General features: G+C 64.5%; 111 protein-coding genes (1 of these 111 only partly in view). 66 read left to right on the top strand and 45 right to left on the bottom strand.

What is annotated here, in order from left to right; genetic code table 11:
• Positions 1-213 precede the first annotated feature (213 nt).
• From HMP06_RS17210 to HMP06_RS17190, 5 genes are all read left to right on the top strand, one after another.
• The gene (locus HMP06_RS17210; RefSeq protein ID WP_176498195.1) at positions 214-1260 is read left to right on the top strand and encodes a quinone-dependent dihydroorotate dehydrogenase; all 1047 of its coding nucleotides are present in this window, start codon (positions 214-216) and stop codon (positions 1258-1260) included.
• Between the two features lie 57 nt (positions 1261-1317).
• Positions 1318-3063 (top strand): gamma-glutamyltransferase, encoded by a 1746-nt coding sequence (ggt, locus tag HMP06_RS17205; protein WP_176498194.1) that lies wholly within the window; start codon positions 1318-1320, stop codon positions 3061-3063.
• A gap of 76 nt (positions 3064-3139) precedes the next feature.
• Positions 3140-4918, top strand: a complete 1779-nt coding sequence (locus HMP06_RS17200) for an AMP-dependent synthetase/ligase (RefSeq protein ID WP_176498616.1) — start codon at positions 3140-3142, stop codon at positions 4916-4918.
• A 170-nt stretch (positions 4919-5088) separates the two neighbouring features.
• Positions 5089-5523 carry a CBS domain-containing protein gene (locus tag HMP06_RS17195; protein WP_176498193.1) on the top strand — a complete coding sequence of 145 codons (435 nt, stop codon included), beginning with the start codon at positions 5089-5091 and terminating at the stop codon, positions 5521-5523.
• A gap of 102 nt (positions 5524-5625) precedes the next feature.
• The gene (locus HMP06_RS17190; RefSeq protein WP_176498192.1) at positions 5626-6939 is read left to right on the top strand and encodes an NAD(P)/FAD-dependent oxidoreductase; all 1314 of its coding nucleotides are present in this window, start codon (positions 5626-5628) and stop codon (positions 6937-6939) included.
• 139 nt (positions 6940-7078) lie between these two features.
• Here the strand turns inward: HMP06_RS17190 and HMP06_RS17185 are convergent, their stop codons facing one another.
• Positions 7079-9997, bottom strand: a complete 2919-nt coding sequence (locus tag HMP06_RS17185; protein ID WP_176498191.1) for a M16 family metallopeptidase — start codon at positions 9995-9997, stop codon at positions 7079-7081.
• Between the two features lie 87 nt (positions 9998-10084).
• Between HMP06_RS17185 and HMP06_RS17180 the strand changes: the two genes are divergently transcribed.
• From HMP06_RS17180 to HMP06_RS17110, 15 genes are all read left to right on the top strand, one after another.
• Positions 10085-10657 (top strand): NifU family protein, encoded by a 573-nt coding sequence (locus HMP06_RS17180; protein WP_176498190.1) that lies wholly within the window; start codon positions 10085-10087, stop codon positions 10655-10657.
• Positions 10657-11247, top strand: coding sequence for a malonic semialdehyde reductase (locus HMP06_RS17175; protein ID WP_176498189.1), 591 nt, complete (start codon positions 10657-10659; stop codon positions 11245-11247). The genes HMP06_RS17180 and HMP06_RS17175 overlap by 1 nt, the downstream gene beginning before the upstream one ends.
• A gap of 21 nt (positions 11248-11268) precedes the next feature.
• A complete protein-coding gene (tsaB, locus tag HMP06_RS17170; protein ID WP_176498188.1) occupies positions 11269-11892 on the top strand; it encodes a tRNA (adenosine(37)-N6)-threonylcarbamoyltransferase complex dimerization subunit type 1 TsaB in 624 nt (207 codons plus the stop codon).
• On the top strand, positions 11889-12362 hold the full coding sequence (locus tag HMP06_RS17165; protein ID WP_176498187.1) for a GNAT family N-acetyltransferase: 474 nt from the start codon (positions 11889-11891) through the stop codon (positions 12360-12362). The genes tsaB and HMP06_RS17165 overlap by 4 nt, the downstream gene beginning before the upstream one ends.
• Positions 12363-12470: 108 nt before the next feature.
• The gene (locus tag HMP06_RS17160; protein WP_176498186.1) at positions 12471-12890 is read left to right on the top strand and encodes a MucR family transcriptional regulator; all 420 of its coding nucleotides are present in this window, start codon (positions 12471-12473) and stop codon (positions 12888-12890) included.
• 102 nt (positions 12891-12992) lie between these two features.
• Positions 12993-13415, top strand: coding sequence for a Fur family transcriptional regulator (locus HMP06_RS17155; protein ID WP_176498185.1), 423 nt, complete (start codon positions 12993-12995; stop codon positions 13413-13415).
• Positions 13416-13420: 5 nt separating this feature from the next.
• A complete protein-coding gene (locus HMP06_RS17150) occupies positions 13421-14251 on the top strand; it encodes a lysophospholipid acyltransferase family protein (protein WP_176498184.1) in 831 nt (276 codons plus the stop codon).
• Positions 14252-14319: 68 nt separating this feature from the next.
• Entirely contained in the window at positions 14320-15633 is a 1314-nt protein-coding gene (miaB, locus tag HMP06_RS17145; protein ID WP_176498183.1) for a tRNA (N6-isopentenyl adenosine(37)-C2)-methylthiotransferase MiaB, read from the top strand.
• A gap of 71 nt (positions 15634-15704) precedes the next feature.
• The gene (locus HMP06_RS17140; RefSeq protein WP_176498182.1) at positions 15705-15851 is read left to right on the top strand and encodes a hypothetical protein; all 147 of its coding nucleotides are present in this window, start codon (positions 15705-15707) and stop codon (positions 15849-15851) included.
• 169 nt (positions 15852-16020) lie between these two features.
• Entirely contained in the window at positions 16021-17028 is a 1008-nt protein-coding gene (locus HMP06_RS17135; RefSeq protein WP_176498181.1) for a PhoH family protein, read from the top strand.
• 47 nt (positions 17029-17075) lie between these two features.
• Positions 17076-17330, top strand: coding sequence for a type II toxin-antitoxin system VapB family antitoxin (locus HMP06_RS17130; RefSeq protein ID WP_176498180.1), 255 nt, complete (start codon positions 17076-17078; stop codon positions 17328-17330).
• Positions 17327-17725, top strand: a complete 399-nt coding sequence (locus tag HMP06_RS17125; protein ID WP_176498179.1) for a type II toxin-antitoxin system VapC family toxin — start codon at positions 17327-17329, stop codon at positions 17723-17725. Before HMP06_RS17130 ends, HMP06_RS17125 begins: the two co-directional genes overlap by 4 nt.
• The gene (ybeY, locus tag HMP06_RS17120; RefSeq protein ID WP_176498178.1) at positions 17722-18231 is read left to right on the top strand and encodes an rRNA maturation RNase YbeY; all 510 of its coding nucleotides are present in this window, start codon (positions 17722-17724) and stop codon (positions 18229-18231) included. Before HMP06_RS17125 ends, ybeY begins: the two co-directional genes overlap by 4 nt.
• A gap of 9 nt (positions 18232-18240) precedes the next feature.
• Entirely contained in the window at positions 18241-19164 is a 924-nt protein-coding gene (locus HMP06_RS17115; protein WP_176498177.1) for a hemolysin family protein, read from the top strand.
• Between the two features lie 5 nt (positions 19165-19169).
• Positions 19170-20495: a PQQ-dependent sugar dehydrogenase gene (locus HMP06_RS17110; protein ID WP_176498176.1), complete on the top strand. Its 1326-nt coding sequence runs from the start codon at positions 19170-19172 to the stop codon at positions 20493-20495.
• A gap of 105 nt (positions 20496-20600) precedes the next feature.
• On the opposite strand, the gene HMP06_RS17105 is transcribed toward HMP06_RS17110, so the two are convergent.
• Complete coding sequence (locus HMP06_RS17105) at positions 20601-20903, bottom strand: polyhydroxyalkanoic acid system family protein (RefSeq protein WP_176498175.1); 303 nt, start codon at positions 20901-20903, stop codon at positions 20601-20603.
• A gap of 11 nt (positions 20904-20914) precedes the next feature.
• Entirely contained in the window at positions 20915-21331 is a 417-nt protein-coding gene (locus tag HMP06_RS17100) for a VOC family protein (RefSeq protein ID WP_176498174.1), read from the bottom strand.
• A gap of 202 nt (positions 21332-21533) precedes the next feature.
• On the opposite strand from HMP06_RS17100, the gene lnt reads away from it, so the two are divergent.
• From lnt to trmB, 4 genes are all read left to right on the top strand, one after another.
• Positions 21534-23084 carry an apolipoprotein N-acyltransferase gene (gene lnt, locus HMP06_RS17095; RefSeq protein ID WP_176498173.1) on the top strand — a complete coding sequence of 517 codons (1551 nt, stop codon included), beginning with the start codon at positions 21534-21536 and terminating at the stop codon, positions 23082-23084.
• 75 nt (positions 23085-23159) lie between these two features.
• Positions 23160-24380 carry a methionine adenosyltransferase gene (metK, locus tag HMP06_RS17090; RefSeq protein WP_176498172.1) on the top strand — a complete coding sequence of 407 codons (1221 nt, stop codon included), beginning with the start codon at positions 23160-23162 and terminating at the stop codon, positions 24378-24380.
• A gap of 63 nt (positions 24381-24443) precedes the next feature.
• A complete protein-coding gene (locus HMP06_RS17085; RefSeq protein ID WP_176498171.1) occupies positions 24444-25262 on the top strand; it encodes a hypothetical protein in 819 nt (272 codons plus the stop codon).
• A gap of 65 nt (positions 25263-25327) precedes the next feature.
• Complete coding sequence (trmB, locus tag HMP06_RS17080) at positions 25328-26008, top strand: tRNA (guanine(46)-N(7))-methyltransferase TrmB (protein WP_176498170.1); 681 nt, start codon at positions 25328-25330, stop codon at positions 26006-26008.
• On the opposite strand, the gene HMP06_RS17075 is transcribed toward trmB, so the two are convergent.
• Together HMP06_RS17075 and HMP06_RS17070 are read right to left on the bottom strand one after the other, a co-directional pair.
• A complete protein-coding gene (locus HMP06_RS17075; RefSeq protein WP_176498169.1) occupies positions 25993-26274 on the bottom strand; it encodes a UvrB/UvrC motif-containing protein in 282 nt (93 codons plus the stop codon). The genes trmB and HMP06_RS17075 overlap by 16 nt on opposite strands.
• Positions 26275-26306: 32 nt before the next feature.
• Entirely contained in the window at positions 26307-27386 is a 1080-nt protein-coding gene (locus HMP06_RS17070; RefSeq protein WP_176498168.1) for a GNAT family N-acetyltransferase, read from the bottom strand.
• Between the two features lie 84 nt (positions 27387-27470).
• On the opposite strand from HMP06_RS17070, the gene HMP06_RS17065 reads away from it, so the two are divergent.
• Positions 27471-27923, top strand: a complete 453-nt coding sequence (locus HMP06_RS17065) for a DUF2721 domain-containing protein (RefSeq protein ID WP_176498615.1) — start codon at positions 27471-27473, stop codon at positions 27921-27923.
• A gap of 116 nt (positions 27924-28039) precedes the next feature.
• Here HMP06_RS17065 and HMP06_RS17060 read toward each other — a convergent pair whose 3' ends face one another.
• The 3 genes from HMP06_RS17060 to HMP06_RS17050 form a co-directional block, all read right to left on the bottom strand.
• Positions 28040-29626 (bottom strand): amidase, encoded by a 1587-nt coding sequence (locus tag HMP06_RS17060; RefSeq protein ID WP_176498167.1) that lies wholly within the window; start codon positions 29624-29626, stop codon positions 28040-28042.
• A gap of 94 nt (positions 29627-29720) precedes the next feature.
• Positions 29721-30155 (bottom strand): hypothetical protein, encoded by a 435-nt coding sequence (locus tag HMP06_RS17055; protein WP_176498166.1) that lies wholly within the window; start codon positions 30153-30155, stop codon positions 29721-29723.
• A 581-nt stretch (positions 30156-30736) separates the two neighbouring features.
• Positions 30737-31264 (bottom strand): hypothetical protein, encoded by a 528-nt coding sequence (locus HMP06_RS17050; protein ID WP_176498165.1) that lies wholly within the window; start codon positions 31262-31264, stop codon positions 30737-30739.
• Between the two features lie 106 nt (positions 31265-31370).
• Between HMP06_RS17050 and HMP06_RS17045 the strand changes: the two genes are divergently transcribed.
• Positions 31371-32645, top strand: a complete 1275-nt coding sequence (locus HMP06_RS17045) for an MFS transporter (RefSeq protein ID WP_176498164.1) — start codon at positions 31371-31373, stop codon at positions 32643-32645.
• A 51-nt stretch (positions 32646-32696) separates the two neighbouring features.
• The gene (locus HMP06_RS17040) at positions 32697-33065 is read left to right on the top strand and encodes a PRC-barrel domain-containing protein (protein WP_176498163.1); all 369 of its coding nucleotides are present in this window, start codon (positions 32697-32699) and stop codon (positions 33063-33065) included.
• A gap of 704 nt (positions 33066-33769) precedes the next feature.
• Here HMP06_RS17040 and uvrB read toward each other — a convergent pair.
• The 3 genes from uvrB to HMP06_RS17825 form a co-directional block, all read right to left on the bottom strand.
• The gene (gene uvrB / locus HMP06_RS17035) at positions 33770-35977 is read right to left on the bottom strand and encodes an excinuclease ABC subunit UvrB (protein WP_176498162.1); all 2208 of its coding nucleotides are present in this window, start codon (positions 35975-35977) and stop codon (positions 33770-33772) included.
• A 70-nt stretch (positions 35978-36047) separates the two neighbouring features.
• On the bottom strand, positions 36048-36446 hold the full coding sequence (locus HMP06_RS17030) for a hypothetical protein (protein ID WP_176498161.1): 399 nt from the start codon (positions 36444-36446) through the stop codon (positions 36048-36050).
• Between the two features lies 1 nt (position 36447).
• A complete protein-coding gene (locus HMP06_RS17825) occupies positions 36448-37431 on the bottom strand; it encodes a DNA/RNA non-specific endonuclease (RefSeq protein ID WP_197940710.1) in 984 nt (327 codons plus the stop codon).
• Between the two features lie 193 nt (positions 37432-37624).
• On the opposite strand from HMP06_RS17825, the gene HMP06_RS17015 reads away from it, so the two are divergent.
• The gene (locus tag HMP06_RS17015) at positions 37625-38182 is read left to right on the top strand and encodes a DUF3617 domain-containing protein (protein ID WP_176498160.1); all 558 of its coding nucleotides are present in this window, start codon (positions 37625-37627) and stop codon (positions 38180-38182) included.
• Between the two features lie 3 nt (positions 38183-38185).
• Here HMP06_RS17015 and HMP06_RS17010 read toward each other — a convergent pair whose 3' ends face one another.
• The 3 genes from HMP06_RS17010 to HMP06_RS17000 all read right to left on the bottom strand — a co-directional run bounded on the left by HMP06_RS17010 (position 38186) and on the right by HMP06_RS17000 (position 40646).
• Positions 38186-38641 carry a hypothetical protein gene (locus tag HMP06_RS17010; RefSeq protein ID WP_176498159.1) on the bottom strand — a complete coding sequence of 152 codons (456 nt, stop codon included), beginning with the start codon at positions 38639-38641 and terminating at the stop codon, positions 38186-38188.
• Between the two features lie 80 nt (positions 38642-38721).
• The gene (locus HMP06_RS17005; protein WP_176498158.1) at positions 38722-39084 is read right to left on the bottom strand and encodes a hypothetical protein; all 363 of its coding nucleotides are present in this window, start codon (positions 39082-39084) and stop codon (positions 38722-38724) included.
• Between the two features lie 38 nt (positions 39085-39122).
• On the bottom strand, positions 39123-40646 hold the full coding sequence (locus tag HMP06_RS17000) for a fumarate hydratase (RefSeq protein WP_176498157.1): 1524 nt from the start codon (positions 40644-40646) through the stop codon (positions 39123-39125).
• Between the two features lie 156 nt (positions 40647-40802).
• On the opposite strand from HMP06_RS17000, the gene HMP06_RS16995 reads away from it, so the two are divergent.
• The gene (locus HMP06_RS16995; RefSeq protein ID WP_176498156.1) at positions 40803-43454 is read left to right on the top strand and encodes an EAL domain-containing protein; all 2652 of its coding nucleotides are present in this window, start codon (positions 40803-40805) and stop codon (positions 43452-43454) included.
• Positions 43455-43555: 101 nt separating this feature from the next.
• Here the strand turns inward: HMP06_RS16995 and HMP06_RS16990 are convergent, their stop codons facing one another.
• On the bottom strand, positions 43556-44182 hold the full coding sequence (locus tag HMP06_RS16990; protein WP_176498155.1) for a hypothetical protein: 627 nt from the start codon (positions 44180-44182) through the stop codon (positions 43556-43558).
• 123 nt (positions 44183-44305) lie between these two features.
• Between HMP06_RS16990 and HMP06_RS16985 the strand changes: the two genes are divergently transcribed.
• The 3 genes from HMP06_RS16985 to HMP06_RS16975 all read left to right on the top strand — a co-directional run bounded on the left by HMP06_RS16985 (position 44306) and on the right by HMP06_RS16975 (position 48846).
• Entirely contained in the window at positions 44306-44962 is a 657-nt protein-coding gene (locus HMP06_RS16985) for a response regulator (protein ID WP_176498154.1), read from the top strand.
• 142 nt (positions 44963-45104) lie between these two features.
• A complete protein-coding gene (locus HMP06_RS16980; protein WP_176498153.1) occupies positions 45105-46478 on the top strand; it encodes a sensor histidine kinase in 1374 nt (457 codons plus the stop codon).
• A gap of 427 nt (positions 46479-46905) precedes the next feature.
• Complete coding sequence (locus tag HMP06_RS16975; RefSeq protein ID WP_176498152.1) at positions 46906-48846, top strand: ribonucleoside-diphosphate reductase subunit alpha; 1941 nt, start codon at positions 46906-46908, stop codon at positions 48844-48846.
• A 79-nt stretch (positions 48847-48925) separates the two neighbouring features.
• Here HMP06_RS16975 and HMP06_RS16970 read toward each other — a convergent pair whose 3' ends face one another.
• Positions 48926-49186, bottom strand: coding sequence for a DUF2171 domain-containing protein (locus HMP06_RS16970; protein ID WP_176498151.1), 261 nt, complete (start codon positions 49184-49186; stop codon positions 48926-48928).
• A 71-nt stretch (positions 49187-49257) separates the two neighbouring features.
• On the opposite strand from HMP06_RS16970, the gene HMP06_RS16965 reads away from it, so the two are divergent.
• From HMP06_RS16965 to HMP06_RS16935, 7 genes are all read left to right on the top strand, one after another.
• Positions 49258-49557, top strand: coding sequence for a hypothetical protein (locus tag HMP06_RS16965; RefSeq protein ID WP_176498150.1), 300 nt, complete (start codon positions 49258-49260; stop codon positions 49555-49557).
• The gene (locus tag HMP06_RS16960) at positions 49554-49754 is read left to right on the top strand and encodes a hypothetical protein (protein ID WP_176498149.1); all 201 of its coding nucleotides are present in this window, start codon (positions 49554-49556) and stop codon (positions 49752-49754) included. Before HMP06_RS16965 ends, HMP06_RS16960 begins: the two co-directional genes overlap by 4 nt.
• A 40-nt stretch (positions 49755-49794) precedes the next feature.
• The gene (locus HMP06_RS16955; protein WP_176498148.1) at positions 49795-50007 is read left to right on the top strand and encodes a hypothetical protein; all 213 of its coding nucleotides are present in this window, start codon (positions 49795-49797) and stop codon (positions 50005-50007) included.
• A 39-nt stretch (positions 50008-50046) separates the two neighbouring features.
• The gene (locus tag HMP06_RS16950) at positions 50047-51105 is read left to right on the top strand and encodes a ribonucleotide-diphosphate reductase subunit beta (protein ID WP_176498147.1); all 1059 of its coding nucleotides are present in this window, start codon (positions 50047-50049) and stop codon (positions 51103-51105) included.
• 5 nt (positions 51106-51110) lie between these two features.
• On the top strand, positions 51111-52094 hold the full coding sequence (locus HMP06_RS16945; protein ID WP_176498146.1) for a ParA family protein: 984 nt from the start codon (positions 51111-51113) through the stop codon (positions 52092-52094).
• Between the two features lie 125 nt (positions 52095-52219).
• Positions 52220-52960 carry an SIR2 family NAD-dependent protein deacylase gene (locus tag HMP06_RS16940; RefSeq protein ID WP_176498145.1) on the top strand — a complete coding sequence of 247 codons (741 nt, stop codon included), beginning with the start codon at positions 52220-52222 and terminating at the stop codon, positions 52958-52960.
• Positions 52961-53032: 72 nt separating this feature from the next.
• Positions 53033-53665 carry a hypothetical protein gene (locus HMP06_RS16935; protein ID WP_176498144.1) on the top strand — a complete coding sequence of 211 codons (633 nt, stop codon included), beginning with the start codon at positions 53033-53035 and terminating at the stop codon, positions 53663-53665.
• A 264-nt stretch (positions 53666-53929) separates the two neighbouring features.
• Here the strand turns inward: HMP06_RS16935 and HMP06_RS16930 are convergent, their stop codons facing one another.
• The 3 genes from HMP06_RS16930 to dxs form a co-directional block, all read right to left on the bottom strand.
• Positions 53930-54418 carry a c-type cytochrome gene (locus tag HMP06_RS16930; RefSeq protein ID WP_176498143.1) on the bottom strand — a complete coding sequence of 163 codons (489 nt, stop codon included), beginning with the start codon at positions 54416-54418 and terminating at the stop codon, positions 53930-53932.
• A gap of 85 nt (positions 54419-54503) precedes the next feature.
• Complete coding sequence (locus HMP06_RS16925; RefSeq protein ID WP_176498142.1) at positions 54504-55202, bottom strand: DUF6629 family protein; 699 nt, start codon at positions 55200-55202, stop codon at positions 54504-54506.
• Between the two features lie 10 nt (positions 55203-55212).
• The gene (dxs, locus tag HMP06_RS16920; RefSeq protein ID WP_176498141.1) at positions 55213-57138 is read right to left on the bottom strand and encodes a 1-deoxy-D-xylulose-5-phosphate synthase; all 1926 of its coding nucleotides are present in this window, start codon (positions 57136-57138) and stop codon (positions 55213-55215) included.
• A 108-nt stretch (positions 57139-57246) separates the two neighbouring features.
• Here dxs and HMP06_RS16915 point away from each other — a divergent pair, with 108 nt between their 5' ends.
• A complete protein-coding gene (locus HMP06_RS16915) occupies positions 57247-57786 on the top strand; it encodes a GNAT family N-acetyltransferase (RefSeq protein ID WP_176498140.1) in 540 nt (179 codons plus the stop codon).
• A gap of 9 nt (positions 57787-57795) precedes the next feature.
• Here HMP06_RS16915 and HMP06_RS16910 read toward each other — a convergent pair whose 3' ends face one another.
• Both HMP06_RS16910 and HMP06_RS16905 read right to left on the bottom strand, forming a co-directional pair.
• Positions 57796-58254: a Fur family transcriptional regulator gene (locus HMP06_RS16910; RefSeq protein ID WP_176498139.1), complete on the bottom strand. Its 459-nt coding sequence runs from the start codon at positions 58252-58254 to the stop codon at positions 57796-57798.
• A 65-nt stretch (positions 58255-58319) separates the two neighbouring features.
• The gene (locus tag HMP06_RS16905) at positions 58320-58712 is read right to left on the bottom strand and encodes a MerC domain-containing protein (protein WP_176498138.1); all 393 of its coding nucleotides are present in this window, start codon (positions 58710-58712) and stop codon (positions 58320-58322) included.
• A 199-nt stretch (positions 58713-58911) separates the two neighbouring features.
• Here HMP06_RS16905 and HMP06_RS16900 point away from each other — a divergent pair, with 199 nt between their 5' ends.
• From HMP06_RS16900 to HMP06_RS16875, 6 genes are all read left to right on the top strand, one after another.
• Entirely contained in the window at positions 58912-60294 is a 1383-nt protein-coding gene (locus tag HMP06_RS16900) for a phospholipase D-like domain-containing protein (RefSeq protein ID WP_176498614.1), read from the top strand.
• An 85-nt stretch (positions 60295-60379) separates the two neighbouring features.
• Positions 60380-61417 carry a COX15/CtaA family protein gene (locus HMP06_RS16895; protein WP_176498137.1) on the top strand — a complete coding sequence of 346 codons (1038 nt, stop codon included), beginning with the start codon at positions 60380-60382 and terminating at the stop codon, positions 61415-61417.
• Positions 61418-61448: 31 nt separating this feature from the next.
• Entirely contained in the window at positions 61449-62282 is an 834-nt protein-coding gene (locus HMP06_RS16890; protein WP_176498136.1) for a hypothetical protein, read from the top strand.
• 149 nt (positions 62283-62431) lie between these two features.
• Positions 62432-62911 (top strand): 50S ribosomal protein L13, encoded by a 480-nt coding sequence (rplM, locus tag HMP06_RS16885; RefSeq protein WP_176498135.1) that lies wholly within the window; start codon positions 62432-62434, stop codon positions 62909-62911.
• Entirely contained in the window at positions 62911-63465 is a 555-nt protein-coding gene (rpsI, locus tag HMP06_RS16880; RefSeq protein ID WP_176498134.1) for a 30S ribosomal protein S9, read from the top strand. The genes rplM and rpsI overlap by 1 nt, the downstream gene beginning before the upstream one ends.
• Before the next feature lie 207 nt (positions 63466-63672).
• Positions 63673-64134, top strand: a complete 462-nt coding sequence (locus HMP06_RS16875; protein WP_176498133.1) for a hypothetical protein — start codon at positions 63673-63675, stop codon at positions 64132-64134.
• A gap of 18 nt (positions 64135-64152) precedes the next feature.
• On the opposite strand, the gene HMP06_RS16870 is transcribed toward HMP06_RS16875, so the two are convergent.
• From HMP06_RS16870 to HMP06_RS16840, 7 genes are all read right to left on the bottom strand, one after another.
• Entirely contained in the window at positions 64153-64959 is an 807-nt protein-coding gene (locus tag HMP06_RS16870; protein WP_443026489.1) for an EAL domain-containing protein, read from the bottom strand.
• Positions 64960-65019: 60 nt separating this feature from the next.
• Positions 65020-66285 carry a dipeptidase gene (locus HMP06_RS16865; protein ID WP_176498132.1) on the bottom strand — a complete coding sequence of 422 codons (1266 nt, stop codon included), beginning with the start codon at positions 66283-66285 and terminating at the stop codon, positions 65020-65022.
• 165 nt (positions 66286-66450) lie between these two features.
• The gene (locus tag HMP06_RS16860) at positions 66451-67218 is read right to left on the bottom strand and encodes a metallophosphoesterase family protein (protein WP_176498131.1); all 768 of its coding nucleotides are present in this window, start codon (positions 67216-67218) and stop codon (positions 66451-66453) included.
• Positions 67215-68045: a diacylglycerol/lipid kinase family protein gene (locus tag HMP06_RS16855; protein ID WP_176498130.1), complete on the bottom strand. Its 831-nt coding sequence runs from the start codon at positions 68043-68045 to the stop codon at positions 67215-67217. The genes HMP06_RS16860 and HMP06_RS16855 overlap by 4 nt, the downstream gene beginning before the upstream one ends.
• A gap of 54 nt (positions 68046-68099) precedes the next feature.
• Complete coding sequence (locus tag HMP06_RS16850; protein WP_176498129.1) at positions 68100-69716, bottom strand: DHA2 family efflux MFS transporter permease subunit; 1617 nt, start codon at positions 69714-69716, stop codon at positions 68100-68102.
• On the bottom strand, positions 69703-70806 hold the full coding sequence (locus HMP06_RS16845) for an HlyD family secretion protein (RefSeq protein WP_176498128.1): 1104 nt from the start codon (positions 70804-70806) through the stop codon (positions 69703-69705). The genes HMP06_RS16850 and HMP06_RS16845 overlap by 14 nt, the downstream gene beginning before the upstream one ends.
• A complete protein-coding gene (locus HMP06_RS16840; RefSeq protein WP_176498127.1) occupies positions 70799-71254 on the bottom strand; it encodes a MarR family winged helix-turn-helix transcriptional regulator in 456 nt (151 codons plus the stop codon). Before HMP06_RS16840 ends, HMP06_RS16845 begins: the two co-directional genes overlap by 8 nt.
• A 113-nt stretch (positions 71255-71367) precedes the next feature.
• Between HMP06_RS16840 and HMP06_RS16835 the strand changes: the two genes are divergently transcribed.
• Positions 71368-73326, top strand: coding sequence for an OPT family oligopeptide transporter (locus HMP06_RS16835; RefSeq protein ID WP_176498126.1), 1959 nt, complete (start codon positions 71368-71370; stop codon positions 73324-73326).
• 123 nt (positions 73327-73449) lie between these two features.
• Here the strand turns inward: HMP06_RS16835 and HMP06_RS16830 are convergent, their stop codons facing one another.
• The 3 genes from HMP06_RS16830 to queF all read right to left on the bottom strand — a co-directional run bounded on the left by HMP06_RS16830 (position 73450) and on the right by queF (position 77645).
• The gene (locus HMP06_RS16830; protein WP_176498125.1) at positions 73450-74727 is read right to left on the bottom strand and encodes a glycoside hydrolase family 130 protein; all 1278 of its coding nucleotides are present in this window, start codon (positions 74725-74727) and stop codon (positions 73450-73452) included.
• A 42-nt stretch (positions 74728-74769) separates the two neighbouring features.
• On the bottom strand, positions 74770-77043 hold the full coding sequence (locus HMP06_RS16825; RefSeq protein WP_176498124.1) for a glycosyltransferase family 4 protein: 2274 nt from the start codon (positions 77041-77043) through the stop codon (positions 74770-74772).
• A gap of 155 nt (positions 77044-77198) precedes the next feature.
• Positions 77199-77645: a preQ(1) synthase gene (gene queF, locus HMP06_RS16820; protein WP_176498123.1), complete on the bottom strand. Its 447-nt coding sequence runs from the start codon at positions 77643-77645 to the stop codon at positions 77199-77201.
• A gap of 82 nt (positions 77646-77727) precedes the next feature.
• Between queF and HMP06_RS16815 the strand changes: the two genes are divergently transcribed.
• From HMP06_RS16815 to HMP06_RS16800, 4 genes are all read left to right on the top strand, one after another.
• Positions 77728-79320 carry a cryptochrome/photolyase family protein gene (locus HMP06_RS16815; RefSeq protein ID WP_176498612.1) on the top strand — a complete coding sequence of 531 codons (1593 nt, stop codon included), beginning with the start codon at positions 77728-77730 and terminating at the stop codon, positions 79318-79320.
• Between the two features lie 27 nt (positions 79321-79347).
• Positions 79348-80184: a 3-mercaptopyruvate sulfurtransferase gene (sseA, locus tag HMP06_RS16810; protein ID WP_176498122.1), complete on the top strand. Its 837-nt coding sequence runs from the start codon at positions 79348-79350 to the stop codon at positions 80182-80184.
• Between the two features lie 122 nt (positions 80185-80306).
• A complete protein-coding gene (metC, locus tag HMP06_RS16805; RefSeq protein ID WP_176498121.1) occupies positions 80307-81503 on the top strand; it encodes a cystathionine beta-lyase in 1197 nt (398 codons plus the stop codon).
• Positions 81504-81727: 224 nt separating this feature from the next.
• Positions 81728-82537 (top strand): TorF family putative porin, encoded by an 810-nt coding sequence (locus HMP06_RS16800; protein ID WP_176498120.1) that lies wholly within the window; start codon positions 81728-81730, stop codon positions 82535-82537.
• Positions 82538-82660: 123 nt separating this feature from the next.
• Here the strand turns inward: HMP06_RS16800 and HMP06_RS16795 are convergent, their stop codons facing one another.
• From HMP06_RS16795 to sppA, 6 genes are all read right to left on the bottom strand, one after another.
• The gene (locus HMP06_RS16795; RefSeq protein ID WP_176498119.1) at positions 82661-83074 is read right to left on the bottom strand and encodes a DUF3035 domain-containing protein; all 414 of its coding nucleotides are present in this window, start codon (positions 83072-83074) and stop codon (positions 82661-82663) included.
• Positions 83067-83633, bottom strand: coding sequence for a signal peptidase II (lspA, locus tag HMP06_RS16790; protein WP_176498118.1), 567 nt, complete (start codon positions 83631-83633; stop codon positions 83067-83069). The genes HMP06_RS16795 and lspA overlap by 8 nt, the downstream gene beginning before the upstream one ends.
• Positions 83630-86521 (bottom strand): isoleucine--tRNA ligase, encoded by a 2892-nt coding sequence (ileS, locus tag HMP06_RS16785; RefSeq protein WP_176498117.1) that lies wholly within the window; start codon positions 86519-86521, stop codon positions 83630-83632. The genes lspA and ileS overlap by 4 nt, the downstream gene beginning before the upstream one ends.
• 74 nt (positions 86522-86595) lie before the next feature.
• Entirely contained in the window at positions 86596-86895 is a 300-nt protein-coding gene (locus tag HMP06_RS16780; RefSeq protein ID WP_176498116.1) for a GIY-YIG nuclease family protein, read from the bottom strand.
• Positions 86896-86953: 58 nt separating this feature from the next.
• Positions 86954-87538 (bottom strand): GNAT family N-acetyltransferase, encoded by a 585-nt coding sequence (locus tag HMP06_RS16775; RefSeq protein ID WP_176498115.1) that lies wholly within the window; start codon positions 87536-87538, stop codon positions 86954-86956.
• Positions 87539-87560: 22 nt separating this feature from the next.
• Positions 87561-89441 (bottom strand): signal peptide peptidase SppA, encoded by a 1881-nt coding sequence (sppA, locus tag HMP06_RS16770; protein WP_176498114.1) that lies wholly within the window; start codon positions 89439-89441, stop codon positions 87561-87563.
• A 213-nt stretch (positions 89442-89654) separates the two neighbouring features.
• Here sppA and groES point away from each other — a divergent pair, with 213 nt between their 5' ends.
• Positions 89655-89942, top strand: a complete 288-nt coding sequence (gene groES, locus HMP06_RS16765; RefSeq protein WP_176498113.1) for a co-chaperone GroES — start codon at positions 89655-89657, stop codon at positions 89940-89942.
• Between the two features lie 54 nt (positions 89943-89996).
• On the top strand, positions 89997-91640 hold the full coding sequence (gene groL / locus HMP06_RS16760) for a chaperonin GroEL (protein ID WP_176498112.1): 1644 nt from the start codon (positions 89997-89999) through the stop codon (positions 91638-91640).
• A gap of 207 nt (positions 91641-91847) precedes the next feature.
• Here the strand turns inward: groL and HMP06_RS16755 are convergent, their stop codons facing one another.
• The 3 genes from HMP06_RS16755 to HMP06_RS16745 all read right to left on the bottom strand — a co-directional run bounded on the left by HMP06_RS16755 (position 91848) and on the right by HMP06_RS16745 (position 94153).
• Positions 91848-92366 (bottom strand): hypothetical protein, encoded by a 519-nt coding sequence (locus HMP06_RS16755; protein ID WP_176498111.1) that lies wholly within the window; start codon positions 92364-92366, stop codon positions 91848-91850.
• Positions 92367-92428: 62 nt separating this feature from the next.
• Positions 92429-92932, bottom strand: a complete 504-nt coding sequence (locus tag HMP06_RS16750) for a GNAT family N-acetyltransferase (RefSeq protein ID WP_176498110.1) — start codon at positions 92930-92932, stop codon at positions 92429-92431.
• Positions 92933-93073: 141 nt separating this feature from the next.
• Positions 93074-94153 carry a mannose-1-phosphate guanylyltransferase/mannose-6-phosphate isomerase gene (locus HMP06_RS16745; RefSeq protein WP_176498109.1) on the bottom strand — a complete coding sequence of 360 codons (1080 nt, stop codon included), beginning with the start codon at positions 94151-94153 and terminating at the stop codon, positions 93074-93076.
• Positions 94154-94345: 192 nt separating this feature from the next.
• Between HMP06_RS16745 and HMP06_RS16740 the strand changes: the two genes are divergently transcribed.
• The 5 genes from HMP06_RS16740 (at position 94346) to HMP06_RS16720 (ending at position 102156) form a co-directional block, all read left to right on the top strand.
• Complete coding sequence (locus HMP06_RS16740) at positions 94346-95734, top strand: TIGR03013 family XrtA/PEP-CTERM system glycosyltransferase (RefSeq protein ID WP_176498108.1); 1389 nt, start codon at positions 94346-94348, stop codon at positions 95732-95734.
• Positions 95735-95738: 4 nt separating this feature from the next.
• On the top strand, positions 95739-97802 hold the full coding sequence (gene prsK / locus HMP06_RS16735) for an XrtA/PEP-CTERM system histidine kinase PrsK (RefSeq protein ID WP_176498107.1): 2064 nt from the start codon (positions 95739-95741) through the stop codon (positions 97800-97802).
• Between the two features lie 117 nt (positions 97803-97919).
• Entirely contained in the window at positions 97920-99269 is a 1350-nt protein-coding gene (gene prsR, locus HMP06_RS16730) for a PEP-CTERM-box response regulator transcription factor (protein WP_176498106.1), read from the top strand.
• Positions 99262-101307, top strand: coding sequence for a tetratricopeptide repeat protein (locus tag HMP06_RS16725; RefSeq protein WP_176498105.1), 2046 nt, complete (start codon positions 99262-99264; stop codon positions 101305-101307). Before prsR ends, HMP06_RS16725 begins: the two co-directional genes overlap by 8 nt.
• Positions 101308-101340: 33 nt before the next feature.
• A complete protein-coding gene (locus tag HMP06_RS16720) occupies positions 101341-102156 on the top strand; it encodes an ATP-binding protein (RefSeq protein WP_176498104.1) in 816 nt (271 codons plus the stop codon).
• A gap of 32 nt (positions 102157-102188) precedes the next feature.
• Here HMP06_RS16720 and HMP06_RS16715 read toward each other — a convergent pair whose 3' ends face one another.
• Entirely contained in the window at positions 102189-103982 is a 1794-nt protein-coding gene (locus HMP06_RS16715; protein WP_176498103.1) for an ABC-F family ATP-binding cassette domain-containing protein, read from the bottom strand.
• A gap of 268 nt (positions 103983-104250) precedes the next feature.
• Between HMP06_RS16715 and HMP06_RS16710 the strand changes: the two genes are divergently transcribed.
• The 3 genes from HMP06_RS16710 to HMP06_RS16700 all read left to right on the top strand — a co-directional run bounded on the left by HMP06_RS16710 (position 104251) and on the right by HMP06_RS16700 (position 106761).
• Positions 104251-104556: a hypothetical protein gene (locus HMP06_RS16710; protein ID WP_176498102.1), complete on the top strand. Its 306-nt coding sequence runs from the start codon at positions 104251-104253 to the stop codon at positions 104554-104556.
• Between the two features lie 34 nt (positions 104557-104590).
• Positions 104591-105256 (top strand): response regulator transcription factor, encoded by a 666-nt coding sequence (locus tag HMP06_RS16705; RefSeq protein ID WP_176498101.1) that lies wholly within the window; start codon positions 104591-104593, stop codon positions 105254-105256.
• A 113-nt stretch (positions 105257-105369) separates the two neighbouring features.
• Positions 105370-106761, top strand: a complete 1392-nt coding sequence (locus HMP06_RS16700; protein ID WP_232089988.1) for a sensor histidine kinase — start codon at positions 105370-105372, stop codon at positions 106759-106761.
• A gap of 13 nt (positions 106762-106774) precedes the next feature.
• Here HMP06_RS16700 and HMP06_RS16695 read toward each other — a convergent pair whose 3' ends face one another.
• The gene (locus tag HMP06_RS16695; protein WP_176498099.1) at positions 106775-107029 is read right to left on the bottom strand and encodes a hypothetical protein; all 255 of its coding nucleotides are present in this window, start codon (positions 107027-107029) and stop codon (positions 106775-106777) included.
• Positions 107030-107191: 162 nt separating this feature from the next.
• Positions 107192-108190, bottom strand: a complete 999-nt coding sequence (locus HMP06_RS16690) for an LLM class flavin-dependent oxidoreductase (protein WP_176498098.1) — start codon at positions 108188-108190, stop codon at positions 107192-107194.
• 177 nt (positions 108191-108367) lie between these two features.
• On the opposite strand from HMP06_RS16690, the gene HMP06_RS16685 reads away from it, so the two are divergent.
• The 5 genes from HMP06_RS16685 to HMP06_RS16665 all read left to right on the top strand — a co-directional run bounded on the left by HMP06_RS16685 (position 108368) and on the right by HMP06_RS16665 (position 113176).
• Complete coding sequence (locus HMP06_RS16685; RefSeq protein ID WP_176498097.1) at positions 108368-109027, top strand: pyrimidine 5'-nucleotidase; 660 nt, start codon at positions 108368-108370, stop codon at positions 109025-109027.
• Between the two features lie 2 nt (positions 109028-109029).
• Positions 109030-109851: a 2,3,4,5-tetrahydropyridine-2,6-dicarboxylate N-succinyltransferase gene (gene dapD / locus HMP06_RS16680; RefSeq protein ID WP_176498611.1), complete on the top strand. Its 822-nt coding sequence runs from the start codon at positions 109030-109032 to the stop codon at positions 109849-109851.
• A 76-nt stretch (positions 109852-109927) separates the two neighbouring features.
• On the top strand, positions 109928-110899 hold the full coding sequence (gene glpX / locus HMP06_RS16675) for a class II fructose-bisphosphatase (RefSeq protein ID WP_176498096.1): 972 nt from the start codon (positions 109928-109930) through the stop codon (positions 110897-110899).
• A 132-nt stretch (positions 110900-111031) separates the two neighbouring features.
• The gene (locus HMP06_RS16670; RefSeq protein WP_176498095.1) at positions 111032-112900 is read left to right on the top strand and encodes a CocE/NonD family hydrolase; all 1869 of its coding nucleotides are present in this window, start codon (positions 111032-111034) and stop codon (positions 112898-112900) included.
• 12 nt (positions 112901-112912) lie between these two features.
• Positions 112913-113176 carry a hypothetical protein gene (locus HMP06_RS16665; RefSeq protein WP_176498094.1) on the top strand — a complete coding sequence of 88 codons (264 nt, stop codon included), beginning with the start codon at positions 112913-112915 and terminating at the stop codon, positions 113174-113176.
• Positions 113177-113179: 3 nt separating this feature from the next.
• Here the strand turns inward: HMP06_RS16665 and HMP06_RS16660 are convergent, their stop codons facing one another.
• Positions 113180-113962 (bottom strand): ABC transporter permease, encoded by a 783-nt coding sequence (locus tag HMP06_RS16660; RefSeq protein ID WP_176498093.1) that lies wholly within the window; start codon positions 113960-113962, stop codon positions 113180-113182.
• Positions 113959-114320: the 3' end of an ABC transporter ATP-binding protein gene (locus HMP06_RS16655; RefSeq protein ID WP_176498092.1), read on the bottom strand. Its footprint extends 559 nt past the window's final position; only the last 362 of its 921 coding nucleotides appear in the window; its start codon lies beyond the right edge, outside the window; its stop codon occupies positions 113959-113961. Before HMP06_RS16655 ends, HMP06_RS16660 begins: the two co-directional genes overlap by 4 nt.

Here is a 114320-nt window from a genome sequence, read left to right as displayed (position 1 = left end):
AAAGGCCCGGTCAGACGTGCTGACCGGGCCGGAGGAAAGGGGCACCTTGCGGCGGCCCCTTGGGTCGCAACCCCGTTCAACCACCATCCCACGCCCGCGTATTGTACGAAGTCGCCACGGAACGGCGAAACATCGCCGGTGCGCCGGTGCGCCGGAGCGGTGAGAGCGAACGACCTTTGACCTTGCCGCGCACCGATGCCATCAGCGCGGGCGATGCTGTTCTCGCTCCTCCGCCCGGCCCTGTTCGCGATCGAAGCGGAGCGTGCGCATACGCTCACGATCCAGATGCTCGCGGCGGCACCGCGATTTTCGCGCGGCAACGCCCCCGCAAGTTTGCGCACGACGGTCGCGGGCCTCGACTTTCTCAATCCGGTCGGGCTGGCGGCGGGGGTCGACAAGGATGGCCGTGCGATCGACGGATTCTTCGGATTCGGGTTTGGCAGCGTCGAGATCGGCACGCTCACGCCCCTGCCCCAGCCGGGCAACCCGAAGCCGCGGTTGTTCCGGCTGGTCGAGGATGCGGCGGTCATCAACCGCATGGGCTTCAACAACGGCGGCCTTGCCGCTGCGTTGCCGCGCGCATCGGCAGCGAAGCGGCGCGGCGTCCTCGGCATCAATGTCGGCGCGAACAAGGATGCCGCCGACCGCATCGCCGATTATGTCCACGGTGTCTCGGCGGCGGCGGCGGTCGCGGACTACATCACCGTCAACATCAGTTCCCCCAACACGCCGGGCTTGCGCGATTTGCAGCATGGATCGGAGCTTACCGACCTGCTCGCCGCCTGCGACGCCGCACGACGCGCGCCGATCGAGCGTCCGCGCCTGTTCCTGAAGGTCGCGCCCGATCTCGACGCGGTGGCGATCGACGCGATCGCACGCGCCGCAACCGAGCATCATATCGACGCGCTGATCGTCAGCAACACGACCATTTCGCGCCCGTCGCTGCGCTCCTCCCACGCGAGCGAAACGGGCGGCCTGTCCGGCGCACCGCTCGCCATCCTCGCACGCCAGCGCCTGACCGATTTCCGCCAGGCGACCGGGGGAACGATGCCATTGATCTCGGTCGGCGGCATCGACAGCGCCGACGAAGCCTATGCCCGCATTCGCGCCGGTGCGAGCCTGGTGCAACTCTACACAGCGCTTGTGTACCACGGCCCCGGCCTCGCCCGCCGTATTGTGCGCGGCCTTGCGGAAAACCTGCACCGCGACGGCTTCGCGACTGTCGCTGAAGCCGTGGGCACCGCTTCGCAAAGCGCTTAACCGCCCTTCGCTTCGCGGAGGGTTTGCCTCTCCGGCTAAGAGCGTTACGGTCGCCCTATGAAAATCTCGTTCGCCGCTCTCGCCCTTCTGGTCCTCGCCCCTACCGTCGCCGAGGCGAAGCGCACCCCGCCCAAGGCCACCACCAGCCTCGGCATGATCAGTGCCGCCGATCCGCGCGCGGCGGCGGCCGGCGTCGACATCCTGCGCAAGGGCGGCAGCGCGACCGACGCCGCGATCGCGACGATGCTCGCGCTCAACGTGGTCGAGCCGCAAAGCAGCGGCATCGGCGGCGGCAGTTTCATGGTCTATCACGATGCGACCACGGGCAAACTCGCCAGCTTCGACGGGCGCGAGCAAGCCCCCGCCGCGGCTGACGAGAAATGGTTCTACGGCGCGGACGGGAAACCACTGCCGGTCTTCACCGCGATTCCGGGGGGGCGGAGCGTCGGGGTCCCCGGCAACATCCGGATGATGGCACTGGCGCATCAGCGTTATGGCAAGCTGCCCTGGGCGACGTTGTTCGGCCCGGCGATCAAGCTCGCGCGCGATGGCTTCGCGGTCAGCCCGCGGCTGCACGGCGGGATCGGCAATTACGGTCGGCATATCGACCCGTGGGCGAAGGCGCATTTTTTCGGGCCGGATGGCAAAGCGGTCGCGACCGGCACGATCCTGAAAAATCCCGAGCAGGCTGCCCTCTTCACCGCGATTGCCACCAAGGGCCCGAACGCCTTCTACACCGGCCCGGTCGCCGCGAAGATCGTCGCGACGGTCAATGATGCGAGCAAGAACCCGTCCAAGATGACGCTAGCCGACCTTGCCGGCTATCGCGCCAAGGAACGTGCGCCGGTGTGCGGCACGTACCGTGTCTACAGGATTTGTGGCATGGGCCCGCCGTCGTCGGGCGGGATCGCGGTGCTGATGATCCTGAAACAGCTCGAACGCTTCGACATGGCGGCGCTGGGCAAGGATTCGCCGGTAGCATGGCACCTCTTCGCCGAATCCTCGCGGCTCGCCTACGCCGACCGCGACCTGTACCTCGGCGACCCCGACCATGTGACGGTGCCGGTCAAGGGGTTGCTCGACCCGGCCTATATCGCCTCCCGCTCGGCGCTGATTTCGACTGAGCGCAGCATCACCGCGGTTGCCCCCGGTACGCCCCCCGGGGCGCCACCGCGCACTGCCGCCCCCAATGCAGATCTGCCCGGCACGACCGATCTTGTCGCGGTGGACCGACGCGGCAATGTCGCCGAAGTCACCACGACGATCGAAAGCTCGTTCGGGTCGGGGCTGTCGGTTGAGGGCACGATGCTCAATAATCAGCTCACCGATTTCGATTTCGTCCCCGCCAAGGACGGCTATCTCGTCGCCAACCGCGTGCAGGGCGGCAAGCGACCGCGCAGTTCGATGGCGCCGACGATCGTCTATGGCCCCGACGGCAAGGTCCGCATCGCGCTCGGCGCGGCCGGCGGATCGACGATCATCGCGCAGATCGCCAAGGCGCTGGTCGGCGTGCTCGACTGGAAGCTTTCGGCGCAGGACGCGATCGGGCTCGGCCTGCTTTACGCGCCGAAACGCAATGCCATCGCCGAAAAGGGCACGCAGCTCGATGCGATGGTCCCCACCTTGCAAGCGCTCGGCGAGCAGATCGTCAGCGCGCCGCTTGGACTGAAAGCCAATGCGATCGAGCGCGTGAAAGGCCAATGGGTCGGTGCCGCCGATCCGCGCAGCGAGGGCGTCGCGATCCGCGAGGACGGTCAGACCACCCACATCGTCCGCTCGATTGCGATCCGCCCGCCCGAATAATCCGCTCGAATAGCACGATCCACGTAGCCGAACACGGCACGCCCCCCGGGAGAGACCCTTGTCCAAGTCCGTCCGCATGCTCGAACACTTCCCCAATTTGGTCGCGATGTTCCTCGCGCGCGCAGCAGAGAAAGGCGACGCGCCGTTCCTGTGGCATAAGGCGGGCGGTATCTGGGTGTCGCGCAGCTGGGCTGAAACCGCGCGGCAAGTCGCCAGCATTGCGGCAGGGCTTAAGGCGATTGGGCTCGAACCCGGCGACCGCGTCATGCTGGTCAGCGAAAACCGCCCCGAATGGTGCATCGCCGATCTCGCGATCATGGCCGCAGGGTGCATCACGGTGCCGACCTACACCACCAATACCGAGCGCGACCACACGCACATCATCGAGAATTCGGGGGCGAAGGCGGTGATCGTCTCGACCGCGAAGCTCGCCAAGACGCTGTTGCCCGCCGCAATCCGCGCGAGCAGCGCGAAGGTCGTGATCGGCATCGAGGATTTACGCGCGACCCAGTCGGGCGCGCTCGAATTCCACCAATGGAACACGCTGCTTGCCGAACATGCCGCTGAGCCATCGAGCATCGTCGCGACCGCGCAGCGCGACGACACCGCCTGCATCATCTACACCAGCGGCACCGGCGGCGCGCCGCGCGGGGTGATGCAGCATCACGGCGCGATCCTGCACAACGTCAATGGCTGCTGCACCGTGATCTCGGAGGATTTCGGCTGGGACGACGAAATCTTCCTGTCGTTCCTGCCGCTCAGCCACGCCTACGAACATACTGGCGGGCAATATTTCCCGATCGGGCTGGGCGCGCAAATCTATTATAGCGAGGGCCTCGACAAGCTCGCCGCTAATATGGAGGAAGTCCGCCCGACGATGATGATCGTCGTACCGCGCCTGTTCGAAGTGTTGCGCACGCGCATTTCCAAAGCGGTCGAAAAACAGGGCAAGCTCTCGCGTTTCCTGCTCAGCCGCGCACAGATGCTGGGTGCGAAAAAAGCGGCTGGCAATGCCGGCCTCCTCGACAAGCCGATGGATCTGCTGCTGGGCGTGACGCTGCGGCCCAAGGTCGGCCAGCGCTTCGGCGGGCGGATCAAGGCGCTGGTCGCGGGCGGCGCGCCGCTGACACCCGAAATCGGCACCTTCTTCGAGGCGATCGGAGTCACGGTGCTGCAAGGTTACGGCCAGACCGAATCCGCGCCCGTCATCTCGTGCAACCGGCCCAAGGTCGGGCTCAAGATGGACACGGTCGGCCCGCCTTTGGTCGACACCGAAGTGCGGATCGCCGCGGATGGCGAGATCCTGGTGCGCGGCGAGCTGGTCATGCACGGCTACTGGCGCAACGACGCCGAAACCGCGCGCGTCCTTAAAGACGGCTGGCTCCACACCGGCGACATCGGGCTGATCGACGCCAAGGGCCGGATCAAGATCACCGATCGCAAGAAAGACATTCTCGTCAACGACAAGGGCGAGAATGTCGCGCCGCAAAAGGTCGAGGGGATGCTGACGCTCCAGCCCGAAATCGCGCAGGCGATGATCTTCGGCGACCGGCGGCCGTATATGGTCGCGGTGCTGGTGCCCGATCCCGACTGGACGCAGGAATATTGCGCCAAGGGCGGTGCGCGCTGCGACTTCAAACGCTTATCGGATGACAGCGAATATCGCGCCGCGCTGGGCCAAGCGGTCGAGCGCGTGAATGCCGATCTCTCGGTCACCGAACGCATCCGCCGCTTCGTGCTCGCCGACGAACCGTTCGGCATCGATAACGAGCAATTGACGCCATCGCTGAAGATTCGCCGGCATGTGTTGAAAGAGGTTTACGGCGCACGGCTGGAGGGGCTCTACAAGGGGTGAGCTGGGGCGAAAGCTCAAGCCAGCGCCAGGGTTGAATACCTGCGCCCATCGCCGTTCAAACCCGTTCCCCGGCCCGAAACAGGCATGTCAGATTATTTGGACACTTATCTCGAGAAGTGCGACGATGGCGCAAGGCGGCGGTACGGCTGTTGGTTCGAGGAGAGTCTGTCATGAATGTCGCGTCATTGCTGCGGGTCAAGGGCAACACGATCGTTTCGGTCCTGCCGGAAACGCCGCTGATGGATCTGGTCGCCACCATCTCGTCGCGTCGGATCGGCGCGGTGCTGGTGTGCGATGCGGCGGGCGACCTGGTCGGCATCGTCAGCGAGCGCGACGTGGTCAAGGCGCTGGCCGCCAAGGGCCCCGGACTTGCCACCGTCGCCGCGGGTGACGTGATGACGCAGAACGTCACCACGGTAACGCCCGCGACCACCATCAACGATGCGATGGAATTGATGGACCGTGGGTATTTCCGGCATTTGCCCGTGCTGGATGGCGGCGCGCTGGTCGGCATCATCAGCGTCCGCGACGTCGTGCGGGCGCGGATCGAAAAGCATGTCGAAGAGAATGAGTCGCTGATTTCCTACATCAACAATCGCGGCTGAGCCCCGCCCGCCGAATTTGGCCCGCATCGCTCGCTTGAGTTCGCCTGCGCTCTTCTGTCATGATGCGGCTGCGCCAACGATCGCGCGCTCGGGGGAAAATGCGTGCCGAATCAGAAAACGCAGATCGTGGTGGTGGGCGGCGGTGCCGGGGGGCTGGAACTCGTCCGCAAGCTCGGCGCGCGGTATGGGCGCAAGCGCCACGACATCATCCTGATCGACCGCAACCTTACGCATATCTGGAAACCGCTGCTGCACGAAGTCGCGGCGGGGTCGCTCGATGCCAATCTCGACGAGGTCGGCTATGGCGGCCACGCAGTGCGCTGGGGCTATCGCTTCTTCAACGGCAGCATCGAAAGCATCGATCGCGTGAGCCGCACGATCACCACCGTCCCGATGCTCGACGAGCGCGGCGACGAGATCATCGGGCGGCACAGTATCCGCTATGATTATCTCGTGATGGCGGTCGGCGGAATCTCGAACGATTTCGGCGTCCCCGGCGTGCGCGAACATGCGATGTTCCTGGAGGACCGCCCGCAGGCCGACCGCTTCCGCCAGAAATTGCTCAATGCCTGCCTGCGTACCAATCATGCGCACCAGACGGGTGATCCGTCGGCGCGGGTGCGTGTCAGCATCGTCGGCGGTGGCGCGACCGGGGTCGAGCTTGCTGCCGAGCTCTACAATGCCGCCAAGGCCCTGCGGCATTACGGGCTGGAGGTGTTCGACGAGAGCAAGCTCGAAGTCTCGCTGATCGAGGCCGGCCCGCGCATCCTGCCCGCGCTCGACGAGGTGCTGGCGGCGACCGCCAAGCATGAGCTCGAAAAGCTCGGCGTGCGCGTGCTCGACAACACGCAGGTCGTGCGGCTGGAGGATCGCGCGGTGCATACCGGCGACGGCGGCGTGATCGCCGCCGATCTGATCGTGTGGGCGGCGGGCGTGAAGGGCGCCGAGGAAATCAAGACGATGAGCGATCTGGAGCTCACCCGCGGCAACCAGATCGTCGTGCGCCCGACGCTGCAATCAGTGACCGATGACCGCATCTACGCGCTCGGCGATTGCGCCTCGTGCATGCTGCCCGGCCGCGACAAGCCGATCCCGCCACGCGCACAATCGGCGCACCAGATGGCGAGCCTGATCTTCACCAATCTGGTGCGCGCACAGGCCGGCGAGCCGCTCAAGGACTTCGTCTATCAGGACCATGGGTCGCTGGTGTCGCTCAGCCGTTTCTCGACGGTGGGGAGCCTGATGGGCAATCTCGTCGGCGGGCGGATGCGCGTCGAAGGCTGGGTCGCGCGGACGGTGTATATGTCGCTCTACCGCATGCACCTGATCGCGATCCACGGCTGGTGGCGCGGCGTGGCGCTTATCGTGATCGGGCATGTGAACCAGATCGTGCGGCCGAAGTTGAAGCTGCACTGAGGGGAGAAGGTTGGAGGCCCGTCGCGGCGAAGCCTGTCCTGAGCGCCTGCCTTGCAGGCAGTCGAAGGGCCGCGCCGTCGGTCGGGGCTGTAGCCCAGCCGGCCGGGCTCGCCGCTTCGCGCCCGCGAAATAGCTCTCGCTATTTCTTGGGTTGGCTCGCCGCCGGCACCACTTGCAGTGTCCAATCCCGATCGGGCCGCAAATATTTCGCCGCCGTTTCCTGCAATTCCGCCGCCGTCATGTTCGAGATGTCGCTGTAGAGCCGCTTCAGCGCCTCGATCCGCGCCGGATCGTACACCGCGCCGTCAAGCTGGTTCATCCAGAACTGGTTGCCGGTCGACTGCCGCATGATCGACTGCTGCATCGGGCCGATCGTGCGCTTCAGTTCATCATCGTCGATCGGCTTGGCGACCAGCTCGGCGGCGATTTCGCGCGAGAGTTTGAAGAACAGCGAAAGGTTCTCGGGCGCGACCTGACCGATCGCGACCATCCGCCCGCCGCTCGGCATGCCGGTCGGCCACGAGCTGCCGACGTTGGGGCTGTAGCTCGCGCCCGCCTGCGAGCGGAGGCGATCGAACAGACGGTCGCTGAAGATCGCGGCGAGAACGTCGAGCCGCCGCGATTCGGTTGCGCCCGCGACCCCGCCACCAGTCGGCCAGGCGATCACCGCCGCCGCCTGATTTTCCGGGCCATTGTGCGTCAGCACGACGGGGCTCGCGTTATGCGCGGGGAAGCGCACCGGCGGCGGCACAAAATCGGCTGGCGCGGCACGCGACGAAAGTGCGCCCAGCGTCTTTTGCACGGCGGCGATCGCGACATCGGCCTTGATATCGCCGAACACCATCACCTCGACCGGGCCGGTTTTCAGCAGCGGCTCCCACAAGGCGCGGAAGGACGCAGGCGTGGTCGCCTCGATCGCCTTCAGGCTCGGCGTGCCCCAGCGCGGATCGCCATCGTGGAGCAAGCGTTCGAGATCGCGGCTCAGCACGCCGGTCGGGGAGGAATCGAACGCGGCATAGCCAGCCTGCGCCGCCACCCGAGTGCGATTGACCGGGGCCGGATCCCAGCCCGGTGCCGTCATCGCCGCGCCGATCAGTCGCAACTGATCGGTCAGATCGGCGGGCGAGGTCAGCGCGTTATAGACGAACGCATCCTCGTCGATGCCGAAGTCGAGGCCAATCCGGCGGCCCTGCACCAGCGCCTCGATATCGCCTTGCTTGAGCGTACCTATGCCGCCGGCGGTGAGCGTGCCGTCGGCCGCCCAGGCCGGCGTCTCGCGGTCAGCGGGCAACGCATTGTAGCCGCCGCCGAAGCGCACGCGGACATAGACGCGGCTATCCTCCGACGTGGTTGGATAGATCAGCACGCGGATGCCGTTGGAGAGATTATACTCCTGCATGTCGAACTCGCGGATCGGCGTGTTCGACACGATCGTCGCGGGCGGCCCGACCTTGGGCAGCTTGGCGAAGGTGATGTTGGCTTGCGTCGTGCGCTTGCCCGCCAGACCCTTCACATCGGCCTTCAGCGCGGTGGCGAGGCTCGCTTCGATCCCGGCCTCGGGCGCGGGGGTCGAGATGAGCGCGCGCATCGTGCCCTGGAACACGCGGCGGGTGGAGGCGAGGATCTTGTCGGGGGTGAAGAAACCCTTCTTCTCGGCGTCGGCAAAGACCTTTTGGATGACATAGGGCGCGGTCGTCGTCTCGCGAATGTCGAGCGCCTGGACCATGTCGTCGGCCTCCTTCGACCCTGCCTCGGCACGATAGGTATCGACCAGCGTCTTGAACGACACGCGCTGTTCGGCGAGCTCGCGCTCGATTTCGACCTTGGTCGGGGCAGACGCCTGTGCATCGGCGATCACCGCGCGCACATCCTTGAGCGCCTGCGCCCAAGCGGTGCCGACCGGCAGGATCGAGATCGAGGTGATATTGGCCGAGCGTGACGGATCGTCGAGCCGCACGCCCGCTTGCAGATAGCTGCCGCCGGTGCGCGCGCGGGTTTCGAGGCGGCGGTTGATGACCGCGAGCGCGACGAAATCGGCGAGGCGCTTCTGGTTGAACAGGATGGTGTCGTCATTGTAATACCACGGCCGGACGATCGCGAGCTGGATCAGCGTGGGGATGCTGGGTTCGACCACCGCCTTGGTCGGCTGTTGCTTGGGGTCGGGCTGGCCGAAATCGGGATCGGCGGGGGCCGGGCCGACGCCCTTCCAGTCGGCAAAATGACGCGCGATCATCGTCTCGAGCTTCTCGGGGTCGAAGTCGCCCGCGATGATGACGACGGCGCGTTCCGGGCGATACCAGCGATCATGGAAGGCGCGCACGGTTTCGGCGGTGGCGGCCTGCAATTCCTTGATATGGCCGATCGGTGAACGATCGGCGAGCGGCTGCCCGGCAAAGAAGGTCGATTGCACGGCGTCGCTGAGCCGCACTTGCGGCCCCGGGGCCTCGCGCTGTTCGGCCAGCACGGCAGGGCGCTCAGCATTCAGCGCGACCGCCGTTATGTTGGGCTTCGCCGCCATGCCCGACAGAATCTTCAGGCTCTCGTCGATCCCGGCCTCGGTCGCGCTCGGCAAATCGAGCTTGTAGACGGTCTGGGTCGGGGTGGTCTGGGCATTGGTGTCGGAGCCGAAGGTCGTCCCCATCCGCTGCCACACGCGCTTGGCTTCGCCGTCCGCGACATATTCGGAGCCGCGGAAGGTGAGATGCTCGATCAAATGCGCATAGCCGCGTTCGGGATCGGTCTCCATCAGCGAGCCGACATCCATCCGCACGCGCACCGAGATCTGGCCCGGCGGCACGCCATTCTTGCGCACCGCATAGCGCACGCCGTTCTTCAGCGTGCCGAACCGCCATGCCGGGTCGGGCGTGATGTCGCTGCCCTTGTAGAGCCAGGCGGTGCGGCTGACGATCGCGGCATCGGCACCAGCGGCCGGCTTTGCGGCTGGCATCGGTGTCGGAGCCGCAGGGGGCGCGGCGGGGGGCGCTACCTGCTCGGGCGCGGCACCGATGACGAGAAAGGACAGGAGGGCGAGGCGCGTCGAACGCAGGAACACGGTCATGTCCGGGACGATAGCGGCGGAAAGCGCCGACCGCCAGCCGCGACATCCACCCTTGCGCTCGTGAACCTCGCGCGCCACATGCGAGGCATGCTGATAGAGACCGAAACAACGCCCAACCCGGCGACCCTGAAATTCCTCCCCAGCCGCAGTGTGATGGAGGCTGGCACGCGCGATTTCGTGACGCCCGAGGAGGCCGAGGCCTCCCCGCTCGCCGAAGCCTTGTTCGGTCTGGGCGACGTCACCGGGGTATTTTTCGGGCGCGACTTCGTCTCCGTCACCGCCGCATCCGGGACCGCATGGAGCGATCTGAAGCCGGAAATTCTGGGGCTTATGGTCGATCATTTCAGTGCGGGCATGCCGTTGTTCAAACCCGGCAACGCCGGTGGCATCGCGGTACCCGCAAACGACGCGTTCAACGATGACCCGGCCGATGCCGACATCGTCGCGCAGATCAAGGATCTGATCGAAACGCGCATCCGCCCGGCGGTTGCCAATGACGGCGGCGACATCGTCTATCGCGGCTTCGAAAAGGGCAAAGTGTTCCTGGCGATGCAGGGCGCCTGTGCAGGATGCCCGTCGTCCAGCGCGACGTTGAAGAACGGGATCGAGCAACTCCTGAAATATTACGTCCCCGAAGTCACCGAAGTGCGAGCCGTTTGATGACCGTTCTGCCCGATACCGCGCTGGATCAATTGTTCCGCACCGCACGCACTTATAACGGCTATACCGACGCGCCGGTCGCCGAGAGCGAATTGCACGCGATCTGGGACTTGATGAAATGGGGGCCGACCTCGGCCAACCAGCTTCCCGCCCGGCTCATCTGGTGCACCAGCGATGCCGCCAAGGCGAAGCTCGCCGACTGCTGTTCGGCACAGAATGCACCCAAGGTGCTGAAGGCGCCGGTCACCGTGATCATCGGCATGGATCGCGATTTCCACGAATATCTACCCGAGCTCTTCCCGCATGCGAACGCCAAGGCGTGGTTCGACGGCAATCCGGAACTCCGCGCGGAATCGGCGATGCGTAATGCGTCGCTGCAGGGCGCGTACTTCATCCTGGCAGCACGCGCGCTCGGGCTCGATACCGGGCCGATGTCGGGCTTGGATGCGGCCAAGGTCAACGCCGCTTTCTTCGCCGATACGCCCTCGGTGACGGTCAACTTCATCTCGACGCTTGGGCATGGCGACCCGGCGACGATCTACGGCCGATCGCCGCGGCCCGATTTCGGCAAGTTCAACAGCGTCGCCTGATCCGGTTTGCACACCCCCCGCTTGCGCACTTTGGTCATCGAAACCGCGACGGCGGCGTGTTCGGTCGCGCTGATCGAGGACGGCGCGGTTCTGGCACGCGCGCATGAAACGGTCGGGCGCGGCCATGCAGAACATCTGATCCCGATGATCGCTCGCCTGCCGGATGGCGGGCGCGCGGCGCACATTCTGGTCGACTGCGGCCCCGGCAGTTTCACAGGCATCCGCGTCGGCGTGGCGGCGGCGCGCGGCCTGGCGCTCGGCTGGGGCGCGACGCTGGGGGGCTATTCCTCTCTCGCCGTGCTTGCCGCCGGTGCGTTCGCGCGCGACGCGGTCAGCGGACCCCTTGCCGTCTTTTTGGAGGGCGGGCATGGCGAAGTCTTCATGCAGACTTTCGAAGCGCCGCCCCTGACCCAGGCTTCGGCCCTCGCGTCGCTGGCGCCAGCCGAGGCGCGGCGACGGCTGGGCGGCATGCATGCCGTCGGCGACGGCCTGCGCTGGCTCAATTTTGATGATCCCCGCACGGCCCCGCGAGGTGCCCTGCCCGATGCCGCCGACGCGGTTTTGCTTCCGCACGCCTTCACGACGCTGGAGCCTAAGCCGATCTACGGCCGCGCGCCCGATGCAAAGCCGATGGCGGCGGCATGAGCACGATAGTGCGGATCGATTTGCGCAGCGGCGCGGTGGCCGATCTGACGATCGTCGACCGGGTGATGCGCGATGCGTTCGACCCGCGCTTCGGCGAAGCCTGGACGCATAATCAAGTCCTTGGACTGTTGGCGATGCCGGGCGTGTGGCTGACAATAGCGGAGATCTACGGCGCGCCGGCGGGCTTTGCGTTGTCGCGTCGCGTGCTCGATGAAGCCGAGTTGTTGTTGCTCGCAACCGCCCAGCCGTTTCGTCGGCGGGGAGTCGGCGCGGCATTGCTGCGTTCCGTAATCAGCGATGCGGGATTGCAAAGCGCCCGAACGGTGCATCTGGAAGTGCGCGACGGCAATGACGCGATCAAACTATACCGCGCATCCGGGTTCGATAAAGTCGGCGAACGGCGTCATTACTATCGCGGTGCTAATGGCGAGGCATTCGATGCTTTGACGTATCGCCGCGCGCTTTTGTGAAGCTCTTGTCATCTGGGACAATACGTCTTGCGTAAATCACTCTAAAAGATGATAGGCACCGTGATGGCGGTGTGTAATTGCCGTCCGAATTGGAGTGAAAGGATTCTTATGGACACCATGACCGAGCTTCAGGAGACCCTGATCGCGCTCACCGCAGATATCGTCGCTGCCCATGTCAGCAACAACAGCGTGGCAGTTTCGGATCTTCCGGTTCTCATCGCGCATGTTCATGGCGCGCTCAGCGGCCTTGGTGGCCCGGCACCTGTCGAAGTTGCCAAGCAGGAACCCGCCGTTTCGATCCGGTCCTCGATCAAGCCCGACTTCATCGTCTGCCTCGAAGATGGCAAGAAGCTGAAGATGCTGAAGCGCCATCTGATGACGCATTATCAAATGACGCCCGAGCAATATCGCGCAAAGTGGAATCTTCCGGCGGATTATCCGATGGTTGCGCCCAACTATGCCGAACAGCGCCGGACGCTGGCCAAGAAGATCGGCCTCGGCACGAAGCGCCGCAAGGTCGTTCGCTAAGCGAGCGCCCCATCCCCTCCCCTTCCGGGGAGGGTGATGCGGCCGCTATTGCGAGTCACTCTCCTCTTTCGCAACAAGCGCGAAGCGCCTACACCCGCTGCCATGGCGCGAAAGATCGATCTCGAAGCTCTCTGTGCGGAAAAGGGGCTCCGCATCACCGATCAGCGCAAGGTGATCGCGCGGGTCCTTTCCGATGCCGAGGATCACCCCGATGTCGAAAAGGTCTATGAGCGCGCCTCCGCGATCGACCCCGGCATTTCGATCGCCACCGTCTATCGCACCGTCCGCCTGTTCGAAGAGGCCGGTATTCTCGACCGGCATGATTTTGGCGACGGGCGCTCGCGCTACGAACCAGCGCCGGAAGCGCATCACGATCATCTGATCGACGTCGAGACCGGCAAGGTCATCGAATTCGTCGATCCCGAACTCGAACAGCTGCAAAAGGCAATTGCCGAACGCCTGGGCTTCCGCTTGGTCGACCACCGGATGGAACTGTACGGCGTAGCGCTCGACCGCAAGGCGTAAGCGCGGTGCCGATCAGCCCGCACGCGCGCGCCGCCGCCGCAGCGGGCACGCCACCGCCACTCAGCTGGCTTGCTTTCCTGCGCCTATGGACGCGCATCCTGTTGCTTGCGCTGACGCTGATCGTCACGGTGCCGCCGCACTATCTGTGGCGAATCCTGCACATTTCCTCGCCCTGGCCGCGCTATTATCTCGGCACGGCGGCGCGGATTTGCGGTGCGCGGGTGAAAGTGCGGGGGACGGCGCTCCGGCGCGATGCCTTTTACATCTCCAATCATATCAGTTGGGTCGACATTCTGGCGATTGCCGGCGCGAGCGGCACCGCCTTCGTGGCCAAGGCCGAAATCCGCGACGCGCCGGTGGTCGGCTGGCTTGCGACGCTCAACCGCACCGTCTTCGTCGAGCGCGAGGACCGGCTCGGCGTGGCCGAGCAGATCAATCGTCTGCGCGACGCGCTGGCCGAAACCTGGTCGGTCACGGTCTTTCCCGAAGGCACGACCACGGACGGCCGCTCGCTCTTTCCGTTCAAGACGCCGATGCTCAAGGTGCTCGAACCACCACCACCCGGCATCCTGGTCCAGCCGGTGCTGCTCGATTATGGCGCGGTGAGCGAGGAAATCGCCTGGATCGGTGAGGAATCTGGCAAAAACAACGCAGTGCGCTTGCTCGCCCGGCCGGGCACGTTTCGCGTGACGGTGACCTTCCTTGAGCCCTTTCACCCGCGCGATTTCACCGGACGCAAGGCGATCGCCGCGGAAAGCCGCCGACGGATTGAAGAAGCATTGGTCGCGGCGATCGGGCGGCCGCTGGTGCCGTTTACCGGGCACGCGCAGCCTTAGTCTCTAAATCCTCCCCGTGCCGGGGAGGATTTGGCGGAATAGCTTCCCCGATCTATAGCGCCCGCATCATGAAACCCGCGCCCAAAACCTATGCCGTCAAATCGTTCGGCTGCCAGATGAACGTCTATGACGGGGATCGCATGGCCGAACTGATGGCCGCGCAGGGCCTGACTCAGGTCGCACCTGCCGATGCCGATCTGGTCGTGCTCAACACCTGCCACATTCGCGAACGCGCGACCGAGAAGGTCTATTCGGACATCGGTCGCTTGCGCAAGGACGCCGCCAAGCAGGGCCGCGCGCCCATGATCGCGATCGCCGGTTGCGTCGCGCAAGCCGAGGGCGCGGAGATCGTGCGGCGCGCCAAGGTCGATGTCGTGGTCGGCCCGCAAGCCTATCACAATCTGCCCGAGCTGGTGGCAAAGGCCGCGCGCGGCGAAGCGGCGCTCGATACCGACATGCCGGTCGACATGAAGTTCGGCCACCTCCCCGCGCGCCGCCGCGTGCCGCCGAGCGCTTTCCTGACGGTGCAGGAGGGATGCGACAAATTCTGCACCTATTGCGTCGTCCCCTATACGCGCGGTGCCGAAGTCTCGCGCGGCTGGGGGCAGATCGTCGACGAAGCACGCGCGCTGGTCGATGCGGGGGCGCGCGAAATCACACTGCTCGGGCAGAATGTGAATGCGTGGGAAGATGCGGGCAAAGGCCTGCACGATCTGATCGCCGAGCTCGACGAAATCGAGGGCCTCGCCCGCATCCGCTATACCACCAGCCACCCCAACGACATGACGCAAGGGTTGATCGACGCGCATGCGAGCATCGAAAAACTGATGCCGTTCCTGCATTTGCCGGTGCAATCGGGCAGCGACCGCATCCTTAAGGCGATGAACCGCAGCCATTCGCGCGACTCCTACCTGCGCATTCTCGACCGCGTCCGCACCGCGCGGCCCGACATCGCACTGTCGGGCGATTTCATCGTCGGCTTCCCCGGCGAAACCGAGGCGGATTTCCTCGAAACCCTCTCGCTGGTGGAGGCCGTCGGCTACGCGCAAGCCTACAGTTTCAAATACAGCCCGCGCCCCGGCACCCCCGCCGCAACGATGGGCGAGCAGGTCCCCGAAGACGTGATGGACGACCGGCTGCAGCGCCTGCAGGCCGCGCTCAACCGCGATCAGGCGGCGTTCAATGCCGCAACCGTGGGGCGAACGTGCCAGGTGCTGCTCGAACGCACGGGCAAGCTGCCCGGCCAGTTGATCGGCAAGAGTCCATGGCTCCAATCGGTCCATTTGGTCAGCGATGCGGCGATCGGTGATCTGGTCGCGGTAACGCTCGCCGAAGCAGGCGCGAATTCGATGCTGGGAGTGTTGGCGGCGCCTTCCGCCTAGAGCCCTCTCCCGCGAATGCGAAAGACGGTAAGAAACTCGACAAGCGACCGCATTCGGTCCACAATAAACTCATGCCAAAACCCGCCCCGACCGATCTCGTGCCGCCGCAATGGAAACGAAATCCGGTTGGCCTGTGGGTCTATATCGCGGCGGGCGTGGGGATGATCCTGTGGTCGGGCCTGCGCATCGTGCTTGAGCGGATCGGGTTGCGGCGCTGACGCTTCCACGGCACGAAACGACGCCGCCACAGCACTTTTCGCTATTCTATCGCCGGTCGCTCTGCCAAACTCGGGGCCGGATGCAGTCCCCCTCATCTCGCCGCGCCCAGCGCCGCCGCTTCATCCTTCCGCTATCGCCGTCACGCCCTCTTTCGCCCGAAGGAATTGCATGAGCCGCAAGCCCGTCCCCGCACAATCCGGCGATCGCAGCCGGGCCGAATTGGTGTTCGACCGTCCGCAATTGATGGCGCAACTGTTCGGTGAATTCGACAAAAACCTGCTCGCGCTCGAAAGCCGCCTCGGCGTCTACATCACCGCGCGCGGCAACAAGGTCGGGCTGGAGGGTACCGCCGAATCGGTCGCGCAGGCACGCGACGTGCTCCACGGCCTCTACAACCGCATCGTGCGCGGAGAAGTGGTCGATACCGGGCTGATCGAGGCGGTGATCGCGATGTCGAGCGAGCCGACGCTGGCCGGGATCATCCAGGCCGATTCCGGCGGCGGCGGTGGGGCACCGCAGATCATGATCCGCACGCGCAAGAAGACGATCGTCCCGCGCACGATGGCGCAAGCGCATTATATGCGCGAACTGCTGGGCAACGACATCATCTTCGCGCTCGGGCCAGCGGGCACCGGCAAGACCTATATTGCCGTCGCGCAAGCCGTCGCGCAGCTCATCACCGGCAGCATCCAGCGCTTGATTCTGTCGCGTCCCGCGGTCGAGGCAGGCGAGAAACTCGGCTTCCTGCCGGGCGACATGAAGGAGAAGGTCGATCCGTATCTGCGGCCGCTCTACGACGCGCTCAACGATTGCCTGCCGGCTGAACAGGTCGAGCGCCGCATCGCCAGCGGCGAAATCGAGATCGCGCCGATCGCCTTCATGCGCGGCCGTACGCTGGCGGACGCGTTCATCATCCTAGACGAGGCGCAAAACACCACGCCCGCCCAGATGAAGATGTTCCTCACCCGCTTCGGCGAGAACAGCCGGATGGTGGTGTGCGGTGACCCCAAGCAGACCGACCTTCCGGGCGGCATGAATGCGTCCGGGTTAAACGATGCAGTCGGGCGGCTGGAGGGCGTCGAAGGCCTGTCGATCTGCCGGTTCGGCTCGGGCGACGTCGTGCGCCATCCGATTGTCGGGCGCATCGTGGAGGCGTATGAGGGGAAGTCCGATTGACGGCAGGGATATCCTTCGATACATTTTAGGATATCCCGGAGGCTCCAATGGCGTCGCTCTACATCAAGAATCACGATACTGCAGATCTCGCGCGCGAAGTTGCCGCCTTGCTCGGCAGCAGCAAGACTGCTGCGGTCCATGACGCACTGGTGCATCGCAAACGGGCGCTCGAAGCGGAGCGGAGCCAGAGCGTTCACGAGCGCTTTGCCGCGTGGCGCGCTGCGCATCCGCTGGGCGAACCGACCGGGCTCGAAGCCGACAAAGCGTTCTACGATTCGCTAAACGACGAGGATGAAGATTGATCGCGTTCCTCGACGCCTCTGCGATGGTCGCGATTATGACCGACGAACCCGATGCGCCTGCCATAGAGCAGCGCTTTGGCGAGGCCGACGAAGTCCTGTGCTCGGCCATTTCGCTGTGGGAGGCGGCCCGCGCGATCGCCGTGAAGAGGACGGTTCCGATCGTCAATATTCTCGCCGAGGTGGATTCGTTCGTCAGCGACTTCGCCGTCCGGCTGGTCCCGATCGGCCAGACCGAAAGCCGCACCGCGATCGAGGCCTATCACCGTTATGGCAAGGGCACCGGTCATCCCGCCAAGCTCAACATGGGCGATTGCTTTGCTTATGCGTGCGCCAAGGCGAACCGTGCTCAGTTGCTGTACAAGGGCAATGACTTTGCGGAAACGGACCTAGCATGATCCTCGTCGAACTCAGCCAAGAAGACATCTGGCCCCCTCACGACTGGGACACCCTCGCCACCCGCGCCGCGACCGCCGCGATCAGCCGCACCCCGCACGGCGAACTCGCCACCGGCCCGGCCTCGGTCGAAATCTCGATCCGGCTGACCGACGATGCCGAAGTGCAGACGCTCAACGCGCAATATCGGCAGAAGGACAAGCCGACCAACGTGCTGTCCTTCCCGATGGTGCAGGCCGATCTGCTCGACACGATCGGCCAGAATAGCGACGATGGCGAAGTGCTGCTCGGCGACATCGTACTCGCGTTCGAGACCTGCGCGCGCGAGGCGGCAGAGAAAGGCATCACGCTGCACGATCACGCCACGCATTTGATCGTGCATGGCACGCTGCATTTGCTAGGGTATGATCATATGGTCGGGATGGAAGCCGAGGCGATGGAGGCGATCGAGATCGACGCCCTTGCCGCCCTCGGTCTGGCCGACCCGTATTTGCTCGAAGAGGATTGAACGCCCGCCATGTCCGAAGGACACAGTACCAGCGGCACCGCCAGCCATCTTGGCGGTGCCCAGCACAGTGAAACCAGCATCTGGCGCAGTTTCCGCAGCTGGATTTCGGGCGGCGCGCAGGATGATTCGCTCCGCGCCACGCTCGAAGACGCGATCGACGCGCATGAGGACGACCCCGCGCCCGACAATAAGGGCGACCTTTCCCCGCTCGAGCGCACGATGGTGCGCAATCTGCTCCATTTCGGCGAGCGTGACGCGGGTGACGTCGGCGTGCCGCGGGCCGATATCGTCGCGGTCGAGGAACGCACCAGCTTTGCCGATCTGGTGAAGATCTTCGCCGGCGCGACGCACAGCCGCCTGCCGGTCTATCGCGGCGAGCTCGATACGATCATCGGCATGATTCACTTGCGCGACGTGTTCAAGATCATCGCGACCGATGCCCCCTACCCCGACGATTGGTCGAGCCTGATCCGCGAGCCGCTGTACGTGCCGATGTCGCGCGGCGCGCTCGATCTGCTCGCCGATATGCGGACCAAGCGCGTCCATCTGGCGATCGTGCTCGACGAATATTTCGGGACCGAGGGCCTCGTCACGATCGAGGACCTGATCGAGGAGATCGTCGGCGACATCGAGGACGAGCATGACGCCGCGACCACCGCGTTGCTCAACCCGCTCGACGGCGGGGCGTGGGCGGCGGATGCGCGCGCCGAGCTTGAGGATGTCGGCGAGATCATCGATCCGCGCCTGGCCGAAGTCGATGGCGATATCGACACGATCGGTGGCCTCGCCGCCGTGCTGGCGGGCCATGTTCCGCAAGTCGGCGAGTGCATCGTCCACGATAGCGGCTGGACGCTCGAGATCGTCGCGGCCAACACCCGCCGTGTGCTGAGCCTGCGGCTGCACCCCCCAAAGCCAGAGCCCGAAGGCGACTGATCCCAATGCGCAAACATATCCTCATCATCCTGGCGATTGCGGTCGTCCTGGGCGGCGGTGCCGTGTGGTGGGCGTTGCAGCCCGATCCGGCGCGCTTGCCGATCACCGCGGTGCAGGGCGAGCGGCCCAAGATTTCGCCGGCGCGCGCGCAGACGATCCCGACGGTCGCGGTCGCCGATGCGATCGGCTGGAAGAATGGAGCGACGCCGGTCGCCGCCGCCGGGCTGAAAGTTGCAGCGTTCGCCAGCGGGCTCGAACATCCGCGCTGGCTCTACCGCTTGCCCAATGGCGACATTCTGGTTGCCGAGACCAATTCGCCGCCGCGCGACGCCAAGGGCATCGAAGGCATGGTGATGGGCTATCTGATGAAGAAGGGCGGCGCTGGCGTCGCCTCGCCCAACCGCATCACGTTGCTGCGCGATACCAATGGCGACGGCGTGGCCGAGGCTAAGACAGTGCTGATCGGCGGGTTGAATTCGCCAACCGGCATGGCGCTGATGGGCGGCTATCTTTACATCGCCGACACCGATGCGCTACTGCGCTTTCCCTTCACGCCCGGCCAGACCAAGATCGACGCCAAACCGGAAAAGGTCATCGCGCTGAACGGCGGCGGCAATCATTGGGCGCGCACGCTGCTGGCCGATCCGGGCGGGCAATATCTGTATGTCGGTGTCGGATCGGCCACCAACATCGCCGAAAAGGGCATGAAGGCGGAGAAATTCCGCGCCAACATCCTGCAGGTCGATGTGAAGGCCAAGACCTTCCGCGTCTATGGCGCGGGATTGCGCAACCCGCAGGGCATGGCGTTCGAACCGAAATCGGGCGCTTTGTGGGTCGCGGTGAACGAGCGCGACATGCTCGGGTCGGACATCGTGCCCGATTACATCACGCGCGTCGGGATCGGCGACCATTTCGGCTGGCCCTGGTATTATTGGGGCGGGCATCAGGATTTCCGCGTCGAGCCCGAAAATCCCGCGCTGCAGGAATATTCGAAGCGGCCCGACTTTGCGATGGGTCCCCACGTCGCGGCGCTCGGACTGACGTTTGCGAATGACGCAAAGCTCGGACCGAACTTCGCCAACGGCGCCTTCGTCGGCGAGCATGGGTCGTGGAACCGCGTGCCGGTGTCGGGCTATAAGGTCGCGTACGTACCGTTCGGCGACCGGGGTTTCCCGGTGAAGGGGACCAAGCCGGTTGATGTTCTGACCGGCTTCCTAAACGCCAAGGGCGAAGCGCAAGGCCGCCCGGTCGGCGTCATTACCGATGCGACCGGCGCGCTGCTGGTGGCGGACGATGTCGGGAATACGATCTGGCGGGTGAGCGCGAAGTAAAGGTAGTCCGTTCGTGCTGAGCTTGTCGAAGCACCGCGTGCCACAAGCGAAGGTGTCGCCTGTGGCAACCGGCCCTTCGACAAGCTCAGGGCGAACGGGCGGGGTTTACTCCAGCATCTTCGGCGCTTCCTTCGCGAGCTTCGCGCGGATCTTGTCGGCGAACAGCGCGAGGAACGGCGGCAAGTCGACTTCGGCATGAACCTTGGCCGCGCTCACGGTCAACCGACTGGCGACGCGCTGCCCCATGGCGGCGACGGTGAAGTGCATCGTGTCGCCCTCCCAGCGATGATCGACCGCCGCGCCGCCGGGAAACATCTCGGCGAGCTTGCCGATGCCGCCGCCGATGCGCGCCTTGGCGGCGTCGAGGCCGAGTTTGTGGGGGATGTCGAGGGTGATCGGGTCGCTCAATCGTTTATCCTTCAGGTGGCGAACAACATCGCGTCGTCCTTGAACGCCTTAAACTCCAGCGCGTTGCCGGATGGATCGCAAAAGAACATCGTCGCCTGTTCGCCGGGTTGGCCGACGAAGCGGATGTGCGGCGCAATGCCGAAGCGCGTGCCCGCTGCGGTGAGGCGATCGGCGAGCGCCTGCCAATCGGGCATGGTCAGCACGACGCCGAAATGCGGCACCGGAACGTCATGCCCGTCGACCGGGTTGGAGACTGCCACAGGTTTCGCCGCAGGATCGAGATGCGCGACGATCTGATGGCCGAACAGATCGAAATCGATCCACGCATCGGCGCTGCGCCCCTCGGTGCAGCCGAGCGTCCCGCCATAGAAAGCGCGCGCAGCGGCGAGATCGTGAACGGGGAAAGCGAGGTGGAAGGGGCGGGTCATTGCGGCGGTTTAACTCGGTCGTCTTTCGTCGTCACCTACCAACGCATTCCACCCCGGCGAAGGCCGGGGCCCAGTTGCGCAGGCGGATGTAACGAACAGCGCGCCCAGATATCGCCTGTTTCTCGACTGGGCCCCGGCCTTCGCCGGGGAGGCGCGAACCTTGGAGTTGCCGAATGCCACAGTGCAAGCGATAGCTCACCGCATGACCGCCCGCCCCGCCCTCTTCTCGCTCCTGCTCGGTGGAATCGCCGCAACGGGATTCGCGCCGCTCGGGTGGTGGCCCGTCACGCTCGCGTGCTTCGCCGCGTGGATGTGGCTTACTCATTCCGCGCCGAGCCTGAAGGCGGTGCTGTGGCGCGGGTGGCTGTTCGGGCTCGCGCATTTCACGGTCGGCAATTACTGGATCGCCAAGGCCTTCACCTTTCAGGACGCGATGCCGCAGGCGCTCGGGATCGTCGCGCCGGTATTGCTGTCGGTCTATCTGGCGATCTTTCCGATGGCGGCCGGCGCGGTCGCCTGGCGCTTCCGGCGCGCGCGGCCCGATACGGCATTCGTGCTGATCTTCGCGGCGGCGTGGATATCCACCGAATATCTGCGCGGTACGATGCTGACCGGCTATCCGTGGAACCCGCTGTCGGAGGTATGGCTGCCAGTATATCCGATCTCGACGCTTGCTATGTATGTCGGGACCTATGCCCTTTCAGGGATGACGGTGCTGCTCGCGGGCATCTTGTTAATGGCCCTCAAAGATGAAGGGCTTCGTTGGGGTCGCGTTCCAACGACTTTTCTGTTTCTGATCGGTTGTTTAACGATCCTATCTTGGGGCGGCGCTCCAACCCTGGTCAAGTCAGCCGAAGCCAACGCCCCCCGCATCCGCGTCGTGCAACCCAATCTCGACCAGGAACAGCGCCCGCGCGAGGATTATGCCGAGGCCAACCTCACAGCCCTCGCCAAGCTCAGCGGCACCCCCGGCCCCGCCCCGCGCCTGATCGTCTGGCCCGAGGGCGCGTTGCGCTTCCTGCCCGAATACGGCTACCCGCCGGCCTATTATTGGAAAGGCGCTCCCGCCGTCACGCGCGCGCGGATCGCTGCGTTGCTCGGCCCGAACGACATCGTGCTAACCGGCGGCAATGCGCTGAAATTCGACGCGGCGGGCAATGTCAGCGCCGCGACCAACTCCATCTTCATCTTTGATTCGAAAGGCGCCATTCGCGACCGCTACGACAAGGCGCATCTCGTGCCGTGGGGCGAATATCTGCCCGCGCGCCCGCTGATGTCGGCGATCGGCCTGTCGCGGCTCGTGCCCGGCGAGTTCGACTTCGCCGCCGGCAAAGGCCCGGCCACGCTATCGCTGCCACCGTTCGGCGCGGTCGGGTTCCAGATTTGCTACGAAATCATCTTCTCGGGCGCAGTCGTCGACCCGGCGCACCGCCCCGCCTTCATCTTCCACCCCTCGAACGACAGTTGGTATGGCCCATGGGGGCTCGCCGAGCATCTCGCCCAAGCGCGGATGCGCGCGATCGAGGAGGGGTTGCCCGTGATCCGCGCAACACCGACCGGCATTTCCGCGATCATCGACGCGCAGGGCCGCGTGCTCGCACAGGTCCCGGCGGAGAAAGCCGGCGCGATCGAACTGCCCATCCCGCCCGCCGCCGCACCCACGCTGTTCGCGCGTGTCGGCAACCTGATGGCATTTCTTGTGGCGCTGATACTGGTATTGTCCGCGATTGCGTTCCGGCGGTTCGCGCGATAGGGCGCATATAAGGAAAGCTTTATATCAGGCATGGCAACGGCCAAAGCTCTCCTCAACCATTGAGGATCCCATCACATGCGTTCCAGTTTTCTCTTCACCTCCGAATCGGTCTCCGAAGGCCATCCAGACAAGGTCGCCGACCAGATTAGCGACACCGTCGTCGATCTGTTCCTGAGCAAGGACCCTTATGCGCGCATCGCGTGCGAAACGCTGACCACCACCAATCTGGTCGTGCTCGCCGGCGAAATCCGCTGCAAGGGCGTGTATGAGAATGGCCAATGGGCCGACGGCGCGCTCGCCGAGATCGAAGCGGCGGTCCGCAACACCGTGCGCGAGATCGGCTATGAGCAGTCGGGCTTCCACTGGGAAACCTTCGCGTTTCACAACAACCTCCACGGCCAGTCGGCGGAAATCGCGATGGGCGTGGACGAAGGCGCGAACAAGGATGAAGGCGCTGGCGACCAAGGCATCATGTTCGGCTACGCCACCGACGAGACGCCGGGCCTGATGCCCGCGACGCTCTATTACAGCCACAAAATCCTCGAGCGGATGGCCGCCGATCGCCATTCGGGCGCGGCTCCGTTCCTAGAGCCCGACGCGAAGAGCCAGGTCACGCTGGAATATAAGGACGAAAAGCCGGTCCGCGCGACCGCTCTGGTCGTCTCGACCCAGCACGCGGCGGGCTATTGCCTGCAGGGCGACAATGCCAACCCGGCGCTGTACGACGAACTGCACAAGTACGTCAGCGGCGTGCTGCACGACGTGCTGCCCGAGGGCTTCATCTCGGACGACACCGCGATCTACATCAACCCGACGGGTGCCTTTGAAATCGGCGGGCCGGACGGCGATGCGGGCGTGACCGGCCGCAAGATCATCGTCGACACCTACGGCGGTGCTGCCCCGCATGGCGGCGGCGCGTTCAGCGGCAAGGATCCGACCAAGGTCGACCGCTCGGCCGCCTATGTCAGCCGCTATATGGCGAAGAACGTTGTCGCCGCTGGTCTGGCGCGCCGCTGCACGATCCAGCTCAGCTATGCGATCGGCATTGCCGAGCCGCTGTCGCTCTATGTCGATCTGCACGGCACCGGATCGGTCAGCGAAGCCAAGATCGAGGAAGTGCTGCCCAAGCTCGTTCGCCTGACCCCCAAAGGCATTCGCGAGCATCTCAAGCTCAACGCCCCGATCTACAAGCGCACCGCCGCCTACGGCCATTTCGGTCGCGAGCCCGATGCCGACGGCTTCACCTGGGAAAAGACCGATCTGGTCGACGCGCTGAAGGCAGCGGTGGCTGCGTAACCTGTTGCAGAGCAACCGATAATGAAGCAGCCTCTCGTCACGCCGGTGGCGAGAGGCTTTTTCATGCGTTTTTCCAAAGTGTTTGCGGCATTGACGCTGCTGATCGCCGCACCCGCGCTGGCTGATCCGGGCCAAGTGACGGCGGTGGACCAGCAGGCAATCGATCAGGCGCGCGAGCGTGGCACGCTGATCTATGCCTATGACCAAGCCGCGTGGCACGGCACCGACGATCTGCGCGCGAAGATCGCTGACCTCTCGGCGAAAGCCGGCGGATGGATCGTTGACGGCAACGCGGCGACTCCGCAACTGGTGTTCGTCGACAAGAATCGCGCCGACCCCCACGCGATCTACGTCGCCGATTTCAGAGACAACAAGCTCGTCTCGAGCAAGCTGCTCGGACCCGGCGACGACACGAAGATCAGTCCGGCGCGCAAACGGATGATCGCGGCACGCGACACCGCAATGGCCGCGCTCGTCGCGAGCGGGCAGAAACGCTGCATCGATAAGCCGTTCAATACCGTCATCCTGCCGCCCAAAGTGCCGAGCGGTTCGATTTTGGTCTATTTCCTGACGCCGCAGCCCGATAATGACACGATCCCGTTCGGCGGACATTTCCTCATCGAGGTGTCGGCGGACGGCAAGGCCGGGCCGGTGCGCAGCTTTGCGAAAAGCTGCGCTCTGTTTCCGTTGCGCGAACAAGGGGAGGGCACCCCGGAAGCGCTGACGATCTCGCACCTCCTCGACCCGACACCGACGGAAATCCATGTCTTTTCATCGCTGACTGCGCACATCCCGGTCTATGTCATGATGGTCCAGAATGACCGAATCTGGTCGGTCGCGGGAAGCCGCATCCAGTTGCTCGATCGGGCCAAGGGCAAGTAGCAAGCGTGCTCCTTCGCAGGCATCGGCGCTTTGCTCAACCGGCGCCGCCCGCTAAGGCCACCCCGATGACCGATCCGATGACCACCCGCCGCCTCTATGGCCGCCGCCAAGGGCATAAGTTGCGCCTCGGCCAGGCCGATCTTGTCGAGCAATTGCTGCCCGAGATCAGCGTGCCCGACACCGGGCCGATCGATGCCACGACGCTGTTCGGGGCGGATCGCCCGCTCGAGGTCGAAATCGGCTTCGGCGCGGGCGAGCATCTGGCGGGGCAAGCCGCCGCGCGGCGCGCTACCGGCTTCATCGGGTGCGAGCCGTTCCTCAACGGCGTCGTTGGCGCGCTCAGCCATGTCCGCGACGAAGCGCTCGACAATGTCCGGCTGCACATGGGCGATGCGCTCGACGTGCTTGAACGCTTGCCCGATGCGTCGCTGTCGCGCGTGTACCTGCTCCACCCCGATCCGTGGCGCAAAGCGCGCCATGCCAAGCGCCGCATGGTCAATCACGGCCCGCTCGACCTGATCGCCGCGAAGCTGAAGCCGGGTGCAGAATTCCGGCTCGGCACGGATGACCCGACCTATTGCCGCTGGTCGATGATGATCATGAACCAGCGCCGCGATTTCGTGTGGACGGCGCAGGCGCCGGCGGATTTCCTGACGCGCCCCGAGGACTGGCCCGAAACGCGCTACGAACGCAAAGCGCGGCGGCAGGGGCGCGAGGTCTGGTACTTCCGCTACGTGCGCGTCTGACGTCGTCCGGTGGCGCGGGTCATCGGGTCGGGCTTTTTCGGTTTTTGCCACCCGGGTGGGGGCGTCATGCGTTGCTGGCTGCTGCCCAGTCCCATCGCGCCGGGCTGCTGGCGCATCAGGTCGGCAGTGTCGGCGGCTTCGGCGTCGGCGAGGCTCGCACCGCTGCGCAACAGCGAGAGCTGGTCGCGCAAGCGCCGCGCCTGCTCGAAATCGAGCGCCTCGGCGGCGGCTTCCATGGCGATGCGTACGCGTTCGATCTCATCCATGGCGGCATCAACGCTTGGGAGCGGTTTCGGCCTCAACCGGGATTGCCGCTCGCGCCCCACCACCCTTTCAGCATTTGCCCGACGAGCGCGGGCAGGCCCGGGCGCACCAGCAACCAGTCGCGCAGCACCGGCCCCTGCATCGCGCCGATCGTCTGCTTATAGCCGCTGTCCCCCGCCCCCCAATCGACCGTCGCGATCCCGGCGTCGCGCGCACGAATGAGGTTGCGATAGTAAAGCAGCTTGCCCGGCGAATGCTTGGCGAACGCCGGATCGTAACTGTTGGCGATGGCATATTTTGTGGCACCGCAATCGAGGTCGAACGAGAAAGCCGCAGGCTGCCCGTCTACCGTCAGCATCGCGGCCGACAGCATCCGCGCCAGCACCGGATCACGCGCGACGTCACGCCAGAAGGCACCATGGCCCGCATCGGTGAACTTCGCGTCGCGGCCATCGGTGCGCGCGGCGATCCAGCTTTTCTGTTCGACCGCCGCCATCGCAGCGAACGTCGCTGCCCATTCCGCTCCGCCCGGAAAACGCCAGTCGAGCGCGCCGTGATCGGCCAGATGCTTTTCGTGGAAGCGGTTCTTGCGCAAGCTCGATCCGCGCGGCCAATCGGGCTGCTGCAGGTCGAACACGAAACTGTCGGCGACGAAGCGGTCGAGCACCGCCCAGCCCTTCGCCCGTGCGCGCGCCAGCAACGGCGCCACCGCCTGATCCTTATCGTACACCGGCCCGATCCGCAGTGCCATGACCGACCCTGCGAGCACAGTCAGCAGCGCATCAATCGCGCGCGGGCCGGCGTCGCGGTGCATCGGAAAGCTACGGAACGGCCAGTAACTGCCCGGTACCGTCGCCACCCCAGCCGCCGCCGGCCCAACGCTTACGAACGGCAAGGCGACGACCGGCATGCCATCCTCCTCGACCACGATGGTCCGCGCCGCGCCACCGTAAGCCGCCAGCGCCGCCGCGAACCACCCAAAGCGCAGGAATGCATGGCCCGGTGCAGCCCCCTCGGCAACGGTGTCGATCGCGCCCGCCAACCCGTCGAGCACAACCGCACGCGTCAGCGAGGGCAGGCGCATAAAGTCGGCAAGGAACATCGGCTTAGTCATGTCGCACGGGGTTTAACGCGCGGAGGTTACCATTCTATGGAGGGGTCGCTTGCGTCGCGCGGCGCGCCACCGCAAAAGGTGGGGATGTACACCTTCCCCGCCGTCTCCACGATCGCGCAGACGATTCAGCTTTCGCTCTCGCCCGTCTTCATGCTGGCGGGGATCGGCGCGTTGCTCAACGTGCTGGTCGGGCGCCTGGCGCGCGTCGTCGATCGCGCCCGCGCGTTGGAGGATCTGCATCCTTTGTCGAGCGGCCCCGAACATGATCGCCATGTCTGGGAACTGCGCCTGCTCGACCGGCGCATGTCGGTGATCAACCGCTCGCTGGTGCTCGCCACGTCGAGCGCGGTGATGACGTGCCTCGTCGTCGCGCTCCTGTTCATCGCGGAGCTGGTACAGCTCCACATCGGGACCGTCGTCGCACTATCGTTCATCCTGGCGATGGGCTTGCTGATCGCCTCGCTTGTCTGCTTCCTGATCGAGGTGCGCATCTCGCTCTCCGCGATCCACGTCCGGCAGGAATTGTTGGAGCGATAACACACCCCGTCACCCCGGCCTTTGTGCCGGGGTCCACCTCTCGACGAACATATAGCCTGAAATTCGAGCGGTGCGCGTGCGGCACGGTGGACCCCGGCACAGGGCCGGGGTGACGATTACCTTGCCCCCGCCAACCCCGGCCCGGCATCGTTGGTCGCGGCATAGCGCGGCGCAACCCGCGCCTTCGCCGCTTGCTCATAGACATAGCCCGCGTTGAGCACCGCGCGATCCTCCCACGCCGTCGCAATGAAAGACAGGCCGACCGGCACGCCGCGGACCAGCCCCATCGGCACGGTCAAATGCGGGTAGCCCGCGACGGCCGGCAACTCGCTCGCCGAGGGGCCGCTGAATTGATCGCCATACACCGTGTCGGACAGCCACGGCATGCCGTACGTCGGCTCGACCAGGATCGTGGCATTCGCCTTGGCGAGCATCGCGTCGATCCCCTCCTTTCCCGCCAGCCGCAGCGATTTCGCGCGTGCGCCCAGATATTCCGGATTGGCGAGGCCATCGGTCTTTTCGGCTTCGAGGAAAGTCTCCTGTTCGAAGAACGGCATTTCGGTCGCCTTGTTCGCGTCGTTGAAGGCGATCACCTGCGCGAGCGTCCGCGCGGTCACCGCCTTGGGTGTGGTGGCGAGATAAGCGTTGAGATCGGCCTTCAATTCGACATGCAGCACTTGTCCCTCGGCCGCGCCGATTCCGTCGAGCTTGGGCTGTTCGACATCCACCAGCACCGCGCCCTGCGCCTTCATCACGCCGAGCGCGGCTTCATACTGCGCCTTCAGCATCGCGGGCATGTCGGGATGCAGCACCGCGACCCGCACGCCTTTGAGCGAGGCGCTCTTCAGGCCGTCAACGAAGCTCGCCGGTGCCGCGCGATCTTTGGGCTGGCGCGTCGTCGCCGGATCGGCGGGGTCGACCCCGACCATCCCGGCGAACAGGATCGCGGCATCGCGAACGCTGCGCGCCATAGGCCCCGGCGTATCCTGACTATGGCTGATCGGCACGACGTGGCGACGGCTGACCCAACCGAGCGTCGGCTTCAACCCGACCAGCCCGTTCATCGACGACGGGCAGACGACCGATCCGTCGGTCTCGGTCCCCACCGCCACCGCCGCGAAGCTCGCCGCGACCGCCGCGCCCGATCCGCTCGACGATCCGCACGATGTCCGGTCGAGCGCATAGGGGTTGCGCACCAGCCCACCGACCGCGCTCCATCCGCTGATCGAATTAGAGGAGCGGATATTGGCCCATTCGCTTAGGTTGGTCTTGCCCAAGATCACCGCCCCCTGCGCGCGCAGATTGGCGACGAGCGGTGCGTCGCGCAGCGTGATGTTGTCCTTGAGTGCAAGGCTCCCCGCAGTGGTCGCGATCGGGTCTTTGGTTTCGATATTATCCTTGATCAGCACCGGCACGCCGTCGAGCGGCCCGAGCGGCTTGCCGCTTTTCCGCCGCGCATCAGCCGCGCGCGCCTGGGCCACCGCATCGGGGTTGACCGCGATCACCGCGCGCAGCGTCGGCCCGGTGCGGTCCATCGCGGCGATGCGCGCGAGATAGGCCTGCGTGATCGCCTCGGACGAGGTCCCACCCGCCATCATCGCCTGCAACTGGTCGATCGATTTCTCCTCGACCACGGGCGCGGTCTGCGCCGCGAGCGGAGCGGCCACGGAGGCGAGCAGCAGCGATAGGACGACGGTGCGCATGATCGGAACCCCTTTGAAGATCGACGCACTCTTGGCGGCGCGTGTCGGGCATCTTTGTGGAGAATGCTGTCGAGAGCAAGGAGGGGATCGGGGGTTAGCTAAAATCCGCGGAGCCATGAAGGACAGCGCTGCCTACGCGTTCCCGCATCATGCGCTCGATCTCCTGCTGAAACCGAGCAAGGGAGGGATAGTCTGTATCGAAACGCGTGCTGCATCGCTGTGTCGGCTCGTACCAGTTCGCTAGTGAGACGTCAGCGACAAGCCCCCCGGTCAACGCCTTCGGCGCGATGCTCACCTTGGTAATTTCTGCATATTGCCCTTTCTCGCCAAAGCCCCATTCGCAGAGCGCTGGGCTGTCAGTTTCGATAGGAAACTTTGAAAGAGAAGCAGCGAAGTCGCCTACATCCTGCCACTGAACCCACGCACCGTTGCGGCCGGAAAAACGTGGAGTGTGAACCTCTGCCTTCAGCCACCCGAAAGCGTCACCGTCGCGACTGAACTTATACTCCAAGACCAACTTGCTGTTCATTCAACGATGGTGCCACAGGCTTGTGAGTGTCCGCAACCGGGCGAACGCTATGATGCAAATCGATACTACCGCAAAACCCCCGCGGTCAGTGCCCAACACCATCATGCCGTCGGCAAAGCCGTCGGCCGGGTTCTCGCTGGCGCGTGACCCGCCGGCCGTTTGGGGCGATGCCGGCCTTGCGGGCACCGGCGGCGCGTGCGCCTTCGCCCCAAATGAAAAGAGGCTGCCGGGGGGCGTTCTCGCCACCCCGGCAACCTCCTGACATGGTCAGCGGCCGGAAGCTCCGGCCTGGAGGACCATGCGAAACCGATAAACCCCGATAAACGGCGGCGTTGATTGGGGAAGGATACCCCCCGCCGTCATTCCAAAGGGCTTAAAGGTGCGTCCTCCAAGCCAATCGAACCGACCCCTTTGCTGAACCATGAGACATCGGATCACCTCCTTTCGCTAGTTAAAACGACGTGCCCAGGCCTGGGCACGGGCCATGTTTGAATCATAAAATTTTGCGAAACAAGTCTTGTAATGTTCCGGCGTTTCGACGATTCTCTTTCGCCTGCCCAAAGCTCCCGCGAGACGCGCGGTCAGCCGCGGCAATCCTCGATCACCCGCCCCACTTCGGCCCAGGCCGGAACGACCAAAGTCGGCGCACCCTGCTGCTCGACGATGAAGCGCCCGCGGCTGAACGCCAGCGCATCGAGCAACGGATCGCGCGCCGTCAGCGCGACAACAACCGATGCACCGCTCGGCTGAACCGTCACCGTCCGCGCAAGGCTCGACGTGCGCAGCGTCAGCGGTGTCGCCACCGCACCGCTGCGCGACAGATACACCGCGCCCGCCCCCCGGTCGCAGCGCAGCGTCAGCAAAGCAGTGGCTCCCGGCGCAGCGAATGAGGCAACCGAACCCCGCCCCTCGGCGCGATATGCCCAGTCGCCGGGCGTCACCGCCCAATCGCGCCAATCCGCCCCCTGCGGCACGGGCAGCACTGGCGGCGCGGGAGGCGGCAGGGCAACGGGTCCGGGCACCGGGCGCGGTGCCTTTGGCGCGCTGACGCAGCCGGACACGAACAGGATCGCGACAAGCGCGGCAAACGGGGCAGGGGAAAAGCGCATGGCCGCGTGTATGCGGCATCGGGCAGTTGCACTCAACCGATAGACCTGCGCGATCTTGCGCCTCGTCGCGATTTCGCCTCTTGTGCGCGCCTGACGGGGGATGACGATGGCACTCGAAGCGAAACGGCTGCGCGCCATCATCGGCGGCTCGGCCGGTAATCTGGTCGAATGGTATGACTGGTACGCCTACACCTCGCTCTCGCTCTATTTCGCGGCGTCCTTCTTTCCCAAGGGCGATGCGACCGCGCAATTGCTCGGCACGTCGGCGGTGTTCGCGATCGGTTTCTTCATGCGGCCGATCGGCGCGTACATCATGGGCCGCTACGCCGACAGCCACGGGCGCAAGGCGGGTCTGGCGGTGTCAGTGGGGCTGATGTGCGCCGGCTCGCTGATGATCGCCTTCGTGCCGGATTACGCCAGCATCGGCCTGGCCGCGCCGATCATCCTGCTCCTCGCGCGGATGATCCAGGGGCTGTCGGTCGGCGGCGAATATGGCGCCAGCGCCACCTATCTCTCCGAAATGGCGACACGCCAGCATCGCGGCTTCTGGTCGAGCTTCCAATATGTCACGCTGATCGGCGGTCAGCTCACCTCGCTCGCCGTCACGCTCCTCCTGCAAGCGCTGCTGACCAAAGGGGAGATGGAAAGCTATGGCTGGCGCATCGCCTTCCTGCTCGGCGCAGCGCTGGCGTTCGGCGTCTATCTGCTGCGGCGGCGGCTGGCCGAGACGGCGTCGTTCGAGGCGCTGTCCAAGGACCGCCCCGCCTCGGGCGCGGTGGCGCTGTGGCGTGCGCACCCGCGCGAATTCGTGCTGGTGGCGATCATCAGCGCGGGCGGCTCCTTGGCCTTCTACGCCTACACTACCTACATGCAGAAATTCCTCGCCAATACCGCGGGGTTCTCGATCCAGACCGCGACCGGCATCATGACCGCGGCGCTCGTCGTGTTCATGCTCGTCCAGCCGCTGTTCGGCAGCCTCGCCGATCGGTTCGGGCGCAAACCGATGCTGCTGCTGTTCGGCGCGGGCGGCACGTTGGTGTCGGTCCCGGTGTTCAGCGCGCTCGCGGTCGCGCGCGATCCGGTGCAGGCCTTCGGCATCATCATGATCCCGCTGCTCCTGCTCGCCGCCTACACCTCGATCAGTGCGTTGGTGAAGGCGGAACTCTTCCCCGCGCACATCCGCGCGCTCGGCGTCGCACTGCCCTATGCGCTCGGCAATGCGTTGTTCGGCGGCACCGCCGAATATGTCGCGCTCCGCTTCAAGCAAGCGCATGTGGAGAGCGGCTTCTACTGGTACGTCACGATCATTCTTGCCATCACGACGCTGTGCTTCTGGCTGCTGCCCGAAACCAAACGGACCAGCCTGATTAGCGAAGATTGAGGAACCGCCACCGCCCCCGCCCCGTTACGGCACCGACATAGAGGAAAGACGATGGCCCAGACCGAACCCACCCAATTGCTGCTGCAATCGAACAAAGCCGACGCGATGGCTGTGCGCAGCCGCGATGGCGACAAGATCGGCGCGCTCCACACGCTGATGGTCAACAAGCGCACCGGCCAGGCGCTGTACGCAGTGCTGACGATCGGCGGCTTCCTCGGCATGGGCAAGGCCTATTACCCGCTACCCTTTTCGCTGCTGCAATTCGATCCGGTCAATGACACCTACGTCGTGACGATCGACCGCCGCGTGCTGGAAGGTGGCCCGAGCTGGGCGGCCAATGCGCCCGAATTCGACCAGGCCTATGCCGACCGCGTGTCGAAATATTACGATGTGGCAGGCGAGGATTTGTCGCTGGGGTGAGGTGTCGGGTTAGGCGGCGCTCTTTTGCACCGACAGGCGTAGTCCGAGCGCGGCCAGGACAGCGCACGCTTGGCTTCGACGATTTCGTAGCGATCTTGCAGCCGCAGGAAAAAGTCCTCCGACATGCCGAAATAGCGCGCGAAACGCAGATCGAGTTCCGCGTCGACCGGGCGCGCGCCCTTGATAATCTCAGCGATCGCTTCGGTGCAACGTCGATAGCGACCGCAAGCTGCTCGACGCTCAGCTTATGGGGTTCGAGAAATTCTGTGACCAGCATCTGCCCAGCATGCTCATTCTCGAGCAAGTCTGGGTCCTTGATAAGCGGTGATTTAGACATCATTGGGACCTCCGTCCGGAAAACGCCGCGAATGCAAGGGCAGGTACGCAAGCAAGGATTGAGATCCCCGCGCCGGAGAGCGCAGCGAAATTGACACCGCCGCCTTGATATGGGCGGCCATATTCGAACATTACCCAGCCCCAGGCTGCAACGAGGATGGTCAAAATCGTCATCCACGGGATTAGTTTTCTCACGGGACGAGCAGCCAAGATTGCCAGCGGAGCAAATGTTGGCAATCCCACCAAGAGCAAGATATCGGGCGCAGTAATCAGACTACTACCCAAGCTTGCCGCGACACCCGAACCGGCCGTGATTGCCGCTGTGGCGGCCAGCGAAAATGCAAAAGACCGTGTTAGCGCCATCACTGTTACCGCGCCCGCCGCGAACTCCCGGCCATGCCTGCCCGCATCTTCTGGCTCTTCCCGTACCGCGTCTTGCGCGTGCCCGGCTTGCCCTCGTTGCTCCGCCCCATCATCGGCAGCTTCTGCTGTTCGACCGGCAGCCCCAATTCCTCTTGCTCCAATTGCCGGATCTCGTCGCGCAAGCGCCCCGCCGTCTCGAACTCCAGGTCCGCCGCCGCGGCGCGCATCTTCTTCTCCAGATCCTCGATATAGGCGCGGAGATTGTGGCCAACCATGTGCGGCCGGTCCTCATCAATCTCGATCGTGACCTGGTCGCGGTTCGACACGTCCTGGATGATGTCGCCGATGTTGCGCTTGATCGTCGTTGGCGTGATGCCGTGCGCCTCGTTATACAAATGCTGCTTCTCGCGGCGACGGCTGGTCTCGTTCATCGCGCGTTCCATCGAGCCCGTGATGCGATCGGCATAGAGGATCACGCGCCCGTCGACGTTGCGCGCGGCGCGGCCGATCGTCTGGATCAGCGAGGTTTCGCTGCGCAGGAACCCCTCCTTGTCCGCGTCCAGGATCGCAACCAGCCCGCATTCGGGAATATCCAGCCCCTCGCGCAGCAGGTTGATGCCGATCAGCACGTCATACACACCAAGCCGCAAATCGCGGATCAACTCGATGCGCTCCAACGTCTCGACATCGCTGTGCATGTAGCGGACGCGAATCCCCGCTTCGTGCATGAACTCGGTCAAATCCTCCGCCATCCGCTTGGTCAACGTGGTCACCAGCGTGCGATACCCTGCCTCGGCAGTCTTGCGCGCCTCGACGATCAAATCCTGCACTTGCTCCTCGACCGGCTTGATCTCGATCGGCGGGTCGATCAGCCCGGTCGGGCGGATCACCTGTTCGGCAAACACGCCGCCGGTCTGCTCCATCTCCCACGCGCCCGGTGTTGCCGAGACATAGGTCGTCTGTGGCCGCATCGCGTCCCATTCATTGAACCTGAGCGGACGGTTGTCGATCGCACTCGGCAAGCGAAAGCCATATTCGGCCAGCGTCAGTTTCCGCCGGTGATCGCCGCGCGACATGCCGTTGATCTGGCCGATCGTCTGGTGGCTTTCATCGACGAACAGCAACGCATTTTCAGGCAAATATTCGAACAAAGTCGGCGGCGGCTCGCCCGGCATGCGGCCGGTGAGGAAGCGCGAGTAATTCTCGATCCCCGCGCAACTGCCCGTCGCGGCGATCATCTCCAAATCGAAATTGGTGCGCTGCTCGAGCCGTTGCGCCTCGAGCAATTTGCCTTCGGGGATCAACTCCTTGAGCCGCTCGGCCAACTCGAACTTGATCGCCTCCATCGCCTGTTTCAGCGTCGGCCCCGGCGTGACGTAATGGCTGTTCGCATAGATGCGGATCGAATTGAGACTGGCGATCTTCTTGCCGGTGAGCGGATCGAACTCGACGATCTCCTCAATATCATCGCCGAAGAACGACACGCGCCACGCCGTGTCATCATAATGCGACGGGAAAATTTCCAGCGCATCGCCGCGCACGCGGAAATTGCCGCGCTGGAACGCGGCGTCGTTGCGCTTGTATTGCAACGCGACGAGCTTGCGCACGATCTCCCGCTGATCGACGACCTGGCCCTTTTTCAGATCGAAGATCATCGCCGAATAGGTCTCGACCGATCCGATGCCGTACAGGCACGACACCGATGCTACGATGATCACATCGTCGCGCTCCAACAGCGAGCGCGTCGCGGAATGCCGCATCCGGTCGATCGCCTCGTTGGTCGAGCTTTCCTTCTCGATGTACGTATCCGACCGCGCGACATAGGCTTCGGGCTGATAGTAATCGTAATAGCTGACGAAATATTCGACCGCATTATCGGGGAAGAACGACTTCATCTCGCCATATAATTGCGCCGCGAGAATCTTGTTCGGCGCCAGGATCAACGCGGGCCGCTGCACCGCCTCGATCACCTTGGCCATCGTGAAGGTCTTGCCCGATCCGGTCACGCCGAGCAGCACTTGATCGCGCTCGCCCGCCTCAGTCTGCGCGACGAGTTCGGCAATCGCGGTCGGCTGGTCGCCCGCCGGCGTGTATTCCGACACGATCTTGAACGGCTTTCCCCCTTCCGCCTTGGGGGGACGTGCCGGGCGGTGCGGGACAAAGCTCTGCCCGGTCTCGGGTTCGTCGAGCGAGGTGCGAATCTGGATGGCCATGCGGGTAATATGGCGACCGGACCGGGTTTGTTCCAGAGGGTGTGCGCGATAGCCAACCGAGGCGTGGCTGTCAGTGCTCCGGCATCGGCGGATAGATCACAGGCTTGTCGCCATAGCGCGCGTGCAACGCCACATCGCGTCGCTCATCCTCATATTCATCTGGATTCAATTCCTCTGGAAATTTGAATACCGCGTCGAATTCCTTGCCGACCACCGCATACTCGATTACTTCCCAGCGCTTGCCCGGCTCTTCGACCTCCCATGCTTCGATGAGAAGATCGATCAACGGGCGACTTGGATCAAAATAGCGGACGCTGTTCCCCTCATCCTTGAAAACGCCCGCGCCGACGACACCCTCCTGTAGCTCGGCGTAGAGATATGTCTTGTCGGGATCTCCGCCCACAATTCGACCCAATTCATGGCCGATTTCATCGAAGATCGGGCCGAGCTTATCGAATTTGTCCGCCATACTATTGGCCCTTTTTGCTGTTCGAGAACGCCCTAAAGCGTCGCTTACCGTTGTCATACCAAGTGACTTCAATCGCATACGGTCGCTTCGACGCGCCGCGATACTCGGGGACGATATCGACGTAAATGCGATGTCCAGCACGTTGCGCCCTCGCCCAGCGCTCTTCGAGCTGGCGATAAGCTCCCCGGTTGAAATTCGAGTCCTGGGCGAAATGGTTGAACGCGTCGCGTGGCCCATTGAAGCGAGCGGCAATATAATGGCCACCATCATCGCTAGGCAAACGATCCGTCCCGCCAGCCGCCGCCTGATTGCGGCGCGACCTTTTTGCTGCTGCATTGGATAGCTCCCCCTTTACCCGCCGCATCCTGTTGCCGTCATCAATCGCGTAATCATATCCATTGCGAATTTGGTGCCGATACGGGTCTCGCGTTGCTGCCACACCGGTAACCAGCGCGGTCAAATCCGGCGCTGGAGCAGCCTTCGGCGCGCGTGATTTCGGGGATGGGATCGCCAAAACGTCACCCGGCCTTAGCTTCGCATCCACCGACATCCTGTTGGCCGATGCCAGTTCCGCTGCGGTTAGGTGATGAGCCCGCGCCACAGAATTTATCGTGTCGCCGGGTTCCACGACCACGGGCTCCATCCTGGGATGCTTTCGCTTGAAGTCGGCAACCTCTTTTGGGTTGAGCCAATAGCCGTCGCCGCTCGCGCCGCCACCATCGCCGGAGCCGCCGCCACCGCCCGTAAAGGAATCGCCATCCCACTTCACGGGCTTAGGCGGCGCTTTCCCGGGGGTTGCGCGGGCATTTCTAGGCGCCGCCGCGTTGCCCACGCTACCTCCCGGTGCAAACGTAAAGCGCCCGTTTCTCGGATCGTGATACGGATTAAACTTGAGTTCGATCGGCGGGATCGTGACCCGCTTTCCCGTTCGCAAATAGATCGCAAACGCGGTGTCGCGCGATCCGCGCTGAAGCCCCTCTGACATGCCGACTCCCCTGCTCAAAGAGTAAGGAACGCTACCAGAAAGATGAGAACATTACAAGAACAGATTAATATTCCGCAAGTCGACCGCCCACCCGCTCCAATCGGAGATTGCTATAGCGCGCCAATCTTGGGAGGATCACCTCCAACAGGCCCGTCGCCCCCTCAGCGCCGCGCCACCCGGAGAGTTTCCCGCCATGTCCCTTCGCCACATCGCCATCCTCGCCCTCCCCCTTCTGGCCGTCGCCTGCGGGCCGGAGGCGCAGATCAAGCGCCAACCCGGCAGCTGGTCGCAAAAGGTCGAGATTCTGAAGCTTGAGGGCAAAGGCGCGACGCCCCAGACACAGGTACAAATGCAGAAGATGTTCGATGCGATGGCGGCGATGTCGGTCTGCGTCACTCCGGCCGCGGTGGAGCCAGAGGATCTCGGCAAGAACCTCGAGCAGATGGGCTCGCGCGGGCAGAACTGCACTTTCAGCAATCGCGACGCGACCGGCGTGACGATCGGGTTCGATGCGGTGTGCAAGCAAGCCGACGGCGGATCGATGAAGCTGACCGCGCGGGGCAGCAACGCCCCCACCGCGCAGGACATCACGATGACGATGGTCGGGACCGACGCCGCCGGAAAGGCGCAAGGCACGATGGAGATGCGCGTGCGCGCCAGCCGGAGCGGCGATTGCAAGCCGGGCGACATCACCCCGCCCGATCTGCCCCCCGGCCACCCGAGCGTGCCGGAGGCGGGACTGAAGCCCTGACGCCTAACCGACCCGTCGATACGCCACGCGCCACATCGTCCAGCCGATCAGCGCCGACACCAGCGCGAGGACCAGGCTTGTGGCGACGGCGCTCATCCAGCGGAACAGCAGCGTCTGCGGGTCGGTGACCGGCATGTCGAACAGGCCAAAGCCATAGGTCTGCCCGCCGAGGAAGAGTGCGAACCCGGCCAATGCCCCGACCGCGACGGCCGTACCCGGCCCGCGCAACTCCAGCGCATGGCATAGGATCCAGACCGGCCCGCCGATCGCGATCGCGGCCATCATCGTGATCAGCACGCCGATTACAAAACCGACGATCAGTCCGACCACGGCGATCCCGCTGCCGACGCCCACTAGGACGGCTGCGAAGGCGCCGCCCACCAGCCCCCCCGCGCCGAGTGCCAGCCCGGCACGGTCGAGCGATGCTTCGTAGGCCCGCAATCCCCCCTCAAGCGCCACGCCGATTCTCCCCGGCGCCGCATGTAGCATCGCGCGCGCGCCGCCCCAACCCCGCGCTGCGGCCCCCGCTACGGCCCCCGCTACGGCAGCGCGCGCGCCGCCGCGACCCTGTTGCGCGCGATTAGCGGCATGAGCGCGAAGAGCAGCTGCCCCAGCAGCCCGATCGCGCCCGGAAGATGCATCTGCGCCTCGAACCAGCTGGCAAGGCTCGTCCCGAACACCAGCAGCGACAGCGAGCTTTCGGCAAGCATCAGCAGGGCAAAGGCGATCGCCCCGATCCCCAGCGCGCGTCCGCGCGTCAGGTCCCGGTCACGGACCACAATCGCGCGGGCTGCGACGAAGCTGACGACCAGGATCAGCGGCACTTCGATCACCACCGCCATCGTCGCGCCGACCGCAGCCGTCAGCCACAATGTCCTGATCGTGCCCAATGCAAACGCCACGGCAAAGACGATCGCGAAATAGCGAAGGCCCGCGGCGATCATACGCCCGCCAGCAACCCCTCGCGCGCGATCTTTTCCTTCCACACCAGCGGCGCGAGCTGGTGGACGTTGGCACCCGATGAATCGACCGCCACCGTCACCGGGAAATCGACCACGTCGAATTCGTAGATCGCCTCCATGCCGAGATCGGCAAAGCCGACGACCTTCGATCCCTTGATCGCGCGCGCGACCAGATACGCCGCCCCGCCGACCGCCATCAGATAGGCCGATTTGCCCTCGGCGATTGCCTTGGTCGCATCGGGCCCGCGCTCGGCCTTGCCGACCATCGCGAGCAAGCCTTGGCCCAGCATCATCCGCGTGAACGAATCCATCCGCGTCGCCGTCGTCGGTCCCGCTGGTCCCACAACCTCATCGCCGACCGGGTCGACCGGGCCGACGTAATAAATCACGCGGCCGGCAAAATCGACCGGCAGCGGCTCGCCCGCATCGAGCATGTCCTTGATGCGCTTATGCGCGGCATCGCGGCCGGTCAGCATCTTGCCGCTGAGCAACAGCCGGTCGCCTTGCTTCCAGCCCTGCACGTCGGCCGGCGTCAGCGTGTCGAGATCGACGCGGATCGCGGCGCTGTCGGGCTGCCAATCGACCTTGGGCCACTCGTCCAGCTTGGGCGCATCGAGGAAAGCGGGGCCAGAGCCGTCGAGCACGAAATGCGCGTGGCGCGTGGCGGCACAATTCGGGATCATCGCGACCGGCTTGCCCGCCGCGTGGCACGGCGAATCCTTGATCTTTACATCGAGGATCGTCGACAGCCCGCCCAAGCCTTGCGCGCCGATGCCGAGCGCATTGACGCGATCGAAAATCTCGATCCGCAACGCCTCGATATCCGTCTTCGCGCCGCGCGCCTTCAGCGGCCCCATGTCGATCGGCTCCATCAACGCTTGCTTGGCCAGCAGCACGCACTGCTCCGCCGTCCCGCCAATCCCGATCCCGAGCATACCGGGCGGACACCAGCCCGCCCCCATTTGCGGCAGCATCTCGACCACCCAGTCGACGATTGAATCCGACGGATTCATCATTTTGAACTTCGACTTGTTCTCGCTGCCGCCGCCCTTTGCCGCGACATCGACCGAGACCTTCGCACCCGGCACCATTTCCACGTGCAGCACGCACGGCGTGTTGTCCTTGGTGTTGCGCCGGGTGAACGCCGGGTCCGCCAGCACCGAGGCACGCAGCTTGTTGTCGGGGTTGAGATAGGCGCGGCGCACGCCCTCATCGACCACGTCCTGCAAGGGCCGGTCGGTGTCGTCGAGCCGACAGTCCATGCCCCATTTGAGGAAGACGTTGACGATCCCGGTGTCCTGGCAAATCGGGCGGTGCCCCTCGGCGCACATCCGGCTGTTGGTCAGGATCTGCGCGATCGCGTCCTTCGCGGCGGGGCCTTGCTCGGCCTCATACGCAGCACCGAGCGCGTGGATATAGTCCATCGGGTGATAGTAACTGATGAATTGCAGCGCGTCGGCGACGCTCTCGATCAGATCGGCTTGGCGGATGATAGTCGTCATGAAGCGGCTTTCGGTGCTGGTATCTCCCGCACCCTCTATGCGCCCACGCCGCCGTCGCCAAGGTTTCCGCGATGCGTACCATACGCGTTATCCTTATCGCGCGTTTACCACATGCCGCAGGGAGTTTGGCAAGGTTCACCCGCTAGCCAAGATTCGATGCGATCCCGTTTCAATCCGATAAAGGCAATCGCCGCTGCGCTGGCCGCGTTTCGCGCCGATCTTATCCCCGGCTCGCGCGCACCGGAAAGCCACCGCGACACGCTTGGCATTCAGGTGCGCCAACTGGCCGCGATCTGGCCGCTCGCGTTCGTCGTCGCGGTTGCGGCACCCGCCATCGTCTGGTGGTCCTCGCGCGCGGCAGGCTTGGCCGGACTGATGAACGCCGCGTTGCTGTGGGGGGGCGTTGTCGCGGGGCTGGGACTGGTCCTGCTGATGACTGTGGGGTTGCCGCCAGCGCGGCGATGGTCGCCTTATGTCCATGTCCGGATCGCGACGCTCGTCGGCAGCGGCATCGCGGCGGCCTTGCTCGCCTTGTTGTACGCGACCGTTGGCACAATGTCCGGCGCGTTCAACCTGATCAGCTTCGTCGCGGTGTTCGGCGCAATCGTCGTGACGATCATTGCGCTGCATCCGGTGCGCGCGGCAACGATCGGCTTCGCGCTCGGCCTGGTCGGCGTGCTCGGTCTGCGCGACGGGTTCGGCGCGCCGCTCGGGATCGGGTTGTGCTTCATGCTGTGCCTGACGGTCACCACCTATCGGCTTGTCGTGTTCGATCGCCGCGCGGGCACGCGGCGCGACGTGGAATATGCGCAAGGGCGCATGGCCACGCGCCTGGTCGCCGAATTCGAAGCGCATTCCAACGGCTGGTTCTGGCAGACCGATGCCAACGGCCACATCACCTATCTTACCGCAAAGGTCGCAAACGAACTCGATCTGCCCGATGCGCCCGCGATCGGCGCGCCGCTCACCACCCTGTTCCGGATGGACAGCGCCACGCCCGAGACGGAACGCACGCTCGCCTTCCACTTGGCGTCGCGCACGGCCTTCTCCAATTATTCCGTGCGCCCGGCGAGCATCGCCAAGCTCGACCGCTGGTGGTCGATTTCCGGACGCCCGGTGATCGATGATTTCGGCCATTTCCTCGGGTTCGTCGGCAGCGGCAGCGATTTGACCGAACGCCGCCGTGCCGATGCCGAGATCACGCGCCTCGCCTTGTTCGACGGGCTGACCGGCCTCGCCAACCGTCAGCGCCTGCGCTTGTCGCTCGATCAGACGCTCGCGCAACGGCTTGTACAGCCGGGACATTTGCGCACCTCGGCGCTGTTCCTGCTCGATCTCGACCGGTTCAAGGCGGTCAACGACACGCTCGGCCATCAGACCGGCGACACGCTGTTGAAGCAAGTCGCACAACGCCTGCAGCGCACCATCGGCGAGGCGGGGCTGGTCGGGCGCATCGGCGGCGACGAGTTTCAGGTGATCCTGCCGGCCATGGCGGACCGCGAGAAACTGGGCGACCTCGCGCGCCGCGTGATCTTCGACCTTTCGCAACCCTATAGCATCGACGGATCGGCGATCAGCATCGGCTGCTCGATCGGCGTCGCTTTGTCGCCCGACGACGGTGCCGATGCCGAAACGCTGGTCCGCAATGCCGATCTCGCGCTGTATGCCGCAAAGGGCGACGGGCGCGGTATCCACCGCTTCTTCCGCGACGAATTGCTGGTCGGCGCACAAAGCCGCAAGCAGCTCGAGGACGATCTGCGCGATGCGCTGGGCGGCAACCAATTTCACATCGCCTATCAGGCGGTCGTCAGCACGCGCTCCGAACGGATCGTCGGCTACGAAGCGTTGCTGCGCTGGGAACATCCGACGCGCGGGCTGGTCAGCCCGGCAGATTTCATCCCCGTCGCCGAGGATTGCGGGCTGATCGAGGCGATCGGCGAATGGGTCCTGCGCACCGCCTGCCTCGAAGCGGCAACATGGCCCAACGACGTCCGCGTCGCGATCAATGTGTCGCCAATCCAGTTTGCCAATCCCGCGCTTCCGGCGCTGGTCACCTCGGCGCTGGCAAAATCGGGGATCGCGCCGCACAGGCTCGAGCTCGAAATCACCGAAGGCGTGTTCGTCGACGAAACCGCCGCGACCGAGCAGATGTTCAAGACGCTCAAGGGCTGTGGCGTACGCCTCTCGCTAGACGATTTCGGGACCGGCTATTCCTCGCTCGGCTATTTGAAAAAGGCACCGTTCGACAAGATCAAGATCGACCAGAGCTTCGTCAAGGGTGCGACGATCGCCGGCAATCGCAATGCCGCAATCATCAAGGCGATCGTCAGCCTGGCCGATACGCTCGGCATGGAAACGACCGCCGAGGGCGTCGAGAATCACGACGAAATCGCGCTGATCCGCGAACTCGGCTGCAGCCACATCCAGGGCTATGTCTACGGTAAGCCCGCGCGCGCGCCCGACGTGTTGATGCAATTGTCGGCGGCAGGCGGTCTGGCGACCGCGACCGGATACCGCGTCAGCCGGTCGCCGCGCACTGCGATGCTGCGCACCGCCCGCATCCAATCGGGCGACGTCGTCGGCGAAGTCCGCATCCGCAACATCTCCGCGACCGGTGCGATGATCGACGGGATCGATGTCGAGGATGGCACGGGCGAACTCGACGTGCTGATCGAGTTGCTCGAGGATCAAATGTTCCCGGCGCGTTTGCGCTGGGCGGCGGACGGCAAGGCCGGCCTCGAATTCGCCGAGACCTTCAACATGGAACGCCTCGCCACCGCACCGGCGCCGATGCGGAAAACCGGATAGGGTGCGCCGCAAGATTTAGGGCCACCTAAATCGCGCCTTGGGCGCACCCCGGCCGGTGCGGCTGGCAGCCGCATCCGACAACGCGGCTTTGCCGCGGCGCTTTAGCCCGCGCTGTTTCCCGTCACCGCAACCGCTGGCGGCGGGGGCGGCGCATCCGCATCATCCAACCCACCGTCGGGTCCACCATCAAACCCCCGATCGGGCCCACGCCCCTCCGGACCACCCGGCCCGCCATGCGGCCCGTGCCGCCCCTCACGTCCGCCCGGACCACCACGTGGCAGAGCCATCGGGTGCAGCGCCGTCACTTTCCCATCCGCGCCAACCAGAAACGCGGCGTGGATCGTGCCGCCCTGGAAACGGCCTTGCACGCTCACCGTCTGCCCGACACGCACCAGCGGCGACGCATCGGCCATGAAGCCGCGATGCCGCCCAGCCTCGACCAGCGCGCGCCCGCTGCCATCGGCCAGGATGAAGGCGCGCCCGTAAACTTCGGCCACCTTGCCGCGCACCGTGACGATCGAATCGCCCTCGCTCAGCCCCTTGATCGCGACGGGCGTCGCCGGGGCCATTTCGATCGATGGACCGCTCATCTGCGCGACGGTCGCGCCGCCGCCGACCCCGACCGCGAGCAAGGCGGTGGCGACCAAAGCCGCCTGCACGGAAAAGCGACGCGGGCGCTTGGTCTCGCCTTCGGGGGCGGCGTTCGGGCCTTCGATTGGGTCGGTCATTGTCTGTACTCCTGCTTGGTTGGTGTTGCCCTTTCTACGCGTCGGCCCCACCACCCCGCTGAACCCGCCGGTTCAGGCCCGGTTTAGCGTTACGGCCTAGCAACCGGATCAAAGGACACACCCATGCGCATCCTGCTGGTCGAGGACGACACCGCGCTCGCCGACGGCATCGCCAAGGCGCTTCGCGCCGAGAATTTCGCAGTCGACGTGGCGGCGAATGGCGAGGATGGCGCGCATCTCGGCGATACCGGCAGCTATGATGCGGCGGTGCTCGATCTCGGCCTGCCGATCAAATCGGGCATCACCGTGCTGGAGGAATGGCGCGCCGCCGGGCGCGCGCTGCCCGTGCTGATCCTCACCGCACGCGACGGCTGGTCGGAAAAGGTCGCAGGGTTCCGCGCCGGGGCCGACGATTATCTGACCAAGCCGTTCCGCGTCGAGGAACTCGTCATGCGGCTGCGCGCGCTGGTCCGCCGCGCGACCGGCAATGCCGCGGCGCGCATTCAGTGCGGCCCGGTGTCGTTCGATGCGCAAACGGGGCAAGTCGAACTCGACGGACTCCCCTTGCGCCTCACCGCGCTCGAATGGCGCGTGCTGACGACGCTGATGCTGCGCAAGGGCGTGGTGGTCGACCGGCTCGATCTGCTGGACCATGTCTATGAAGGCGATGCCGACCCCGATTCCAATTCGCTCGAAGTGATCGTCGGGCGCTTGCGCAAGAAGATCGGCGCGGAGCGGATCGAGACGGTGCGCGGGCGCGGCTATCGGGTGGTGGGGTGAGCGGCCTCAACCCCTTAGCTCCACCCCGGCGAACGCCGGGGCCCAGTCGCGCAGCAGCAGTTTGGAACCGCTGCGCCCAATTTCTCAAGGCTCTCAACTGGGCCCCGGCGTTCGCCGGGGTGGAGCTTACAGGCGAGAGCGCATGACAACCCTCCTCCCCCGCTCGCTCTACGGTCGCCTGCTCGTCACCGCGCTGATCGCGACGCTCGCCGCGCTCGCCTTCGCCGCCGTCACGATCGGCGCGGTGCTCGATCGCTTCGTGATGCGCGGGCTGGACGATCGGCTCGACGCGCAGATCGCGGTGCTCGCCCAAGCCGTCCGCCCCGACGGCGCGATCGACCGCAGCCGCCTGATCCTCGCCGCACCCTATGACGATCCGCGCGGCGGCTGGGGCTGGCGGATCAATGCGGGCGGCCGCACCATCGCCTCGCCCGCCAAGCCCGATCTGAATGCGATGGAAGAACGCCCGCGCTTTCCGGACGGCCCACCCTTCGCGCGACACCACCGCGACGGCCGGGATCCGCAAGCGCTCGATTGGCGCGACCGCGACGGTCCGCGCCACGCGCGCAGCCTGATGCTCGCCACGCCCGCCGGTCCCGTCCGCATCACCGCCTCGGCCCCGCGCGCGATCGTCGACCGACCGTTGCGCGCGGCGATGATGCCGCTGCTCGGCTCGCTGCTTCTGCTCGGGGCCGCGCTCACCATCGCCACGCTGGTCCAGCTTCGCATCGGCCTGCGCCCGCTGAAAACAATGCGCGAGAGCCTCGCCGCGATCCGCGCAGGTAAAGCCAAGGCGCTCCCCGAAAACCAGCCAAGCGAACTCTTACCCCTCGCGACCGAAATCAACGCGCTGCTCGCCGAAAACGCCGCGGCACTCGCCAATGCGCGCGGTCATGTCGCCAATCTCGCGCACGGCCTCAAAACCCCGCTCGCCACGCTCGCACTCGCGCTCCCGCCACACGACCCGGACGGGCTCTTGCGCGAACAGGTCGAGCGGATCGATCGCGCCGTGCGCCACCATCTTGGCCGCGCCCGCGCCGCCACCCCCGGCGGGGCGATGCGCGTCGCCACGCCGCTCACCCCGGTGCTTGCCGATCTGACCAACGCGCTCGGCCGCATCCATGCGGATCGCGGCGTCACCGCCAGCGTCGAGATCGCGCCCGATTTGACCGTGGCGGTCGATCGCCAGGATCTCGACGAGCTGATCGGCAATCTGCTCGACAACGCCTGGCGCTGGGCTGCGCACCGAATCACCGTCACCGCGCACCCCGCGACCGACGCGCGCTTCGTCCGCCTGACGATCGCCGATGACGGCAAAGGTATCCCCCCCGAGGCCCGCGCCGCCGCGCTTGCCGCCGGGCAGCGACTCGACGAACGCGGCGACGGCCACGGCTTCGGCCTGTCGATCGCGCAGGAACTCGCGACGCTCTACGGCGGCACGCTGACGCTCGAATCAGCACCGCTCGGGGGCCTCGCCGTGATCGTCACCCTGCCCTGCCCACCCGCGATGCCGTGATCATCGGTCGTGTGAAAAAAAAGTCACGTTCCCGCTTCGGTCTCTTGCGTTTCGCGCATGTCAGCTTCGACCGCGCGTCGCGCCCTATGCCCGCTTTGGGCGTGCGTTGAGCTGAATCAAAATAGCGACGAACTGAGTCGCTAATCTGTCATTTACCGACTTGCTTCGTTGGTCGATCCGGCACAATCTGTAGGGGTTGAGTTCGGGGGCGAACCCAAGAGCTAGTAGCGCAAAGCCTGCAACCCCATATTGCAGAGACGTCCTTCCCTGTGTTTTCGACACAGGACGGGCTTATTTTGTTCTCGTGCGGTCGCCCGGAAATGATAGCATGGGGGTTCGTCCCCCGATTCGAACGGACCGGGAACGCCCCATGGTGAAATGGCAGCGCTCCGGTCCATCAAGTGACTGGAAGACGAAGGCGATGACGATGGATTTTCGGGACAGCAGGGAAGCGAATACGGACATGGCCACCGATGCGATCGAGGCGCTGACGACCAGCGCAGCCACCCCGGCAAGCGACACCAGCGGCGCGAAACGCACGCTCGCCGCGCGGAGTGACTCCAAGGAAGTCCATGCGCAGCTTTATCCCGTCGAGGTCGATCATTCGCGCGACGCGCTGCTGACCGAATTCGGCAAGGACACGCTCAAAGACCGCTATCTGCTGCCCGGCGAAACCTTTCAGGATCTGTTCGTGCGCGTCGCCTCGGCCTATGCCGATGATGCCGGCCACGCGCAGCGGCTCTACAGCTATATCTCGCGCCTGTGGTTCATGCCCGCCACGCCCGTCCTGTCGAACGGCGGCACCGGACGCGGCCTGCCGATCTCCTGCTTCCTCAATTCGGTGCCCGACAGCCTCAACGGCATCGTCGACACCTGGAACGAGAATGTCTGGCTGGCGTCGCGCGGCGGCGGGATCGGCACCTATTGGGGCAACGTCCGCGGCATCGGCGAGCCGGTCGGCCTCAACGGCAAGACCAGCGGCATCATCCCGTTCGTGCGCGTGATGGATTCGCTGACGCTCGCGATCAGCCAAGGCTCGCTGCGCCGTGGTTCGGCCGCGGTCTACCTCGACGTGTCGCACCCCGAGATCGAGGAATTCCTCGAAATCCGCAAACCCTCGGGCGATTTCAACCGCAAGGCGCTCAATCTGCACCACGGCGTGTTGCTGACCGATGCCTTCATGGAGGCGGTGCGCGCAGGCGAAGAGTGGACGTTGACCAGCCCCAAGGACGGCTCGGCGCGCGCCACCGTCGATGCGCGTTCGCTCTTCCAGAAGCTGGTCGAAACCCGCCTCGCCACCGGCGAGCCGTACATCATCTTCTCGGATCATGTGAACAAGGCGATGCCCAAGCATCACCGCGATCTCGGCCTCAAGGTCTCGACCTCGAACCTGTGCAGCGAGATCACGCTGCCGACCGGCAAGGATCACCTCGGCAACGAGCGCACGGCGGTGTGCTGCCTGTCCTCGCTCAACCTCGAGACGTGGGACGAGTGGAAGGACGAAAAGGGCTTCATCGAGGACGTGATGCGTTTCCTCGACAACGTCCTGCAGGATTTCATCGACCGTGCCGAACCCGGCATGGAGCAAGCCGCTTACTCGGCAATGCGCGAGCGGTCGGTCGGCCTCGGTGTGATGGGCTTCCACTCCTTCCTGCAGGCGCGCGGCCTGCCGTTCGAAGGCGCGATGGCCAAGTCGTGGAACCTGCGCATGTTCAAGCACATCAAGGGCCAAGTCGATGAAGCGTCGATGCACCTCGCGACCGAGCGCGGCCCCTGCCCCGATGCCGCCGACATGGGCGTGATGGAGCGCTTCAGCTGCAAGATGGCGATCGCACCGACCGCGTCGATCAGCATCATCTGCGGCGGCACGTCGGCGTGCATCGAGCCGATCCCCGCCAACATCTACACCCACAAGACGCTGTCGGGCAGCTTCTCGATCAAGAATCCCTATCTCGAAAAACTGCTGATCGAGAAATCGAAGAACAGCGACGCGGTGTGGAATTCGATCCTCGAACAAGGCGGCTCGGTCCAGCATCTCGACTTCCTCAGCACCGAGGAGAAGGATTGCTACAAGACCAGCTTCGAGATCGACCAGCGCTGGCTAATCGAGCTCCAGGCCGACCGCACGCCCTATATCGACCAGGCGACCTCGCTGAACCTGTTCATCCCCGCCGATGTCGAGAAGTGGGACTTGCTCATGCTCCACTTCCGCGCGTGGGAATTGGGCATCAAGTCGCTTTACTATCTCCGCTCCAAATCGGTGCAACGCGCCGGGTTCGCCGGTGGGGTCGAGGCCGACAATACGATCGAAAAGCCGCAATTCGACATCGAAGTGAAGAATTACGATGAATGCCTTGCTTGCCAGTGAGGCAAGACAGCTGACGCAAAAAGCCCCGGCGCGCACGCTGCGCACCGGGGCTTCGAAACACGCGTCGTGCGCGGACGGCTTATTTTTCTTCTTCGAACGTCACCGCCACGTCGGCGTTGGCGGAAAGGCGCACCGTGCCGTTCTCGACATCGGCGACCAGGCCGAGCGGGATGAAATGGTGATGCCCCTCATGCGCGCTATGCCCTTCGTTGATGAGCGCGCCCGAATCCTTCTTGGTCAGCTTGATGCGGCCACCCTGGACATGGTCGACGGTGCCGACATGGACGCCGTCGGCGCCGATGACTTCGGCATGTTCTTTAATCTGCGATGCGTCGACCATGTGCGTAGCTCCTGCGTTATAGTTGCTCATTCCAAACGCGCGTCCCGCGCGTTGGATGCAAGGAGCCTCGCATGATTCGATCGATCCGCACAGCGATTGTGCTTACAGGCGCAGCGCTGCTCGCCGCCTGCGCGCAGCAGGTGCCGAGCGCCGTCGCGCCCGCGGCACCCGGTTTCCTGCTCGGCCTGTGGCACGGTTTCATCTTCCCGGTCGCCTGGGTGCTGTCGCTGTTCATGCCCGATGTCGCGGTCTACGCCGTCCCCAACAATGGCGGCTGGTACGATTTCGGCTTCTTCATCGGCGTCGTTTTCCTCGGCGTCGGCTCGCACCGCAGCAAGACCGTGTACGTCAACCGCACGGTGCGGCGATGACCTATTCGATCGCGATCATGTACGGCGTTGCGGTGCTGTTCGCCGTGATCGGCACGACGCTGCTGCTGCTGCTGATCCGCCAGACCAGCGAGGCCAAGACCTACGCCTTCCGCATGGTCGGCATCATGGCGCTGTCGCTGGGCATCGTGCTGGCGATGAGTGCCACCGCGATGTGGCGCTGGAGCTTGGCGGCATGAACGATTTTGCCGATATCCCTCGGCCGTGGAGTGAGACCCTTTGACCAATGCCTTTGATCTGTTCGGCGTCATCATTGCGCTCAATATCATCTATTTCGGTTGGGTAATCGGCTTCGTCGCCGGTTCGCCCAAGGGGCTGTCGGTGGGCAAATCCCCGCCGCCCGCCAAATCGCCCGAACGCCGCTACCTTGGCATCGGCATGATCGTGCTGGGCCTCGCCTATGCCGCTTTCAGCCTCTCGCGTTTGCTCTGATCCACCCCCCTTTTTCATCCGTCACTTCAGGAAATCCCCATGTCCCTCACCGAAGCCCGCAAGCAGTACAAGCCGTTCGAATACCCCTGGGCGTTCGATTTCTGGAAGCGCCAGCAGCAGATCCACTGGATGCCCGAGGAAGTGCCGCTGGGCGAGGATTGCCGCGACTGGGCGCAAAAGCTGTCCGACCACGAGCGCAATCTGCTCACGCAGATCTTCCGCTTCTTCACCCAGGCCGATGTCGAGGTGCAGGATTGCTATCACGAAAAATACGGCCGCATCTTCAAGCCGACCGAGATCAAGATGATGCTGGCGGCGTTCAGCAACATGGAGACGGTGCACATCGCCGCCTACAGCCATTTGCTCGACACGATCGGCATGCCCGAGAGCGAATATGGCGCCTTCCTCGAATATAGCGAGATGAAGGACAAGCACGACTATCTGCAGAATTTCGGCGTCGATTCCGATGAGGACATCGCCAAGACGCTCGCCATGTTCGGCGGCTTTACCGAGGGGCTGCAGCTCTTCGCCAGCTTCGCGATGCTGATGAACTTCCCGCGTTTCAACAAGATGAAGGGCATGGGGCAAATCGTCACCTGGTCGATCCGCGACGAGAGCCTGCACTGCGAAGGCATCATCAAGCTGTTCCACACCTTCGTGCGCGAACGCGATTGCTTCACCAAAGCGGTGAAATCCGACATTCGCGAAATGTGCCAGCACACCGTCCACCTCGAGGACAATTTCATCGACCTCGCCTTCGAAATGGGCCCGGTCAACGGCATGACCGCGAAGGAAATCAAGAAATACGTCCGCTTCACCGCCGATTGGCGGCTCGGCCAGCTCGGCCTCAAGCCGATCTTCATGATCGACGAACACCCGCTGCCGTGGCTCGCGCCGATGCTCAATGGCGTCGAGCACGCCAACTTCTTCGAACAGCGCGCGACGGAATATTCGAAGGCCGCAACGCGCGGGAATTGGAACGAAGTGTGGGACGGGTTCGACAAGCGGCAGAAGGCTAAGGCTGGGCCTGCGGCGAATGAGGACCTGACGGCGAGCGAGGGGGATATGTTCTCGCGGGCTGGTGTGGCAGCGGAGTAGATTATATGAAAGCGATTTGCTTCTTCACTAACAAGGGCGGAGTTGGCAAGACCACCTTGCTTTGCAATCTTGCGGCGTACCTGGCCAATGTGGAGGGAAAAAAGATTGCTGTTGTAGACGCAGATCCACAAGCAAACGCTACACAATATATGTTCCCCGAGGAATTTCTCGAAGAAGTATACGACCTAGACGCCGCAGAGACAGTATACGACTATGTTCGACCTGTTACACAGGGTAAGGGCTTCCGATCCACTCTACACGTCGAACACTCGACCACATTTGGAGTTGATGTAGTACTAGGCGATCCTCGTTTGGCGCTGGTCGAGGATTTCCTAGCCGCAGATTGGGGCGCGTCAGGGGTTCGCTCGCTACGTTCGACATATGTTTTCCGGCAGATGTTAACCAATCTACAGGAATATGATTTTGTTTTTTTCGACATGGGACCGTCGCTCGGGTCAATTAACAGAGCGGCTTTAATCGCAAGCGACTTTTTCATAATCCCCATATCAATCGACATATTTAGCGTGCGCGCGGTAACTAATATCTCTGAGTGGCTCTCAAATTGGGTTAAGCTGCTAAACCAGAAACTAGAGTTTATTGACGACCCTGACGACATAGAGGTCGCGGATATAGAACTTCGGTTACGTTTGCTTGGACATGTTAATCAACAATATACGGCGAAGCGTAATTCAAGGGGCGAGCGTCGCGCCGTTAAGGCTTACGAACGGATTATGCGAAGCATCCCAAAAGCGATCGCGAAAAGCAAGCTGATGCAAACTAGCCCCGAGCCCATTAATGGATATGAATTGGGAGAGATTCCTAATTTGCACAGTCTTATCCCCATGTCACAATTTAACCATAAGCCAATATTCGCCCTAAAAAGTGCTGACGGAGTAGTCGGCGCGCATTTTACCAAGGTGGCCGAGTCCAAGGAAATCTTTGAAGCTATCGCCAATATTTTCTTGGCCAACATCGACGAGCTTTCGTGATACTGTGGCCAGATAAGCTACTACACGACGTCGCGCGACGGCGTTGTGTGGCCTTCCTAGGTGCCGGCGTTTCTAGGCGGGCTATATCGCCCGATGGCCGCCGGCCTCCCTTATGGAAAGAGTTTTTGGAGCAGTCGCTAGATAGATGCACAAATCCGAAAGCCGAAATACGGCGACTTATAAAAGGCGGCGATTATTTAAGCGCGTGTCAGCTTATTAAATCAAGACTCGGACCTGCTTCTTGGCATGACGTTCTAGAACATTTTTTCCTTAATCCTAATTATGCGCCAGACGATATTCATCAGACAATATTTGATCTCGATCTCCCGATAGTTGCCACTACCAATATTGATAGTATTTATGACAGATTTTTGAGCGCAAACTATAACGCGGCGACAATTATAAAGCCTTACCACGACGATTCTATTGGTCGATATGTAAAGGGTGATGCGAGTACACGTTTAGTCATAAAGGTGCATGGCTCAGTTGACAACTTAGAAGGGACGGTTTTTACTAGACAAGAATACGCAAATGCTCGTTCTAAGCATGCTGGTTTCTACGACCTTTTGTCATCTCTCATCTCGACTCAGACATTTTTGTTTTTGGGATATAGCTTGGCTGATCCTGACATAAATCTTATACTAGAGGATAATGCCCGAAGGTTTAAGTCACCTCGGCCTCACTATCTGCTGACCTCGGATCGAGCGACACCGGACATGGTTCGTCTCTTCGAGGAGAACTATTCTATAAAGATCTTGCAATACAGCCCGTTAAAAGATCATGAGGAGTTAGTTTCTTCTTTACGTGGCTTGGCTTCTTCCGCCGCATCCGCGCGTTCACATATGGCGGCTAGCCTAATATGGTAGCCTAACTAACCCTGTCCTACACGAACCAAACCGGTTAAATGGTCGCGCTCCTACAACCAAGGAGCAAGTCCCATGTTCAGTGACGATCAAATCGCCGACCATCCCTACCCCGACATGCTGATTAACTTGAACGAAGCCGAGGAGAAAATCGCGGCGGCGGATGCCGCCAAGCGGCGCGCCAATTATGAGGCCGTCGAGCTCGCGCGCCGCCGCATCAGCGGGTGGACGGCCGAGCGGCAGCGGACGTTCCTCGCCGCGCTCGCGGATACTGGCTGCGTCTCGATCGCGGCGGAGGCGGCGGACATCACCCCGCGCTCATGCTACCGGCTGCGCCGCCATCCCAAGGGCACTGCCTTTGCCAAGGCGTGGGACGATGCGTTGCTGGTCGCGACCGGGCGGCTCGTCGCGATCGCGTTCGAACGCGCGATCGTCGGCACTCCGCGCGAGATTTGGCGCGGCGGCAAGCTGATCGCCGAGATGTCGATCCCGTCGGACAAGATGCTGACGTTCATGCTGCAACGCCTGCTGCCGCTCATCTACGGCCAGACCGGCCCCGGCAACGGCACGGTCGAGGCGCAGATCGCGCACGCCCGCGCCGCGTTGCCCACCACGCTCGGCGCGCTGAGCGATGTCGACGAGGAAAGCCCCGACGCGCTCGTCCCCGATGACTACAAGCCCCTGCCGCCGCGCGATGAAGGTGCCTGAAGCGGGGGGCACCTGAGGGTGCCGGCGGGCGCTGGGTCGCCGATGGTGCGACGCGTGCGACTTTAGCGCCCGCGCACAACCCTGCGATGGTGTGACTCGTGTGACTTTAAGGCGGGGCACCCCGCCGCGGCAAAGCCGCGTCCGGGAACCCCACAAAGTAATACTTTGTGGGGCCCCGGCCGTCGGTCGCGGCTGCTGGCCGCGCCGGCCGGCGGGTGCGCTGGGGGCGCGATTTAGCTGGCGCTAAATCTTGCGCGCACCCGCTCACCCCGCCTTGGGCGGCGGCGCGCGATACGCCGTGTGACACGCCCCGCAGGTCTTGCCCACTGCATCCACCTGCGCGGTGAACCCCGCCGTGTCGCCCGCCTTGGCCAAATCGGCGAGCTTGTCGGCGGCGGCGGCATAGTCGGCGGCCTTGGCGGCGAAGCCCGCGCGGTCGGTCCAGACATTGGGGAGCGCCTCGCTCGGCGCGACGTTGCTGCCGGTCGGGAACATGCCGGGGATCGCGCGCGCCCATCCGGCAAGCGCGCGGGCTTGTCCGGCCACCTTGGTCAGATCATCGCCGCGCGCCGCCGCCGCCTTCAAATTCCCCAGGATGCCACCCGACAGGCGGAACGCGGCGCGGCGGCCCTGCACGATGTCGCTCGCAGGCGTGCTCGCCACCGGCATCACGGCGGGCGCGCTCTGGGCAAACGCTGCAACGCCGCCCCCGGCGATCAGCAACGCGGGGAGGATCAGGATCGCTAGGCGCATGGCGGCTTCCTTCAGCTGGAAAGCGCTCAGGCTAACCCCGAAAAGCGCGCCCCGCAATCACGCACGCGTCGCATCGATCACGCCGTCACCCCCGGAGCCACGACAAGACAAACGGCCGCCGCGGCGCGCTCGTCCCGTTGGGCGTCGCGACGTCGATGTCCTGCCGGTTGAACTGCCGATACAGCACCACGCTCAGCACCGCGGCATAGAAGCACCACACCGAGGCGAAGGCATAGCCCTTCACGACATGCACGATCGTCAGCCCGATCACGTTGAGCACCCCATAGCCGCGCACCACGCGGTGCGTCGACAGCAACAGCGCGCCGCACGTCGCCAGGATGTAGAGCAGCGACACCCACATCTGGCTGGTGATCGGGTTGCTATAGGCAATCGAATGCTGCTCGATCGCCGCGCAGGTCGGCGCGACGACCAGACCGGCCATGTCCCACGCGAACACCACCGCGCCCACGCCGCACAACGCCAGGATCGCCCGTCGCCGCCACCCCGGCGGTTCCATCAACACCACCGCGACCGGCATCAGCAGCGGCAGGATCCCGATCGCGTAGAGCGTGAAGAGGAACACCGTGTGATCGACCGCAATGGCCCCCAGCCGCCCCTCAAGCGCGAGCCACACCATCCCCTCGGAAAACTGGTGCGCTGCGAACAGCAACGGTACGCACGCGAACAGCAGAGCGCGCGGCTCGCGCACATGCCGCAGCGTCGCCACGCCGACCACCGCGAGCGCGCCCGCGGCAGTGAAACTGGCGGTGGCGGAAAAGCACATCGTCGGGCCCTCAGGCCCGCGCACCCTCCGCGACCGCACCCGAATTGTGGCGCAGCGCCTTCAGCACCGTCTCGACGATCGCATCGGCGTCCAGCCCGGCCTGCGCATATTGCACTTCGGGCTTGTCCTGATCCTGGAAGATGTCGGGCAAGCGCAGCGTGCGCAGCTTCAGGCCAGCATCGATCAAGCCGTCGTCCGACGCGAAGGTCAGCACGTGCGCGCCGAGGCCACCGACCGCGGCCTCCTCGATCGTGACCGCCACTTCATGCGTCGTCAGCAGCTTGCGGATCAGATCCTCGTCGAGCGGCTTAGCGAAGCGCAGATCGGCGACGGTCGTGCTGAGCCCCTTGGCCTCGAGCACTTCTGCCGCCCGCATCGCCTCGCCCAGCCGCGTGCCGAGCGACAGGATCGCCACCTTATGGCCTTGCTTTACGATCCGCCCCTTGCCGATCTCGAGCTGCTGCGCTTCCGCGGGCAGCTCGACCCCGGTGCCATTGCCGCGCGGATAGCGGATCGCGATCGGCCCGCTATCGTGCAGCACGGCGGTGTGCGTCATGTGGACCAGCTCGGCTTCGTCGGCCGGCGCCATCACCACCATGTTGGGCAGGGTGGCGAGATAGGTCACGTCGAATGACCCGGCATGCGTCGCGCCGTCCGCGCCGACCAGGCCCGCACGATCGATCGCAAAGCGCACCGGGAGGTTCTGGATGCAGACGTCATGCACGACCTGATCGTACGCGCGCTGCAGGAAGGTCGAATAGATCGCGCAGAACGGCCGCATCCCCTCGGCGGCCAAACCGGCCGCGAAGGTGACCGCGTGCTGTTCGGCAATGCCGACGTCGAAGAAGCGCTCGGGATGCGCCTTGCTGAACGCATCGAGCCCGGTGCCCGACGGCATCGCCGCGGTGATCGCGCAGATCGTCGGGTCGGTCTCCGCTTCCTTGGAAAGCTGCGCGCCGAACACGTTCTGGTACTGCGGCGGCCCCGGGGGTGCCTTGCTCTGCACGCCCGAAATGACGTCGAATTTCTGCACGCCGTGATATTTGTCCGCCGCCGCCTCGGCCGGGCCATAGCCCTTGCCCTTCTTGGTCACGACATGGACCAGGATCGGACCTTCCTCGGCATCGCGGACGTTTTCGAGCACCGGGATCAACTGGTCGAGATTATGCCCGTCGATCGGCCCGACATAATAAAAGCCGAGCTCTTCGAACAGCGTACCGCCCATCGCGATGCCGCGGGCGAACTCGTCGGTCTTGCGCATCCCAGCCGCGATCGGCTTGGGCAAATGCTTGGCGAGCTTGCGCGCCAGATCGCGGAAGCCCAGGAATTCGCGGCTCGACACGATCCGGCTGAGATAGGCCGAGAGTCCACCAACCGGCGGTGCGATCGACATGTCATTGTCGTTCAAAATGACGACCAGCCGGTTGCCCGCCTGTGCGGCGTTGTTCATCGCCTCATACGCCATGCCCGCCGACATCGCGCCGTCGCCGATCACCGCGATGCCCTTGCCGGGCTTGCCCGCAATCTTGTTGGCGATGGCAAAGCCAAGGCTGGCCGAGATCGAGGTCGACGAATGCGCCGCGCCGAACGGATCGTACTCGCTCTCGCTGCGCTTGGTGAAGCCCGACAGCCCCCCGCCCATGCGCAGCGTACGGATGCGGTCACGCCGTCCGGTCAGAATCTTGTGCGGGTAGCATTGATGCCCGACGTCCCAGACGAGTTTGTCGTTGGGCGTGTTGAACACATAATGGATCGCGACGGTCAGTTCGACCACGCCGAGCCCCGACCCGAGGTGGCCCCCGGTCACGCCGACCGCGGCGATCGTCTCCTGCCGCAGCTCGTCGGCAAGCTGCCGCAACTGCGTCGGCGCGAGCGCGCGAAGATCGGAGGGGAGCTGGACCGTGTCGAGCAACGGCGTTTGAAGAGCGTCAACCATCGGACCTGTTTAGCGCCGCTCCGTGGCCGTGTCGATTGTCCGATCGCGGCGCCTTCGGGACACCACATTTTCTTGACGGATGATGCATCGGCGCACCACATATGGGCCATGCCCGGCCTCACCTATCGCCTCGCGACCGAGGCCGACATCCCCGCGATCTCCACGCTGATGGATCGCGCGATCGATTCGCTGCAAAGTGCCTATCTCTCGCCCGACGAGGTCGCCGCGAGCCGGTTGAGCATGGGCCTCGATACGCAATTGATAGCCGACCGCACCTATTTTCTGGTCGAGCAGGCCGGCGCGCCGGTCGGCTGTGGCGGATGGAGCTACCGCGCGACGCTGTATGGCGGCGATCACAGCGCAGCGCAGCGCGATGCCCGCACGCTAGATCCGGTGAGCGACGCTGCCCGCATCCGCGCCATGTACACCGATCCGATCTATGTCCGCCGCGGGGTCGGGCGGCTCGTGCTCGCGCTGTGCGAGGATGCCGCACGCGCGGCGGGCTTCCGCCGGGTCGAGATGATGGCGACACTGGCCGGCGAGCCGCTGTATCTCGCCTGCGGTTATCTGCCGATCGAGCGCGTCTCGAAGATGGCCGAAAGCGGCCCGCCCGTACCTGGCGTCCGGATGGGCAAGGATTTGCTCTGAGCGCTTAGCTCAATCGCACGTCGCACATTTGCCGCGCACTTCGATCACCGGGCGCACCGGCAAGAAGCCCGCCGCTTCCGCCGCCGAGCGCACACCCTTGGTAATGCGATCATCGTCGAGATGCGTCGTCTGCCCGCACGTGTCGCAGACCAGGAAGATGCAGTCGTGCAGGCAATCGGGATGGGCGTTGGCGATATAGGCGTTCGAACTCTCCACCCGCCGCGCCAGGTTCGCGCCAACGAACAGGTCGAGAATGCGGTACACGCTGTTGGCAGCGACGCGGCGACCTTCGGACTTGGAGACCGCCTCGGCAATGTCATAGGCAGAGGCTGGCTTGTCGAACCCGGCGAGCGCCGCAAAGATGTTGGCACGCATCGTGGTCCATTGCTCGCCTGATTTTTCGAGCGTTGCCTGTGCCGCAGTAGCGAGATCGGCGCCTTGCGGCTCGTGATGATGATGCGCTGCCATCCCGCAGAGATAGGCTTTCGCAGCCCGCCCCGCAATGCGCCGATTCGGCGCAACGCTTCGGGTGCCTAGTTGGAGGCGCGCCGATTGAGATCGTGGCCGAGCGCCAGGATTGCGACGCCGACCAGCGTCCACACCGTCTCCATGCCGGATCCGTCATGCGGCAGCGAAATCGCCCCCGCCATCGTGCCCAGGCCAGCCGACCCGACCACCGCCGGCATCATATAGCCATGCGCGAAGATCCCCCGCCCCAGCGCCAGCACGCCGAACCCGATCGCGATCGTCAGGCCGATTTCATGGAACAAGGGATTGAGCAGCAACCCACCCGCGGTCGAGGCGAGCGCAATGAACACCGAACTGGCGATGCAATGCACGACGCACAGCCCCGACAGGCCGATCGCCATATTGTCGAAGCGCTGCTCGATCCACTGGATCGCCGGGGTATGGGCAAGACTCGTCATGCTGTGCGCCATGTGGCACGCCAGGAGACAAGTTACAACATATCATCTTGGGTATTTTTTGGGTCGTTTGGTGTCCGATGCCGCGCTATGCGTCATCCCGCAGCCTCGGCTCGAGGCCAAAGCGTCCCGTGCGGCGGCAGGAGAAAGACAGTTGGCGCTGAACCCTGAACATTTCTGGCGGACGGCGCGTGCGACGCAGATGAGCGTGATCGTCGATGCCGATGCTTATTTCAGCAATGCGCGATCGGCGATGCTCAAGGCCAAGCGGCGGATCATGTTGATAGGATGGGATTTCGACGCGCGGATAGAACTGGTCGGCGGCGACCGCCTGCCCGATGAACCGACTACGGTCGGCCGCTTCATCTACTGGCTGGTCGAACGCAACCCGGAGCTGGAAATTTTCCTGCTGCGCTGGGATGTCGGCGCGCTGAAAACCTTTTTGCGCGGCTCGAATATTGGAACGATCGCAAAATGGATGCGCCATCCGCGCATCCACACCAAGCTGGACGCCTTCCACCCGGTCGGGGCCTCGCATCACCAGAAGATCGTCGTAATCGATGACTGTCTCGCTTTCTGTGGCGGCATCGACATGACCAGCGAGCGCTGGGACACGCGTGATCACCATGATGAAGAGCCGCGCCGGGTGAATCCCGGGGGCAAGCCGTACAAGCCGTGGCACGACGCCACCACGGCGTTGCAGGGTCCGATTGCGGGCGCGCTTGGAGAATTGGCGCGCGACCGCTGGGCGCGTGCAGGTGGCCATTCGCTCGATCCGGTGCAGGCGCAAACGGAATGCTGGCCCGAGGACCTGCAGCCGGATTTCCACGATGTCGAGGTCGGTATCGCCACGACTCGGCCGGAAATGCCAGAATGCCCGCCGGTGCGAGAGATCGGAGCGCTTTTCGTGGCGCAGATCGCGGCCGCCAAACACAGCATCTACGCCGAGAGCCAATATTTCGCCTCGCGTCGGATCGCGGAGGCAATCGCTGCGCGACTCGCCGAGCCGGATTGCCCGGAGATCGTCATCATCAATCCCGTAACGGCGCAGGGCTGGCTCGAGCCGGTGGCGATGGACACGGCGCGCGCCCGGCTCGTGGCTGCGCTCAGGCGCCGCGACACACACGGTCGCCTGAAAATCTATCATCCCTTCACCGCACAAGGCACGCCAATCTACGTCCACGCTAAGGTGATGATCATCGACGGACAGATGTTGCGGATCGGATCGGCCAATATGAACAACCGCTCGCTGGGCCTCGATACCGAATGCGATGTGACGATCGATGCCGGCGCGGAGGGTGCCACCGCGATCCGGGCGATCCGGGATGGTCTGATCGCCGAACATCTCGGGTGCCCGGTGAATCAGGTCGCGCGCGAAATCGACGCGCGCGGTTCGATTATCGCGACGATCGAGGCGTTGCGAGGCACGGGCCGCTCGCTACGGCCCTATGAAATCCCGGACCTGAGCGCGATCGAGAAATGGCTCGCCGATAATGAGGTACTAGACCCCGAGAGTCCGTCGGAAATGTTCGAGGTGACGGCCAAGACGGGCTTGTTCCGGCGGCTCCGCCATCCTTGGGGCTGACCGCTGCCGCTCGCACGCTGCTTTGCCCCTATACCGCACAAATCCTCAATCGACGTGGGCCTGACGGAGGCGTAAAGGAGGCGTCATGCTCCAAGCATCCACGCTCCCAACCCGCCTCCGGCCGCGCACGCTGTCGAACTGGCTGTTTTTCGTCGCTGCGCTCGTCGTTGCGATGGTCATCATCGGCGGCATCACGCGGTTGACCGAATCGGGACTGTCGATCACGCAGTGGAAACCGATCAGCGGGATCATCCCGCCGCTGACCGGCGCGCAATGGCAGGCCGAGTTCGACAATTATAAGAAAATCCCTGAATATCAACAGCTCAACCGCGGCATGACGATGGCTGGGTTCCAGGCGATCTTCTTCTGGGAATATGTCCATCGCTTGCTCGGCCGCGTCGTTGGCGCGGCCTATCTGCTGCCGCTCCTCGCCTTCTGGGCGGCAAGGCGGATCCCGCGCGGCTATGTGCCGCGGCTGTTCGCGCTCGTCGCCTTGGTGTGTTTCCAGGGGGCGATCGGGTGGTGGATGGTGTCGTCGGGCCTCGCAAAGCGTACCGATGTCAGCCACGTAAGGCTCGCCGTCCACCTCGTTACCGCGCTCACGCTGCTCGCGGGCACGGTGTGGACCGCGCTCGACCTGCGCGATCTCGCCGCCAACCGGCTGGCCAACCCGGCGCGGCTGCGTGCCTTCGCGGCCACTGCGCTCGTCCTGCTGTTCGTGCAGATCATGTTCGGCGCGTTCACCGCGGGACTCGATGCGGGGTACGCCTTTTCAAGCTGGCCGCTGATGGGCGACGAAATCTTCCCGGCAGCGACGCCGATGACCGATCCGCTGTGGCGCAACGCGGTGGATAACCCTGTCGCTGTGCAATTCATCCACCGCTGGCTCGCCTTCGTCGCGGCGGCGGGAGTCGTGTGGCTCGGGCTTAAGGCGATCCGCGCTGGCGCCCCGCTGGTCGGTTGGTCTCTGATTGTCCTCGTCGCTGCGCAGATCGTGCTTGGCATTGCGACATTGCTGAGCGGTGTCGAGATCGTCGTCGCGGTCGCGCATCAGGCGAACGCCGCGCTCACGCTGATCGTAGCGACGGCGGCGGCGCATGCAGTGAGCCGCCGCGCCGCGTGAATCGCGGGAGCGCCACGTGATTCGGGGAAGCGTGGGTCTGTCCGTCCTGCTGTGGTCGAGCGCAGCGGCGGCGGAGTTTCGCCCCGTAGCGGATCGCCCCTATCGTTACGATACGGCCGAGACCCGCACCGCCGATGGGATGACCCGGCGCTTCCATGCCAGCCGTACCGTCCTGTTTCACAAGACTGAGACTGGCTATGATGTGACGGTAGTGCTCGACGCGGTCGATGAGCAGGCCGGCGATGATGTCGGAGCGATGTTCCGCTCGGCAACGAGTGCGCTGCTCCACCGCCCGCTGCGCTACCGCGTGGATCCGAGCGGCACGATCCTCGGCGTCGCTGATGCCGACGCCGCGATCGCGCTGATCGCCGATGCGATCGAACGCGTCAGCACGCAGGCCACCCGCCGCGGCGATGCGCGGGTTCTGGCCAGTCCGCTGCGCACGCTGTCGCCCGAGCGCAAGGCCGCGATGCTGCGCTCGATCCTGAGCCCGTTGATCGCCGGTCCTGCGGCAGATCGCCCGCCTGGACGGCGCCAGGTCACCCTGCCCAGCCGCCCGCCGCTCGCACCCGGGACGGCGCTCATCGGGGCCGAGACACTGACCCGCGACCCGAGCGGAATCGTCACGATCGACATCCAGGCGAGCGGCCAAGTCGATACGGCACCGCCGCGCGAAACGCATGGCAGCGAACTCGCCGTGCCCGTTGCGAGCCCCAGTGCGATGATCCATACCCTTCGCAACGTCGATTCGACCACGGGTCTGGTGATTGAGTCGCACGACATGGCAGAAACGCGAGTGCGTCACGGCGATGCCACTCACACCGCGCGGGTCGAAACGACGGTGACACTCGCGTTGGCCCCTTAGCTGACCACGCCTTGCTGACCGGTATCCCGTTACCCGTCACGAAAGCCGCCATTTGCTTGACTTTCACGCGCCTGCGCAGCATTAGGCCGCCATTGGTGCCGTCCCTCGGGGCGGCACCTGTCGTTTTAGCATAGAAGGTCACAAGCCCCATGAAGGCGCTGATGAAGACCACCAAGCCGGCTTTGCCTGCTGAAGTGGAGAAGAAGTGGATCATCGTCGATGCCGACGGTCTGGTCGTCGGCCGCATGGCGTCGATCATCGCGAACATCCTGCGCGGCAAGCACAAGCCGAGCTTCACCCCTCACGTCGATTGCGGTGACAATGTCATCGTGATCAACGCCGACAAGGTTCGGTTCACGGGCAACAAGCTCAAGGACAAGATCTATTACCGCCACACCGGCTATGCCGGCGGCATCAAGGGTGTCGCAGCGGGCAAGATCCTCGAAGGTCGCTTCCCGGAGCGGATCATCGAAAAGGCGATCGAGCGGATGATCCCGCGCGGCCCGCTGGGTCGTGCACAGATGCGCAACCTGCGCGTCTTCGCCGGGACCGAGCACCCGCACGAGGCCCAGAACCCCGAAGTCCTCGACATCGGAGCCATGAACCGTAAGAACAAGGTGGGCGCATAATGTCCGACAACCGCCAGTCGCTGGCCGATCTCGCCGGCCTGACCAACACCCCCGCACCCGTCGCCCAGGCCCTGGCCGACACCGTGCCGGCGCAGGACGCCGCCCCGGTCAACAATTCCGGCCCAGTGCCGGAGCCGATGCCGCTGCGCGAGCAGATCCTCGACAAGCAGGGTCGTGCCTATGCAACGGGCCGTCGTAAGGACGCGGTCGCCCGCGTTTGGATCAAGCCCGGCACGGGTAAGATCACGATCAATGGTCGCGATCAGGAAGTGTATTTCGCACGTCCGACGCTGCGTCTGGTCATCAACCAGGTGTTCGGCGTGACCGAGCGCGAGGGCCAGTATGACGTGAATTGCACCGTCAAGGGCGGCGGGCTTTCGGGCCAGGCCGGTGCCGTGAAGCATGGCATCAGCCAGGCGATCACCAAGTTCGAACCGATCCTGCGCGCCCCGGTGAAGGCAGCAGGCTTCCTGACCCGCGACAGCCGCACGGTCGAGCGTAAGAAGTACGGTCGCGCCAAGGCACGTCGTAGCTTCCAGTTCTCGAAGCGTTAAGCGAGCTTTGGATAGCGCAAGCTATCCAAAGACTTGTAGCGTCGGCCGACGGGGCAAAGCCCCGTTCGACGTCATGGATTTACTCCATGACGACGCGGCGCAGAAAGCAGACAAAAAGGGCGGCTCCGCAACGGGCCGTCCTTTTCGTTTACCCATCACCGCACCGCCATGGGTGACGCGCCGCCAGCGTAACGATACACTACGCCCATGCCCTCCCCCGACCCTGCCATCACCGCGACGATTGTCGCGTTCCTCCGCGATATCGGCGTGCCCGTCGAAATGACCCCGCTGCCCGACGACACGCTCATCCCGGCGATGACGGTGCGGTGCGGGACGCTCCTCGTGGACCCGGCGCGCCTGACCTATCCCGGCGACTTGCTGCATGAGGCCGGCCATATCGCCGTCACCGATCCCGCCGTCCGCGAGACGCTGGAAACCGTGGCCGATGACAAGAGCGAGGAACTAGCCGCGATTTGCTGGTCCTACGCCGCGGCGCGCGCGATCGGGCTCGATCCCGCGATCGTGTTCCATGGGGACGGCTATCGCGGCAATGGCGCGGCCTTGGCGATGAGCTTTCAAATGGGCGTCTATATCGGCGTGCATTTGCTCGTCGGCTATGGGCTTACGACGAACGACACTTATCCGGCGATGGCGCGCTGGCTGCGCTGACAGCTTCGGCTTGGCGGCTTATCCAGCGCGGGATTGCTGTCCGAACTGCACCGCGAAGTGAACTTCCGGCAAATGTTCGAACGCCGGTTTCGCGAAATAGAAGCCCTGGATGTAGCGGACACCGATCTCGCGCAGCGCCTCCAGTTCGCCCGCCGTCTCGATCCCCTCGGCGATGACTTTGACGCCGAGCGAGTCGCACATTCTGACGACACCCCCGACGATCATCCGCCGTGGCATACTCGCGTCGAGCCCCCGGATCAGATCCATGTCGAGCTTGATCAGATCGGTCTGAAACCGGGCGAGCAAGTTCAATCCGGCATATCCCGCCCCGAAATCGTCGATCGCGGTGCCGAAACCCATTTGCTGATAGGTGGCGATGATGTTGGAGACATGCTGTGGGTCCGCCATCTCCTCATTCTCGGTGAATTCGAAGATCAACCGGTTGCTCGGGAACGCGTTCGCCCGCGCAGTCTTGAGGGTCAATTGGATACAGGCCGCAGCAGAATAGACCGCATTGGGCAAAAAATTGATCGATAGCCGTGCCGGGGACGCGAGAATCCCTGCCCGAGTCGCGGCTTCGATCGCCTTGACGCGGCATTGCTGGTCAAAACCGTAGCGATTGGCATCGCTTACCTGGCTCAGGATGCTGGACGCGGATTCGCCGTCAACGCCGCGCACCAGTGCTTCATAAGCGAAGACACATTCCTGCTCGATATCGACGATCGGCTGGAACGCCATTGAGAACGGCAAGTCGAAGGTCGCGCCATCGCGGCATCCTTGGCAACCGGTCGCCACCGAAGGGTGGGTTGGAAGACGTTCGGTCATCGCGCGACAGTGGCGCTTAACCCGTTAAGATTTAACGACCCCGCAGCGTAGAACGATGGATCAGTTTGCGTCCAGACCCGCCACCGTCCCCGTCGCCATCGGCTCGGCGCGGAGCGCTGCTGCAGTGCGTTCGGCCCCCTCCATCGCGCGCAGGACATTGCCACCCGCCAGTTTGGCGAGATCGCCGTCGCTCCACCCGCGCCGCGCGAGTTCGGCCAGCAACGCCGGATAGGTATCGACGCCGTCCAGCCCCTGCGGCAGGTCGGGCACGCCATCCATGTCGCCGCCCAGCCCGACGGCATCGACCCCTGCCACCTTGGCGATATGGTCGATATGGTCGGCAACTTGCGCCAGCGTCACGACCGGCCGGGGATGCGCCGTCTCCCACGCGGCGAGCGCAGCCTTCGCCTTGTCGGGCTGCCCGATATACAGCCCGCCGAACGGCGGCGCGTTGAAACTGGCGATCTGTCCGTTGCGCGCCGCCTCCCACAGCCGCCGCTCCTCCGACACATAGCTCGGCGCGAAATTGACCATGACGACGCCTTTATTCGCCGCCACCAGTTTGAGCACCGCATCGGACACGTTGCGCGGATGATCATCGAGCGCGCGCGCCGAGGAATGCGAGAAGATCACCGGCGCCTTGGTCACGCGCAAAGCGTCGCGCATTGTCGCCTCGCTGACGTGACTCAAATCGACCAGCATGCCGAGCCGGTTGAGCTCGTGTACTACCGCCTCGCCGAACTTGGTCAGGCCATCATGCTGCGGGTTGTCGGTCGCCGAATCGGCCCAGGCAATCGTGCGCGAATGCGTCAGCGTCAGATACGACGCGCCGAGCCGCCGATAGGCGCGCAGCACCGCGAAACTGCCGTCGATCTGCCCGCCGCCCTCGACCCCGAGCAACGATGCGATCCGGCCAGCGGCGTGGATCCGGCGCACGTCGGCGGCGGTGACGGCGGGTTCGAACACCGTCGGATAGCGCGCGAAAATCTGCTGCATCAGCCCGATCTGATCGAGCGTCGCCTCGACCTGTTCAGGGCCGGGCAAGCTTGCAGGGACGTAGACCGACCAGAATTGTCCCCCCACCTGGCCCTTGCGCAGCCGCGTGATGTCGGTGTCGTATTTGACCGGATCGAGCCGGTCGAGATCGATCGTCCAGCGCGCAGCGCCCGCGACATCGACCAGCGTTTCACCCCAATCGTTATGCCCATCGATCAACGGCGTCGCCTTCAACACCCGCGCGACGCGGGCGTCGATGTCGGACGGCGCGGCGGCGGCGGGGAATGCTGCGAACAACGCGAGCGGGGCGAACAACATGGCTGGTTTCATTGCGCCAGCATATCGATGCAGCGGGGGACGGCAAGAGTTGTCCGGTTCCCTCCACCCCGGCGAACGCCGGGGCCCAGTCGCGAAACCGGAGTAAGGAAACGCTGCGCCCAGATCCCTTAACGTGCGCTACTGGGCCCCGGCGTGCGCCGGGGTGGATCGACGCCCCTACTCCGCCCGCTCGCGCGGCAAGACCTCGTCCGGCTCACCGTCCATCGCGCGCACAACGACATCGAACGTCCCGCCATTCACACGAATCTCATTGAACGACGGTGGTGTGGTCCGGGTGCGTTCGGACAGCGTGCCCGCCCCGATCATCCGCACCGACCGTCCGTCGATGATATGCGCGATGTCGAACGGATCATGGACATGCCCTGTCAGCACTGCGTGCGCGCCCGCATCGGCCAGCGCGGCCAGTGCATCGGCACCGCGATGGGTCTGTGCCGATGCGCGCGTCTGGGGTTCGATCAGCGGGTGATGGCACGCGATGAAGACCAGCTTGTCCTTGGGCACCTCGGCAAGCAACGCGAGCGATCGTGCAAGCGCGTCCTTGCTCACCTTGCCCTTCGACCAGTTCCACCGCCACTGTGCCCGCGCGGTCGTAACCAAGGGCACGATCGCGATACCGGGCAGATCGAGCGGCAGTTCGACGAGCCGTTTGATCGCGTGCATCCGGTGATACGGCCGGAAGAAACGATCGATCGGGTTGAAATACGGCAGATCGTGATTGCCGACCTCGACCGTCACCGGCACCCCGAGCCGCTGCAGCCAGCCTAGCCCGGCTTCGAACTCGCTACGCCGCGCCCGCATCGTCAGATCGCCCGTCATGATCACCGCATCGGGCCGCTCGGCTTTCACCAGCGCGTCGAACCACGCGACGGCAGCCGCGTCTTCGCGCCCGAAATGCACATCACTGACATGAAACAGGCGCATCAACCCTCCGGAAGCGTGGTGACGAACAGATCGCGTGTCATGCCTACGCTTACCACGCTGCTGGGTTCCAGCATGATCGGCTCTCCGTCGACCAACGCGAGCGCAGGCTTGTCGCCGCGCGTGCGAAATTGGCGCGTGCGACATTGCGTCACTTCGGACGCAGCGACCCAATCGCCGGTCAGCCATTCCCAGCCGAGATTGGTGAGGCTGCGAAAATCGCGCGCGTCGATCGCGGCAACATCGAGATGCCCGACCTCGGCCCGAACCAGCACCGCCTGCGCGCCGTGCTTGAGTCCCGGTACGCCGTCGAGCCGGATACCGCGCCCGAACGTCCGCCGCCACGCATGACGCAGCGCACGCCCCAGTCCGCGCAGCCGCCCGGCGCGGACCAATTCGCGCGCGCGCACCCAATTCGCCGCCGGGCCGAGGATCAGGCCGACCAAGGCGCGCGCTTCGCCCACATCGACACAAGGCAGTGGAACCGAGCGCCCGTGGCGCACCGCCGCCGCGATGATCGCCGCAGGCTCCGCGGCTCCGTGCAGCAGCTTGGCCAGCAGGTTCATTGTACCCCCGGGCAGGATCAGGATCGCGCCGTTCCAGTCGGCGAGCGCCGCCACCGCGGCGTTGATCGTCCCGTCCCCGGCGTACAGCACTACGGTATCCACCCCCGCCGCATCCAGCACTTCAGGGGTCGGCAAGGCATCGTCGGGGAACGCCGACCGTCCAACCAGTGTCAGGCCGTTATCGGCGAACAACGCTGCCAGCGCGTCAGCCTTGGCAGGCGTCGCCGTGCCGGATTTTGGATTGGTGATGAACCACAGTGTCTGCATAGCCCCGCCAACGCACGACTCCGCCAAAGGCGACGGGTGCGCAACGAATAAAGTTCAGTCGATTGCGACGTGGACCGGTTCATCGCCAGGCTTGGGTGGTGCTGGCCGCCGGAGCAACAGCACCAGCGGTACCGAGCACAGCGTCAGGATCATCATCAATTTGAAATCGTCGAGATAGGCGATCATCGCTGCCTGTGCATTGACCATGGCATCGGCAATGGCGAGCGCCGCGTCGGTCGATCCGCCGGTGATCGAACTCGTCACCGGGTCGTTCGCCAGCAGGCCCGGATCGGGGATATGCTGGCCGAGCTCCGAATGACTCGTCTGGATGTTGCGCGCGAGCAGCGCGGTCACCACCGAAATGCCGACCGACCCGCCAATGTTGCGCGACAGGTTCATCAGGCTCGAAGCCTCGGTCCGATACCTGGGCGACAGCGTGCCGAACGCAATGATGTTGAGCGGTATGAACACCAGCCCAAGCCCGATCCCTTGGATGAAGCCCGTCACGATGAACGGCTGCGCGCTCATCTCGATCGTCCAGCCGGTCATGTCGTACAGCGACCAGGCCGCGATCAGCAGACCGCCGCCAACCATCAGCCGCGGGTCGACCTGCCGCTTCATCAACTGCCCGGCGACATACATCGACGCGACGATGCCGATCCCGCGCGGCATCAACAGGATCCCGGCATCGAGCACGGGATAGCCATAGAGCGTTTGCATCATCGGCGGCAGCAGCGCGAGCGTCGCCGTCATCAGCACGCCGATCACCAGCATGAAGCCGATCCCGGTCAGCAGATTGCGATTGAGGAACAGCGCGCGGTCGAACATCGGGTTCTTCGCGGTGAGCAATTGCACGAAGAACAGCCACGCTGCACCCAGCGCCACCATCCCCTCGGTCCACACTTCCCACGAACTGAACCAATCCTGCGTCTGCCCGCGATCGAGCATCAACTGGAACACGCTGATCGCCACCGCCAGCATCGCGAAGCCGAACAGATCGAACCCGCGCCGCGTGATCTGGCGCGACGGCAGCAGCGCCCACAGGATCGCGAAGCACACCGCGCCGATCGGCACGTTGACGTAGAAACACCAGCGCCAATCATAATTGTCGGTCAGCCAGCCGCCGATCACCGGCCCCAGGATCGGCCCGACCATGATCCCCATGCCCCAGATCGACATCGCCCCCGCCTGTTTCGAGGGGGTATTGATGTCCATCATCACCGTCTGGCTGAGCGGGTTCATGAACGCTGCGGCAATCCCCTGAAATATCCGGAAGATCACCATTTCAGGCAAATTGGTCGCGAGGCCACACAGCATCGAGGCGATCACGAAGCCGACCACCGCGCCCAGGAACAGATTGCGCGACCCGATCCGGTCGGCGAGCCACCCGGTCAACGGAATGGCGACGGCTGAGGCGACGATGTAGCTGGTCAGCACCCAGGTGATCGTATCCGCGGTCGCGCCGAGCGACGCGGTCATGTCGCGCAGGGCGACATTTACGATGGTCGAATCGAGGATCTGCATGATCGTCGCCGCCATCACGCCGATCGTCAGCAGCGGGCGATTGCGGGTGAACAGCGCGGCGCGTTCCTCGAACGGCGCCGCCTCCTCGGTCGATGGGATGCGGGCGAGCCGGGCGGACTCGTCCAGCCCGTCCTTAACGCTTGCCATGGTCGCGCACGTCGACCGTGACGTTGGTGCTGAGCCCCGCGATCAGCGGGCGCGGGCTCGTTTCATCGATCGCGATCCGCACCGGCACGCGCTGCGTCACCTTGACCCAGTTTCCGGTCGCATTCTGCGCCGGCAGCACCGAAAATTCCGATCCCGTCCCCGCGCCGATCGACTGGACATGGCCCTTGAGCTTAAGCCCGCCATAAGCATCGAACGACACTTCGGCCGGCTGCCCCACGCGCATCTTATTGAGGTCGGTTTCCTTGAAATTCGCTTCGACCCACGCCCGATGCGCCGCGACGACGCTGACCGCGGGGAGCCCGGTGATCATCATCGCCCCGACCTGCAACCGATCCGACTGGCTAATCGTCCCTGCGACCGGCGCGTAGACTGCCGTCCGAGAAAGATCGAGCGCGGCCTTGTCGCGCTGCACCATCGCCGCTTGCACCGCCGCGGGCACACCCGATCCGCCGGTGCCGCTGCCGACCTGCACCCGCGCCTTGGTCGCGCTGGCGTTCGCCGTTGCGAGCCGCGCGCGCGCAGCGGCCACCTGTTGCGCGGCCGCATCGAGGCTCGCCCGCGTCGTAAAACCCTGCTTCATCAGCTCGGCCTGCCGACCATAGGTTGCCTGCGCGAGCGCGATATCGGCCTTCGCGCTCGATATGTCGGCTGCCGCGCCCCCGCTGTCGGTGGCGAGCGTGCTGACCTGGACGCGCGCCGACGCGATCGCCGCTTCAGCCTGTGCGAGCGCGATACGGTAAGGCGCGGGGTCGATCCGGAACAGCAATTGCCCGGCCTTGACCGGCTGGTTCTCCTTGACCGCCACTTCGACGATGCGCCCGGCGACATCGGCCGAAACCGAGACCTTGTCCTGTTGAATATAGGCGTTGTCGGTCTCGACAAAGCGACCGGCGGTCAGCCAGAAATACGCGGCAATCGCGACGATCAGCAGCGGCACGCTCAACATCAGGACGGGACGCAGCCACCCGCGCGTCTTCGCCGGGGGCTCAGCGGGCGCAGCAGGCGCAGGTGCGATCACGACGGTTTCGGCCGCACGGGCACGATCGATCTTGGGGTCTGCGTCAGCCATTTGCGGCCTCATTGCCTTCATGCGAGTCGGACAGATTGGCGTAAATGCGTGCGAGCACCGCGACGGCAGCATCGTGATCGTCCTGCGAAATCCCGGCGAGCGCGGTGCCGAGCAACTCCTCCGAAATCTTCGCCAGATCGTTCAACAACGGGCGCGCGCGCTCGGTCAGGAAGATGTGCCACGCGCGGCGATCCTTCGGATCGCGCCGCCGTTCGACCAGCCCGCTTTCCTCCAGCCGGTCGATCATCCGGCACAGGCTGATCGGCTCGACCTCTAGCAGATCGGCGAGGCCGCCCTGGTTGATCCCCTCGCCGCGCTGCAGGAATTTCAGCACGCGCCACTGCGTGCGCGTCACGCCGATCATCCGCGCGCGCTCATCGAAACGGCGACGCATCAGGCGCGAGAGGTCGCTGGTCAAAAAGGCAATCGAGTCGCTCACCCCGCGCATATAATAAGCATACTTAGTTTTGCCAATGCGTAGTATTGCGCAGTGCAGCAAAACCGGGTCACGCGATCGGTGCCGCCCCTTTTCGATCTGCGCACCCTGTGCCACGGTACACCATGACCGACACTCGCACCGCCCCTGCGCAGCCGATCGCCGAACTGACCGTCCGCGGCATCCTGCTCGGCGGGATCATTACGCTGCTGTTCACCGCCGCCAACGTCTATCTCGGGCTGAAGGTCGGGCTGACCTTCGCAACCTCAATCCCTGCGGCCGTCATCTCGATGGCGATCCTGCGGATGTTGCCGGGCGCGACGATCCTCGAAAACAACATCGTCCAGACCGTGGCGAGCGCGGCGGGCACGCTCGCTGCGATCATCTTCGTGCTGCCGGGGCTGGTGATGATCGGCTGGTGGCACGGCTTTCCCTATGTGCAGACCGCCGCAATCACGATGACCGGCGGCATCCTTGGGGTGATGTTCTCGGTTCCCTTACGCCGCGCGCTCGTCGTCGACAGCGACTTGCCTTATCCCGAGGGCGTCGCCGCTGCCGAGGTGTTGCAGATCGGCGCAGGCTCGCGCGCGGGCGAGGCCGAGGCGAAACAAGGCCTGCTCGTGCTCGTCTGGAACAGCCTTGCGTCGGCTGGTTTCGCAATCTTCACCCAGACCAAGATCGTCACCGACACCGCCGCGACCACCTTCCGCGTCGGCGCGGGCGCGACCGGCATTTCAGGGAGCCTGTCCTTCGCGTTGCTCGGGGTCGGGCATCTCGTCGGCATATCAGTTGGTGCTGCGATGGCGCTGGGCGTGGTGATCGGCTGGTTCGTTCTGGTTCCGGTGATAACCGCGGCGCATCCGATGCCGGGCGATATCGCCGATTGGGTCACGACGATCTGGAAGAACGACGTGCGCTTCTTCGGCGCCGGTCTGATCGGCATCTCCGCGATCTGGACGCTGCTCAAGATCGCCGGCCCAGTCATCGGCGGGGTGCGATCGGCGCTAGCGGCGAGTGCGGCACGCGGCGCGGGCGAGACGCTCGCGCTCGAAGAACGCGATATCCCGATCGCCTGGGTCGCCGGCGGATCGCTGCTGACGCTGCTGCCGATTGCGTGGCTGTTGTGGGATGTCATCGCTGGCGGCGCGCTCGCCACCTCGGCACTCCTGCTGATCGCGGGCGCGCTCGTCTTCATCCTCGTCGCAGGGCTGATGATCGCCGCGGTATGCGGCTATATGGCCGGGCTGATCGGCGCATCCAATTCGCCGGTGTCGGGCATCGGCATCCTGTCGGTACTCGGCTCGGCGTTGATGCTGGTCGGCCTGTTCGGACAGAATCCCGGTGCCGACACCACCACCGCGTTGATCGCCTATGCGCTGATCGTGACGGGCATCGTCTTCGGTGTCGCGACGATCTCGAACGATAACCTCCAGGATTTGAAGACCGGCCAGTTGGTCGGCGCGACGCCGTGGAAGCAGCAGGTCGCGCTCCTGATCGGCGTGGTGTTCGGCTCGCTCATCATCCCGCCGGTGCTGAACGTCCTCAACAGCGGGATCGGCTTCGTCGGCGTGCCCGGCGCCGGGCCGAACGCACTCGCCGCGCCGCAAGCCGGGCTGATCTCGGCGCTGGCCAAGGGCGTCCTCTCGGGCAATGCGAACTGGCCGATGCTCGAATATGGCGCGCTCGCCGGCGTGGTGCTGATCGGGCTCGACGAAGTGCTCGGCAAGCTGAAGCTGCTGCGCCTCCCCCCGCTGGGCGTCGCGCTCGGCATTTATCTGCCAATGTCTGTCATCTTGCCAACGGTGCTGGGGTCGGTGATCGGCTGGTTTTACAATCGCTGGGCGCACACCGCAGCCAACCCCGACGTCGCCGAGCGGATGGGCACGCTCACCGCGACCGGCCTGATCGTCGGCGAAAGCCTGTGGGGCGTAGCCTTCGCGGTGATCGTCTACGCCACCAACAGCGACGCGCCGCTCGCGCTGATCGGCAAGGGGTATGAGACACCCGCGCTGATTGGGGGGACGGCGCTGTTCCTGGGGCTGGCCGCGCTGCTGTACCGGCGCGCCGTGACGGCGACGCGGTAGCGCGAAGGAGACTGCCGACGGCAAAGCCGCCGTCGTGACGTCGGACGGTCGCGCTGGCTTACCCGCCGGCCGGGCCGGGCGCTGCGCTGTGGCGCATCGGGGACGACGCCCCTGCGCCCGGCCTTACATCGCCGCCAACAACCCTGCGATCGGAATGAACGCGAACGCCACCGAACTGTCCGCCACCCCGTACGGCACGAACAGCGTATCGCCGTGCCGGATCGCACCGCAGGTATAGACCACGTTGGGCACATACCCCTCGCGATCTTGGTTCGCCGCCGCAAGGATCGGCTCCTTGGTCCGGCCGATCACCTTGGATGGATCAGCCTTGTCGAGCAGCACCGCACCGATCGCATATTTGCGCATCGCGCCGACGCCGTGGGTCAGCAGCAACCAGCCCTCCTCCAATTCGATCGGCGGGCCGCAATTGCCGATCTGCACCAGCTCCCACGGGAAGGCCGGAGTAAGCAATTTCTGCCCCTCGTCCCAATGCGTCAGCGTATCGGATTTGAGCAGGAACAGGTTTTCGCCGTCTTGCCGCCCGATCATCATATATTGCCCGCCGATCTTGCGCGGGAACAATGCCATGCCCTTGTTGCGCGCGGCGGGGCCGGTCATCGGCACCAGATCGAACGCCCGGAAATCGCGCGTTCGCAGCAATTCCGACTGGATCGACGAGCCATTATACGCGGTGTAAGTGCCGACCCATTCGACCGAGCCATCGTCATGATGGAATTGGACGAGGCGCAGATCCTCCAGCCCCTTGGATTGCGCCGCCGTGATCGGAAAGATCACCGTCCCCGACAGCGTCGAATCGCGGTGGCGATAGACCGTGATCGGCCCCTCGGGCATCGTCTCTTCGTCCAGCCCCGCGGCATCGGTCGCGGTCGCAAACGGTGGCTCGGGCGCGAGCTTCAGGAGATTGCCGTCGGCGATGATGCCTTCGCGGAAGGCGACGGAGGAGATGTGCCCCTCCCCCACCGCGCGCAGGCTCATCAGGATTCGGGTCGATCCGGCGGGCATCCCCGACTGGTCGAAATGCGGCACCGCGCTCGGGTTCATCAACGCGGCGGCGGCATAGCTATATTCGTGACAGAAATACGCGCCGATCAACTGGCGCTTCTCATCACCGATCTCGGTGCCATCAAGGCCAAGCATATGCTCGATCTCGTCATAGCGGGTCATGAACACGCGTCGTGTCTGCCAGTGCCGCGCCTCGAAATCCTTGAGCACCAGCTCCAGCTCGGCACGCGTCTCGGCGGTATCGAGCGCCATCACCGCGCTCACGATCCGCTCGGTGCGATTGCCGCCATTGCCGCCCCACGCCAAGTGGAAGGGCCGCACCACAACCCGCGACGGATCGGCGTGAAGTCTCAACGGATGTTCGAACAGCTCGATCACTAAACAGCCTCGCGTAACGCCTTGGCGGCGTCGCGAGCGAGGCTACGCGACGGCGCTTATCGGTCCTGCCACGCTTTCAGCCCGCTTTGCCAGCCCCGAAATGGTGCAACCGGCCAATTGCAGCGCCAGAATCGACTCGGCACCCTGGTTGCGGTTGAGCCCGTTGGGCATCAGCCCGTCGAAACATCCACCATCCTGCGTGGTAGCCAGCGGCAAATCGAGGTCGTTTTGCCCCAGGTACCAACGATATGCCCGGCCGGCTTCCTCGACCCAGCGCAGATCCTTCGATGCGTCGAACGCCGCGCTGCAGGCATCGATCGTCGCTTGCGCTTCAAGTGGCTGCTGGTCGAATTGTAGCGGCTCGGCATAGACGCGGCCGAAACTTTCGCTGCCGACGGCACGGAAGCGGCCCTCGGGCGAGGTCTGCTTGCCGACGATCCAGTCGAGCGTCGAGATGCCGCACGCGACCAGATCGTCGCGACGAAGCGCGGTGCCAGCGCGGATCAACGCCTCGGGCAGCCGGGCATTGTCATAGGCGAGCACGATTTCGAACCACTCCCACTCCGGCCGCCGGGCCTCTGCCAGCAGCCCGCGCAACTCATCGCCGAAGCGCGACAGGATCGTGCGCGCCAGCGCATGGCTCGGATACGCCTCGATGATCGCCGCTGCACCCAGCATCGCGAAGGCATGCGCCCGCGGTGAACCAAGTTCGAGCGCGAGCGAGGCCGTCATGTCGAACATCGACAGCGCCCAATGGCGATGCTTCGCCATCTGCGCATCGCGCGCGGTAACGCCCAATGCCCACAGCGTCCGACCGTTCGAATCCTCCGACCCAAAATCCTCGCACCACGTGCGGTCGAAATTCATGAAATTGCGAAAGCGGCGCGCTTCGGGGTTCCACGCATATTGCAGGAACGACGCATAGATCGTCATCCACGAATCGCGCGCCGCCGCGTCCATCTCGACCATCTGGCTAACCAGCATCAGCGCGCGGGCGTTGTCGTCGATGCAATAGCCATGACGCCGGTCGGGCACCGAATAGATCGAATGCTGCAGCATGCCGGTGGAATCGCTCATCCGCTCGACCGCCGAAAAATCCGGCTTGAGCGGGATCGTGGCGACCGTGCCGGTCGGCAAGCGCTGTGGCTTGGCAGCGACCATCTGGACAATCTCGCGCATCGCGACTTCGGCAAGGCGCGGCCAGATCATCGTGCGACCGCGCGCATAGGCCCGCTCCGACAGCCTGATGCGGTTGCGGTCGCTGCCGAGCAGCGCGTTGATCTCACGCGCAAACGCCGCCGAATCCCCAAAATCGACCAGCACGCCGTGCCCGTCACCCAGGATTTCGGTGGCATGCACATACGGCGTTGAGACCACCGCCTTGCCGACGCCGACGGCATAGCTGAGCGTGCCGGACGTGATCTGCGCCGGGTTCAAATATGGCGTCGCATAGATATCCGCCGCCTGCAGATAATCGATTAGCTCGTCATGTTCGAGGAAGGCATCGATGAACTCGATGTTGGCGTCAACGCCGAGTTCGACCGCCAGTGCCTTCAGCCCGTCGCGATACTTCTCACCCTCATGCTTGACGAGGTTGGGATGCGTCGCCCCCAGCACCGCGTAGAGCACGTTCGGATTCTGCGCGACGATCGCGGGCAGTGCCTCGATCATCACTTCGATCCCCTTGCCAGGCGCGAGCAGGCCGAAGGTCAGCACGACCTTGCGCTCCTCCCACCCAAAACGGCCCTTGAGCGAATTGGGATCGACAAAGTCGCGATCGGGCACGCCGTGCGGGATCATCACGATGTTGCGCCCGCTCGCGCCGTAAACGCGCTCGAGGATCTCGCGGCCACGCTCGGCCATCACGATGACCCGCGCACAACGGCGCAGCAGGCCATCCATCACCCGGCGCTGGTCGGCGCTGGGCTTTTCGAGGATCGTATGCAGCGTGACGATGACGGGGATCGACACGCGGTCGAGCAGGGCGAGGATATGCTCGCCCGCCGCGCCGCCGAAAATGCCATATTCGTGCTGCAGCCAGATCGCCTGCGCGCCACTGGCCTCGATTACGCGCGCGGCGTCGAGATACGCCATGCGGTCCTGATCGGGGATGCTGCGCGTCACCTCGGGCGGATAATCGTAAAGGCCCGGATGATCGTCCATCGCATAGACGTCGATCTTCAAATCCGGGAAACGGCCCTTCAATGCGGTGAAAGTGTCGGTCGTATATGTTGCAAGACCGCATTTGCGGGGCAAGAAATTGCCGATCAACGCGAGGTGATCGATCGGGGTCACGACATCCGCCAAATGCATCATGCTCGCAATCCTCAGAGTAAAATCGGGCCAAATGCCCCTGTGCTGCCTCTTCCGAACGGCCAAGTTACAATATGGTTGCAGCGATGCTGCGTTGCAACAAGGTGAATCGTGATGATCTTAATCAACCTTGCGCGGAGATGAACGGAGTCGCGCCATCACCCGCGACCACGATAGCCCGGCACCTCCTGCGACGGCAACCATAGCCCTTCCGGCGGCAGTCCCGATTGCCAGAATACGTCGATCGGGATGCCGCCGCGCGGATACCAATACCCCCCGATGCGAAGCCACAACGGCTGCATCTCGGCAAACAATCGCTCGCCGATACCGACCGTGCAATCCTCATGGAACGCCTGATGGTTGCGAAAACTCCCGAGAAACAGCTTGAGCGATTTCGATTCGACGATCGTCGCGGCAGGCGCATAATCGATCACCAAATGCGCGAAATCGGGCTGCGCCGTCACCGGGCACAGCGACGTGAATTCCGGCACCGCAAAGCGCACGAGATAGGCGCGCCCGGGGCGCGGATTGGGGACATAGTCGAGCACCGCTTCATCGGGCGATGTCGGAAGTGCGCTGCTCTGGCCGAGATATTTTGGGGTCATATGTAAGATATAGTGCGCGTCACAAATTTCGTCACCCCGGACTTGTTCCCCGGTCCACCGTGCCGCAAGAATGGCGAATGCGATGTGTGGTGCCCGGTGGATACCGGAACAAGTCCAATGTGAGGGTCAAAAATTGACCACCCTCGTGCCCGTCCTCGGCGATCAGCTTTCGTCGGGCCTGTCCGCGCTGATCGACACCGACCCGGCAACCACCCGCGTGCTAATGATGGAGGTCGCCGACGAAGCAACCTATGTGCGCCATCACAAACAGAAGATCGCCTACATCTTCGCCGCCATGCGCCACCATGCCGATGCCCTGCGCGCGCACGGGTGGACGGTCGATTACGTCACGCTCGACGACCCCGCTAACAGCGGCAGCTTCACCGGCGAAATCGCCCGCGCGGTCGCCCGGCTGAACCCGGATCGAATCGTCGTCACCGAATCTGGGGAATGGCGCGTCCAGGCGATGCTGGAAGCATGGGAAACGCTGTTCGGCGTGCCGGTCGAGATCCGCGCCGACGACCGCTTCCTCGCCAGCCATGCCGAATTCGAAGCGTGGGCCGAGGGACGGAAAGCATTGCGGATGGAGTATTTCTACCGCGACATGCGCCGCAAGACCGGCTTGCTGATGGAGGGCGACAAGCCGGTCGGCGGGCAGTGGAATTTCGACCAGGACAATCGCAAGCCGGCGAAGACCGACCTGCTGATGCCGCGCCCGCTCGTCTTCGCGCCGGATGCGATCACGAATGAGGTGCTGACGCTGGTCGCGGCGCGCTTCGCGGGTCATCCGGGCACGCTCGACAGCTTCGCCTGGGCGGTGACGCGCGAGGATGCGCTCCGCCAGCAAGCCCACTTTCTCGATCACGCGCTGGCACAGTTCGGCGATTACCAGGATGCGATGCTCACCGGCGAGCCACATCTGTGGCATTCGATCCTGTCGCCGTATCTCAACTCCGGCCTGCTCGACCCGCTCGATCTGTGTCACGCGGTCACCGAACGCTACGCGGCGGGCAAAGTCCCGCTCAACGCGGCGGAGGGCTTCATCCGCCAGATCATCGGCTGGCGCGAATATGTCCGCGGCATCTACTGGCGCGAAGGGCCGGATTATGCCGACCGCAATTTCCTGGAAGCGCACCGCCCGCTGCCCGCCTTTTATTGGACCGGCGAGACCGACATGCATTGCATGGCCGAGGCAATCGGCCAGACCCTCGACCGGGCCCATGCCCACCACATTCAGCGCCTGATGGTCACCGGCAACTTCGCGTTGCTGATCGGGGCCGATCCAAAACAGGTCCACCACTGGTATCTCGAAATCTACATCGACGCCTATGAATGGGTCGAACTGCCCAATACGGTGGGGATGAGCCAATTCGCCGATGGCGGCCTGCTCGCCTCCAAACCCTATGCCGCCAGCGGCGCCTATATCGATCGCATGTCCGATTATTGCCGGTCGTGCCGCTACGACGTGAAGCAGCGGATCGGCCCCGACGCCTGTCCATTCAACGCGCTCTATTGGGATTTCCTCGCGCGCAACGAAAACAAGCTCGGGCGGAACCAACGCCTCGCCATGCCGTATCGCAATTGGGCGAAAATGGACGACGCCGTTAAGCGCGATTTGCGCGCGTCGGCCACGGCGTTTCTCGACTCACTCGACGCAGCGCCCGCGGGTGGCTAGGGACACAGGCAAACAAGGAGACGGTGCATGGACTCGCTAGTGACGACGGAATGGCTCGCGAACGAACTGGGCGCGAATGACCTCAGAATCGTCGATGCGACCTATATCCTCGACGGATCGCGTGACCCGGCGGCGGAATATGAGGCCGCGCACATCCCCGGCGCCGTGTTCATGGATCTGGCCGAGATCGCCAACAATTCGAGCGACCTGCCCTCGATGCTGCCGCGCCCCGAAAAGTTCGCCAGCCGGATGCAGTCGCTTGGTCTCGGCGATGGCAGCCGGATCGTGTTGTACGATAATTCGCCGCTCCGCACCGCCGCGCGCGCGTGGTTCATGCTGCGCACGTTCGGCGCGCACGATGTCGCGATCCTCGACGGCGGTTTCGCCAAATGGCAGGCCGAGGGCCGCGAGACGGTCAGCGGCAAGGAACAGCTCCGCCACCGCCATTTCACCGTCTGGGCCGATGACAAGGGCGTCCGCACGCTCGATCAGATGAAGGCGAATGTCGACAGCGGCGCGGAGCAAGTGCTCGACGCACGTTCGTCAGCACGCTTCACCGGCGAAGAACCCGACCCCCGCCCAGCCACGCACGCCGGGCACATTCCCGGTTCGAAGAACCTGCCGTACGGCGACCTGTTCAACGCCGATGGCACGTGGAAGACCGGCGACGCGCTCAAGTCTGCGTTCGAAGGCGCAGGCGTCGATCTGGCCAAGCCGCTTGTCACCACCTGCGGATCGGGCATCACCGCCTCGACGCTTGCCTTCGGTGCGCATCTGCTCGGCAACGAAGCGGCGGTCTATGACGGCAGCTGGTCCGAATGGGGTGCCGACCGCACGACGCCCAAGGCGACTGGGGCGGCGTAATACCTCCAACCGTCACCCCGGCCTTGTGCCGGGGTCCACGGTGCCACGCGTCCTGCAAATGGTGGTTGCGAACCACGGTAGACCCCGGCACGAGACCGGGGTGACGGTGGGACATTGAAATAATGAGCAACGAAAGCAACCATCCCAAGGGCGACTCCACTCGCGTCGTTGCCGCGGGGCGGCGCAAGGAATGGACGCAGGGGATCGTCAACACGCCGGTATGGCGCGCCTCGACGATCCTCTACGACAGCGTGGCCGACTTGCGCGCAGCGGGCGCGCGCGACACCCACCACCGGCTGTTCTACGGGCGCAAGGGCACGCCGACGCAGTGGAGCCTCGCCGATGCGCTGACCGAGCTTGAACCGGGCGCGGAAGGCACTTTCCTCTATCCCTCGGGTGTGGCGGCGATCGCGGCGGCATTGCTGTCGGTGCTCTCGCCCGGTGACGACCTGCTGCTGCCCGACAGCGCCTATGATCCGACGCGATCGATGGCGACCGGTCTGCTCCAGCGCATGGGCATCGCGACGCGGTTTTACGATCCGCTGATCGGGTCCGGCATCGCCGACCTGATCACCGACAACACCCGCGCAATCCTGATGGAAAGCCCCGGCAGCCTGACCTTCGACGTGCAGGACGTCCCCGCGATCGTCGCGGCGGCCAAGGCGCGCGGCGTTGTCACCCTGCTCGACAACACCTGGGCAACCCCGCTCTTCTTCCCGGCGATCGCGCACGGCGTCGATCTGACGATCCTGGCCTGCACCAAATATGTCGTCGGCCATAGCGACGTGATGCTCGGCTCGGTCACCGCCGCGCCCGGCCATTTCGCACGGTTGCGCGACACAAGCTTCCAGCTCGGCCAGATCGCCAGCCCCGACGATTGCTGGCTCGGCAGCCGCGGCCTGCGCACGATGGCGATCCGGCTGAGACAGCACGAATCGAGCGCGTTGCAAATCGCGCGCTGGTTGGCGGAGCAGCCCGAGGTCGCGACGGTCCTCCACCCCGCGCTCCCGACGTGCCCCGGCCACGAAACCTTCGTGCGCGATTTCAACGGTTCGTCGGGGCTCTTCTCGTTCGTCCTGAACGGCGGGGACGAAGCGGCCCGCGCCGCGCTGATCGACGGACTCGCGCATTTCGGCATCGGCTATAGCTGGGGCGGGTTCGAAAGCCTCGCGCTGCCGGTCGATCCGCAACGCTACCGCACCGTCACGCGTCGCGCCGATGCCGGGCCGCTGGTCCGGTTGCAGATCGGGCTTGAGGATCCGGCCGATCTGATCGCCGATCTGGCCGCCGGACTGGAGCGTTTCTCGGCCGCACGCTAACCGATTTTTCATTGCTGCAGCATTTCCTCAACATTGCTCTACTGTTGCTGAACAGCAACAATAAGACTTGAATCGGCAACAAACGCGCACAATTTTGTTGTGCGGTGCAGCACAAGCAGCCACTTCAGCGCCTTGCCGGTTAGTCGCGCGGGGGGCGTTTCGCCGCTGACAGACGCTGCACCGGTGAAGCAGGCGGGGACGATCGCATTTTCGAAAGGGAAACGATGCGCATCTCCACAATGACGCTCGGCGTGCTCTCGCTCGCCGCTTCTGCTACCCCTGCCTTCGCGCAGGACGCGCCTACCGCACCGCCGCCGCCGATCACGGTCAATGCAACGGCCGCCATCGTCTCGGATTATCGTTTCCGCGGCATTTCGCAGACCGACAAGCAGTTTGCGTTTCAGGGATCGATCACGGCGACGCACGAATCGGGCTTTTACGTGTCGGCGTGGGGGTCTTCAGTGACCGACTATGTCGTTGCCGGCGGGAATGCGCGGCAGGAAATCGATTTTATCGCGGGCTACAGCAAGACCATCAGCGGCATCAAGCTGGATGGCGGCGTGCTCTATTACTTCTACCCGCGCGACAAGACGCCTGGAGTCCATTCGGATTTCTTCGAGCCGTATTTCGACGTCTCGACGACGTTAGGCCCGGTGACTGCCAAGGCCACGATAAACTACGCGCCGAAGCAAAAAGCGCTGGCGCTCGACCAGACCGGCGTCGGCAGTTCGTTCAACAGCCGCAAACGCGACAACGTCTATCTCGCGGGTGACTTTACCGGCGCGATCCCGAAGACGCCGCTCAGCGTCACCGCCCATCTCGGCCATACCTTCGGCACCAGCTGGCTGGCGTCGTCGTTCGGCAAGGGCAAGGAGCAGGACGGCTACACCGATTGGGGCTTGGGCGTCACCGCGACGTACAAGGTGCTGACGTTCGGCGTGAGCTATGTCGACACCGACGCAAAGTTCAACAATCTGGTCGGCGCGGTCGAAAGCAAGAGCGGTGTGGTCGCGTCGCTGACCGCCAGCTTCTAACACCTCCCATCCACCGTCCAAGAAAAGGCCGCGCACCGGGTGATCCGGTACGCGGCCTTTTTCATGCCAGCGGTTTGCGTCGCCTCGCGGTGATGAGCGGCGGCCGGAAGCAGCGGCGAGCCTTTACTTGGGCGTCGCCGCCTTGGCATTCTGGCCGTCGCCCTCGGGGGCCGCGACCACGTCGCGCGTCGTGGCACCCTTGTCGACCACGGTCGTGCCGGGATCACCGACGGTCGAGCGGATGCCCGGGTCGTCGCTGTCGACCCCCGCCGCCGCGATCGTCGCGGTTTCGCCCGCACTGCGCTGCGCCGTGCCACCGAACAGCGCGTCGAGCGCTTGTGCATTCGGGCTGACGTCATTGGCGCGCGCGGCACCCGGGCGCGGCGGGGTGAGCGAGAAATCGGGCGGAATGACCAGCGGCGCCTGACGCGCCACCGCGAATTCGTCGGGGCCGCTGCGCCCGACCTTGTTCGTGGCGCAACCCGACGCCAGGGTGACCAGGGCGAGACCGGCGATGAGGGTGGTGGCTTTACGCATGTGTTGTCTCCGTTGCGCCCTGTTCTGACGCAGAATTATTTGGCCCAGAATTGGGGCCGGAATCTGTCCCCGATTCCGCTTTCGGCTTTTCTCGTACCAGAAGCGCGCGCGCGAACAAGATGAGCACGCCGATCGTGATCGCCGCATCGGCCAGGTTGAACACCAGAAACGGCTGCCAGTCGCCGAAATGCAGATCGGCCCAGTCGACCACGAACCCGAAGCGAATGCGGTCGAGGATGTTCCCGATCGCCCCGCCGAGCACCAGCCCGAGCCCGATCTGGTCGAACCGGTTGCGCTCGCGCAGCATCCAGATCAACACGCCGATTGCGATCGCCCCGGTCATCGCGACGAGCAGCCACCGCGCCATCGGGTCGTCGGCGCGCATCAGCCCCAGCGACACGCCGCGATTGGCGACGAAGCGCACGTTGAAAACGTCGTTGACGTAATGCGCGTTGGTCATCTCGCTCAGGCGCATCACGTCGGTGACGCCGTATTTCGTGGCTTGGTCGGCCACGAACAGCAAAGCAGCGGTCGCGAACCCGGCCAGGGGGAGCTTCATGCGACCACCTTTGCGCAACGCGCATCAAGCGCGCCATCTTCCACCACATCGGGCAGCAAGCGCCAGCAGCGGCCGCATTTGTGGAAATCGCTGCGAGTCACCGCAAGCGTATCGCCCTCCGACACCTTCGCTACTATGAACAGTTCGGCGAGATCAGCGACCGGCAGCGGCGCTTCGGGCACCACCACTTCCGCCTCGAGGCTGGACCGAACGATCTTGTCGCGGCGCAGCGGCTCGATCGCTTCGTTGACCTGCTGGCGGAGGACACGAACCGCGCCCCACGTCGCAGCATTGGCACCGGCAACCTCCGGCACCTCCGGCCACTCCAGCAAATGCACCGAGCCGTCCTCACTCGGGAAGCGATCCTGCCACACTTCCTCGGCGGTGAAGCACAGCACCGGAGCGGCGTAGCGCACCAGCGCGTGGAACAGCGTGTCGAACACCGTCCGGCACGCCCGCCGCTTGGGGTCGTCCACCGCATCGCAATAGAGCGAATCCTTACGGATATCGAAGTAGAAGGCCGACAAATCCTCCTGCGCGAATTCGGTCAGCAGTCGGACATAGCTGTTGAAATCATACACCAGAACCGCCGCGCGCAGCTTCGCATCCAGCTCGGCGAGCAGATGCAGCACATAGCGTTCGAGCTCGGGCATCTCCGCCACCGGCAGCCGCTCAGCTTCATCGAACCCGTCGAGCGCGCCGAGCAGGTAGCGAAACGTATTGCGCAGCTTGCGATACTGGTCGGAAACGCCGTTCAGAATCTCCTTGCCGATCCGGTGGTCCTCGGTGAAATCGACCGACAGCGCCCACAGCCGCAGGATATCCGCGCCCGATTCCTTCATCAGGTCGAGCGGATTGATCGTGTTGCCAAGACTCTTGGACATTTTCATGCCCTTGGAATCCATCGTGAACCCATGCGTCAGCACGGCGTTATACGGCGCGCGCCCGCGCGTGCCGCACGCCTCCATCAGCGAAGACTGGAACCAGCCGCGATGCTGGTCGGAGCCTTCGAGGTAGAGATCGGCCGGCCATTGCAGATCGGGCCAGCGCCCGCTTTCCAGCACAAAGGCATGGGTGCAGCCGCTGTCGAACCACACGTCGAGAATGTCGGTGACGCGCTCATAGTCGGCGAGATCATAGTCCGGCCCGAGCAGGTCCTGCGCGACTTCCTCGCTCCACGCATCGACGCCCTGTTCACGCACCGCCGCGACGATGCGCGCGTTGACGGCGGGGTCCTTCAGATATTGCCCGGTCTTGCGATCGACGAACAAGGTGATCGGCACACCCCACGCGCGCTGGCGGCTGATCACCCAATCCGGGCGGCCAGCGACCATTGCGGTGATGCGGTTCTGGCCCTTGGGGGGGTACCAGGTGGTGGCTTCGATGGCGGCCAGGGCGGTGGAACGGAGGGTCGCCCCTTCCTGCTCCCCTCCCGCTAGCGGGAGGGGTTGGGGGAGGGCATGTTCGGACAGGGTGTCGCTGGCTGACAGCCCCTCCCCTAACCCCTCCCGCAAGCGGGAGGGGGATACCGGCAGAGGCACATCCATCGGAATAAACCATTGCGGCGTCGCGCGGAAAATCACCTTCGCCTTCGACCGCCACGAATGCGGGTAGCTATGCGCAAAATCATCGCTCGCCGCGAGCAACGCGCCGACGCTGCGCAGGTCCGAGCAGATCGGCCCCTCGGCGGAAACGAACTTCTTGTTGATCACCGAGCCCTGCCCGCCGAGCCACGCCCAATCCTCGCGGTACATCCCCGCGCCATCGACCGCGAAGACCGGATCGATGCCGTATTGCTTGCACAGCAGGAAATCGTCCTCGCCGTGGTCCGGCGCCATATGGACGAGCCCGGTGCCGGCGTCGGTGGTGACGAAATCGCCGGGGAGGAATGGGCGGGGCTTGGCGAAGAACCCGCCGAGCGCGTGCATCGGATGGCGCGCGCTGGCGCCTTCGAGCTGGGAGCCCTTGATCTTCTTGTAATCGCCGCCCCAGCCATAGTTATCGTGAGACGCTGAAAGACGCATAAAGACACCGTCCTCAAGCGCCGTTGCGACAAGCAAGCGACGACCGTCTGGATCGGTTACGATCTGATATTCGATCTCCGGCCCATAGCTCAGCGCCTGGTTGACCGGGATCGTCCACGGCGTCGTCGTCCAGATTACCGCGTGCGCGCCGACCAGTTCGGGCGCGTTCGGCGCGTGCGTGATCTCGAACGCCACGTCGATCTGCGTCGAGACGACGTCCTCATATTCGACCTCGGCCTCGGCGAGCGCGGTCTTTTCGACCGGCGACCACATCACCGGCTTGGCGCCGCGATAGAGCTGGCCGCTCTCGGCGAACTTCATCAGCTCGGTGACGATCGTCGCCTCGGCGGCGAAATCCATCGTCAGGTACGGATGGTCCCAATCTCCATTGATGCCGAGCCGCTTCAACTGCTCGCGCTGCACGTCGACCCAATGCTGCGCATAGGCGCGGCATTCGGCGCGGAACTCGGCCGCCGGGACCTCATCCTTGTTCAGTTTCTTCGCGCGGTACTTCTCCTCGACCTTCCACTCGATCGGCAGGCCGTGGCAGTCCCAGCCGGGCACATACGGCGCGTCCTTGCCGAGCAGCCCTTGCGTGCGGCACACCGTGTCCTTGAGGATATGGTTGAGCGCATGGCCGATATGCATGTCGCCATTCGCATAGGGCGGGCCATCATGCAGAACGAACTTCTCCCGCCCGGCGCGCGCGGCGCGCAGCTTCTCGTACAGCCCCATCGCCTGCCAGCGCGCGAGGATGCCAGGCTCCTTGGCGGGGAGCCCCGCCTTCATGGGGAAATCGGTCTTCGGCAGGAAGACGGTGTCGCGGTAGTCGCGCTGGGCGGGTGTGTCTGGGGTGTCGGTCATTTGAATGCGGCCTTAGCGAAGCGGGGCCAGTCTTGCTAGTTCCCCGGCGGAGGCCGGGGCCCAGTCGCGCGCCCTTATGCAATCGTGCGCAGCGCCTCGTACAAATCTTCCCATTCCGGATTGAGCCCTTCGATTTCGCGGATTTTCCAGGCGCGCTTCCATTCCTTCATCTGGCGTTCGCGGATCCGCGCGGACTCGATAGAGTCGCAGGCTTCGTACCAGACGAGCAGGTAGCATTCGTAGCGTTTGGTGAAGCCCTCAACCAACCCGTTACGATGTTCCCACGCGCGCTTCACGAGATCGCTGGTGGCACCAAGGTAGATGGTGCCGTTACGGCGGTTCGCCATGATGTAAACGAAGCCCGGTTTCTCCACCCACTGCCTCCGCCACTGGACCCCGGCCTTCGCCGGGGAACATCATCACGCCGCTACCTCACCAATCCCACACCATCCCGGTCTCGCTGAACGGTTTCGGCTCCATCGGCGGCATCGTCGCGTCGTTGAGTTCACATTGCCAGAAGCCGACGTCGATCCAGCGCCCGTCTTTATAGCCGACCTCGCGCATTACCCCGGCACGCTTGAAACCTACCGATTCGTGGAGCCGGATCGAATGATCATTGGGCAGGGCAATCACGCCGATCGCATGGGTAAAGCCCTGCGCGCGCACGGTGTCGATCAGCGCGTCGTACAATTGCCGCCCGTTGCCGCGCCCGGCAGTACCCTCGAGCAGATAGACGGTCGTCTCTATCGTGTAGCGATACGCCGGGCGATCGCGGAAGGCCGAGGCATAAGCGTAGCCGAGCAGTTCCCCGCCCTCGACCGCGGTCGCGACCAGCCACGGATATTTGCCCTCGGACGCCGCCATCCGCTGCCGCATCACATGTTCGGTGGGTGCCTTGAGCTCGAACGAGACGGTGCCGCGCTCGACATAGGGCCGGTAGATCGCGGCGATCGCGGCGGCATCATCGGGCGTGGCGGGCCGCACCGCGATCTGAATCGGGGCCTTGTCCACGCTCATCGGCCGACCGTTGGGCGGACGCTCACAATCCAACCCTTGCCAGCACCAGATCGACCAGCCGCGCATCACCCGCGCGCGGCGGATTGCCGCCCAGACCATCGCACTCCAGGCACCGCGCCTGGATGGCGGCCCCCGTGCCGATCCGCTTCACATCGCCCAGCGCGCGCGCGAACACCGCACGCCGCTCGGCCGCCATTCGCGTGAAGGCATCGCCGGCCGACGTGTCCTCGTCATCCTTATTCGATTCGAGGATTTGCTCGAAGAATTTCGCCCAGGCGCTCGGCTTCTTTTCGAGATATTCGGCATGGACGTCCTCGGGCTTGAGGCCGGCACGCTTCGCCGCCTCGGCGATCGCATCGTTCAGCCCGCCGAAACGATCGACCAGACGGATCTGCCGCGCCGTCCCGCCATCCCACACGCGACCCTGGCCGATCTCATCGACGCGCGTCGTGCTCAGCTTGCGCGCATTCGCCACGCGCGTGATGAACTGGCGATAGCCATTCTCGATCCCCGCCTGGAAGATCGCATCGGTCTCCGGGTTGGTCCCGCCGTAAATGTCCGGCTGGCCCGACAACGGCGTGGTCTTCACCCCGTCGGTGGTGAGCCCGATTTTCTTCAGCGTATTCTCGAAGGTCGGGATGATGCCGAAAATGCCGATCGATCCGGTGATCGTCGTCGGCTCGGCGAAGATCACGTCGCCAGCGGTCGCGACCCAATAGCCGCCCGATGCCGCCACGCTGCCCATCGAAATGACGATCGGCAATTTTTGCGCCTTCGCTTCCTGGATCGCGTTGCGCATATCTTCGGATGCCAGCGCCGATCCGCCCGGCGAATCGACGCGAACGACCAGCGCCTTCAGATCCTTCTTGGCGAGCGCATCGAGCATAAGCTTGACGATCGTATCGGCGCCGACGCTGCCGCCGTTCGATTTGCCATCGACGATATCGCCCGCGATCGTCAGCACGCCGATCTTGCTGCCATTGGTCGGCAAGGGGTTATCCGCGACATAGGCCGCGTACTTGATCGTCTTGAAACTGCCAGCGACCTTCTTGTCGTCGACCCCGGCAAGCTGCGCCACGCGCTTGCCGAAATCGAGCCGCGTGCCAAGCTTGTCGACCAGACCAGCATCGAGATTGGCCTTGGCGATGTCGCCTTGTGCGGCGGTGATCACCGCGCCCGGCGTGGTCAGAAACGGCTGGAACTTGGCCTTGGGCCGCGCCTTGGCGACGGCCTCCTGCCAATTTGCGAAGAGCACTTCGTACAGCTTGACCACTTCTTCCTTCGCCTCGGGAGAGGCTTCGGTGCGGGTATAAGGCTCGACGAACGACTTGTACTTGCCGACACGGTAGACGTGCGCGTTAACGCCGAGCTTGTCGATCAAGCCCTTGTAATACAGCTGCGATCCGCCCGGACCCATGAAGAGCGTGCCGCCCATCGGGCTCATCCAGATCTCGCTCGCATTGGCGGCCAGCCGATACGCGGAATCGGTATAGGCGGTGGCATAGGCCAGCACCGGCTTCTTGGCATCGCGCACGCGGCGGATGGCGTTCGCCACTTCATCGACTGCCGCCGGATAGCCGCCACCGAACGAATCGAGATCGAGGACCACCACTTTAACGCGATCGTCCTTGGCAGCCTTGTCGAGCGTACGTACGACATCGCGCAGGCGGAATTCGCTGGGGGCTCCACCGCTGCTGAAGCCGGCGAACGGGTCGGCCATAGCCGGCTGCTCGACGATCGCTCCGTTAAGCTTGAGCACCAGCGCGCCATCGCGGACCGCAACCGTGCTGGGCTTGCTCGAAAGCCCGGCGAACAGCAGACCGAAAAACAACAGCATCGCGATCAGGACGAGCCCGTCCTTGATGCCGACCAGAATCTTCCATGCGCCCCGTACGAGTTTCACTTGGCCGCTCCCTGCTTGGCGCAAATACGCCCTATCGCTAGGGCAAGCACGGACACGAGTAAATGCGTGTTGCGTCCCTAACACGCATTATTTTTTGTCCCGCAATGGATGCGCCGACCGGTTGACGCCGGACCTGGGCGACATCATATGAGCCCTGCTGGCACTCACCACAGGCGAGTGCTAACAACCGATCATTACAGAAGGACTTCGCGCATGAACTTTCGTCCGTTGCACGACCGCGTCCTCGTCCGCCGCGTAGAGGCAGAAGAGAAGACCGCAGGCGGGATCATCATCCCGGAAACCGCCAAGGAAAAGCCGCAGGAAGGCGAAGTCGTCGCCACCGGCACCGGCACGCGCGCCGACGATGGCAAGATCACGCCGCTCGACGTCAAGGCTGGCGACAAGATCCTTTTCGGCAAATGGTCCGGCACCGAGGTCAAGGTCGACGGTGAAGACCTGCTGATCATGAAGGAATCCGACATCCTCGGGATCGTCGGCTAACCCCTTCCGAGCACAACTTTCACAACTTTCCACATTTGAAAGGGTAGCCTCACCATGGCATCCAAGGACGTAAAATTCGGGCGTGACGCCCGCGAACGTATTCTGCGTGGCGTGGACATCCTCGCCGACGCCGTGAAGGTCACGCTGGGGCCAAAGGGCCGCAACGTCGTGATCGACAAGAGCTATGGCGCACCGCGCATCACCAAGGACGGCGTCACCGTCGCCAAGGAAATCGAGCTCAAGGACAAGTTTGAGAACATGGGCGCGCAGATGCTGCGCGAAGTGGCCTCCAAGACCAACGACGTCGCCGGCGACGGCACGACCACTGCGACCGTATTGGCGCAGGCGATCGTCCGCGAAGGCATGAAGTCGGTTGCGGCCGGCATGAACCCGATGGACCTGAAGCGCGGCATCGACCTTGCAGTCGTCGAAGTCGTCAAGGATCTCCAGGCGCGTTCCAAGCCCGTCTCGGGCACCAAGGAAATCGCCCAGGTCGGCATCATCTCGGCAAACGGCGACACCGTCGTCGGCGAGAAGATCGCTGAAGCGATGGAGAAGGTCGGCAAGGAAGGCGTCATCACGGTCGAGGAAGCCAAGGGTCTCGAGTTCGAACTCGACGTCGTCGAAGGCATGCAGTTCGACCGTGGTTATCTCTCGCCTTACTTCATCACCAACCCCGAGAAGATGTCGGTCGAGCTTCAGGATCCCTACATCCTGATCCACGAGAAGAAGCTGTCGAACCTGCAGGCGATGCTCCCGATCCTGGAAGCCGTCGTTCAGTCGGGCCGTCCGCTCCTGATCATCGCCGAGGACATTGAGGGTGAGGCTCTGGCCACGCTCGTCGTCAACAAGCTGCGCGGCGGCCTGAAGGTCGCAGCGGTCAAGGCACCGGGCTTCGGTGATCGTCGCAAGGCGATGCTCGAGGACATCGCGATCCTGACCAAGGGCGAGATGATCTCGGAAGACCTCGGCATCAAGCTCGAGTCGGTCACGATCGGCATGCTCGGCACCGCCAAGCGCGTCACGATCGACAAGGACAACACCGTCATTGTCGACGGTGCCGGTGATCACGAAGCGATCAAGGGCCGCACCGATGCGATCCGTCAGCAGATCGAAAACACCACGTCGGATTACGACAAGGAGAAGCTCCAGGAGCGTCTCGCGAAGCTGGCTGGCGGCGTTGCTGTCATCAAGGTCGGCGGTTCGTCGGAAGTCGAAGTCAAGGAGCGCAAGGACCGCGTCGACGACGCGCTGCACGCAACCCGCGCAGCCGTTGAAGAAGGCATCGTCCCCGGCGGCGGCACGGCTCTGCTGTACGCCACCAAGTGCCTCGACGGCATGACCGGTGCGAACGAAGACCAGACGCGCGGCATCGACATCGTCCGCAAGTCGCTGACGTCGCTGGTCCGCCAGATCGCACAGAATGCGGGCCATGATGGCGCCGTCGTCTCGGGCAAGCTGCTTGATGGCAACGACACCACGATGGGCTTCAACGCTGCGACCGACACGTACGAGAACCTCGTCGAAGCCGGCGTGATCGACCCGACCAAGGTCGTCCGCACCGCGCTGCAGAACGCGGCGTCGGTCTCGGGCCTGCTCATCACGACCGAAGCGGCCGTGTCCGAGATGCCTGAAGACAAGCCTGCCATGCCGATGGGCGGCGGCGGCATGGGCGGCATGGGCGGTATGGACTTCTGAGCCAACGCGGCCTGGAATAGCGCGCGCTATTCCAGGACTCGCGTGGCGCCGGCCGGCGGGTCGGCGACCTTGGTCGTCGAACCCGTCCGACGAGCACCGGCTTTGCCGGTGCTGGAAGCTCGCACCATCCCAGCCCCAAAGCTGGACCAACGAAAAGGGCCGGGGATCACTCCCCGGCCCTTTCTCGTTCCGCCTATCGTTCAACCGTCACGACAACTCTTGCACGTCGTTGACCGCCTCGCGCGTCGGGGCTGCGGGCACGCCGCAGCGGCGCGCTTGTCCGATGCCCTTCAGATACGCACGCCGCACCGATCCGCCATAGACCGCCGCCTCAACCCGGCGCTGCTGCTTGTCGGCGCCGGTGATCACGCGCACGAGGCCGAGACCCGGGATCAGCGTATTGACCGCCGTCCGCGCCGCGACCGCCGCCATTTCGGACCGCTCGTTCTTGGTGACCTCCGGCGCATCGACGTCGCGGCCAAGCGCCTGATCGAGCCGCCGCACTTCGCCCGCGATCGATTTGCAGGTCCGCGTATTAACCGAAGAATAGGGTGCCGACGCCGCAAGTTGCAGGATTTCGGGAATCTTTTCATCCTTGATCCGCGTGTCCCGCAGCGGCTGGGTAACGGCCTTGCCGAGGCTGCTTTCTTGCGGCGCGCCGGCCTGTGCCGCCACGGGCGTCAGCATGATCGCCATCAATGTCGTCGTAAGGGTTATCCGTCGCATCGTCGCTTCCCGTATAATGTCCACCTGATGACGCGCATCGATGGCATTTTGTTCCGGATGCGCTACGATATCGCCGCTGCCACTGCGTGCCGGATTGGATACAGCATAGCGACGTTGCATCGCGCATAGCGCGTACCGAACTCCGCCATGATCGCCGCATCGTGCACGAAGCCGAGCTTTTCGTAGAGATGGATCGCCGCCGCGCTTTTCGCGTTGCTCAGCAGATACAACCGCTCAGCCCCCATATCGTGCGCACGCGCGATGACCGCGTGCAGCAGGAACTCCCCCGCTTTGCGCCCCCGCGCCGATTCCAGCACACCCATCTTGGTCAGCTCGAACTGGCACTCGCCGGTCTTTTGCAGCGCGCACGCCCCGACGATGCCCAGGCCCTCGGCCTCGACGAACAGAATATCGCCGCCGCCATCGACGATCCGCGCACGCGGGTTTTCGAGCACGTCGCGGTCGGTCTGCTCCAGCGTATACATCGCGCCGATCCACGCCGCGTTGATATCGTGGAAGGCCTGCGCGAGGTCGTCACGGAAGGGGTGGATTTTAAGCGCGGGCATGCGAGAGACTAACCCGGTTTAACGCCGCGGCAAAGCATGTCCCGAGCATCTGCCTTGCAGGCAGCCGAAGGGCCGCGTCGTCGGTCGGTGCGGAGGCACCGCCGTCCGGGGTCGCAGCTGCGCCGCCTCGGCGTAGCTGCGCTAAGCCTTGGCTTCGCTCGCCTTCATCTTCTCGATCAGCGCTTTCACCTCTTGGCTGCGCCCGCGCGGGAGAATCAGCACGTCGTCGCCGCTCGCCACCACGATCAGATCCGTGACGCCGACCATCGCGATCCGGATTCCGTCGCTGCGCACCAGACAATTGGCGGTATCGATCGCGATCACCGCGCCGCCCTCGCCCGTGGCATGAGCGTTTCCGTCGGCATCCAAATCGCTGATCTCGTGCAGCGCGTCCCAACTGCCGAGGTCGCTCCAGCCCATGCTCACGGGCACGACGGCGACTCGGTCCGCCTTTTCCATCACGGCATAATCGATCGAATCGGACGGTGCCGTGGCGAATGCTTCGGCATCGGGATAGATGCGCCCGCCCTCCCGTCGCGCAGCACCCATAGCCTGCTGACACGCCGCCAGCATCGCGGGGCCATACGTCGCCAGCGCACCAAGATAGGCATCGGCGCGGAACAGGAAGATGCCGCCATTCCACGCATGATCGCCCGCCGCGAGCATCGCTTCTGCGGCATCGCGCGGCGGTTTCTCGACGAAGCTCGCGACGCGGTGAACCCCGCCCGAGATCTCAGGCCCGACCTTGATCCAGCCATAGCCCGTCTCAGGCGCGTGCGGATCGATGCCGAAAGTGACGAGCCAGCCCTCCTCCACCAACGGCAACGCCGCGTGGATCGCGGCGTGGAACGCGGCAACATCGGCGATGACATGGTCGGACGGCATCACCAGCAACGGTGCCGCTCCGCCACCCGCCGCAATCGCCGCCAGCGCAATCGCGGGCGCAGTGTTGCGGCCGACGGGCTCGAGGATCAGCGCTTGGGGTGCCGCATCGACGGCATGCAATTGCGCCTCGACCATGGCTGCATGCTGGGCATTGGCGACCACGATCGGCGCGGCGAAGCTATCGCCTCGCGCGCGCTGCACCGTGAGCTGCAACATCGTCTCCTGCGCGGTGAGCGCGAGCATTTGCTTGGGCATGGCCGGCGTCGACATCGGCCACAGCCGCGTACCCGATCCGCCCGACAAGATGACAGGAACGATCGGCGTCGAATGCGGCATGCTGGAAATCCTCCGGTTCGCCCCCGCTGTAGCGCGGTTGCGGCGCTAGCGTAACTGTCGTGGATCAAGTGCGATCCCGCGCCCCCACCCGCGTTCAACCTTTCTTTGTCAATTTCTGCGACATCGGATCGGTCGGTGTCGGTTTTCTTGACAGCGGCCGCGGCAACCGAAGCCGCAAACAAGGCGCACACGATGATCAGGGTGTTCAAACATTATATCCCCAATGCCGTGCTGTTGCTCGGCCTGTTCGATCTCGTACTGCTGATCGTGGCGGGCGAAATCGGCTATACGCTTCGGATGGGGCAAGTGGCGTTGCCCACCACCCCGGTTGCGACGCGCATTCCGCAGCTCCTCACCTTCGCCGGCAGCGTCGAACTGGCGATGATCGCCGTTGGCGTTTACGGCGCAGGGGCGCTTCAGTCGCTGCGCTATGCGACGGCGCGGCTGCTGGTGGCCATTTCGCTCGGCGTCATTTTCCTGAGTGTCATCTACTTCCTTCTCCCGGCCGCCACCTTCTGGCGCTCGAACCTGTTGTATTCGATGGGCATCGCCGCGGTGCTGTTGATCGCGCTGCGCGTTCTGGTCGGCAAGATGATCGGCGGTCAGGCGTTCAAGCGGCGCGTCGTCGTGCTGGGTGCGGGTGCCCGTGCGGCCCGCCTGAAGGCGCTCGCACAGACACCCGGCGCTGGCTTTGTCGTGGTCGGCTATATCTCGATGAGCGAACCGGCCCGCGTCATTCCCGAAGCGATCGCGCGCGATGCGATCTACAATCTCGCCGACCATGTCGTGCTGCTCAACGCGAGCGAAGTCGTGCTGGCCTTGGAGGAGCGTCGCAATGCGCTGCCGCTGAAGGATCTGCTCCGGATCAAGACGACCGGCGTCCACGTCAACGAAATCTCGACCTTCCTGGAACGCGAAACGGGTCGAGTCGATCTGCAGAGCGTCAATCCGAGCTGGCTGATCTTTTCCGACGGATTCTCGAGCGGACGGATGCTGTCGAGCATCTTCAAACGCCTGTTCGACATCACCGCCAGCCTGATCCTGCTGACGTTCGCGCTTCCGCTGATCATCGTGACGGCAATCGCGATCAGGCTGGAGAGCAAGGGGCCGGCTTTCTATCGTCAGCGTCGCGTCGGACTGTACGGAGTCGGCTTCGATTGCGTGAAGCTGCGCTCGATGCGGCAGGATGCCGAGGTCGCCGGGCAAGCGGTGTGGGCCGAAAAGGACGATCCGCGCATCACGCGCATCGGCCGCATCATCCGCAAGCTGCGGATCGACGAATTACCGCAGACCTGGTCGGTGCTGAAGGGTGAGATGAGCTTTGTCGGCCCGCGGCCCGAACGCCCGCAATTCGTCGAGGATCTGGAACAGCAGCTCAATTATTATGCCGAGCGGCACATGGTGAAGCCCGGCATTACCGGCTGGGCGCAGATCAATTATCCCTACGGCGCATCGATCGAAGACAGCCGCCAGAAGCTCGAATACGACCTCTATTACGCGAAAAACTACTCGCCGTTTCTTGATGTGCTGATCCTGCTGCAGACGATCCGCGTCGTGCTGTGGCCCGAGGGTGCGCGGTAAGGCGATGACCGGCCCCGCCACCCTCATCCTGTGGAGCCACGCGCTCGCCGCCTTGCTGTTCGCGGGCGTCGCGCTGTCGCGGCTGCGCGCCGATGGGGTCACGGCGGCAACCGCGCTGCCGCGCCTGACCTTCGTTGTCGCGCTGGGCACGACCGCCCTGTGGGCGCTGGCAGTGTCCGGCATCGGCGCAACCGATGTCGTGACCCGCATTGCCGAGGCAGCGCGCAATCTTGCCTGGCTCGGCTTCATGTATGCACTCGTGCGGCGCGATCGACGTGCGCAGGAGCATCGCGCCGTGGCGATCATCTACGGCGTCGTGACGTTAGTTGTGCTGGTCGGCGCCGGGCTATCGATAATCGAGGAAGCCGTCGGCGCGGCCGCGGTACCGCCGCTTGTCGCCGTTGGCGTGGTGTTGCGGATGATGGTCGCAATCGGCGCTTTGCTATTGGTGCACCATCTCTACACCGCCGTCGCGCCACGCGCGCGGGGCGGAATCCGGCTGGTGGTCGTGGCGCTGTCTGCAATGTGGGGTGTCGATCTGCTGCTCTACGCTGCGCTGTACGCCAGCGACTCCTGGCCGAGCGCGCTGCTTGCGGGACGCGGGTGCGTCATGGCACTGGCCGCGCCGGTCTTCGCCATCGCCGTGCAGCGCAATGGTGACTGGACGCTGCATTTGTCGCGCACGGTCGCATGGCAGACGCTCTCCTTTGCCGCGACCCTGCTTTACGCTGCACTGATGCTTGCCGCGACCAGCATGATCGCGAGCGTCAGTGGCGAGAACGCCCGGCTGTGGCAGACCGCGTTCGTGTTCGGGTCGACTGCCGCGGGCCTGACGATCCTGTCCTCGCCATGGGTAAAGGCGTGGACCAAGGTCAAGGTCGCCAAGCACCTCTTCCGCCATCGTTACGATTACCGCGTCGAGTGGATCCGCTTCACCGACACGCTCGGAAAGCCCGACGGGGCGGCCCCGCTCGACGAACGGATCGTCAAGGCGGTCGCCGACCTCACCGATTCACCCGCCGGCCTGTTGCTCGTGCCCGACGGCCTCGGCCTCGGCGTCGGCGCGGGATGGAATTGGGAGGGCGCGAGTGCGGGCATCGACGCACGGCTCGTCGCCTACCTTTCCGCCAGCGGTCGGATCGTCGAGCTGGATAGCGTGCGTACGGATACTGCCGAGCCGGTCGAGACCGCGAGCGTGCCGATGTGGATGCTCGACGCCGATGGCTGGGTCCTCGTGCCGTTGCTCCATCTTGGGCGCTTGCAGGGCGCGATCCTGCTGGCGCGGCCCCTGGTCGACCGCGCGCTTGACTGGGAGGATTTCGATCTGCTGCGGATCGCCGGGCGGCAGGTCGCCAGCTATCTGGCCGAGGCGCGCGCGCAGGAAGCCTTGGCCGAGGCGGAGCGCTTCGACGAATTCAACCGCCGCTTCGCCTTCATCCTGCACGACATTAAAAATCTCGTCAGCCAGTTGACGCTGGTCGCCCGCAATGCCGAACGCCATGCCGACAATCCCGCCTTCCGCGCCGACATGGTCGCGACGCTGCAGGAATCGGCCGGCCGCATGAATGATCTGCTCGCGCGCCTGTCGCAGAACCACCGCGCGCGCGGCGAGGATTTGCGTGCGGTTGATCTGTTCCCGCTGGCAGAACAGGTCGCGGCACGGCGGCGGTCGCAGCATCCGATCGTGGTGATCGGCACGCCGGGCGTCCTCGCTCAAGCCGATCCGGCGCGGCTCGAGCAATTGCTCGGCCATCTCGTCCAGAATGCGATCGAGGCGAGTCCGCCGACCGAACCCGTTACCATATCACTGGTCACCGAGGGGCAAACGGTCGTGCTGTCGGTGATCGATCAGGGTTGCGGTATGACGCCGGCCTTCTTGCGCGACCAATTGTTCAAGCCGTTCGTATCGTCCAAGCCGGGCGGATTCGGCATCGGTGCCTTCGAGGCGAAGCAATTGGCCGAGGCGATGGGCGGGACCGTCGCGGTCGACAGCCGCTCCGGCGACGGCACGATTTTCCGCGTGATGCTGCCGGCGGCACGCGCGCTCACGCTGGATCAGGCGGCGTGAGTCGTCTTCCGCACACCCCGTTCGCGCTCAGCCTGTCGAAGCGTCTGTCTCCACAGGCGATGACGCGGTTGGACGAGAGCGGGGCTTCGACAAGCTCAGCCCGAACGGATGTGGGTCATGACTAACAAACCCAAACTCCTGATCGTCGAGGACGATCTCGGCCTGCAGCGCCAGCTGCGCTGGGCGTATGAAGGCTATGAAGTCATCACCGCAGTCGATCGTGCAACCGCGCTCGATGCGGTGCGGGCGGAGGAGCCGGCCGTCGTGACGCTCGATCTCGGCCTGCCGCCCGACCCGGACGGCACGCGCGAAGGCTTTGCCACGCTTGCCGAAATCCTGCGGATCAAGCCCGATACGAAGGTGATCGTCGCCTCCGGCCACGGCGCGCGCGAAAGCGCATTGCAGGCGATTGCCGACGGCGCCTGGGATTTTTACGCGAAGCCGATCGATATCGACGCGCTCGGGCTGATCGTTGCGCGCGCCTTCCATGTCCATGCGCTGGAAAGCGAAAATCGGCGGCTCGCGGCGCGCGGGACAGGGGCGGGGCTGGGCGGGATGATCACCGCCGCACCTGAAATGCTAAAGGTCACGCGCACGATCGAACGTGTCGCGGGGGCCGATGTTTCGGTGATGCTGCTCGGCGCGAGCGGCACCGGCAAGGAACTGCTCGCGCGGGGCCTCCATGAAAGCAGTCCGCGCAGCAAGGGTGCGTTCGTCGCGATCAATTGCGCGGCGATCCCCGAAACGCTGCTCGAAAGCGAATTGTTCGGCCACGAAAAGGGCGCGTTTACCGGTGCGGTAAAAACCACCGAAGGCAAGATCGAACAAGCGCAGGGCGGCACGCTGTTCCTCGACGAGATCGGCGATGTGCCGCTGCCGCTGCAGGTCAAATTGCTGCGCTTCCTGCAGGAACGCACGATCGAGCGAATCGGCGGGCGCAAAGCGATTGCGGTCGATACGCGGATCGTCTGCGCGACGCATCAGGACGTCGACGCGATGGTCGCGGCGGGCAGCTTCCGCGAGGATTTGTACTACCGCCTCGCCGAGATCGTGGTGCGCATCCCGGCGCTCGCCGAGCGCAGCGGCGACGCCGTTTTGCTCGCGCAACACTTTCTCAAAAGCTATGCCAAGTCGATGCATTCTGGCGTCACCGGCCTCTCGCCCGATGCCCGCGCCGCGATTGCGGTCTGGGCCTGGCCCGGCAATGTTCGCGAGCTGGAAAACCGCATGAAGCGCGCGGTGATCATGGCCGAGGGAAAGCTCGTCACCGCCGCTGACCTCGATCTGGTCGCGGGCGAGGCCGAACCGCCGATCAATTTGCGCGCCGCGCGCGAGAGCGCCGACCGCTCGACCATCGCACAAGCGCTCGCCCGCGCCGACGGTAACATTTCCAACACCGCTAAGCTGTTAGGGGTGAGCCGTCCCACGTTGTACGACCTCTTGAAGAGCTATGATCTCCATGCGTAAGTCCTTCTCTCGTGTGATCGGCGGGATCGCCGCGGCGACCAGTGCGACGCTGCTTGCCATCGCCGCAACCGGATCGGCGCATGCCGACGCCGCGACCGCGCGCACCGCACTTGCGCTAAGCGTAGCGACGCTGAAGGCGGGTAACTACAGTGCTGCGCGCAGCCATGCCCAAGCCGCGATCAAGGCCGATCCGAGCTGGGGCCTCGCCCATGCCATGCTCGCGCGAAGCTTCCTCGCGCTCGGCGACGGCGTGGCCGCTGAGGGCGAACTCGACCGCGCGCGCGACGCCGGTTTCGATCCAGCGGCCTCGCATCAGCTGTATGCGCATGCATGGTTGCTGCAGGGCGACGCCAAGCGCGCGTTGGACGAAGCAATCAAGGCAGGCCCGCGTTACGCCGGTTATGCGATCCGCGTCGGGGCGCAGGCGCTGGCAGCGCAAGGCAATGTTGCGCACGCGCAGGATGCGCTGAACACGCTGATCGCCGCGGCGCCCAAGGATAGCTTCGCTTGGTCCGACCTGGCGCGCATCAAATACAATGCAGGCGATATGGCCGGGGCGATCGGCGCGGCGCAGCACGCGATCGATCTCGACTCCAACAATGTGGAAGCGCTCACGGTGCGCGGTGAATTGGTGCGGAGCCAATACGGCCTTGTTGCGGCGCTCCCCTGGTTCGAAAATGCGCTGGCGCATGACGCATATTATCATCCCGCGCTGATCGACTACGCCGCCACGCTCGGGGATGTCGGGCGCTATGCCGACATGCTCGACGCGACGCGCAAGGCGCTTGCCGCCCGTCCGGGCAGCCCGCAGGCGCTGTATCTTCAGGCGGTGCTGTCCGCACGTGCCGGCAATGATGATCTCGCCCGCTCGTTGCTGGAGCGCACCAAGGGGCAGCTCGACGGTACGCCGGGCGCGCTACTGCTGGCCGGTACACTCGCGTATAAGGCCGGTGCTTATCAGCAAGCGATCGACAATTGGCGCATGTTGGTGGGGCAGCAGCCGACCAACATCGTCGCACGGCGCTTGCTCGGCGCGGCGCTGCTGCGCTCGGGTGATCCGCGCGGCAGCCTCGACGTGCTGCGTCCGGTCGCGCTGCGGCCCGATGCTGACAGCTACACCTTGTCGCTCGTCGCGCGCGCGTTCGAACAAGCGGGCGAGCGCGATTGGGCGGCCAAATATCTCGACCGCTCGGCCATGCCGGAGGTCGTCGGATCGACCCCGTTCGGCAGCGACAGCGGCTTGCCCGCGCTGAGCCAGGCAGCGGCGAACGCCCCGGCAGAGCCGGTCGTGCAACTCGGCCTGATCCGCGGGCTGATCGATGCCGGGGATACCGCAGCGGCCTTGTCGCAAGCGCAAGCGCTGGTCCGGCTCACCCCCGGCGCACCGCAAGCGCACATCGCGGTCGGCGATACGCTGATGGCGATGAATCGCTATGGCGATGCCGCCGATGCTTACGCCAGAGCCGCCACCATCCGGTTCGACGAACCGACGATGCTGCGCGCGACCGACGCGCTCGATCGCGCCGGGCGGCGCGCCGAAGCGGCGAACGTGCTCGCGCTGTTCCTGTCGCAAAACCCGCAAAATGTCGCGGGGCAACGCCTGACCGCGCATTGGCAGATCGCTGGCGGCGATTGGGATGCCGTAATCGAGACGCTCGAATCCTTGCGCCAGCGGATCGGCAATCGCGACGCCGCGTTGCTCGCCGAATTGTCCTATGCCTACACGGGCGATGGCGATGCCGAGACCGGCCTCGTTTACGGCAAGGCGGCCTATGCGCTCGCACCGATGAACCCGGCGGCGACCGATGCCTATGGCTGGGCGCTCTACACGCAAGGCAAGAGCGAACCAGCGCTGCAATTGCTGGAGAAAGCGGCGTCGATCGCGCCCGATCATGCGGTGCTGCGCTGGCATCTGGGGCAGGCCTATGCCGATCTCAACCGCAAGACCGAAGCCGCGACGCAGATCCGCGCGGCGCTGGCCGATCCGAATTTCGGGGATCGCCTGGCGGCGGTCGCGGCGCTGAAGGTACTTGGCTAGCGAGGCCAGGCATCCCGCGCTACCAGCAAGTGCATGACCGATCCGCTTATCCGCATCGCCGAAGCCCTCGAACGCCTCGCACCACCCGTCGCCGTCGCCGCCGATCCCTTGGCGCAACCGGCCTATGTCTGGCGTGGCGCGGTGCTGGAGGGCGTACGCGACTTTCGCCCGCTGGCACTCGACCGGCTCCACGGGATCGACACGCAGAAGGCCGCGTTGCTCGACACGGTTCGCCATTTGGCGCAGCGCGCGGCCGCGCATGACGTGCTGCTGTGGGGCGCGCGCGGGTCGGGCAAGTCAGCGCTGGTGAAGGCCGTTGCCGGCGCGGTGCAGGCCGAGCGCGACGGTTCGCTCGCGCTCGTCGAGATCGTGACGCCACGGCTCGACACCCTGCCCGCCCTTTTCGCCCAGATCGCCGATCTACCGCGCGCGTTCCTGCTGTTCCTGGACGATCTTGGATTCGATGCCGCCGCCGACGGACGCGCGCTGCGCTCGATGCTCGATGGCGGGGCGGAGGCGCGGCCCGCCAATGCGCGATTGGTCGTCACCTCGAACCGCCGCCACCTCGTCCCGCGCGACATGATCGATCAACCAACGGCGATAAACCCGCGCGATGCCGCCGACGATGGCCTGGCGCTCGCCGACCGGTTCGGGCTGAGCCTCGGCTTCCACGTCGTCGATCAGGATGGCTATCTCGCGATCGTCGCGGGGTATGCACGGGCGCATGACTTGCCGTTCGACCCGACCGACGCGGTCGGCTGGGCGACGCGACGCGGCAGCCGTTCGGGGCGGGTGGCGTGGCATTACATCACCGATCTGGCCGGGCGGCACGGGCGGGCTTTGAAATAAATCAATCCTCCCCGGCACGGGGAGGAATTAGCTCACCCCTGCCCTTCGACCATTTCCGCCAACTCCAGCCACCGCAGTTCGGCGTTAGTCTTGTCCTCCTGCGCCTGGCCGATCGCTTCCATCAGCCGCTCGAACGCATCGGGGTCGCGGGTGTAGAGATCGGGATCTTCGAGCAACGCCTGATCGCGCGCAATCGCAGCGTCGAGCGCCTCGATCCGCTTGGGCAAAAGATCGTAATCGCGCTGATCCTTATAGGTCAGCTTGATCTTTGCACCCGGCGCGGACGCCGCAACCGGGGCAACGGCATTCTTGGCGATCGACCCGCGTTTGGTCGGCGCTTTGGCCTTGCGGCGGCGTTCCCAATCCTCATAGCCACCGGCCACGACATCGACCGTGCCGGAGCCGTCGAGCCCGAGCGTGATCGTCACGGTGCGATCGAGAAAGTCGCGATCGTGGCTGACGATCAGCACGGTGCCGTCATAATCGCCGATCACGTCCTGCAGCAGATCGAGCGTCTCGAGATCGAGATCGTTGGTCGGCTCGTCCAGCACCAGCAGATTGCTCGGCTTGGCGAATTCGCGCGCCAGCAGCAGGCGCGAACGCTCGCCACCCGACAGCGTGCCGATCTTCGCATCCAATACGCCGGGTTCGAACAGGAACTCCTTGAGATAGCCGATCACGTGCTTGCGGATGCCCTGCACCTCGACCCAGTCGCCGCCGTCCGCGAGCACGTCGCGGATCGTCTTGTCGGGTTCCATTTTGCTGCGCTGCTGATCGATCACGATCCGCTCGATCGTCTTGGCGAAGCGGATCGTGCCGCCGTCGGGCTCCAACTCGCCGGTCAACAGCTTGAGCAAGGTCGATTTGCCCGCGCCATTCGCGCCGACGATGCCGATCCGGTCGCGCCGCGTGACCTTCAGCGTCAAATCGCCGATGATCGTGCGCTCGCCGAACGCCTTGGAGATATGCTTGGCGTCGATCACGACCTTCGATTTGGCGTCGTCGGTGCCGATCGTGAGGTTAGCGGAGCCTTGCGGCCCCACCATCGACGCACGTTCGGCGCGCATCTCGACCAGCTTGGTCAGGCGACCCTGGTTGCGCTTGCGCCGCCCGGTGACCCCGCGCAGCAGCCAATGTTCCTCCAGCTTCAATTTCGCGTCGAGCTTCTCGGCATTGCGCGCTTCGTCGGCATAGACCGCCTCGGTCCAGGCATCGAACCCGCCAAAGCCGATCTCCGCGCGGCGCAAATTGCCACGGTCCATCCACAGCGTCTGCTTGGTCAGCTTGGTCAGGAAGGTGCGGTCATGGCTGATCACGACGAAGGCGCCGCGGAAGCGCTGGAGCCATTCCTCGATCCATTCGATCGCGCCGATGTCGAGATGGTTGGTCGGCTCGTCGAGCAACAGCACGTCGGGGTTCTGCGCGAAGGCGCGCACGATCGCGGCACGACGACGTTCGCCGCCCGACGCCTTGGCGGCTTCCCGCGTGAGGTCGATGCCGAGCTGGTCGGCAATCGCTTCCGCTTCATGCCGCTGCGGCGCATCGTCGCCCGACAGGACATAATCGGCGAGCGTCGAAAAGCCCGTCATCGCCGGTTCCTGTTCGAGCAGGATCACGCGCGTGCCCGGCACGATCGTGCGGCGGCCTTCATCCGAATCGATCTTGTTGCCGAGCAATTTCATCAGCGTGGTCTTGCCCGCGCCATTGCGCCCGATCAGCGCAAGCCGGTCGCGCGGGCCAACGTGAATATCGAGCCCACGAAAGAGCCAGCCCGAGCCTTGGATAACGCCGAGATTTTCATATGCGAGAATTGGTGCTGCTGCCATAGCGTGCGCGCCTAGCGATTTAGCGCAGCTAAATCGAGGCTAAAGCGCTCACCCGGCCGGCGCGGCCAGCAGCCGCGTCCGACGACGTGGCTTTGCCGCGACGGGGCCAGAACCCTGCAAGGGCCGACACGGGGGTAAACCCCGTGTCGTCGGACAGGTTCGCTGGCGCGACCTGCCGTCCGGCCTCAGGCGAGTCCTTCGGTCTCCGACCGATGGCCGCCTTTCGGCGTTCACAGGCTGTTCAAGCCCTCGTCCCTATGCAAAGTCCATGACAATGCTCGGACCGATCCTGTTCACACTGGCCACCGCGACTGCCCCAGCGCCCGCCGACGGTGCGGGGTTGCAGCACCGCGATCAGCGCGCGGCCTTTCGCGCGCGGCAGCAGGGCCGCATTCTTCCTTTACGCGAAATCGAGGGGCGCGTGTTGCCGACGATGCGCGGCAGCCAGTATCTCGGCTTCGACTTCGATACCGATCGCGGGATTTACACGCTGAAGTTCCTGCGCGATGGAACCGTCATCTGGGTCGAGGTCGATGGGAGCTCGGGGCAAATCATCGGTCGCACCGGCAACTGAGCGCTGACCCGCGCCGTCCAAAGGGAAAAATCGCATGCGTGTTCTGATCGTCGAGGACGAACCCAATCTCGGCCAGCAATTGAAGGCGACGCTCGAAGGTGCCGGTTATGCGATCGACCTCGCGACCGACGGCGAGGAGGGCCATTTCATGGGCTCGACCGAGAATTATGACGCGATCATCCTGGACCTCGGCTTGCCGGAGATCGACGGGCTGACGGTGCTCGATCGCTGGCGCAAGGAAGGCCGCACTGCGCCGGTGCTGGTGCTTACCGCGCGCGATAGCTGGTCCGACAAGGTCGCCGGATTGGATGCCGGGGCGGACGATTATGTCGCCAAGCCGTTCCAGTCGGAGGAATTGATCGCTCGTCTGCGCGCGCTGATCCGCCGTGCCGCCGGCAACGCCTCGGCCGAACTGACCGCCGGCGACGTCCGGCTCGACACGCGCAGCGGCAAGGTCACGCTGGCGGGCGAGCCGGTCAAGATGACGGCGCAGGAGTATAAGTTGCTCAGCTATCTGCTCCACCACAAGGGCAAGGTGGTCAGCCGCACCGAGTTGATCGAACACATCTACGACCAGGATTTCGACCGCGATTCGAATACGATCGAAGTGTTCGTGACGCGCATCCGCAAGAAGCTCGGACAGGATGTCATCACCACGATCCGTGGTCTTGGTTACAGCCTTGAGGATACGAATGCCTGATCTGCCCGATCTGATCAGGGCACGGGGTGGGCGGTGTGGCTGAGGCCAACCCGTCCGAACGGGTAGCTGCTCCCCTTCCCGCGCTCGACATCGAACCACGCGCGGCAATTCCGATGCGCACGACGGGCTCGCTCAGCCGGCGCATGATCCTGATCGCGGCCGGCTGGATCATGCTGCTGCTCACCGGTGGCGGGTTCGCGCTTGATCAGGTGCTGACGACGGCGGTTACGCGCAATTTCGACGACCAGATCGAATATGTGCTGACCTCGCTGATCACCTCGGCCGAAGTCGGGCCGATGGGCGAGGTGATCAACAATCGCGAGCTTGCCGACCAGCGCTTTCTCGAACCCGGATCGGGCCTTTACTATCAAGTCAGCGCCCCCGGGCAGGAGCCGTATCCCTCCCGCTCGTTGTGGGACCGGCAGCTTGCGTATGGCAGTCCGCACCGAGACCGTGAAATCCATATCTATGATAGCGATCAGTTCGTCGACAAGACGCCGAAAAAACCCGCAGCGGACACCGTGGCGGACGAAACCCAGCATGATGGCATGTTGCGAGTCGTCGAACGCGACGTGAAATTGCCGGGGTCGCCGGTGTGGTGGCGTTTCCAGGTCGCGCAAAGCCGCAGCGGGCTCGACGCGCAGATCAAGGTGCTGCGCAAGACATTGGTGCGCAGCTTCGCCTTGCTCGGGCTCGGTCTTATCGTGATGGCGGCGCTACAGACGTTTTACGGGCTCTGGCCGCTGCGCAAGGTGCGCGAGGAGATTGCCCGGATGCGCGCGGGCAAGGCGCGCCAAATCGAGCGGCCGATGCCGATCGAAGTCGCGCCGATGGTCGAGGAATTGAACGGCCTGATCGCACATAACGAGCGTCAAGCCGAGGAAGCGCGCCGCCACGCCGGCAACCTCGCGCATGCGCTGAAGACGCCGCTCACCGTCATCATGAATGCCGCCACCGCACAGGCCGACGATCTCGGCGAAACCGTCGTACGCGAGGCGCGGACAATGCGGCGACAGGTCGACCACCACCTCGCGCGCGCGCGCGCCGTGGGGCGGCGTGGTTCCGCGCATAGCCGGGCCGACGTCTGGCCGAGCCTCGAATCGGTCGAGCGCGCGGTCGGCGTGCTATATCGTCACGTCCGCATCGACACCGACGGGCCGCGCGACCTGCAAGTCCATGTCGAACGCCAGGATCTGGACGAGATGCTCGGCAATCTGATCGAGAATGCCGCTAAATATGGTGGTGGCAGCGTGTTCGTCACCGTCGCGAAGCATTCGGGCTTTGTCGAATTTCTGATCGAGGATGACGGGGTCGGCATCCCGGAAGAAGAGCGGCTGCGCATTTTCGATCGCGGCGTGCGGCTCGATTCGGGCAAGCCCGGCACCGGCCTTGGCATGGCCATCGTGCGCGATGTCGCCGAAATCTACGAAGGCACGGTCAGCCTCGAGGAAAGTGAAGATCTGGGCGGGTTGTTGGTGCGGCTTCGGCTTCCCGCCGCGAACTGAAGAGTGCCGCCGCTCAGTGTCGGCGCGATCTCTTTTTCAGCTTTTTGGGCCGGACCACCGGCTCGCGTTCCTCGGTCAAGGAAAAGCCACGCGGATGCCGGTCGGCAGCGGTCGCCGCGCGCCATTTGCCACGTACCGGCTCGCGGTAAAGCTCCGACGAGCACCGCGCGCACGTGGCGAAGACGCTGCCATTCTCGCTGCGCCGTGATTCGGCATTCCTGCGATGACCAAAAATCACGCAAACCAATCCAAAAACGCGAAACGGCACGCCTCAACCCCATCTGTCACGGCACGATCGGAATGTCGCTGCGCGCTTTGTGATAAAACTGTCATGCACGACCGCGACGAACGCGTCCACCGCCAGCCGACCCGTTTAAGATCGCGGCAGGTGAACCGCCACCTAGGACGGTACGCAAGGCGCCATTTTGAATTACGCCGCGACGGCGCGATCGCGCATCGCCTCCGCCGTGAGCGTGAGGCTGTGTTTGCGCGCGGCATGATCGTAGATCGAGCTTGCGATCATCAGTTCATCCACCCCGGTACGCGCGACGAACGCGGCGATCTCCCGCGCCACCTTGGCGGGCCCACCCACCGCCGAACAGGATAGGACGTGATCCAGGATCGCCGCGCCGTGCGCACCCAGGCTCTCGCGATAGCCGGCCACCGGCGGCGGCAATTGACGTGGGTTGCCGGTGCGCAGCGCCACGAACGCCTGTTGCTGCGAGCTGGCGAGCAACTCCGCCTCGGCATCGCTATCGGCGGCGAAGACGTTGAACCCCGCCATCACATGCGGTTGCGCCAGCGCCGCCGAGGGGCGGAAGGTGCGTCGGTAGATGTCGATCGCGGCCATCAGTGCATCGGGCGCGAAGTGCGAAGCGAAGGCATATGGCAGACCAAGCATTGCCGCCAATTGCGCGCCAAACGTGCTGGACCCGAGAATCCACAGCGACACGTCTGCGCCCGCCCCGGGCGTCGCGCGGATGCCGGTCTGACCATCGTCCGCGAAATAGCTTTGCAGCTCGAGCACATCTTGCGGAAAGGCATTGGCATCGCTGTCGAGATTGCGCCGCATCGCCCGCGCGACGATCTGGTCCGATCCCGGTGCTCGCCCCAGCCCGAGATCGATCCGCCCCGGGAAGAGCGCGTCGAGCGTCCCGAACTGTTCGGCGATGGCGAGCGGCGCGTGGTTGGGCAGCATGATCCCGCCCGCGCCGACCCGGATCGTCGAGGTGGCGGCGGCAACATGGCCGATCACCACCGATGTGGCCGCGCTGGCGATACCCGCCATCCCATGATGTTCGGCGGTCCAATAGCGTTCGAAGCCGAGGCTTTCGGCGTGGTGCGCGAGATCGGCCGCATTTGCGAGCGCTTGCGAGATTGTGCCGCCTTCTACGACGGGGACCAGATCGAGCAAGGAATAGCGTGTCATGTGGGAGGATGTGGGGAGCATCCGCCGCTCGCGCCACCCCTTGCCGGTTTTGCCGCACGGCCAAAGCCTGATTGGGCTCTGCCGGGCTGGACGAGCTATGGCGCTTCGGCAAAGCAAGGCGATCGGTGGTGGTTGGTGCCTTGCTCGATCAGCCGCCGCTGCTTAGAGCCTGCCCCGATGAACCCGCGTCTCGCCCATATCCGCACCTGGATCTTCGATCTCGACAATACGCTCTACCCGGCGAGCGCGCGGTTGTTCGACCAAATCGACATCAAGATGGGCGCCTATATCGCCGAGAAATTCTCGGTCGATCTGATCGAGGCACGGCGCATTCAGAAGGGCTATTTCTACGGCCATGGCACGACACTCGCCGGGTTGATGGCCGAGCACGACGTCGATCCGCACGCTTTTCTCGAATTCGTGCATGACGTGGAAATGGACGTGCTCGAGCACAACGCCCCGCTCGCCGCCGCGATTGCACGGCTGCCGGGGCGCAAGATCGTCTTCACCAACGCCGACACGCCCTATGCCAGTCGCGTGCTCGATCGGCTCGGGCTGGGGGCGAGCTTCGAGGCGGTACACGACATCCACGCGATGGATCTGCGCCCAAAGCCGCAGGCATCGGCCTATGCAGGGCTGTGCGCGGCGTTCGATCTCGACCCCGCGCAAGCGGTGTTCGTCGAGGATATGGCGCGCAATCTGGCGCCCGCCAAGGCGATTGGCATGACGACGGTGTGGATCGACAACGGCTCCGAACAGAGCACCGACGCGGACCGCAGCTATGTCGATTTCGTCACGCACGATCTGACCGCATGGCTGCACGAAATTTGGGGGTGATGATGAGCGATTTGCAAACGACGATCGACGCGGCGTGGGACGCCCGCGCGGAACTGGGCTTCACCACCACAGGCGCGGTACGCGACGCGGTCGATACCGCGCTCGACATGCTCGATGCGGGCACGGCGCGCGTCGCCGAGCCTGATGGTGCCGGCGGATGGCGCGTCAATCAGTGGCTGAAGAAAGCCGTGCTGCTGTCATTCCGGCTTAACGACAATGCGATCATCCCCGGCCCCGGCGGATCGAACTGGTTCGACAAGGTGCCCTCCAAGTTTGAAGGCTGGGACGAGCAGCGCTATCGCGCAGCAGGCTTCCGTAGCGTCCCCGGCAGCATCGTCCGGCGTGGCGCGTTCATCGCGAAGGGCGCGGTCTTGATGCCGAGCTTCGTCAACATCGGCGGCTATGTCGGCGAAAATTCGATGATCGACGCCTGGGCGACGGTCGGAAGCTGCGCGCAGATCGGCGCGAACGTCCATATCTCGGGCGGCGCGGGGATCGGCGGCGTGCTCGAGCCGTTGCAGGCCGATCCGGTCATCATCGGCGACGGCGCGTTCATTGGTGCGCGCAGCGAAGTGGCAGAGGGCGTCCGCGTCGGTGAGGGCGCGGTGCTATCGATGGGCGTGTATCTCGGCGCATCGACGAAGATCATCGACCGCGCGACCGGTGAAGTCTTTCGTGGCGCAGTTCCGCCTTATGCGGTGGTCGTGCCCGGCAGCATCGGTGGTGGTGACGGCATGCCCGCGCTGTACTGCGCGGTCATCGTCAAGCGCGTCGATGCGCAGACGCGGAGCAAGACCAGCATCAACGAGTTGCTGCGCGACTGATCCCTCTTGGGCTTTAGCCGTCTCGACAGCGTCACACGCTCCGCTTAACGCGCTAGCAAACAATAGAGGATTGCCGATGACCACCGACCGCTCGCAAACGCTCGACCGTGTTCTCGTGCTCGAAATGGTCCGGGTGACCGAGGCGGCGGCGATCGCCGCGTCGACGCTGACCGGACGGGGTGATGAAAAGGCGGCGGATGCCGCAGCCGTCGATGCGATGCGCACCGCGCTCAACGAGCTCTACATGGACGGCACCGTCGTGATCGGCGAGGGCGAGCGCGACGAGGCCCCGATGCTGTTCATCGGCGAAAAGGTCGGCTCGGCGATCGGCAAGGGTCCGAAGATCGACATTGCGCTCGATCCGTTGGAAGGCACGACGATCTGCGCGACCGCCGGGCCGAATGCGCTCGCGGTGCTGGCCATCGCCGAGGAAGGCGGGCTGCTCAACGCGCCCGACGTTTACATGGACAAGATCGCGTGCGGCCCGGGCTACCCTGAGGGCATCATCGATCTCGACAAATCGCCGACCGAGAACGTCACCGCGCTCGCCGCCGCCAAGGGTGTGAAGCCGTCGGAGATCATCGCCTGCGTGCTCGACCGGCCCCGCCACAGCAAGATCATCGCCGAACTGCGCGCGCTCGGCTGCGGCATCATGCTGATCGGCGATGGCGATGTCGCGGGTGTGATCGCGACGACCAATCCCGACACCACGATCGACATCTACATGGGCCAGGGCGGCGCGCCCGAGGGCGTGCTGGCGTGCGCCGCGCTCCGCTGCGTCGGTGGGCAGTTCAAGGGCCGCTTGTTGTTCCGCAACGATGACGAGCGCGCACGCGCCGCGAAATGGGGCGTGACCGATCTCGACAAGCAATATGATTTGACCGAACTGGCGCGCGGCGACTGCATCTTCGCGGCGACGGGCGTCACCGACGGATCGCTGCTCGGCGGCGTGAAGCGCAAGGGCAAGATCATGACGACCGAAAGCGTCGTGATGCGTGCATCGTCGGGCACGGTCCGCTGGGTGCGGGGCGAACACCGGATCGGGTAAGCGCGGTCGGTTTCACCCAAATTTCGTCATGCCGGACTTGTTCCGGCATCCACCGTGCAGCACACTCGACCTTCGCCACCGTGCGGCACGGTGGACCCCGGCACAGAGCCGGGGTGACGAAGGGGAGCGGACATGCGCAGACTCGCGATACTTCTGGCAGCAAGCACTGCCCTCCTCCCCCTTCCCCTCTCCCTAACCGCGGCCCGCCCGCAATCCCTGCCCCCTGCGCCCGCCCTGCAATCGCCCTTCACCTTCGAAAAGGTGATGGTGCCGATGCGCGACGGCGCGAAGATGGAGACGGTCATCATCCGCCAGCGCGGCCGCAGCGGGCCGCTGCCGATCCTGTTCCAGCGCACGCCCTATGGCATTCCGCAAACCGCCCCGGCGGCTGCGCCAGGTAGCTGGAAGAGCCTGGTCGAGGACGGCTATATCTTCGTGTTCCAATCGATGCGTGGGCGCTTCGGGTCGGACGGGGTTTTCACGCTGTCGACTGCGGTCCACCCGAACGATCCCAAAGCGGTGGACGAGGCGACCGACGCCTATGATTCGATCGACTGGCTCGTCAAAAACCTGCCCGAGAATAATGGCAAGGTCGGCATGTGGGGCGTGTCCTACCCCGGCTTCGCCGCCGCCGTCGCGTTGGTCAATCCGCACCCGGCGCTAAAGGCGGTCAGCCCGCAAGCGGCGTGGATCGATTATTGGCAGAATGACGATCTCCACCGGAACGGCGCACTGCGGCTGAGCTATGTCACCGACTGGGTCTATTCGCTGCAGCAGACCAAGGAATCGCTCGAGGATTTTCCGTACGACAGCGTTGATACTTACGCATCACTGTTGAAAATCGGCACGCTCGAAGGCCTCGACAAAGGCTATTTCAAGGGCAAGATCCCGATGGCGGCGGCCCTGCTCGACCATCCCAACCACGACAGCTTCTACACCGACCAGAATTGGCAGAAGGCGCTCGGCAAGACGACGGTGCCGACACTCAACGTGGCTGGCTTTTGGGATCAGGAAGACCCATGGGGCTCCTGGCAAATCTACGCCAAGCAGCAGCAGAACGACCCCGATCATCTCAGCACGATGGTCGCCGGGCCTTGGGCGCATGGCAGTTGGCAGGGCAAAATGGACATGCTTGGCAACATCCCGCTTGGCCGCGACACCGGCGTCGAGTTCCGCGAGCAGATCCAGACGCCGTTCTTCCGCTATTGGCTGCACGGCACTGGCCCCAAGCCCGATTACCGCGCCCGCATCCTGCAATCGGGATCGAACGTGTGGAAGAATTACGCCAATTGGCCGCCCAAGGGCACAACCGCGACCAGCCTGTATTTGCGCGCAGATGGCACCCTCAGCTTCGATGCGCCGCCGTCAGGCGAGGCGTGCCGCGATTACATCTCCGACCCGGCCAACCCGGTGCCGAACCGCGAGCGGCCGATCTCGCCCACCTATCCCCGTCCCGAATGGCGCTGGTGGGAATCGGCGGATCAGCGCTTCGTCGATCATCGGCCCGATGTGTTGAGCTATACCTCCGCGCCGCTGACTGCGGATTTGACGGTGACGGGCGCGCTCGCCGCGCAGTTGCAGGCGTCGACCAGCGGGACTGACAGCGACTTCATCGTCAAGCTGATCGACGTCCTGCCCGAGGATTACGCCAAGTTTGACGGGAACGCGCCGCTGGGAGCGTATCCGCGGCAACTGAACGGCTATCAATGGCCGATCGCGATGGAGGTACGCCGCGGGCGCTTCCTGGCATCGGACACGGCCCCGAAGGCGCTGGTGCCGGGGAAGGTCATCACGTGGGACGTGCCACTCCGCGACCACGACCATGTCTTCCAAAAGGGCCACCGGGTGATGGTGCAAATCCAGTCGAGTTGGTTCCCGGTGATCGACCGCAACCCGCAGACCTTCGTGCCGAACATTGGGCGGGCGAAACCGGCGGATTTCGTCAAGGCGACGCAGCGTGTATGTTCAGGTTCTAAGGTTGTGCTGCCGGTCATGCGATAGAGGGGAAGCGCCATGAGTGATTTCTTGCAGTTACTTCAAACGCTTGTTTTTCTCGTTTTCCCGTTCGCGGCAATGTTTTGGATGTGGCGACGAATGAAGCGCGTCCGGGCCGATGCCTATCGCGATCGGGAAGTTTCTTTGTCTCAGCCCGCATGGGAAGAGCGAATCGAGGAAGCGAACGGACTGAAAATGGCGCGGACTAACAACCCGAATGACGATCTCATTGCCTTGGGCGCGAAGGCTAATCAGACATCAGCCCCGTTCATTGTCCCCTGAAAGTCAATTCTTCAGCCGCCACCCGCTTTTGAAGATCCACGAAATCACGCCGAGGCACGCGACCAGAAACAGCGCCGTCACGCCAAGGCTAATCCCTACCGGCACATCCCCCCGCCCGAAAAACGCCCAGCGGAAACCGCTGATCAGATAGACCACCGGGTTGAAAAGGCTGATCGTGTGCCACGGTTCAGGCAGGACGCTGATCGGGTAGAAGGAGCCGCCGAGAAAGGTCAGCGGCGTGATCAGCAGCGCGGGCACGAAGTTCAATTGCTCGAAACTCTTCGCCCACACCCCGATGATGAAGCCGAACAGGCTGAACGTCACGCTGGTCAGCAGCAGGAACGCGACCATCGCGAACGGGTGCTCGATATGCAGCGGCACGAACAAAGACGCTGTACCCAGGATGATGAGGCCGAGGATGATCGACTTGGTCGCCGCCGCCCCGACATAGCCGACCACCAGCTCCATCGGCGAAACCGGCGCCGACAGCAGTTCGTACATCGTGCCGGTGAATTTGGGAAAGTAGATCCCGATTGACGCATTGGAGATACTCTGTGTCAGCAGCGACAGCATCATCAGGCCTGGCACGATAAACGCGCCGTACGGCACGCCATCCACTTGCTTGATCTGCGAGCCCAGCGCGCCACCGAACACCACGAAATAGAGCGAGGTGGTGATGACCGGGGTGACGAGGCTCTGCCACAGCGTCCGCAGCGCGCGCGCCATTTCGAAGCGGTAGATCGCCCAGATGCCGTGGGTGTTGATTGCGGGGGCTTTGGTGCTCATGCCGCCTGCTCCTGCTCGACCAGGCCGACAAAGATGTCCTCCAAGCTCGATTTCGACGTTTCGAGATCGCGGTAGCCGATGCCGAGCGCGCCGAGCTTGGCGAGCAATTCCGGAATATGTTCGTCCTCGGCATTGAAGCTGTAGATCAATTGGCCGTCTGCCAATTTCACATCCCAGTCGGCGAGCCCGGGCGGCACCGCGGCGAGCGGCTCGGACAGCGTGAGGCGCAGCTGGCGCTTGCCCAGCTTCTTCATCAGCGCGGCCTTGTCCTCGACCAGGATCAATTTGCCCTTGTCGATCACCCCGACCCGGTCGGCCATTTCCTCGGCTTCCTCGATGTAATGCGTCGTCAGGATGA

The organism is Sphingomonas sp. HMP6 (genome assembly GCF_013374095.1).
In the GTDB taxonomy this organism is placed as follows: Bacteria; Pseudomonadota; Alphaproteobacteria; order Sphingomonadales; family Sphingomonadaceae; genus Sphingomonas.
This window is presented reverse-complemented; position numbering and strand designations above follow the sequence as displayed.

Coding starts and splice junctions, on each gene's coding strand:
- HMP06_RS17160 (WP_176498186.1), top strand. CDS start 12,471: ATGGACACCATGACCGAGCTTCAGGAGACCCTGATCGCGCTCACCGCA.
- HMP06_RS17210 (WP_176498195.1), top strand. CDS start 214: ATGCTGTTCTCGCTCCTCCGCCCGGCCCTGTTCGCGATCGAAGCGGAG.
- HMP06_RS16970 (WP_176498151.1), bottom strand. CDS start 49,186: ATGGTCGACGCATCGCAGATTAAAGAACATGCCGAAGTCATCGGCGCC.
- HMP06_RS17110 (WP_176498176.1), top strand. CDS start 19,170: ATGCGCAAACATATCCTCATCATCCTGGCGATTGCGGTCGTCCTGGGC.
- HMP06_RS16895 (WP_176498137.1), top strand. CDS start 60,380: ATGCTCCAAGCATCCACGCTCCCAACCCGCCTCCGGCCGCGCACGCTG.
- HMP06_RS17040 (WP_176498163.1), top strand. CDS start 32,697: ATGGCCCAGACCGAACCCACCCAATTGCTGCTGCAATCGAACAAAGCC.
- rpsI (WP_176498134.1), top strand. CDS start 62,911: ATGTCCGACAACCGCCAGTCGCTGGCCGATCTCGCCGGCCTGACCAAC.
- HMP06_RS16960 (WP_176498149.1), top strand. CDS start 49,554: ATGACCTATTCGATCGCGATCATGTACGGCGTTGCGGTGCTGTTCGCC.
- HMP06_RS17180 (WP_176498190.1), top strand. CDS start 10,085: ATGCTGATAGAGACCGAAACAACGCCCAACCCGGCGACCCTGAAATTC.
- HMP06_RS17130 (WP_176498180.1), top strand. CDS start 17,076: ATGGCGTCGCTCTACATCAAGAATCACGATACTGCAGATCTCGCGCGC.
- HMP06_RS16660 (WP_176498093.1), bottom strand. CDS start 113,962: ATGAGCACCAAAGCCCCCGCAATCAACACCCACGGCATCTGGGCGATC.
- dapD (WP_176498611.1), top strand. CDS start 109,030: ATGAGCGATTTGCAAACGACGATCGACGCGGCGTGGGACGCCCGCGCG.
- HMP06_RS17050 (WP_176498165.1), bottom strand. CDS start 31,264: ATGCGCTTTTCCCCTGCCCCGTTTGCCGCGCTTGTCGCGATCCTGTTC.
- ybeY (WP_176498178.1), top strand. CDS start 17,722: ATGATCCTCGTCGAACTCAGCCAAGAAGACATCTGGCCCCCTCACGAC.
- HMP06_RS17015 (WP_176498160.1), top strand. CDS start 37,625: ATGTCCCTTCGCCACATCGCCATCCTCGCCCTCCCCCTTCTGGCCGTC.
- groL (WP_176498112.1), top strand. CDS start 89,997: ATGGCATCCAAGGACGTAAAATTCGGGCGTGACGCCCGCGAACGTATT.
- HMP06_RS16850 (WP_176498129.1), bottom strand. CDS start 69,716: ATGGCAAGCGTTAAGGACGGGCTGGACGAGTCCGCCCGGCTCGCCCGC.
- HMP06_RS16980 (WP_176498153.1), top strand. CDS start 45,105: ATGACAACCCTCCTCCCCCGCTCGCTCTACGGTCGCCTGCTCGTCACC.
- HMP06_RS16930 (WP_176498143.1), bottom strand. CDS start 54,418: ATGCGCCTAGCGATCCTGATCCTCCCCGCGTTGCTGATCGCCGGGGGC.
- HMP06_RS16815 (WP_176498612.1), top strand. CDS start 77,728: ATGTGTGGTGCCCGGTGGATACCGGAACAAGTCCAATGTGAGGGTCAA.
- HMP06_RS16705 (WP_176498101.1), top strand. CDS start 104,591: ATGCGTGTTCTGATCGTCGAGGACGAACCCAATCTCGGCCAGCAATTG.
- HMP06_RS16855 (WP_176498130.1), bottom strand. CDS start 68,045: ATGCAGACACTGTGGTTCATCACCAATCCAAAATCCGGCACGGCGACG.
- miaB (WP_176498183.1), top strand. CDS start 14,320: ATGAAACCCGCGCCCAAAACCTATGCCGTCAAATCGTTCGGCTGCCAG.
- HMP06_RS17070 (WP_176498168.1), bottom strand. CDS start 27,386: ATGACTAAGCCGATGTTCCTTGCCGACTTTATGCGCCTGCCCTCGCTG.
- trmB (WP_176498170.1), top strand. CDS start 25,328: ATGACCGATCCGATGACCACCCGCCGCCTCTATGGCCGCCGCCAAGGG.
- groES (WP_176498113.1), top strand. CDS start 89,655: ATGAACTTTCGTCCGTTGCACGACCGCGTCCTCGTCCGCCGCGTAGAG.
- sseA (WP_176498122.1), top strand. CDS start 79,348: ATGGACTCGCTAGTGACGACGGAATGGCTCGCGAACGAACTGGGCGCG.
- HMP06_RS16755 (WP_176498111.1), bottom strand. CDS start 92,366: ATGCGACGGATAACCCTTACGACGACATTGATGGCGATCATGCTGACG.
- HMP06_RS17115 (WP_176498177.1), top strand. CDS start 18,241: ATGTCCGAAGGACACAGTACCAGCGGCACCGCCAGCCATCTTGGCGGT.
- HMP06_RS16905 (WP_176498138.1), bottom strand. CDS start 58,712: ATGACGAGTCTTGCCCATACCCCGGCGATCCAGTGGATCGAGCAGCGC.
- HMP06_RS16670 (WP_176498095.1), top strand. CDS start 111,032: ATGCGCAGACTCGCGATACTTCTGGCAGCAAGCACTGCCCTCCTCCCC.
- HMP06_RS17045 (WP_176498164.1), top strand. CDS start 31,371: ATGGCACTCGAAGCGAAACGGCTGCGCGCCATCATCGGCGGCTCGGCC.
- HMP06_RS17200 (WP_176498616.1), top strand. CDS start 3,140: ATGCTCGAACACTTCCCCAATTTGGTCGCGATGTTCCTCGCGCGCGCA.
- queF (WP_176498123.1), bottom strand. CDS start 77,645: ATGACCCCAAAATATCTCGGCCAGAGCAGCGCACTTCCGACATCGCCC.
- glpX (WP_176498096.1), top strand. CDS start 109,928: ATGACCACCGACCGCTCGCAAACGCTCGACCGTGTTCTCGTGCTCGAA.
- HMP06_RS17085 (WP_176498171.1), top strand. CDS start 24,444: ATGCGTTTTTCCAAAGTGTTTGCGGCATTGACGCTGCTGATCGCCGCA.
- HMP06_RS16825 (WP_176498124.1), bottom strand. CDS start 77,043: ATGATGCATTTGGCGGATGTCGTGACCCCGATCGATCACCTCGCGTTG.
- HMP06_RS17175 (WP_176498189.1), top strand. CDS start 10,657: ATGACCGTTCTGCCCGATACCGCGCTGGATCAATTGTTCCGCACCGCA.
- HMP06_RS17065 (WP_176498615.1), top strand. CDS start 27,471: ATGTACACCTTCCCCGCCGTCTCCACGATCGCGCAGACGATTCAGCTT.
- HMP06_RS16725 (WP_176498105.1), top strand. CDS start 99,262: ATGCGTAAGTCCTTCTCTCGTGTGATCGGCGGGATCGCCGCGGCGACC.
- HMP06_RS16950 (WP_176498147.1), top strand. CDS start 50,047: ATGTCCCTCACCGAAGCCCGCAAGCAGTACAAGCCGTTCGAATACCCC.
- HMP06_RS17030 (WP_176498161.1), bottom strand. CDS start 36,446: ATGGCGGACAAATTCGATAAGCTCGGCCCGATCTTCGATGAAATCGGC.
- HMP06_RS16795 (WP_176498119.1), bottom strand. CDS start 83,074: ATGCGTAAAGCCACCACCCTCATCGCCGGTCTCGCCCTGGTCACCCTG.
- HMP06_RS16935 (WP_176498144.1), top strand. CDS start 53,033: ATGTTCAGTGACGATCAAATCGCCGACCATCCCTACCCCGACATGCTG.
- HMP06_RS16835 (WP_176498126.1), top strand. CDS start 71,368: ATGACCGACACTCGCACCGCCCCTGCGCAGCCGATCGCCGAACTGACC.
- HMP06_RS16945 (WP_176498146.1), top strand. CDS start 51,111: ATGAAAGCGATTTGCTTCTTCACTAACAAGGGCGGAGTTGGCAAGACC.
- HMP06_RS16990 (WP_176498155.1), bottom strand. CDS start 44,182: ATGACCGACCCAATCGAAGGCCCGAACGCCGCCCCCGAAGGCGAGACC.
- HMP06_RS17825 (WP_197940710.1), bottom strand. CDS start 37,431: ATGTCAGAGGGGCTTCAGCGCGGATCGCGCGACACCGCGTTTGCGATC.
- HMP06_RS17055 (WP_176498166.1), bottom strand. CDS start 30,155: ATGAACAGCAAGTTGGTCTTGGAGTATAAGTTCAGTCGCGACGGTGAC.
- HMP06_RS16710 (WP_176498102.1), top strand. CDS start 104,251: ATGACAATGCTCGGACCGATCCTGTTCACACTGGCCACCGCGACTGCC.
- HMP06_RS17100 (WP_176498174.1), bottom strand. CDS start 21,331: ATGACCCGCCCCTTCCACCTCGCTTTCCCCGTTCACGATCTCGCCGCT.
- HMP06_RS17000 (WP_176498157.1), bottom strand. CDS start 40,646: ATGACGACTATCATCCGCCAAGCCGATCTGATCGAGAGCGTCGCCGAC.
- HMP06_RS17075 (WP_176498169.1), bottom strand. CDS start 26,274: ATGGATGAGATCGAACGCGTACGCATCGCCATGGAAGCCGCCGCCGAG.
- metC (WP_176498121.1), top strand. CDS start 80,307: ATGAGCAACGAAAGCAACCATCCCAAGGGCGACTCCACTCGCGTCGTT.
- HMP06_RS16740 (WP_176498108.1), top strand. CDS start 94,346: ATGATCAGGGTGTTCAAACATTATATCCCCAATGCCGTGCTGTTGCTC.
- HMP06_RS16700 (WP_232089988.1), top strand. CDS start 105,370: ATGCGCACGACGGGCTCGCTCAGCCGGCGCATGATCCTGATCGCGGCC.
- HMP06_RS17140 (WP_176498182.1), top strand. CDS start 15,705: ATGCCAAAACCCGCCCCGACCGATCTCGTGCCGCCGCAATGGAAACGA.
- HMP06_RS17155 (WP_176498185.1), top strand. CDS start 12,993: ATGGCGCGAAAGATCGATCTCGAAGCTCTCTGTGCGGAAAAGGGGCTC.
- HMP06_RS16800 (WP_176498120.1), top strand. CDS start 81,728: ATGCGCATCTCCACAATGACGCTCGGCGTGCTCTCGCTCGCCGCTTCT.
- HMP06_RS16720 (WP_176498104.1), top strand. CDS start 101,341: ATGACCGATCCGCTTATCCGCATCGCCGAAGCCCTCGAACGCCTCGCA.
- HMP06_RS16745 (WP_176498109.1), bottom strand. CDS start 94,153: ATGCCGCATTCGACGCCGATCGTTCCTGTCATCTTGTCGGGCGGATCG.
- HMP06_RS16685 (WP_176498097.1), top strand. CDS start 108,368: ATGAACCCGCGTCTCGCCCATATCCGCACCTGGATCTTCGATCTCGAC.
- HMP06_RS16775 (WP_176498115.1), bottom strand. CDS start 87,538: ATGAGCGTGGACAAGGCCCCGATTCAGATCGCGGTGCGGCCCGCCACG.
- HMP06_RS16995 (WP_176498156.1), top strand. CDS start 40,803: ATGCGATCCCGTTTCAATCCGATAAAGGCAATCGCCGCTGCGCTGGCC.
- HMP06_RS17060 (WP_176498167.1), bottom strand. CDS start 29,626: ATGCGCACCGTCGTCCTATCGCTGCTGCTCGCCTCCGTGGCCGCTCCG.
- HMP06_RS16750 (WP_176498110.1), bottom strand. CDS start 92,932: ATGCCCGCGCTTAAAATCCACCCCTTCCGTGACGACCTCGCGCAGGCC.
- lspA (WP_176498118.1), bottom strand. CDS start 83,633: ATGAAGCTCCCCCTGGCCGGGTTCGCGACCGCTGCTTTGCTGTTCGTG.
- HMP06_RS16840 (WP_176498127.1), bottom strand. CDS start 71,254: ATGCGCGGGGTGAGCGACTCGATTGCCTTTTTGACCAGCGACCTCTCG.
- HMP06_RS16715 (WP_176498103.1), bottom strand. CDS start 103,982: ATGGCAGCAGCACCAATTCTCGCATATGAAAATCTCGGCGTTATCCAA.
- uvrB (WP_176498162.1), bottom strand. CDS start 35,977: ATGGCCATCCAGATTCGCACCTCGCTCGACGAACCCGAGACCGGGCAG.
- HMP06_RS17185 (WP_176498191.1), bottom strand. CDS start 9,997: ATGACCGTGTTCCTGCGTTCGACGCGCCTCGCCCTCCTGTCCTTTCTC.
- HMP06_RS17195 (WP_176498193.1), top strand. CDS start 5,089: ATGAATGTCGCGTCATTGCTGCGGGTCAAGGGCAACACGATCGTTTCG.
- rplM (WP_176498135.1), top strand. CDS start 62,432: ATGAAGGCGCTGATGAAGACCACCAAGCCGGCTTTGCCTGCTGAAGTG.
- HMP06_RS16975 (WP_176498152.1), top strand. CDS start 46,906: ATGGATTTTCGGGACAGCAGGGAAGCGAATACGGACATGGCCACCGAT.
- ggt (WP_176498194.1), top strand. CDS start 1,318: ATGAAAATCTCGTTCGCCGCTCTCGCCCTTCTGGTCCTCGCCCCTACC.
- HMP06_RS16845 (WP_176498128.1), bottom strand. CDS start 70,806: ATGGCTGACGCAGACCCCAAGATCGATCGTGCCCGTGCGGCCGAAACC.
- HMP06_RS16690 (WP_176498098.1), bottom strand. CDS start 108,190: ATGACACGCTATTCCTTGCTCGATCTGGTCCCCGTCGTAGAAGGCGGC.
- lnt (WP_176498173.1), top strand. CDS start 21,534: ATGACCGCCCGCCCCGCCCTCTTCTCGCTCCTGCTCGGTGGAATCGCC.
- prsK (WP_176498107.1), top strand. CDS start 95,739: ATGACCGGCCCCGCCACCCTCATCCTGTGGAGCCACGCGCTCGCCGCC.
- HMP06_RS16915 (WP_176498140.1), top strand. CDS start 57,247: ATGCCCGGCCTCACCTATCGCCTCGCGACCGAGGCCGACATCCCCGCG.
- HMP06_RS16900 (WP_176498614.1), top strand. CDS start 58,912: ATGAGCGTGATCGTCGATGCCGATGCTTATTTCAGCAATGCGCGATCG.
- HMP06_RS16985 (WP_176498154.1), top strand. CDS start 44,306: ATGCGCATCCTGCTGGTCGAGGACGACACCGCGCTCGCCGACGGCATC.
- HMP06_RS16910 (WP_176498139.1), bottom strand. CDS start 58,254: ATGGCAGCGCATCATCATCACGAGCCGCAAGGCGCCGATCTCGCTACT.
- metK (WP_176498172.1), top strand. CDS start 23,160: ATGCGTTCCAGTTTTCTCTTCACCTCCGAATCGGTCTCCGAAGGCCAT.
- HMP06_RS16875 (WP_176498133.1), top strand. CDS start 63,673: ATGCCCTCCCCCGACCCTGCCATCACCGCGACGATTGTCGCGTTCCTC.
- prsR (WP_176498106.1), top strand. CDS start 97,920: ATGACTAACAAACCCAAACTCCTGATCGTCGAGGACGATCTCGGCCTG.
- HMP06_RS16965 (WP_176498150.1), top strand. CDS start 49,258: ATGATTCGATCGATCCGCACAGCGATTGTGCTTACAGGCGCAGCGCTG.
- HMP06_RS17135 (WP_176498181.1), top strand. CDS start 16,021: ATGAGCCGCAAGCCCGTCCCCGCACAATCCGGCGATCGCAGCCGGGCC.
- HMP06_RS16865 (WP_176498132.1), bottom strand. CDS start 66,285: ATGAAACCAGCCATGTTGTTCGCCCCGCTCGCGTTGTTCGCAGCATTC.
- HMP06_RS16925 (WP_176498142.1), bottom strand. CDS start 55,202: ATGTGCTTTTCCGCCACCGCCAGTTTCACTGCCGCGGGCGCGCTCGCG.
- HMP06_RS16870 (WP_443026489.1), bottom strand. CDS start 64,959: ATGACCGAACGTCTTCCAACCCACCCTTCGGTGGCGACCGGTTGCCAA.
- HMP06_RS17165 (WP_176498187.1), top strand. CDS start 11,889: ATGAGCACGATAGTGCGGATCGATTTGCGCAGCGGCGCGGTGGCCGAT.
- dxs (WP_176498141.1), bottom strand. CDS start 57,138: ATGGTTGACGCTCTTCAAACGCCGTTGCTCGACACGGTCCAGCTCCCC.
- HMP06_RS16665 (WP_176498094.1), top strand. CDS start 112,913: ATGAGTGATTTCTTGCAGTTACTTCAAACGCTTGTTTTTCTCGTTTTC.
- ileS (WP_176498117.1), bottom strand. CDS start 86,521: ATGACCGACACCCCAGACACACCCGCCCAGCGCGACTACCGCGACACC.